At 57.4% G+C, this 112,822-nt stretch carries 112 protein-coding genes and 1 rRNA gene; 53 read left to right on the top strand and 60 right to left on the bottom strand.

The features are described 5' to 3' along the window. Positions 1–27 precede the first annotated feature (27 nt). Positions 28–348, top strand: a complete 321-nt coding sequence (cyaY, locus tag ABIE61_RS07265) for an iron donor protein CyaY (RefSeq protein ID WP_206837359.1) — start codon at positions 28–30, stop codon at positions 346–348. Between the two features lie 86 nt (positions 349–434). Here cyaY and waaA read toward each other — a convergent pair whose 3' ends face one another. After that, positions 435–1,700, bottom strand: coding sequence for a lipid IV(A) 3-deoxy-D-manno-octulosonic acid transferase (gene waaA / locus ABIE61_RS07260; RefSeq protein WP_354408044.1), 1,266 nt, complete (start codon positions 1,698–1,700; stop codon positions 435–437). 126 nt (positions 1,701–1,826) lie between these two features. Here waaA and ABIE61_RS07255 point away from each other — a divergent pair, with 126 nt between their 5' ends. From ABIE61_RS07255 to ABIE61_RS07245, 3 genes are read left to right on the top strand one after another with little or no spacing between them, the layout of a single operon-like run. Continuing rightward, positions 1,827–2,834 carry a glycosyltransferase family 2 protein gene (locus ABIE61_RS07255; protein ID WP_354408041.1) on the top strand — a complete coding sequence of 336 codons (1,008 nt, stop codon included), beginning with the start codon at positions 1,827–1,829 and terminating at the stop codon, positions 2,832–2,834. Beyond that, the gene (locus tag ABIE61_RS07250) at positions 2,824–3,195 is read left to right on the top strand and encodes a GtrA family protein (RefSeq protein ID WP_091825977.1); all 372 of its coding nucleotides are present in this window, start codon (positions 2,824–2,826) and stop codon (positions 3,193–3,195) included. The genes ABIE61_RS07255 and ABIE61_RS07250 overlap by 11 nt, the downstream gene beginning before the upstream one ends. Further along, complete coding sequence (locus ABIE61_RS07245) at positions 3,192–3,980, top strand: ChbG/HpnK family deacetylase (protein WP_354408038.1); 789 nt, start codon at positions 3,192–3,194, stop codon at positions 3,978–3,980. The genes ABIE61_RS07250 and ABIE61_RS07245 overlap by 4 nt, the downstream gene beginning before the upstream one ends. Positions 3,981–4,005: 25 nt before the next feature. On the opposite strand, the gene ABIE61_RS07240 is transcribed toward ABIE61_RS07245, so the two are convergent. The 4 genes from ABIE61_RS07240 to ABIE61_RS07225 are packed head-to-tail and all read right to left on the bottom strand — an operon-like array spanning position 4,006 to position 9,444. Further along, complete coding sequence (locus ABIE61_RS07240) at positions 4,006–5,475, bottom strand: glycosyltransferase family 39 protein (protein ID WP_354408036.1); 1,470 nt, start codon at positions 5,473–5,475, stop codon at positions 4,006–4,008. 5 nt (positions 5,476–5,480) lie between these two features. After that, the gene (gene msbA, locus ABIE61_RS07235; RefSeq protein WP_354408033.1) at positions 5,481–7,253 is read right to left on the bottom strand and encodes a lipid A export permease/ATP-binding protein MsbA; all 1,773 of its coding nucleotides are present in this window, start codon (positions 7,251–7,253) and stop codon (positions 5,481–5,483) included. Next, positions 7,243–8,265: an NAD-dependent epimerase gene (locus ABIE61_RS07230; protein WP_354408032.1), complete on the bottom strand. Its 1,023-nt coding sequence runs from the start codon at positions 8,263–8,265 to the stop codon at positions 7,243–7,245. The genes msbA and ABIE61_RS07230 overlap by 11 nt, the downstream gene beginning before the upstream one ends. Positions 8,266–8,274: 9 nt before the next feature. Continuing rightward, positions 8,275–9,444 carry a nucleotide sugar dehydrogenase gene (locus tag ABIE61_RS07225; RefSeq protein WP_354408031.1) on the bottom strand — a complete coding sequence of 390 codons (1,170 nt, stop codon included), beginning with the start codon at positions 9,442–9,444 and terminating at the stop codon, positions 8,275–8,277. 148 nt (positions 9,445–9,592) lie between these two features. On the opposite strand from ABIE61_RS07225, the gene lpxL reads away from it, so the two are divergent. Further along, entirely contained in the window at positions 9,593–10,522 is a 930-nt protein-coding gene (gene lpxL / locus ABIE61_RS07220; RefSeq protein WP_354408029.1) for an LpxL/LpxP family Kdo(2)-lipid IV(A) lauroyl/palmitoleoyl acyltransferase, read from the top strand. On the opposite strand, the gene asnB is transcribed toward lpxL, so the two are convergent. Beyond that, a complete protein-coding gene (asnB, locus tag ABIE61_RS07215) occupies positions 10,523–12,370 on the bottom strand; it encodes an asparagine synthase (glutamine-hydrolyzing) (protein WP_354408026.1) in 1,848 nt (615 codons plus the stop codon). It abuts the gene before it with no gap. Continuing rightward, positions 12,370–13,446, bottom strand: coding sequence for a glycosyltransferase (locus ABIE61_RS07210; RefSeq protein ID WP_354408023.1), 1,077 nt, complete (start codon positions 13,444–13,446; stop codon positions 12,370–12,372). Before ABIE61_RS07210 ends, asnB begins: the two co-directional genes overlap by 1 nt. A 104-nt stretch (positions 13,447–13,550) precedes the next feature. Between ABIE61_RS07210 and ABIE61_RS07205 the strand changes: the two genes are divergently transcribed. Continuing rightward, complete coding sequence (locus tag ABIE61_RS07205; protein ID WP_354408022.1) at positions 13,551–14,318, top strand: glycosyltransferase family 2 protein; 768 nt, start codon at positions 13,551–13,553, stop codon at positions 14,316–14,318. 11 nt (positions 14,319–14,329) lie between these two features. Here the strand turns inward: ABIE61_RS07205 and ABIE61_RS07200 are convergent, their stop codons facing one another. Genes ABIE61_RS07200 through ABIE61_RS07180 form a run of 5 tightly spaced genes read right to left on the bottom strand, consistent with a single transcriptional unit; the run spans position 14,330 to position 19,408 of the window. Then, entirely contained in the window at positions 14,330–15,370 is a 1,041-nt protein-coding gene (locus ABIE61_RS07200) for a glycosyltransferase family 4 protein (RefSeq protein WP_354408019.1), read from the bottom strand. Next, positions 15,367–16,203, bottom strand: a complete 837-nt coding sequence (locus ABIE61_RS07195; protein ID WP_354408017.1) for a glycosyltransferase family protein — start codon at positions 16,201–16,203, stop codon at positions 15,367–15,369. Before ABIE61_RS07195 ends, ABIE61_RS07200 begins: the two co-directional genes overlap by 4 nt. Beyond that, positions 16,187–17,449, bottom strand: a complete 1,263-nt coding sequence (locus ABIE61_RS07190) for an O-antigen ligase family protein (protein WP_354408014.1) — start codon at positions 17,447–17,449, stop codon at positions 16,187–16,189. Before ABIE61_RS07190 ends, ABIE61_RS07195 begins: the two co-directional genes overlap by 17 nt. After that, on the bottom strand, positions 17,436–18,530 hold the full coding sequence (locus tag ABIE61_RS07185; RefSeq protein ID WP_091826012.1) for a glycosyltransferase family 4 protein: 1,095 nt from the start codon (positions 18,528–18,530) through the stop codon (positions 17,436–17,438). Before ABIE61_RS07185 ends, ABIE61_RS07190 begins: the two co-directional genes overlap by 14 nt. Beyond that, a complete protein-coding gene (locus ABIE61_RS07180) occupies positions 18,527–19,408 on the bottom strand; it encodes a mitochondrial fission ELM1 family protein (protein WP_354408011.1) in 882 nt (293 codons plus the stop codon). The genes ABIE61_RS07185 and ABIE61_RS07180 overlap by 4 nt, the downstream gene beginning before the upstream one ends. Positions 19,409–19,649: 241 nt before the next feature. Here ABIE61_RS07180 and ABIE61_RS07175 point away from each other — a divergent pair, with 241 nt between their 5' ends. Continuing rightward, complete coding sequence (locus ABIE61_RS07175) at positions 19,650–20,645, top strand: branched-chain amino acid aminotransferase (RefSeq protein WP_206837406.1); 996 nt, start codon at positions 19,650–19,652, stop codon at positions 20,643–20,645. A 68-nt stretch (positions 20,646–20,713) separates the two neighbouring features. Here the strand turns inward: ABIE61_RS07175 and glnE are convergent, their stop codons facing one another. Both glnE and ABIE61_RS07165 read right to left on the bottom strand, forming a co-directional pair. Next, entirely contained in the window at positions 20,714–23,626 is a 2,913-nt protein-coding gene (glnE, locus tag ABIE61_RS07170; protein WP_354408008.1) for a bifunctional [glutamate--ammonia ligase]-adenylyl-L-tyrosine phosphorylase/[glutamate--ammonia-ligase] adenylyltransferase, read from the bottom strand. Continuing rightward, entirely contained in the window at positions 23,627–24,280 is a 654-nt protein-coding gene (locus ABIE61_RS07165; protein WP_354408006.1) for a CYTH domain-containing protein, read from the bottom strand. It abuts the gene before it with no gap. A 168-nt stretch (positions 24,281–24,448) separates the two neighbouring features. Between ABIE61_RS07165 and ABIE61_RS07160 the strand changes: the two genes are divergently transcribed. The 4 genes from ABIE61_RS07160 (at position 24,449) to argA (ending at position 29,044) form a co-directional block, all read left to right on the top strand. Further along, positions 24,449–25,126, top strand: a complete 678-nt coding sequence (locus ABIE61_RS07160) for a TIGR00153 family protein (protein WP_354408003.1) — start codon at positions 24,449–24,451, stop codon at positions 25,124–25,126. A 27-nt stretch (positions 25,127–25,153) separates the two neighbouring features. After that, complete coding sequence (locus ABIE61_RS07155) at positions 25,154–26,419, top strand: inorganic phosphate transporter (RefSeq protein WP_206837422.1); 1,266 nt, start codon at positions 25,154–25,156, stop codon at positions 26,417–26,419. Positions 26,420–26,517: 98 nt separating this feature from the next. After that, the gene (gene argE / locus ABIE61_RS07150) at positions 26,518–27,681 is read left to right on the top strand and encodes an acetylornithine deacetylase (protein ID WP_354408000.1); all 1,164 of its coding nucleotides are present in this window, start codon (positions 26,518–26,520) and stop codon (positions 27,679–27,681) included. Between the two features lie 22 nt (positions 27,682–27,703). Beyond that, positions 27,704–29,044 (top strand): amino-acid N-acetyltransferase, encoded by a 1,341-nt coding sequence (gene argA, locus ABIE61_RS07145; RefSeq protein WP_242530054.1) that lies wholly within the window; start codon positions 27,704–27,706, stop codon positions 29,042–29,044. Here argA and ABIE61_RS07140 read toward each other — a convergent pair. The 6 genes from ABIE61_RS07140 to ald all read right to left on the bottom strand — a co-directional run bounded on the left by ABIE61_RS07140 (position 29,028) and on the right by ald (position 33,164). Beyond that, on the bottom strand, positions 29,028–30,410 hold the full coding sequence (locus ABIE61_RS07140) for an ATP-binding protein (RefSeq protein WP_354407997.1): 1,383 nt from the start codon (positions 30,408–30,410) through the stop codon (positions 29,028–29,030). The genes argA and ABIE61_RS07140 overlap by 17 nt on opposite strands. Next, the gene (locus ABIE61_RS07135; RefSeq protein WP_354407994.1) at positions 30,407–31,093 is read right to left on the bottom strand and encodes a response regulator transcription factor; all 687 of its coding nucleotides are present in this window, start codon (positions 31,091–31,093) and stop codon (positions 30,407–30,409) included. The genes ABIE61_RS07140 and ABIE61_RS07135 overlap by 4 nt, the downstream gene beginning before the upstream one ends. Then, positions 31,093–31,428 (bottom strand): PepSY domain-containing protein, encoded by a 336-nt coding sequence (locus tag ABIE61_RS07130; RefSeq protein ID WP_354407991.1) that lies wholly within the window; start codon positions 31,426–31,428, stop codon positions 31,093–31,095. The genes ABIE61_RS07135 and ABIE61_RS07130 overlap by 1 nt, the downstream gene beginning before the upstream one ends. Before the next feature lie 116 nt (positions 31,429–31,544). Then, positions 31,545–31,736, bottom strand: coding sequence for a YgaP family membrane protein (locus tag ABIE61_RS07125; protein WP_206837432.1), 192 nt, complete (start codon positions 31,734–31,736; stop codon positions 31,545–31,547). A gap of 23 nt (positions 31,737–31,759) precedes the next feature. Continuing rightward, positions 31,760–31,993, bottom strand: a complete 234-nt coding sequence (locus ABIE61_RS07120) for a hypothetical protein (RefSeq protein WP_091826045.1) — start codon at positions 31,991–31,993, stop codon at positions 31,760–31,762. Between the two features lie 49 nt (positions 31,994–32,042). After that, positions 32,043–33,164: an alanine dehydrogenase gene (gene ald / locus ABIE61_RS07115; protein ID WP_091826048.1), complete on the bottom strand. Its 1,122-nt coding sequence runs from the start codon at positions 33,162–33,164 to the stop codon at positions 32,043–32,045. Between the two features lie 135 nt (positions 33,165–33,299). On the opposite strand from ald, the gene ilvD reads away from it, so the two are divergent. The 4 genes from ilvD (at position 33,300) to ABIE61_RS07095 (ending at position 40,146) form a co-directional block, all read left to right on the top strand. Next, a complete protein-coding gene (gene ilvD / locus ABIE61_RS07110) occupies positions 33,300–35,132 on the top strand; it encodes a dihydroxy-acid dehydratase (RefSeq protein WP_206837436.1) in 1,833 nt (610 codons plus the stop codon). Between the two features lie 176 nt (positions 35,133–35,308). Next, on the top strand, positions 35,309–37,411 hold the full coding sequence (gene ovoA / locus ABIE61_RS07105) for a 5-histidylcysteine sulfoxide synthase (RefSeq protein ID WP_354407987.1): 2,103 nt from the start codon (positions 35,309–35,311) through the stop codon (positions 37,409–37,411). Between the two features lie 70 nt (positions 37,412–37,481). Continuing rightward, the gene (locus tag ABIE61_RS07100) at positions 37,482–38,711 is read left to right on the top strand and encodes a spore maturation protein (RefSeq protein ID WP_206837443.1); all 1,230 of its coding nucleotides are present in this window, start codon (positions 37,482–37,484) and stop codon (positions 38,709–38,711) included. 100 nt (positions 38,712–38,811) lie between these two features. Continuing rightward, positions 38,812–40,146, top strand: coding sequence for a DASS family sodium-coupled anion symporter (locus ABIE61_RS07095; RefSeq protein ID WP_091826060.1), 1,335 nt, complete (start codon positions 38,812–38,814; stop codon positions 40,144–40,146). Positions 40,147–40,188: 42 nt separating this feature from the next. Here the strand turns inward: ABIE61_RS07095 and ABIE61_RS07090 are convergent, their stop codons facing one another. Further along, positions 40,189–40,593, bottom strand: coding sequence for an acyl-CoA thioesterase (locus ABIE61_RS07090; protein ID WP_091826062.1), 405 nt, complete (start codon positions 40,591–40,593; stop codon positions 40,189–40,191). 203 nt (positions 40,594–40,796) lie between these two features. Here ABIE61_RS07090 and ABIE61_RS07085 point away from each other — a divergent pair, with 203 nt between their 5' ends. The 13 genes from ABIE61_RS07085 (at position 40,797) to phoR (ending at position 55,771) form a co-directional block, all read left to right on the top strand. Then, positions 40,797–41,840 carry a substrate-binding domain-containing protein gene (locus tag ABIE61_RS07085; RefSeq protein ID WP_091826065.1) on the top strand — a complete coding sequence of 348 codons (1,044 nt, stop codon included), beginning with the start codon at positions 40,797–40,799 and terminating at the stop codon, positions 41,838–41,840. Between the two features lie 112 nt (positions 41,841–41,952). Further along, entirely contained in the window at positions 41,953–43,341 is a 1,389-nt protein-coding gene (gene pstC, locus ABIE61_RS07080) for a phosphate ABC transporter permease subunit PstC (RefSeq protein ID WP_206837445.1), read from the top strand. Beyond that, positions 43,334–44,608: a phosphate ABC transporter permease PstA gene (gene pstA, locus ABIE61_RS07075; RefSeq protein WP_091826070.1), complete on the top strand. Its 1,275-nt coding sequence runs from the start codon at positions 43,334–43,336 to the stop codon at positions 44,606–44,608. The genes pstC and pstA (ABIE61_RS07075) overlap by 8 nt, the downstream gene beginning before the upstream one ends. Before the next feature lie 11 nt (positions 44,609–44,619). Continuing rightward, the gene (gene pstB, locus ABIE61_RS07070) at positions 44,620–45,516 is read left to right on the top strand and encodes a phosphate ABC transporter ATP-binding protein PstB (RefSeq protein ID WP_175527628.1); all 897 of its coding nucleotides are present in this window, start codon (positions 44,620–44,622) and stop codon (positions 45,514–45,516) included. 89 nt (positions 45,517–45,605) lie between these two features. Next, positions 45,606–46,580 (top strand): PstS family phosphate ABC transporter substrate-binding protein, encoded by a 975-nt coding sequence (locus ABIE61_RS07065; RefSeq protein WP_091826072.1) that lies wholly within the window; start codon positions 45,606–45,608, stop codon positions 46,578–46,580. Then, complete coding sequence (locus ABIE61_RS07060; protein ID WP_354407981.1) at positions 46,570–48,786, top strand: ABC transporter permease subunit; 2,217 nt, start codon at positions 46,570–46,572, stop codon at positions 48,784–48,786. The genes ABIE61_RS07065 and ABIE61_RS07060 overlap by 11 nt, the downstream gene beginning before the upstream one ends. A 10-nt stretch (positions 48,787–48,796) precedes the next feature. Then, a complete protein-coding gene (pstA, locus tag ABIE61_RS07055; RefSeq protein ID WP_354408184.1) occupies positions 48,797–50,464 on the top strand; it encodes a phosphate ABC transporter permease PstA in 1,668 nt (555 codons plus the stop codon). A gap of 50 nt (positions 50,465–50,514) precedes the next feature. After that, the gene (gene pstB / locus ABIE61_RS07050; protein ID WP_242530207.1) at positions 50,515–51,312 is read left to right on the top strand and encodes a phosphate ABC transporter ATP-binding protein PstB; all 798 of its coding nucleotides are present in this window, start codon (positions 50,515–50,517) and stop codon (positions 51,310–51,312) included. 29 nt (positions 51,313–51,341) lie between these two features. Then, positions 51,342–52,103 (top strand): phosphate signaling complex protein PhoU, encoded by a 762-nt coding sequence (gene phoU / locus ABIE61_RS07045; protein WP_091826081.1) that lies wholly within the window; start codon positions 51,342–51,344, stop codon positions 52,101–52,103. Positions 52,104–52,173: 70 nt separating this feature from the next. Beyond that, positions 52,174–52,719, top strand: coding sequence for a chorismate--pyruvate lyase family protein (locus ABIE61_RS07040; protein WP_354407978.1), 546 nt, complete (start codon positions 52,174–52,176; stop codon positions 52,717–52,719). A gap of 16 nt (positions 52,720–52,735) precedes the next feature. After that, positions 52,736–53,626: a 4-hydroxybenzoate octaprenyltransferase gene (gene ubiA / locus ABIE61_RS07035; RefSeq protein ID WP_091826084.1), complete on the top strand. Its 891-nt coding sequence runs from the start codon at positions 52,736–52,738 to the stop codon at positions 53,624–53,626. 105 nt (positions 53,627–53,731) lie between these two features. Further along, positions 53,732–54,427: a phosphate regulon transcriptional regulator PhoB gene (gene phoB, locus ABIE61_RS07030; RefSeq protein WP_091826085.1), complete on the top strand. Its 696-nt coding sequence runs from the start codon at positions 53,732–53,734 to the stop codon at positions 54,425–54,427. Positions 54,428–54,472: 45 nt separating this feature from the next. Continuing rightward, on the top strand, positions 54,473–55,771 hold the full coding sequence (gene phoR, locus ABIE61_RS07025) for a phosphate regulon sensor histidine kinase PhoR (RefSeq protein ID WP_091826088.1): 1,299 nt from the start codon (positions 54,473–54,475) through the stop codon (positions 55,769–55,771). Here the strand turns inward: phoR and cysZ are convergent. After that, on the bottom strand, positions 55,725–56,510 hold the full coding sequence (cysZ, locus tag ABIE61_RS07020) for a sulfate transporter CysZ (protein WP_091826090.1): 786 nt from the start codon (positions 56,508–56,510) through the stop codon (positions 55,725–55,727). The two genes, phoR and cysZ, sit on opposite strands and share 47 nt — an antisense overlap. A gap of 121 nt (positions 56,511–56,631) precedes the next feature. Here cysZ and ABIE61_RS07015 point away from each other — a divergent pair, with 121 nt between their 5' ends. Further along, the gene (locus tag ABIE61_RS07015; RefSeq protein WP_206837460.1) at positions 56,632–57,570 is read left to right on the top strand and encodes an NADP-dependent oxidoreductase; all 939 of its coding nucleotides are present in this window, start codon (positions 56,632–56,634) and stop codon (positions 57,568–57,570) included. Here ABIE61_RS07015 and ABIE61_RS07010 read toward each other — a convergent pair. From ABIE61_RS07010 to ABIE61_RS07000, 3 genes are read right to left on the bottom strand one after another with little or no spacing between them, the layout of a single operon-like run. Then, positions 57,559–58,056, bottom strand: coding sequence for a hypothetical protein (locus ABIE61_RS07010; RefSeq protein WP_206837463.1), 498 nt, complete (start codon positions 58,054–58,056; stop codon positions 57,559–57,561). The two genes, ABIE61_RS07015 and ABIE61_RS07010, sit on opposite strands and share 12 nt — an antisense overlap. A 17-nt stretch (positions 58,057–58,073) precedes the next feature. Further along, positions 58,074–58,331, bottom strand: a complete 258-nt coding sequence (locus ABIE61_RS07005) for a hypothetical protein (RefSeq protein ID WP_354407973.1) — start codon at positions 58,329–58,331, stop codon at positions 58,074–58,076. Positions 58,332–58,333: 2 nt separating this feature from the next. Beyond that, a complete protein-coding gene (locus ABIE61_RS07000) occupies positions 58,334–58,942 on the bottom strand; it encodes a YjaG family protein (RefSeq protein WP_354407970.1) in 609 nt (202 codons plus the stop codon). A 139-nt stretch (positions 58,943–59,081) separates the two neighbouring features. Between ABIE61_RS07000 and ABIE61_RS06995 the strand changes: the two genes are divergently transcribed. After that, complete coding sequence (locus ABIE61_RS06995; RefSeq protein WP_354407967.1) at positions 59,082–59,633, top strand: TRAP transporter small permease subunit; 552 nt, start codon at positions 59,082–59,084, stop codon at positions 59,631–59,633. Further along, on the top strand, positions 59,630–61,009 hold the full coding sequence (locus tag ABIE61_RS06990) for a TRAP transporter large permease (RefSeq protein ID WP_206837466.1): 1,380 nt from the start codon (positions 59,630–59,632) through the stop codon (positions 61,007–61,009). The genes ABIE61_RS06995 and ABIE61_RS06990 overlap by 4 nt, the downstream gene beginning before the upstream one ends. A 14-nt stretch (positions 61,010–61,023) precedes the next feature. Here the strand turns inward: ABIE61_RS06990 and rep are convergent, their stop codons facing one another. Continuing rightward, a complete protein-coding gene (gene rep / locus ABIE61_RS06985) occupies positions 61,024–63,039 on the bottom strand; it encodes a DNA helicase Rep (protein WP_354407964.1) in 2,016 nt (671 codons plus the stop codon). A 227-nt stretch (positions 63,040–63,266) separates the two neighbouring features. Here rep and ABIE61_RS06980 point away from each other — a divergent pair, with 227 nt between their 5' ends. Further along, a complete protein-coding gene (locus ABIE61_RS06980; protein ID WP_206837473.1) occupies positions 63,267–64,502 on the top strand; it encodes a putative bifunctional diguanylate cyclase/phosphodiesterase in 1,236 nt (411 codons plus the stop codon). Here the strand turns inward: ABIE61_RS06980 and ABIE61_RS06975 are convergent. Next, positions 64,471–65,985: a YifB family Mg chelatase-like AAA ATPase gene (locus ABIE61_RS06975; RefSeq protein WP_354407961.1), complete on the bottom strand. Its 1,515-nt coding sequence runs from the start codon at positions 65,983–65,985 to the stop codon at positions 64,471–64,473. The two genes, ABIE61_RS06980 and ABIE61_RS06975, sit on opposite strands and share 32 nt — an antisense overlap. A gap of 29 nt (positions 65,986–66,014) precedes the next feature. Next, entirely contained in the window at positions 66,015–66,302 is a 288-nt protein-coding gene (locus tag ABIE61_RS06970; RefSeq protein ID WP_091826125.1) for an accessory factor UbiK family protein, read from the bottom strand. 299 nt (positions 66,303–66,601) lie between these two features. On the opposite strand from ABIE61_RS06970, the gene glnK (ABIE61_RS06965) reads away from it, so the two are divergent. The 4 genes from glnK (ABIE61_RS06965) (at position 66,602) to ABIE61_RS06950 (ending at position 70,987) form a co-directional block, all read left to right on the top strand. Next, positions 66,602–66,940 carry a P-II family nitrogen regulator gene (gene glnK, locus ABIE61_RS06965; RefSeq protein ID WP_091826128.1) on the top strand — a complete coding sequence of 113 codons (339 nt, stop codon included), beginning with the start codon at positions 66,602–66,604 and terminating at the stop codon, positions 66,938–66,940. 46 nt (positions 66,941–66,986) lie between these two features. Next, complete coding sequence (locus ABIE61_RS06960) at positions 66,987–68,261, top strand: ammonium transporter AmtB (protein WP_091826130.1); 1,275 nt, start codon at positions 66,987–66,989, stop codon at positions 68,259–68,261. Positions 68,262–68,420: 159 nt separating this feature from the next. Next, entirely contained in the window at positions 68,421–68,759 is a 339-nt protein-coding gene (glnK, locus tag ABIE61_RS06955; RefSeq protein WP_091826224.1) for a P-II family nitrogen regulator, read from the top strand. 179 nt (positions 68,760–68,938) lie between these two features. Beyond that, positions 68,939–70,987, top strand: a complete 2,049-nt coding sequence (locus ABIE61_RS06950; RefSeq protein WP_354407956.1) for a putative bifunctional diguanylate cyclase/phosphodiesterase — start codon at positions 68,939–68,941, stop codon at positions 70,985–70,987. 7 nt (positions 70,988–70,994) lie between these two features. On the opposite strand, the gene ABIE61_RS06945 is transcribed toward ABIE61_RS06950, so the two are convergent. Continuing rightward, positions 70,995–71,147, bottom strand: a complete 153-nt coding sequence (locus tag ABIE61_RS06945; RefSeq protein ID WP_242530056.1) for an entericidin A/B family lipoprotein — start codon at positions 71,145–71,147, stop codon at positions 70,995–70,997. A 125-nt stretch (positions 71,148–71,272) separates the two neighbouring features. Between ABIE61_RS06945 and astA the strand changes: the two genes are divergently transcribed. Then, positions 71,273–72,316, top strand: coding sequence for an arginine N-succinyltransferase (gene astA, locus ABIE61_RS06940; protein ID WP_354407953.1), 1,044 nt, complete (start codon positions 71,273–71,275; stop codon positions 72,314–72,316). On the opposite strand, the gene ABIE61_RS06935 is transcribed toward astA, so the two are convergent. Then, on the bottom strand, positions 72,282–73,622 hold the full coding sequence (locus tag ABIE61_RS06935; RefSeq protein ID WP_354407950.1) for a sensor histidine kinase: 1,341 nt from the start codon (positions 73,620–73,622) through the stop codon (positions 72,282–72,284). The two genes, astA and ABIE61_RS06935, sit on opposite strands and share 35 nt — an antisense overlap. Beyond that, positions 73,619–74,329, bottom strand: a complete 711-nt coding sequence (locus ABIE61_RS06930) for a response regulator transcription factor (RefSeq protein ID WP_354407949.1) — start codon at positions 74,327–74,329, stop codon at positions 73,619–73,621. Before ABIE61_RS06930 ends, ABIE61_RS06935 begins: the two co-directional genes overlap by 4 nt. 139 nt (positions 74,330–74,468) lie before the next feature. On the opposite strand from ABIE61_RS06930, the gene ABIE61_RS06925 reads away from it, so the two are divergent. Further along, positions 74,469–74,933, top strand: coding sequence for a Spy/CpxP family protein refolding chaperone (locus tag ABIE61_RS06925; protein WP_354407946.1), 465 nt, complete (start codon positions 74,469–74,471; stop codon positions 74,931–74,933). Between the two features lie 27 nt (positions 74,934–74,960). On the opposite strand, the gene ABIE61_RS06920 is transcribed toward ABIE61_RS06925, so the two are convergent. The 9 genes from ABIE61_RS06920 to ftsY form a co-directional block, all read right to left on the bottom strand. Further along, entirely contained in the window at positions 74,961–75,398 is a 438-nt protein-coding gene (locus ABIE61_RS06920; protein WP_354407943.1) for a GlcG/HbpS family heme-binding protein, read from the bottom strand. A 21-nt stretch (positions 75,399–75,419) separates the two neighbouring features. Continuing rightward, on the bottom strand, positions 75,420–76,112 hold the full coding sequence (gene trmB / locus ABIE61_RS06915; protein ID WP_354407941.1) for a tRNA (guanosine(46)-N7)-methyltransferase TrmB: 693 nt from the start codon (positions 76,110–76,112) through the stop codon (positions 75,420–75,422). Between the two features lie 48 nt (positions 76,113–76,160). Next, the gene (locus ABIE61_RS06910; RefSeq protein WP_354407939.1) at positions 76,161–76,958 is read right to left on the bottom strand and encodes a thiazole synthase; all 798 of its coding nucleotides are present in this window, start codon (positions 76,956–76,958) and stop codon (positions 76,161–76,163) included. Between the two features lie 56 nt (positions 76,959–77,014). After that, positions 77,015–77,215, bottom strand: a complete 201-nt coding sequence (gene thiS / locus ABIE61_RS06905; protein WP_091826150.1) for a sulfur carrier protein ThiS — start codon at positions 77,213–77,215, stop codon at positions 77,015–77,017. Next, positions 77,193–77,594 (bottom strand): DUF423 domain-containing protein, encoded by a 402-nt coding sequence (locus ABIE61_RS06900; RefSeq protein WP_354407936.1) that lies wholly within the window; start codon positions 77,592–77,594, stop codon positions 77,193–77,195. Before ABIE61_RS06900 ends, thiS begins: the two co-directional genes overlap by 23 nt. A gap of 99 nt (positions 77,595–77,693) precedes the next feature. Further along, entirely contained in the window at positions 77,694–78,551 is an 858-nt protein-coding gene (gene rpoH, locus ABIE61_RS06895) for an RNA polymerase sigma factor RpoH (protein WP_091826154.1), read from the bottom strand. A gap of 168 nt (positions 78,552–78,719) precedes the next feature. Beyond that, positions 78,720–79,709, bottom strand: a complete 990-nt coding sequence (gene ftsX, locus ABIE61_RS06890) for a permease-like cell division protein FtsX (protein ID WP_354407934.1) — start codon at positions 79,707–79,709, stop codon at positions 78,720–78,722. Continuing rightward, a complete protein-coding gene (gene ftsE / locus ABIE61_RS06885; protein ID WP_091826158.1) occupies positions 79,702–80,367 on the bottom strand; it encodes a cell division ATP-binding protein FtsE in 666 nt (221 codons plus the stop codon). Before ftsE ends, ftsX begins: the two co-directional genes overlap by 8 nt. Positions 80,368–80,376: 9 nt before the next feature. Beyond that, positions 80,377–81,954 (bottom strand): signal recognition particle-docking protein FtsY, encoded by a 1,578-nt coding sequence (ftsY, locus tag ABIE61_RS06880; protein WP_354407931.1) that lies wholly within the window; start codon positions 81,952–81,954, stop codon positions 80,377–80,379. 109 nt (positions 81,955–82,063) lie between these two features. On the opposite strand from ftsY, the gene ABIE61_RS06875 reads away from it, so the two are divergent. Together ABIE61_RS06875 and rsmD are read left to right on the top strand one after the other, a co-directional pair. Further along, on the top strand, positions 82,064–83,263 hold the full coding sequence (locus tag ABIE61_RS06875; RefSeq protein WP_354407929.1) for a hypothetical protein: 1,200 nt from the start codon (positions 82,064–82,066) through the stop codon (positions 83,261–83,263). Positions 83,264–83,281: 18 nt separating this feature from the next. Then, on the top strand, positions 83,282–83,899 hold the full coding sequence (rsmD, locus tag ABIE61_RS06870) for a 16S rRNA (guanine(966)-N(2))-methyltransferase RsmD (RefSeq protein ID WP_354407926.1): 618 nt from the start codon (positions 83,282–83,284) through the stop codon (positions 83,897–83,899). Here the strand turns inward: rsmD and ABIE61_RS06865 are convergent. Then, the gene (locus ABIE61_RS06865) at positions 83,873–84,490 is read right to left on the bottom strand and encodes a TetR family transcriptional regulator (RefSeq protein WP_354407923.1); all 618 of its coding nucleotides are present in this window, start codon (positions 84,488–84,490) and stop codon (positions 83,873–83,875) included. The genes rsmD and ABIE61_RS06865 overlap by 27 nt on opposite strands. Positions 84,491–84,765: 275 nt before the next feature. Between ABIE61_RS06865 and coaD the strand changes: the two genes are divergently transcribed. Then, a complete protein-coding gene (gene coaD, locus ABIE61_RS06860; protein WP_091826165.1) occupies positions 84,766–85,248 on the top strand; it encodes a pantetheine-phosphate adenylyltransferase in 483 nt (160 codons plus the stop codon). 32 nt (positions 85,249–85,280) lie between these two features. Continuing rightward, positions 85,281–85,529 carry a YfhL family 4Fe-4S dicluster ferredoxin gene (locus ABIE61_RS06855; RefSeq protein ID WP_091826167.1) on the top strand — a complete coding sequence of 83 codons (249 nt, stop codon included), beginning with the start codon at positions 85,281–85,283 and terminating at the stop codon, positions 85,527–85,529. A 43-nt stretch (positions 85,530–85,572) separates the two neighbouring features. On the opposite strand, the gene ABIE61_RS06850 is transcribed toward ABIE61_RS06855, so the two are convergent. From ABIE61_RS06850 to ABIE61_RS06840, 3 genes are read right to left on the bottom strand one after another with little or no spacing between them, the layout of a single operon-like run. Further along, entirely contained in the window at positions 85,573–86,109 is a 537-nt protein-coding gene (locus tag ABIE61_RS06850) for a DUF501 domain-containing protein (protein WP_354407919.1), read from the bottom strand. Next, on the bottom strand, positions 86,096–88,171 hold the full coding sequence (recG, locus tag ABIE61_RS06845; RefSeq protein WP_354407917.1) for an ATP-dependent DNA helicase RecG: 2,076 nt from the start codon (positions 88,169–88,171) through the stop codon (positions 86,096–86,098). The genes ABIE61_RS06850 and recG overlap by 14 nt, the downstream gene beginning before the upstream one ends. Then, positions 88,168–89,088 carry a hydrogen peroxide-inducible genes activator gene (locus ABIE61_RS06840; RefSeq protein WP_091826171.1) on the bottom strand — a complete coding sequence of 307 codons (921 nt, stop codon included), beginning with the start codon at positions 89,086–89,088 and terminating at the stop codon, positions 88,168–88,170. Before ABIE61_RS06840 ends, recG begins: the two co-directional genes overlap by 4 nt. Before the next feature lie 50 nt (positions 89,089–89,138). On the opposite strand from ABIE61_RS06840, the gene ABIE61_RS06835 reads away from it, so the two are divergent. Continuing rightward, positions 89,139–89,975 (top strand): SDR family oxidoreductase, encoded by an 837-nt coding sequence (locus tag ABIE61_RS06835; protein WP_354407914.1) that lies wholly within the window; start codon positions 89,139–89,141, stop codon positions 89,973–89,975. On the opposite strand, the gene ppk1 is transcribed toward ABIE61_RS06835, so the two are convergent. Together ppk1 and hemB are read right to left on the bottom strand one after the other, a co-directional pair. Then, positions 89,976–92,150: a polyphosphate kinase 1 gene (ppk1, locus tag ABIE61_RS06830; protein WP_354407911.1), complete on the bottom strand. Its 2,175-nt coding sequence runs from the start codon at positions 92,148–92,150 to the stop codon at positions 89,976–89,978. Positions 92,151–92,200: 50 nt separating this feature from the next. Beyond that, complete coding sequence (gene hemB, locus ABIE61_RS06825; protein ID WP_354407908.1) at positions 92,201–93,211, bottom strand: porphobilinogen synthase; 1,011 nt, start codon at positions 93,209–93,211, stop codon at positions 92,201–92,203. Between the two features lie 198 nt (positions 93,212–93,409). On the opposite strand from hemB, the gene elbB reads away from it, so the two are divergent. After that, entirely contained in the window at positions 93,410–94,063 is a 654-nt protein-coding gene (gene elbB, locus ABIE61_RS06820) for an isoprenoid biosynthesis glyoxalase ElbB (protein ID WP_206837517.1), read from the top strand. 248 nt (positions 94,064–94,311) lie between these two features. On the opposite strand, the gene ABIE61_RS06815 is transcribed toward elbB, so the two are convergent. The 9 genes from ABIE61_RS06815 to radC all read right to left on the bottom strand — a co-directional run bounded on the left by ABIE61_RS06815 (position 94,312) and on the right by radC (position 100,827). Next, the gene (locus ABIE61_RS06815) at positions 94,312–95,058 is read right to left on the bottom strand and encodes a 3-hydroxybutyrate dehydrogenase (RefSeq protein ID WP_091826177.1); all 747 of its coding nucleotides are present in this window, start codon (positions 95,056–95,058) and stop codon (positions 94,312–94,314) included. A 54-nt stretch (positions 95,059–95,112) separates the two neighbouring features. Continuing rightward, complete coding sequence (locus tag ABIE61_RS06810) at positions 95,113–96,183, bottom strand: MJ1255/VC2487 family glycosyltransferase (protein ID WP_354407904.1); 1,071 nt, start codon at positions 96,181–96,183, stop codon at positions 95,113–95,115. Continuing rightward, complete coding sequence (locus ABIE61_RS06805; protein ID WP_354407902.1) at positions 96,183–96,713, bottom strand: phosphatase PAP2 family protein; 531 nt, start codon at positions 96,711–96,713, stop codon at positions 96,183–96,185. The genes ABIE61_RS06810 and ABIE61_RS06805 overlap by 1 nt, the downstream gene beginning before the upstream one ends. A 93-nt stretch (positions 96,714–96,806) precedes the next feature. Further along, on the bottom strand, positions 96,807–97,694 hold the full coding sequence (locus tag ABIE61_RS06800) for an alpha/beta hydrolase (protein WP_354407899.1): 888 nt from the start codon (positions 97,692–97,694) through the stop codon (positions 96,807–96,809). Between the two features lie 8 nt (positions 97,695–97,702). After that, positions 97,703–98,515 (bottom strand): bifunctional DNA-formamidopyrimidine glycosylase/DNA-(apurinic or apyrimidinic site) lyase, encoded by an 813-nt coding sequence (gene mutM / locus ABIE61_RS06795; protein WP_354407896.1) that lies wholly within the window; start codon positions 98,513–98,515, stop codon positions 97,703–97,705. After that, complete coding sequence (locus ABIE61_RS06790; RefSeq protein WP_354407893.1) at positions 98,508–99,410, bottom strand: DMT family transporter; 903 nt, start codon at positions 99,408–99,410, stop codon at positions 98,508–98,510. The genes mutM and ABIE61_RS06790 overlap by 8 nt, the downstream gene beginning before the upstream one ends. A gap of 126 nt (positions 99,411–99,536) precedes the next feature. Then, the gene (gene rpmG, locus ABIE61_RS06785; protein WP_027854336.1) at positions 99,537–99,704 is read right to left on the bottom strand and encodes a 50S ribosomal protein L33; all 168 of its coding nucleotides are present in this window, start codon (positions 99,702–99,704) and stop codon (positions 99,537–99,539) included. Between the two features lie 13 nt (positions 99,705–99,717). Then, a complete protein-coding gene (gene rpmB, locus ABIE61_RS06780) occupies positions 99,718–99,954 on the bottom strand; it encodes a 50S ribosomal protein L28 (protein WP_091826187.1) in 237 nt (78 codons plus the stop codon). A gap of 198 nt (positions 99,955–100,152) precedes the next feature. Next, positions 100,153–100,827 carry a RadC family protein gene (gene radC / locus ABIE61_RS06775; protein ID WP_354407890.1) on the bottom strand — a complete coding sequence of 225 codons (675 nt, stop codon included), beginning with the start codon at positions 100,825–100,827 and terminating at the stop codon, positions 100,153–100,155. A 110-nt stretch (positions 100,828–100,937) separates the two neighbouring features. Here radC and coaBC point away from each other — a divergent pair, with 110 nt between their 5' ends. Genes coaBC through slmA form a run of 5 tightly spaced genes read left to right on the top strand, consistent with a single transcriptional unit; the run spans position 100,938 to position 105,593 of the window. After that, on the top strand, positions 100,938–102,158 hold the full coding sequence (gene coaBC, locus ABIE61_RS06770) for a bifunctional phosphopantothenoylcysteine decarboxylase/phosphopantothenate--cysteine ligase CoaBC (RefSeq protein WP_091826190.1): 1,221 nt from the start codon (positions 100,938–100,940) through the stop codon (positions 102,156–102,158). Further along, the gene (gene dut, locus ABIE61_RS06765; protein ID WP_091826192.1) at positions 102,155–102,610 is read left to right on the top strand and encodes a dUTP diphosphatase; all 456 of its coding nucleotides are present in this window, start codon (positions 102,155–102,157) and stop codon (positions 102,608–102,610) included. Before coaBC ends, dut begins: the two co-directional genes overlap by 4 nt. A gap of 41 nt (positions 102,611–102,651) precedes the next feature. Then, entirely contained in the window at positions 102,652–104,040 is a 1,389-nt protein-coding gene (locus ABIE61_RS06760; protein WP_354407887.1) for a phosphomannomutase/phosphoglucomutase, read from the top strand. Positions 104,041–104,068: 28 nt separating this feature from the next. Next, positions 104,069–104,971, top strand: a complete 903-nt coding sequence (argB, locus tag ABIE61_RS06755; RefSeq protein WP_091826195.1) for an acetylglutamate kinase — start codon at positions 104,069–104,071, stop codon at positions 104,969–104,971. A gap of 10 nt (positions 104,972–104,981) precedes the next feature. Then, positions 104,982–105,593, top strand: a complete 612-nt coding sequence (gene slmA, locus ABIE61_RS06750) for a nucleoid occlusion factor SlmA (protein ID WP_354407884.1) — start codon at positions 104,982–104,984, stop codon at positions 105,591–105,593. A gap of 9 nt (positions 105,594–105,602) precedes the next feature. On the opposite strand, the gene ABIE61_RS06745 is transcribed toward slmA, so the two are convergent. From ABIE61_RS06745 to gpmI, 3 genes are read right to left on the bottom strand one after another with little or no spacing between them, the layout of a single operon-like run. Then, positions 105,603–106,940 (bottom strand): S41 family peptidase, encoded by a 1,338-nt coding sequence (locus ABIE61_RS06745; protein WP_091826198.1) that lies wholly within the window; start codon positions 106,938–106,940, stop codon positions 105,603–105,605. Between the two features lie 23 nt (positions 106,941–106,963). After that, positions 106,964–108,100, bottom strand: a complete 1,137-nt coding sequence (locus ABIE61_RS06740; protein WP_354407880.1) for a murein hydrolase activator EnvC family protein — start codon at positions 108,098–108,100, stop codon at positions 106,964–106,966. A gap of 5 nt (positions 108,101–108,105) precedes the next feature. Continuing rightward, positions 108,106–109,659, bottom strand: coding sequence for a 2,3-bisphosphoglycerate-independent phosphoglycerate mutase (gpmI, locus tag ABIE61_RS06735; RefSeq protein ID WP_354407878.1), 1,554 nt, complete (start codon positions 109,657–109,659; stop codon positions 108,106–108,108). Positions 109,660–109,825: 166 nt separating this feature from the next. On the opposite strand from gpmI, the gene ABIE61_RS06730 reads away from it, so the two are divergent. Genes ABIE61_RS06730 through secB form a run of 3 tightly spaced genes read left to right on the top strand, consistent with a single transcriptional unit; the run spans position 109,826 to position 111,002 of the window. Beyond that, positions 109,826–110,239, top strand: coding sequence for a rhodanese-like domain-containing protein (locus ABIE61_RS06730; protein ID WP_091826201.1), 414 nt, complete (start codon positions 109,826–109,828; stop codon positions 110,237–110,239). 5 nt (positions 110,240–110,244) lie between these two features. Next, positions 110,245–110,499: a glutaredoxin 3 gene (gene grxC / locus ABIE61_RS06725; protein ID WP_206837549.1), complete on the top strand. Its 255-nt coding sequence runs from the start codon at positions 110,245–110,247 to the stop codon at positions 110,497–110,499. A 26-nt stretch (positions 110,500–110,525) separates the two neighbouring features. Next, a complete protein-coding gene (gene secB, locus ABIE61_RS06720; RefSeq protein ID WP_091826204.1) occupies positions 110,526–111,002 on the top strand; it encodes a protein-export chaperone SecB in 477 nt (158 codons plus the stop codon). Positions 111,003–111,023: 21 nt separating this feature from the next. Here secB and ABIE61_RS06715 read toward each other — a convergent pair whose 3' ends face one another. Beyond that, positions 111,024–111,671 (bottom strand): tRNA-uridine aminocarboxypropyltransferase, encoded by a 648-nt coding sequence (locus ABIE61_RS06715; protein WP_354407873.1) that lies wholly within the window; start codon positions 111,669–111,671, stop codon positions 111,024–111,026. A 98-nt stretch (positions 111,672–111,769) separates the two neighbouring features. Between ABIE61_RS06715 and ABIE61_RS06710 the strand changes: the two genes are divergently transcribed. Further along, positions 111,770–112,594 (top strand): HDOD domain-containing protein, encoded by an 825-nt coding sequence (locus ABIE61_RS06710; protein WP_091826208.1) that lies wholly within the window; start codon positions 111,770–111,772, stop codon positions 112,592–112,594. Positions 112,595–112,738: 144 nt separating this feature from the next. On the opposite strand, the gene rrf is transcribed toward ABIE61_RS06710, so the two are convergent. Next, a 5S ribosomal RNA gene (rrf, locus tag ABIE61_RS06705) occupies positions 112,739–112,822 on the bottom strand; the annotation flags it as partial.

Raw genomic sequence — 112,822 nt, 5'->3', positions numbered from 1 at the left:
CCATACACACCTGCAGAGAGTGACCCAATGACCGAATCCGAATTCATGAGCCGAGTGGATGCAACACTGGAACGGATCGAAGAGATCCTGGACGACGCCGAGAGCGATCTGGATTATGAAAGCCAGGGCGGCATGATGACGGTGAAATGCGAAAACGGCAGCCAGATCATCTTTACCCGCCAGCCACCGGTGAAACAGCTCTGGGTTGCCACCCGCAATGGCGGCTTCCATTTTGATCATGATGGCGAACAGTGGCTGCGTGATACCGATGGCGCCAGCCTGACCGAAGTGCTGACAGCCGCCTTTGCCGAACAGGCAGGTGAAAGCTTCGATTTTCAGGGCATCTGATTTTCAGTGAAATTTGATTCAGTTGAGGGGCGGGACGGGGCGAACCCGGCACCAGCGCCCCACCCGATTCAACGGGTCACTGCCCTTCAGCCCTGAGTGAGCAGGCGTGATACCGCCTGCTCCAGCCGATCCAGCGCGCCTCGATTGGCGGCGACAAAGACCGCCGCCTGCTGCCCTGCGTCACGCCGCTGGTCCGCGTCTTTAAGCCAGACTGACAGCTGCGCCTTCAACCCAGTCGCATCGGTGACCCTCACCAGTCCACCCGCATCCTTCAGCGCATCGGTAATGCTCTGGAAGTTGAAACAGTCCGGTCCCATCACCACCGGCAGCCCCAGTGCCGCCGGCTCCAGCGGATTATGCCCGCCGGTACCGCTGAAGCTGCCGCCGACGAAGGCGATATCCGCCGCCGCGTAGAACAGCATCAGCTCGCCCATGCTGTCGCCCAGATACAATTCGGTATGTTCGTCCGGCTGCTCGCCGCGACTGCGCCGCACCAGCCTGTCGCTGTAGCCACAGCATAATTCCGCCACGGCATCGAAGCGTTCCGGGTGTCGAGGCACCAGGATCAGCGCCAGCTCGGGATGCACCGCTTTGAGTTGCTGCCAGGCCTGCAGCAGAATCTCATCCTCGCCCTGATGGGTACTGGCGGCGATCAGCACCGGGCGCTCGCTGCCCAGTTGCTCTCGCAACGCCCGTCCCGCTGCCACCTTCGCGGCATCCGGCTGCAGATCGAACTTGATACTGCCGATCACCTCGACCCGTTCAGGTGGCATGCCCAGCACGGCAAAGCGCTCCGCATCCGCCGGCGCCTGTGCGGCGATCAAGCTCAGTTGCTGCAACATCGGTTTTGTCAGGGCCGAAAAGCGCTGATAGCCACGCGCCGAACGCTCCGACAGCCGCGCATTGGCCAGCAGCACCGGCACCTCGGCGCGGGCACACTGGTTGACCAGATTGGGCCAGAGTTCGGTTTCAACAATGATGCACAGCTCGGGATGGGTTCGACGCAAAAAAGCCCGCAGCGCCAGCGGCAGGTCCCAGGGACAGAAGCGCTGTTCAACTCGATCACCGAATAACGTGCGCACCTGAGCCGCACCGGTGGGTGTCATATTGGTGATCAACAGCCGATGCTGTGGATAACGCGCCAGCAGGCGGTTCACCAGGGGCGCAATCGCCACCGTTTCACCCACTGATACGGCGTGGATCCAGATCACCGGCTGGCCGACGGCAGGCCCAAGCCCCAGCCGCTGAGACCAGTTTTGCCGATACCCGGGTGCCTTGCGACCACGCCACCAGAGGCGCAGCAGCAGGATGGGCAGCAGCAGGTAGAACAGGAGAGTGTAGAGCTGTCGCATAGGCGCCGATACATGGTTGAATAAAGCCTGCAGTGTAACACTGCCGGAGCATACAGCCGAACGCTGGAACCCCCGGCGCATATCGGGGACAATGCAGGCAACTGCCACCGTTCAGCGGATCTGAATATGGATAACACTCAACATCTGCACGAGGCCGACTCTCGGCCGAAGCGACCAAGTCTGACCTGCATACTGCCGGCCTTCAATGAGGCGGAAAACCTGCGTCACTTGATCCCGGAGTTGAGCCAGTACCTGCAGAAATTCTCCGATGAGATTGAGCTGCTGGTGGTCGACGATGGCAGTCAGGATGATACTGCTGCCCTGGTCAGGGCCCTGACCCATGAATATCCCGTCACGCTGCTGCAGCTGTCACGCAATTTCGGCAAGGAGGCAGCGCTCAGTGCAGGGATCGACCATGCCGATGGTGACGTTGTTCTGCTTATGGACTCCGATGGTCAGCATCCGCTTGCCGTGGTCGATCAGTTCTTTCATCACTGGCACCAGGGCTGGGAGATGGTCTATGGCGTGCGTGAAGATCGCTCGGACGAGTCCCATGCCAAGCGTCATCTGACCAATCTGTTTTACAAAATCCTCAGCCGCAGTGCCGAGATCGACATCCACCCGGATGCCGGTGATTTTCGCCTGCTCGATCGCAAGGTGGTGCAGGCATTGCGCCAACTGCCTGAGCGCTCGCGCATGATGAAGGGGTTGTATGCCTGGGTCGGCTTTCCCAGCAAGGCGGTGACCTTTCAAGTCGCACCGCGCATGGGTGGCAGCACCAACTTCCGCCTGCGTCACTTGTCGTCCCTGGCCCTGACCGGCTTCACCAGCTTCAGCAGTGCGCCGCTGCGCATCTGGATGTTGATCGGAGCCGGGGTCTCGGTGCTGTCAGTCTTGTATGCGTTCATTATCGTGCTGCGCACACTGATTTTCGGTTCAGACGTACCCGGCTGGCCCACCATCGCGGCAGGAATCGCTTTTCTTGGCGGTATTCAGCTGTTTTCGGTGGGGATTCTGGGCGAGTACATTGCCCGCATCTTCTCTGAAGTGAAGGCGCGTCCGCTGTATCTGGTTGGACGTCAGGTTTCCTTCCGCGATCGTGCCGAAACTCGGGATAACAGCGATGACGCGTGAAGCCCTGAGTTTTATCGCGGTCGGGGTCAGTGCCCTGCTGGTACACTGGTTGGTAGTAATTGCACTGGTCCCTCTGGCCGGACTGCACCCGCTGATCGCCAACGTGATCGCCTTTCTGGTGGCGTTCAATGTCAGCTACTTTGGCCATCGCCACCTGACCTTTCGCGCAAGTGACCGCTCACACCGCCAGACACTGCCGCGCTTTGCGGCTGTCGCGGCCAGCAGCTTTCTGGTGAATGAGGCGATGTACTGGGCGCTGCTGACTCTCACCCCAATGCGCTACGATATCGCCATGCTGCTGGTACTGGGTACGGTGGCCGTGCTGACCTATCTGCTGGGCAAGTTCTGGGCGTTCGCATGACTCGATCACTTGTGCTGTGTGCCGATGATTTCGGCCTGGCTGACGGCATCAATCGTGCCATTCTGGAGCTGATCGACCTTGGTCGCCTGTCGGCCACCAGCTGCATGACCACGATGCCGGCCTGGACAGAAGGCGCCGCTGCCGCTTTGATTGCACGACATGACCGCGCCGCGCTGGGCCTGCACTTCAATCTGACCGAAGGCGATAATCCCATCCCCCTGGGTAAGCTGATGCAGCAGAGCCTGCTGGGACAGCTGGATACCGACAGGGTACATCAGGCGCTGAACCAACAGCTGGATCGTTTCGAGGCCCTGACCGGACGGCCACCGGACTTTGTCGACGGCCACCAGCACATTCAGATGTTTCCGGGCATTCGCAATATTGTGCTGCAGACCCTGCAGCAGCGTTATCAGCGGCAACGCCCCTGGATAAGAGTATCCAATCCGCCCATTGGCGGCCATGACGCGGGTTTCAAGGCGTTGGTGCTGCGACTGATGGGACTGGGGTTTGAGCGGCAGCGACGACAGCACGCCGTTGCCGGCAATCGAAGTTTCGCCGGCATGTACTCGCTGCAACCAGATGTCGGTTTTGAACGCATGCTGCAACACTGGCTGAAAACGCTACCCGAAGGTGCGTTGATCATGTGCCACCCGGGGCACACCGATGGCCAATCCGGACTGGCCCGTGCACGGCAACAGGAATACGACTGGCTCGCCAGCGATGCCTTCGCCACAGCCCTGCAACAGAGTCAACGCTCGCTTGCGGTCATGCCTGCACTGGATTGAGCCGTTGTTTACTGGCTGGAAACGTCTATCGGCTGCAATCGGCCTCAGGCAACCAAAGTCTCCAGCTGATCGACAGTGGCGCCCGGTCAGGCAAACGTGGCCAAGGCAGACTGAATTTACCCTCGGCATCCCATTGCCCCGCTTCCGGCAGTGCTGACTGCCAACGGCTGTTGTCTGTTTCCCAGATCAACACCCCGCCCTGCTGTTCTAAACGCGCCTGATCAGCCCAGGACGCCAGCGCCAGATCCGCATCCGGAATGACTGAGGCACGTGGGCTCAGATTGATCACCACAGTCTCGGCCAGCCAGTAGTCACCGGCCACCAGTTGCAGCGGACAGTCGGTATGCTGCAGCCATTGTTGCTGCAGGGTGTTGGCCAATGCCTGATCCGGCCAACCGGTGCGAGACGGCTTGTCACGAACCTGATCCTTGAAGCCCACAAAGAGCATCATCAATACGCTCAGCAGCAGCAGGAAAATGGCAAATGCCCACAGCAGGCGCTTCCAGCGCTGGCGCAGCACCTCCAGCGGAATTATCGATGCCAGTATCAGACCGGACAGGTTCCACATGGGCGCGCCCCACATGTCACGGGTGCCAGCCCCTGTGATCATGGCTCCCAGCGCCGTCAGCAGTGCCGGCATCAACCCGATCCAGAACAGAAAGGCGGCGCCTTCAACGGGACGCTGCCAGCAACTCCGGCGCCAGAAGCCCGCCATCAACAGCAACAGCAGCAACGGCAGATGGTCTACAAGCTGTACCAGCAGGAACTTCAGCGGCCCCAGCCAGCGGGACTCGGTGGCAGACGCTGCAGCCGAGCGTGCCGCCGCATAGCTGAACGGCAGAAAATCATGCGCCACCAGCCAGAGCAGGTGCGGCAAAAAAACCAGCCCCATTACCAGCACACCGAGCCAGAGCTGCGGCTTCAGCAGCTTCTTCCTCAGCGGTGGATGTACAACCAGCCACAGGAACATGGGCGCCAGCAGCATGATGTAGGAATACTTGGTGAGCAGTCCAAGCCCGGACACCAACCCGAGCAGCAGCCAGTTCAGCCAGCGATCCTGGCTAATGGCGCGGTGAAAAAACAACACTGCCGCCGCCCAGATCGGCATCTGTGCCACATTGTGGTTGAATTCGATGGTGGGCCAGGTAAAGAAATACACGCCCAGCAGCGCCAACACGCCAAAGGCCGCACGTTCCCGATCCAGGGTGCGGCAGCCAAGATGCCAGACACAGAGCAGAGTCAGGCCGATGCACAGCTGACTCAGCAGGAAGGGACCAACATCACCCAGGGCGCGCTCAAACAGGTACAGAATCCAGGCCGGAAGCGGCGGATGCTTGTAATAGCCCCACTGCCACTCCTGCCCCCAGTAGACACCCTCCACCACATCGAGCGGCAGACTCTCAACCAGCAAACCCGGCAGCAGTGCCCAGCTGATCAACTGCAGTGCAAGCAGCCACAGCAGCCCGCGGTAACAGATCGACTGCGCGGTTTTCATGCCTGCTACTCCGTATCGGTCTGCAGAATATGGAACTTGGAATAGGCCCCCTGCTGCTCCAGCAGTTCGGAGTGAGAACCCTGTTCAATGATGCGACCGTCCTCCATCACCACGATGATGTCGGCTTTTTCAATGGTGGACAGGCGGTGTGCTATCACCAGCGTGGTTCGACCACGCATCACCTCTTCCAGTGCATCCTGAATGTGCCGCTCAGACTCACTGTCTAGCGCCGATGTCGCCTCATCCAGGATCAAAATCGGGGCATCCTTCAAAATGGCGCGGGCGATGGCGATACGCTGACGTTGACCGCCGGAGAGCAACACACCATTTTCACCCACTCGGGTATGAATTCCCTGCGGCAGACGTTCGACAAACTCGGTTACGTGAGCAGCTTCTGCCGCCGCCAGAATGGCGGTCTCACTGGCACCGGCCATGGCGCCATAGGCAATATTTTCGGCGATAGTGCCGTTGAACAGCACCACATTCTGGTTCACCAGTGATATCTGGCTACGCAGGCTATCCAGCGTAAACGATTCCAGTGGCTCGCCATTGACCAGCAACTCACCCGTCCAGCCATCATTGAAACGTGGCAACAGGCTGGCCATCGTGGTCTTGCCGCTGCCGGAACGCCCCACCAGAGCAACACTTTTCCCCTGCGGCAGGCTCAGGCAAATATCCTGCAGCACCTCCTTGTCCGTGCCGGGATAGGCAAAATGCAGGTGGCGGAATTCGATATCCCCGATCAGCTCCAGCGTGCGGCTGCCACTGTCCTGTTCAACCGGCTCATCCAGCACTTCAAACAGACTTTCTGCTGCGGCGATCCCCTTCTGCACGATAGACGTGATATCGGTAAGCAGGCGCAGCGGTTTGGTGATCATGCCGGCTGCGGTCAGAAACGCTACAAAGCCACCGGTGCTCATGCTGCCCATCACATCCGGGTGCATCGCCAGAAACAGCAGCGCCGACAATGCCAGCGCGACCAACAACTGAATGATCGGAGTATTGAGCGACTGGGTCACAACCAGCTTCATGAACTGACGCTTGTTGTGCAGGCTGGCCTGCTCAAAGCGCCCCCGCTCGGCTTCGGCACCACCAAAGATGCGCACCACCTGATAGCCCTTGATCGATTCGGAGGCCGACTCGGTGATATCACCCACCGATTTCTGAATGCGGCGGCTTAACTTGCGCATCCGCTTGGCGGCCATGGATACCACCAGCCCGATCAATGGCCCGGCGGCAATGAAGATCAGGGTCAACTTCCAGTTGAGGTAAAACATGTAGCCCAAAAGCCCCGCAACCGTAAGGCCTTCACGGAACAGAACCTTGATTGCATTGGTTACGGCCTCGGTTACCTGCTCGACGTTGTAGGTCAGTTTTGCCAACAGTTCGCCACTGGATTTGTGGCTGTAGTAATGAGAAGGCAGCAACAACAGGCGTTCGAAAACCTGGGTACGCAGGCGATGGATCACCTCCCGTCCTACATAAGCGATGCTGTAGTTGCCAATAAAGGCCCCCAAGCCTCGCAGAATGAAAATCCCCATCACGGCAGCGGCCAGAAACCAGCGCTGGTCATAGTCATTGCGCTGTACTGTATCGACCACCATTTCAAGCCATTTGGCTGAGAGCGCCTGGCCTGCACCATAGATGGCAAAACCGATAAAGCTGACCAAAAATATCAGCCAAAGCGGGCGCACATAGACCAGCAAGCGTTTGTACGTTTGCCAGGCGCTGTCTACTTCCGGATGACTTTCACTTTTCAAGGTCTGGTCAGACTGCATAGTACTCCCGATACCACTGCACAAATCGATTCACCCCCTCGTCAACAGACGTGGCCGGCTTGTAACCAACACTCTGCTGCAACGCACTGCTGTCGGCGAAGGTATCAGGCACATCACCCGGCTGAAGTGGCAACATTTCCTTGCGCGCTTTCTTGCCGGTGGCCGTTTCGATTGCAGCGATAAAATCACCCAGCTTGACCGCATCACTGTTGCCGATGTTGTAAAGCCTGAAGGGTGCCTTGCTGGTGGCCGGATCAGGATGATCGCTGTCCCAGTCCGGGTTTGAACAGGCCGGTTGATCACTGGCGCGAATCACACCTTCAACGATGTCATCGATATAGGTGAAATCACGCGAGTGATTGCCGTTATTGAACACCTTGATCGGCTCGCCGGCCAGAATACGACTGGTAAACAGATGAGGCGCCATATCGGGGCGCCCCCAGGGGCCATATACCGTAAAAAAGCGCAGCCCCGTGGTGGGCAGGCCAAACAGGTGACTGTAACTGTGCGCCATCAACTCATTGGAGCGTTTGGTGGCCGCATAGAACTGTACCGGATGGTTAACGCCGTCATGTTCACTGAAAGGCATGTGGGTATTGGCACCATAGACACTGCTGGTGCTGGCATAGGTCAGATGCCCGACCTGATGCTGTCGGCACGCCTCCAGTACGTTTACAAAACCGACCAGATTGCTTTCCACATAGGCGTGAGGATTTTCAATTGAGTAGCGCACACCCGCCTGAGCGGCCAGGTGAATGACTCGGTCAAACCGGTGTTCGGCAAAACAGGATTCAACCGCATCACGATCTGCAAGATTGGCGCGGATAAACTGGTAGGTTGAGCCGGTATCTGCTGCCGTCTGCTCCAGACAGCTCAGGCGAGCCTCCTTCAGACCGGTGTCATAGTAGTCGTTGACGTTGTCAAAACCGACCACCTCATCACCACGCTGGAGCAGCTTCATCGCGGTATGGAAACCAATAAATCCGGCATTGCCGGTGACCAGTACTTTCATGGTATCGCCTCAGGAGTCGCTGCCAAACAGATCTCGTGTGAAAACCTTTGCTTCACAATCCTGAATCTCGTTCGCCAGCCGATTGGCCAGAATTACATCACTGATCTGTTTGAACTCGTTCAGATCACGAATCACGCGGGAGTTGAAGAAATAGTCTTCATCCAACACAGGCTCATATACCACCACTTCAATTCCCTTGGCCTTGATCCGTTTCATCACGCCTTGTATGGCAGAGGCTCGGAAGTTGTCCGAGCCGGATTTCATCACCAAACGATAGACTCCCACCACTTTCGGGTTACGCGCAATCACGGAGTTGGCGATAAAGTCCTTGCGGGTGGTATTTGAATCCACGATGGCGCGAATCAGGTTGTTGGGTACCTGATCATAGTTGGCCAACAACTGCTTGGTATCCTTGGGCAGACAGTAACCGCCGTAGCCAAAAGAAGGATTGTTATAGTGGTTACCAATACGTGGGTCGAGTCCAACACCTTCAATAATCTGTCGGGTACTCAGGCCATGCGACTGAGCGTAGCTGTCAAGCTCGTTGAAATAGGCAACACGCATCGCCAGATAGGTATTGGCAAAAAGTTTGATCGCTTCGGCTTCAGTGGAGTCAGTGAACAGAACCGACACATCCTGCTTCCGCGCGCCTTGCCTGAGCAGGCTTGCAAAGCGCTCGGCTCTCTCGGACTGTTCGCCCACGACGATGCGTGAAGGATACAGGTTGTCATACAACGCCTTGCCTTCGCGCAGGAACTCCGGCGAGAAAATCAGGTTGTGTGTGCCCAGACGCTGTGCCAGCTCACGGGTATAGCCCACCGGCACCGTGGACTTGATCACCATCACCGCCTGTGGGTTTATCGCCAGTACATCCTGCACCACGGCTTCAACACTGCGGGTGTTGAAGTAGTTGGTCTGTGGGTCGTAATCGGTGGGCGTGGCAATGATGACAAACTCGGCACCGGCATACGCCTCGTGCTTGTCCAGTGTTGCCCGCAATTGCAGCTTGCCGGAGGCCAGGTACTGGCTGATCTCGACATCCTCGATTGGCGACTCGCCTCGATTAAGCTGATCCACCTTATGACTCAGGATATCCAGCGCTACTACCTCGTTGTGCTGAGCCAGCAATACCGCATTGGAAAGCCCTACGTAGCCTGTGCCTGCAACTGCTATTTTCATCTATAACCTTTCAGCTATCGGGTCCGAAGATAAGTGGTGCATCATACCATGAGAAAATCGGGCAGGGATGTTACAGCCCGTATCGGTTTGCCGCTTGGATGTCACCACTTTACAATCAGCCCTGTCATGACCTGCTGCAAGAGAGCCCGTGAGCCAACACACCGCACCTGACAACCGCTTTATGAGCCCTCGATTCTGGCCTGCCCGAATCGGTATCGGTCTTTTATGGCTGCTTAATCGCCTGCCCTGGCGTTGGCAGATCCGTCTCGGCCGCGTATTGGGGCATATTCTTTTTTATCTGAGCCCGCGCCGGCGCCATGTGACAGAGGTCAACATCCGCCTGTGCTTTCCTGAGCTCAGCGACGTTGAACAAGCGAAACTGGTCCGCTCGGTGTTTGCCAACAACGGCATCGGCCTGTTCGAGACAGCCATGGCCTGGTGGACTCCACGGGAAAAGCTGAAGGGTCACTTTACACTCAAGGGGCAAGAGCACCTGGATGCTGCCTTGGCCAAGGGTAAGGGCGTTATTTTATTGGGCGCACATTTTTCGACCCTCGACCTGGGCGGACTTCTGTTTTCAGACTTTTACCCAGTCGATGCCATGTATCGCCGCCACAACAATCCACTACTGGAACGGATCATTACCCGTTGCCGCCAACGCTGTTTCGAGCTGGTGATTGAGCGCTCGGAGATTCGAACCGTCCTGAAGGCTCTGCGCAACAACCACATTGTCTGGTACGCACCTGACCAGGACTTTGGCAGTCACCAGTCGGTGTATGCACCCTTTTTCGGCGTTCCTGCAGCAACCATTACCGCAACCACACGCATGGTAAAGCTGAACAATTCACCGATTTTGATGCTGGCACAGCACCGCCTGCCAGACGACTCGGGCTACGAACTGGAACTGTTCCCTGCAATCGAGCCATTCCCGACCGGTGATGAAGAGATCGATGCAGCCCGGGTCAATGCCGAAATTGAGCGTGCCATCCGCAAGGACCCAGCGCAGTACATGTGGGTGCACCGTCGCTTCAAAACGCACCCACAGGGCAAGAATTACCTGTATCGCAGGCAGCCATAGTCAGCTCTGCAGCCACTCCAGCGGGTCTACGGTTTCAGGCGGCCTGGCCCCCGCCTGTTCAACAAACAGGCGATACCAGATCGCCAGCTGAATCAGCGCAGCAACAGGTTCTACCAGTTTCCTGTCCAGTTGTGGCAGTTTGGCAAGCAGGCCCTGCAGCTCCTTTCTATCCAGTATCTCGGCCAACAACGGGGACCCCATAAGCGCCTGCTCAAGCCTGACAGGATCCAGTGATCTGACCCAGTCGGCAACCGGCACGGAAAAGCCTTTTTTGCGCCCTTGCTCAACCTGAGGAAGGTGTGCCTGAAGCCATTTGCGCGGCAGATATTTACCGGTTCGCCCACGCTGTCGTAACGACTGCGGCAGCGACAGTCCGAACAAAACCAGTCGATGATCCAGAAAAGGCACCCTGCCTTCTACACCCTTGACCATCATCATCCGATCCGCCTTTACCAGCAGATCATCCGCCAGCCAGGTCGCGATATCGGTCGCCTGCATGCGTGTCAAACGATCAAGGCCTGCAAACCGTTTCCAGTTCTGGATAAAGGGCGCCCGCCAATGGCCAAACAGTCTTGCCTGCTGTGAAGGCTTGATCAGACCCAGTGCCTGCGGCCGGTTAAACCGGCCTTTGGTTCTAAAACCACCACTGCCAGGAGCCTTCAGCTGAGCTAACCATCGCTGAAACATGGGCATGCGATAACGACCGTAACCGGCAAACACTTCATCGCCACCTTCGCCGCTCAATACCACTTTGTGACTCTGCGAGGCTCTGTCAGCCAGTACCAGCGTTGGCAGCGACGCGAAGTCACCCATCAGATCATCACTGGCCCAAATCGCATATACCAGTTGGTCAAACAGCCTGATCGGCTCTGATTTAACGTATTCAAGCTCAAGGCTACAGGCCTGGGCCACAGCACCGGCGGCCTCTGACTCGTCATGCACGGTTGTGCTGTTAAAGGCCAGACTCCAGGCTTTGGGCAGTTGTTTACCAAAACTGCAACGACTGAGCTCTGTAGCCAATATTGATGAATCAACACCTCCGGACAGAAAGAGCCCCACCGGCACATCGGAGCGCAGATGCTTTTGCAGCACATCCTGCAGCAGCTCATCAAAGGTCTCCAGGGCAGCCTGCTCGTCACCCTTGAATACCGGCTGTTCTTTAAGCGACTGTTCCAGCGACCACCAGATGCCTGTCTCAATATTTCCATCCGGCAAAACCTTGAGGAATCCACCCGGTGGTACACGGCAAATACCCTTGATCGCCGTTTCATCACCAGGCGCAAAGTTGATCTGCAGGAATCGCCCTACCGCTTCCAGATTGGGCTGCAGCTTGTCCGGCAACACCCTGACCAACGCCTTGATTTCCGAAGCAAAAGCAATGCCGCCGGGCAATTCGCAGTAATAAAGCGGTTTGATACCGAAGCGGTCGCGTACCAGCAGCAGCTCACCGTTGCTGCGGTTATAAAGCGCAAAGGCAAACATGCCTTCCAGTTGATGTGCAAAGTCTGCGTCGGGGCCTGAGTCCGATGCAGACAGTGGCAAAATGGTTTCGCAGTCAGAGCCGGTATTGAATCTTTCACCCCGCCCCTGCAGCGACTGCCTCAGCTCCACATGGTTATAGATTTCCCCATTGGCGACCAGGACCCGCTGCCGGTCTTGTGAATACAGCGGCTGTTGTCCGTGTTCCAGATCGATAATTGAAAGTCGGGTATGGATGAGGGCGACACCCTGCTCGGCAAACATGCCCTGCCCATCGGGTCCGCGATGAGACAGCGCAGCCGCCATCCGAGCAGGAAGTTCAGCATCAATGTCACGCCCTGGGGTGTAGATGCCGGCTATTCCGCACATCAGCGAGCCCCCGCCAAGAGCTGCTCATACAAGGCGTGATAGGCCGATACAATGGCCTCTTGGCCAAAACGCTGCTCCAACGTACAACGCCCGGCACTTATCATCGCGGCTTTCTGATCATCAGAGGCGGTCAGTACCTGCTGCATGGCGGCGGTCAGCGCCTCACAGGCATCGACCTCTGTCAGCACACCGTCAATGCCATCCGTCATCAGCTCCAACGCACCATCACTGCGTGTGGAAACAACGGGGACACCATGCGCCCAGCCCTCAAGAATCACATTACCCAGTGGCTCATGCCGTGAGGGGCAGACGAACAGGTCTGCCATGGCAAAAAAGGGAGCTGGATCCGACTGCCAGCCCAGAAAATGGATGCGGTTACTGGCCGTACTTTTGCTCGCCTGATCCTTGAGCTGATCGGCCAGAGGGCCATCCCCCGCCAGCAGCAACTGCACACGACGCCCACCGATCTCTTCCGGCAAGGCCGAAAAGGCATCCAGCAGCGTGTCAAAAGCCTTGTTGGTATGCAGCCGCCCAAGAGCAAAGATCACCAGGTCATCTTTCAGGTTTAACCGCATCTTCCACTGCTGCAGTTGTTCAGCTTCAACCGGTTCAGGAGGAGGAACAAAGTTGCTGATGTAGTGTACGCGATCTGCAGGGTAACCATGCCTGATCAGATAATCACAAATCCCCCGGGTATTGCCAACCAGCGCATGTACATGCCGATAGTGATCCGGATTGTAGAAGCCTCCGAGCCGGGCCACATGAACCGGTCCCTTGCCTGGGCGCAGGTGAACCAGACGCGTTGCCCGTCCCATCCAGGTTTGGACTATGTCGGGCTGCTCACGCCGGATCAAGGCCCCCAGACTGAAACGCGACAGAGGGTCGAACACACTGCGCATGGCACTGGTCGCTACAGGGGCAGACAGGCTACTGAGCAGTTCACTTCTATGCGGAACGATGGCAGTTGAGCCCAGATCATTCGTCTGGTTGAAGGCCTGGTGAAGGCGAACAAAAAAACTTTCGGCGCCACCCAGTTTCTTGCTGCCGATGATCTGAAGCGTTTGAATCCGGCTCACGGGAACTCCTGTCGTTGTGCGAAACTTGCCAGGCGAACCTGTTTGCCCCGACAATAGAGCGCGATTATAGCAACCTCCAGACCCTTGAAACCAACAGGCATCACATGACCGACACCACCCTGCCCATCAGTGTCACCATCATCGCTCAGGACGAAGCGGACCGCATCGGCATGGCGATCGAAAGTGTGCGGAACTGGGTCGACGAGGTTGTCGTGGTGGACTCGGGCAGCACTGACGGTACTCAGGAGATCGCAGCATCACTGGGGGCGCGTGTCGTTCATCATGACTGGCCCGGGTATGGCCTGCAAAAGCGGTTTGCAGAAGATCAGGCCCGGAATGACTGGATCTTCAACATTGATGCGGACGAACGTATCCTGCCTGAGCTGCAGGCGGAAATAGTCGCCATGTTTACTCAGGCACCCGATGCCGATGGCTACTTCATTGCCATTCACGACCGTCTTTACTGCACCGACCGGTTGAGTGCTTACACACCCTACAAACCGGTACGGTTGTATCGGAAGTCAAAAGGACGCTACAGCACCAGCCCGGTGCATGATCGCGTACAAATGGAGGCAGGGGCGAAAACCGCCACACTCAAGGGTCGCATGGCACACGATTCGCTCAAATCCTTCCACCATCGCATAGAAAAAATGAACGAGTACACCGAGGCGCAGGCCAAAGACCTGCTGGCCCGTGGCCGCAAACCATCGACCTTTCGCATTCTGACCGAATTTTGGACCGCCTTTATCGTGGGTTACTTCTTCCGCGGCTACTGGCGTGGCGGACTGATGGGTTATATCTATGCGGTTAACTTTGCGTATAGCCGATTTTTAAGGCAGATAAAACTTTATGAGTCTGAGCGAAAAAAGTAACCCTCTTGCGATTATTTTTTTCGACCTAGATAAATACTCTGCTCCAGTATAGCTTTCAAACGGGGCTGAATTGCTTCTACAGTGTAACTTTCACTGCGTTTATACGCCATTGTGGCAACAGATGCTCTATGCTCTGCATGCTGCAATGCAGCACAAATACCGTCTGCCAACTGCTGCGCATTACTCGGGGGCACCAGCCAGCCGTCACTGCCTGATTGGATCTGACTGGCAGGTCCCGACACATCACTGGCTATGACTGGGCAACCATGGACAGCCGCTTCCAATATAACGATACCAAAGGTTTCACTCAAAGACGGCACGACTAAAAGATCAATGTCACGCAGCCATCCACCAATATCTTCCACCCAACCATGAATATGAACCTTGTGACGGATAGAAAGGGACTCTGCAAGAGCAAGAATATCCTCTTTATCCGGTCCGCTGCCAGCAAGATGTAACTGCGTGTCAGGCATTATTTCAACCACTTGAGAAAATGCCGTTAATAGCGTATCCAGCCCTTTTTCAGCTGTCATACGCCCGACAAATCCAACATTGCCCGTGTCTTTTTTGATACTTTTAACAAAAGGTGGTCGTTCAAATACAAAGTTGGGCAAAATCGCTGTTCTATCCTTTTCGTATCCAGCGTCCCAAAAGCGCTGACACATGTCTTCAGTAAGACCAATCAGGTAGTCTGCCTCAAGCATTCGCCGTATTTTATTGCTGTGAGAGAATCCAACAAGTGGCGTCGTCAGGCTTTTTAAGGCCAGACCAAGAATACTGGTAGCACGGGCGTTATGCGTTAGCACCAGATCCGGCTTGACTGTCCTCAAGCGCAGGTGTGCCTGAATAATACGAAAAACATCATAATAGCCCCGGGGAGAAAATGCGTAATAACTGTGGCTATCCCGTTGTAAAGAATCACGATAGGGTGATTCAAACGGTAGCCACACCTCAACTTCGTGGCCCAGTCTTATCAGCAACCTGTTTATATTAACAAAAGCCGTTTCCAGCCCTCCTTTCTGGCTGGAACAAAGCACATGTACGATTTTCATGCCTTGTATTCCTGCGGAAAAGAGTCCAACAACTCTTCTTGTATACGCTTGACTGCCTCAACAGAGACTCGATCACTCTCCGCGACATCATACAGTTGCTCAGCAGTGATCCTCCCCTTTGTAAGCTCCGAGCAGTCAACTGAGCACAGTGCCTCGCGGCCAAATACCGAGAGGTAGTCATATATCTTATAGTCGCCACCAACATGAATATTGCTTCCTGTCTGTAGATAAGCAGTGGGGACATCATAGCTGTGGGCTACTATATAAGGGTGCATAGCTGTCGTAATCACCAACTTGGCAGACATTATCGCTTCGATAATAGTCACATGATCATCAGCCAAACTCATCTGTACAACGTTATCATTTGGAAATTTACAACGAATTGTATCGATCCATTTACCGGAGTGGTGGTCATGAAGGTGAGGGAGGCATAGTACGTGCTGGCCTTTACTCAGGTGATCCGACGGAAAGAAATGAGAGCACAACAGCCCGGGATCTCCCAAACAGATTTTATCAATATCCATATTGAAGCGAGCCGCCGACAGCTTACCTCTAAGTGCATGCGCACGAATAAACCTGCCAGATGTTGACTCTCCAGGTGCCAAAAAGCCTGTACCCCAAATATGCAAAGGCCGACCAAGATTGATTAGCCAACGTTTGAAACGCTTTTTGACAACACGCTCGGCAAGACTTCCTATCGCGACCAGATCAGCATATTTCAAATCACTGAACGCAACATCAGCGCCAGATGCTTTCTGTGTAATTTCTCTGGAAAGGATATCGCCGAAGTTACCTTCAGAGTTCTGATAATAAAGCCTAACTGGCGATCTCATTTTTCATTTTCCCATTCGCTGAAATGATGGAGTAAGCTATTGATAACGCCAAGCATAAAAGATAAGAGTTAGCACCGAGATTGTTACGTAATGTCGCACTGGTCAAACCAATAACCAAAAAAGACACTGTCACAAAAAAAGTTGGCGCTGCTTCAACAAGCGAAACCCCGTAATAACGAAGTATGTAAAAGGGGAACAATACAAACAAAAAAAGGCAGATCAGTCCAAATATACCACCTCTCTCCAGCATATAAAAATACTCAGAGTGGGTATGAAAACTCAACATATAATCAGGATAATTTCCTGATGCCAAGATTTCCTTTTTCACTTCCAAGGCTTCTTTTACACCATAGCCGAAAATAGGGTTGCGCAAAAAAACATCCCATGCCAGCCGCCATGACTCTATTCTTACTGCTATAGAGTTATCAAAGGATATGTCACCTGCCACCAAATAATTGCTTGCTTCAATATAGGCAAGAGTTATTCTATCCCAAAGTAAAAAATAAATAACAAGCAATATTACCAGAGCAAAAAATGACAACATCTTGAAATTTGAAAGACTTTTCAGGTTATACCTGTAATGTATGAAAACCATGATTATATTTATGATGGTAAAGGCTAAAATGGGTCCTCTGGCTTCAGTCATGACCAGAATAACCGATACCGCCACGAATCCCGACAACAGCCAGCCAAAGGGCGTCTTTCTCAAAGGAACAAAAAACATACCTGCCAATAAAGAATAAAAAAACACGACAGCTGTTGAAAATGTTCCCTTGTTATACCATAAGCCTGGATATTCACCGTCATAGTGTTCGGACTGACTTGCAAATATTCCTCCTTCCTGAAGAAAAAGAAAGAACAATGTATAGAAAAACATCAGAACAATCGCTTTCGTCAGAAGATCATTCGATATATTCCTGTAATATAAAATAGCACCAACCGGCAACACCAGGAGCACATTACGTGATATTTTTTCAATATCACTTACTGAAGAATAACCTCTTGTCATGTTAATAATGTCAGGCAGGATAAAAACCAAAAGACTTATGGAAAAAAGTCTCGAAAACCGAAGATCAATTTTAAAACCAAAAAAAAATCCAATAATACAAAAAATGGAAACAAGGTAGAAAAAATCCTTGTACAGCCCTGGCCAAACAAAGTAATTTACGATAAAGAAACAGGCTATTATTCTAAAAATAGAGCCGTTTGCGTCTTTTCTGTCAGAATTTGATTCATATTTTTTCATATAGCGAGAGAGTTTTCTGTATCATTTTATCAAGTGTGTACGGCCCCTCCAGCATGTCACCACATCCCTTACTATCCAAACAGAAATTCACCTTTTGAGCAGCCAGTGAATATTGACCTGTAGGGACTTTTCCTTCCGAATAAATGGCCCCCAAGGTTTCAGCCACTGCCCCATGGGCATACCCCACCACCGGTGTACCAATCGACAAACACTCCACAACCGTTCGCCCAAACGCTTCTGCGGTTGTTGATGTAAGAGACAACATCACATCTGAAATGGCATACAGCTCTTTCATATCCGAGCGGGTACCGAGGAAAGAGAAATATTCATCCAGTCCAGCCGTACTAATGGCAGCTTTTACCTCATGAATAAACTTGTTCTTGGGGTCACTGCCGATGATCAGGACATGAAAGTCCTGCCGCTGCTGACTGAGCTCTGACACTACCTTGACCAGATCAAGATGCCCTTTCCAGCGCGTAATGCGGCCAGGAAAGCAGATCAGGTGTTTGTTCCGGGCCTGAGGACAGTCATCAAAGAGACGTGCTTTCCACTCCTCTGTGGGCTGATACCCACGCGGAAATTCTTCCGGGTCAATGCCCCGATGAATCACGGTTACCTTGGCAGGGTCCACTTCCGGGTAGTTGTCCAGCAGGTAGCGTTTGGCCGTTTCAGATACGGCAATCACGCGCTCCCCCTTCCCCATGATGGCGCTGTAGCGATTTACAGAGTGCATGCCATGCAGGGTGGTGATGAAGCGCGGCCGAGTCTCCGGGTTCATCTTGCGCCAGGCCAGCCATACAACCCAGGCGGGCATGCGTGAGCGCACATGCACGATATCCGGCTTTTCTTCGGCCAGCCAACGGCGCAGCCCGGCCACCTGCAGCAGCGTCAGCAACGATTTCTTGCCCAGCTCCCATTGCACATGGCGACTGCCTTCACGTTCAAGCTGTTCAACAAGGCGCCCACCGGCCGACACAACAATGGACTCATGGCCAGCGGCAACCAATCCACGGGCTACTTCAAGCGTACCTCGCTCGACGCCTCCCAGCTCAAGGGCTGGCAATACCTGTACAACCTTCACAGCCACTCCCTCCTGAGTACTTCCTCGGCACAGCGCTCTGCTTCATTCAATACGATGCTCTCTGCATCCAGTCCGTTCATCGACCAGTCCGGTGCACGCACCACCATCCCTTGCGCTGTCAGCTGTTCAACACCCTTGCTGATCCGGCTGTCTGTATCACCAGTCAATGGCAAAACGCCCACCCGACAACCGGCCGTCAGCGCTTCATACACCATGGATGCACTGTCCTGAGTCACCCAGCAGACTTCGGCCCGGGCGAGTTGTTGCGGCAGCCAGTCAGGGCCGGTTGCAGCGGCGGGTACAAAGCGATCGCCGCACAACTCAGACAAAGCCTGCTCAGTACTGGCAGGCGTACGCCGTGACGAGCCGATCAGCCAGTTGCGCGGCGCATGTTCCAGCAGTGCACGCACCTGTACAAGCATGCCGGTTTCATCCCAGTTGTAATGTTTTGACGGCCCGCCGATCAGTATTACACCGCTGCCTGGAGCCTTCTTGCCCGGTTGCATCCGGTTGAGCGCCCCGTGAGTGACAATGATATTGGGACGTTTCGGGGGCTGGTCATGCTCAGGCACCAGACAGAGATCAAAGAACCCCATCGGTATAGACGGTTTCATCAGTACAATGGCGGGTACACGGTACAGTTTGCGCAGCGCCAACAAGGTCAGGTGCGTGTCGTGTCCGGCACCGATCAGCAGATCAGGGCAGTCATCCAGTTGCGGCAAGGCGCCGCCCAGGAAGAGCCTCAGTGCCTCAAAGCGCCCCATTGGCTCGCGCTCGCTGATCTCCACCGAAGTACGGCGGGCAATCGCTTCGGCCAGTCCCATTGACTGGTTGCGATGCCCGGGCTTGCCATCGCTGATAATCAGGATCTGTTTCACGCGCACCCACTTTGCTGTTTCCAATACGCTTGGCCCAACAGACCAGACGCTTGCCATAGGCATCAAATGATACCATTGCAGCCGCTGTGCAACGAAGGCTGCAACACTATTTATCCGCCAGGCAATTCCATTTTTTCGCTGAATGCATACAATCTAAGGGTCTGAATTTCTCGGATCGCTCGTGTCTGCTGGCTCCGCCCCGCCAGCCTTCGGTCTTAGCCCAGCTTGTTAGGAAGGTGATATGTCTGCTTTTGGTTCCGTTTTCATGCCTGAAATGGCAATTTCCTGGTTCGACGGCTCACAGTGGAGCAACGCCGAGGTGGTATCGAGCGACAGTATTCAGCTGCACCCCGGGGCACACGTGCTGCACTACTCCAGCAGTTGCTTCGAGGGCTTGAAGGCATTTCGCCATGAGGATGGCTCGGTCAAGATTTTCCGCATGGACCGCAATATCGCCCGCCTGCAGCAAAGTTCTGACATTCTGGCACTGCCGGAGTTTGCACCTGAACAGCTGGAGCAGATGATTGTTGATATCGTCACCCGTTTCGCCGACCAGGTACCTGAGGCGCCTGGCTCCATGTACATTCGCCCAACTCATATCGGTACCGAGCCCGCCATCGGCAAGGCTGCTGTACCGTCACTGACTTCATGCCTTTACGTGCTGCTGTCTCCAGTAGGTGATTACTTCACCGGCGGTGACAAGGCGCTGCGCCTGTTGTTGGACGACGAGGGCATGCGCTGTTCACCGCACATGGGTGTGGTTAAGAGCGGTGGCAACTATGCCAGCGCACTGCAGCCGATCATGAAGGCGCGAGCGGAGTATCAGGCCGATCAGGTACTGTTCTGCCCGGGCGGTGATGTTCAGGAGACCGGTGCGGCCAACTTCCTGCTGATCGATGGCGATGAGATCATCACCAAAGCGCTGGATTCGACTTTCCTGCATGGCGTCACCCGCGATTCCATCCTGACACTGGCTCGAGACATGGGCATGACCGTGTCCGAGCGTCAGCTCACCGTTGAAGAGCTGCTTGAGCGCAGTGCACGCCCAGGATGCGAGGCCGCGCTGTCCGGTACCGCTGCGGTTCTGACCGCGGTAGGCACGTTCATTTACAAAGGCAAGGAGTATGAGGTCGGTAACGGCGGCATTGGCGAAACTACCCTGCGCCTGCGCCGCGCTCTGAATGATATTCAGTGGGGCAGAGCCGAGGACAAGCACAGCTGGCTGACCAGCCTCTGATCGAACAGCACGACTATTGATTCTGAACAGCCGGCCCGGCTTACACCGGGTCGGATTTTGATGCCAAATTACGGCGCCAGCAGCCTCTGCCAGAGTTCGGCCACACCTTCACGATAGGCGGCCATTTCCTGATCGCCCAGCACACCGGAGAGGTTTTGCATCGTCTGACGGTGGCCGGCGGCACGATAGGCCTTGTAGGCTTCCCGCAGCAATTCCACCTCATCGGATGCCAGCAACCCTTCGGCTTCAACACTGGCCAGAATGCGGATGTTGTCAGTCCAACGCATCAGAGCAGGCATCTCGGCTGCGTGGCGCAGCACCAGATATTGCACCATGAACTCGATATCGACGATACCGCCACGGTCCTGTTTCAGATGGAATACACGACTTTCTTCATCGGCCGCAGGTTTGCTGCCCAGATGCCCGCGCATCTTCTCGCGCATCGTGGTCACATCCGATTTGAGTTTTGCTTCTTCCCGAGGCTGTCCCAATATTTCACGGCGCACGGACTGGAACCGCTCCGCCAGGGCCGGGCTGCCGGCCACCACACGCGCCCGAACCAACGCCTGATGTTCCCAGGTCCAGGCTTCCTTCTGCTGATACTCTCGGAAGGCGTTCAGTGAGCTGACCAGCAGGCCGGAGTTGCCGGACGGGCGCAAGCGCATGTCCACTTCATACAGAATCCCGGATGGGGTGAACGTGTTGAGGATATGGATGATCCTCTGCCCCAACCGGTTGAAGAAGACGCTGTTGGCGATGGGCTTGCCACCATCGGTTTCCAGGTTACCAGCCGCATCGTGCAGGAACACCAGGTCAAGATCAGAACCATAGGACAGCTCTATGCCACCCACCTTGCCATAACCGATGATGATAAAGTCGGGATCACAGGGCACGCCGGGGCTTTTCTGTGGCACGCCGTGTTTCTCGGTGAGGTTGCGCCAGGCGATATCCAGCACCGCTTCAAGCACGGCTTCCGCCAGCCAGGTCAGGTAATCACTGACCCGCATCAACGGCAATACTCCGGTAATATCAGACGCCGCCACCCGCAACATGTGGGCATGTTTGAAGTAGCGCAGGGTCTCCATCAACTGCTCGATGTCATCTTCCGGTATACGCAGCAACTGCTGGCGCAGCTCGGTACGCAGCGCCGTCAGGTTCGGCGGCGTGTAAAGTGTACGCGGGTCGATCAACTCATCCAGCAGAACCGGTTGTTTCGACAGCTGCTCGGCAAACCAGGCACTGGCGGAGCAAAGTTGAACCAGCTGCTTCAATGCCGCCGGATTTTCGTTCAACAACACCAGATAGGCGGACCGGCGCAATACCGCCTGAATCAACACCAGTACCCGTTCCAGCGTAATCTCCGGGTTACTGCACTGGCCAACATTCTCCAGCAGTGCCGGCAATACCGCTTCCAGTCGTTCCAGTGCCACTTTCTGCAGCATCTGTACCGTGCGCAAACCCTTGAGATCCTGCAGCGCCTTCAGTGCCTGCTCAGGGGATTGATAACCCTGCTCAGCCAGAAACTCCAGCGCACTGGCATCCTCCATCAGCCCCTGCCAGAGTGCCAGCCAGTCACCACGCAGGTCATCAGGTTGCTCTTCTCCCTCATCCACCGGAGCGATCACATCCGCAAAGTGACGCGACACATCCGCCCGACATTTTTGCAACGCCTGGTCCAGCGCATCCCAATCGGCAAAGCCCTGAGCAAAGGCCAGACGCTCCCGACCCATTTCATCTTCCGGCAATTCCTGCGTCTGTTTGTCGGCGATCGCCTGAATACCATGTTCTACATTGCGCAGGAAAGTATAGGCATCGGTCAGCTCGGCCACGGCCACTTCAGGCATACCCACCTTCTCCGGCAGCTGTGGCAGGATATTGAGCAGCTCACGCTGCTGCAGCTCATGATCGCGACCGCCCCGGATTAACTGAAACGCCTGCGCAATAAATTCCACCTCGCGGATGCCACCGGCTCCCAGTTTTACGTTATGGCTTAACCCCTTGCGGCGCACTTCACGGTTGATCATGCCTTTCATGTCGCGCAGTGACTCAAAGGCGCTGAAGTCGATATACTTGCGATACACAAAGGGACGCAACAGCTGGATCAGTTCCTCTCCAGCCTTCTGATCACCGGCTACAACGCGTGCCTTGATCATGGCATAACGCTCCCAGTCGCGACCCTGATCCTGGTAATAGCTTTCCATGGCACCAAAGCTGCACGCCAGCGGGCCAGCCGAGCCAAAGGGCCGCAGGCGCATGTCGACACGAAACACAAAGCCATCGATGGTCAGGTTATCCAGCGCCTGGATCAGCTTCTGCCCCAGCCTGATGAAGAAATCCTGATTTTCCAGATTCTTGCGCTCGCCGTCAGTTTCGCCATTGGCCGGAAAGGTAAAAATCAAATCAATATCGGATGACAGGTTCAGCTCATGCGCACCCAGTTTGCCCATCCCGAGCACCACCATCCGTTGTGGGTGACGCTGACCTTTGGCGTCCGGCCGCGAGTGTGGCACGCCCCAGCGCTGGCAGGCCTGCTGGTACAACCACTCCAATGTGCGATCAATGCAGGCATCCGCCAGCCATGACAGCTCGCGGGTGGTACCTCGCATGTCGCTGAGCCGGTTGAGATCACGCCAGATCAGGCGGATCATTTCGCGCTGACGGAACAGACGCAACTGGCGGTGCAGTTCCTTCTCATCTTCAATCGGTGTCAGCAACGCCTGCAGTCGTTCGGCATACTCAGTTTCGCCGTAGGCCTGTTGCAGGTCTCCGCTTTGAATCAGCTGAGCCAGCCAGTCAGGGTGACGCTGCAGCTGCTCGGCAACAAAATCACTGCCAATCAGTGTTCGCTGCAACTCAACCGTCAGCCAATCCGGCTGATCCTGCAACTCACCGAGGGCGGCTTCGATGCGGGCAAGGTTATCCTGCAGCAAAGGCCGCAATTGTTCCGGCACGTTCTGCAATTTCTGTTCATCAATCGACATTCATGCGTCTCCCCTGCAATCCATTGAGTGCTGGCTACACTGACTGAACAGTCGATAGCCGCGCTGTGCCTTACTGATATCGCCAGGCTGCAGTTCTGCCTGCTCGGCCAACCGATGTGCCAGCGCAAACAGAGCATCGGCAGGGCCTGATTTGAGCTCCAACTCCAACTCACTGATCGGATCTGTCAGGTGACGACCATCCCCGCAGTCGCACACCACTTCACCCAGATCCAGTGCCACTTCGATCTCGGCACCCTCAAAAGTCAGCCACCAGAGACGTCGCGTGAAGTCAGTGGTAAACACCGGTATCAGTGCCAATTGATCCGGCGCAATCAGCTCGGCGGGCCAGATGTCGGCTTCAAGCAGGGCGGGATCGAGCTGTTCGCTGGCCAAATCCCACTCCCATTCACCCCGCTGGTGCAGTCCATCGATGCTCTGCCCCCGTGTTTTCAGCGTCTGAATAAACCGCTCCCCCTGACGCCGAACCCGCAGTGCCACCTTTGCCCGGGCCAGGTCAAGGGCCGCTGTATCATAGTAAGTGTTATGCAGCAGGCGGGCCGCTTGCCCGGTTGCATGGCACAGCAGTGAATGCCGGCTCAACCGTTCCATTGCTGCCGGCTCGATCAGCAGCTTGAGTTCTGTTTCTGTTGCCATCGTTCAGACACCTTGTTGATCTTTCACCAGTGTACCGAATCCAGTGTCCTGATCATCATCAGATTCGCGCAAAATTTGTGACGCTTTTTATGACACTATCACTACAGATCTGTGACAGCAGCACGTATACTTGCGCCCAGTTTTTTCCACCTGCAACAGGAACGCAACATGGTTAATAGCCCAATTATGCAGATGTTCGCCCGTTCCCCGTTCAAGCCGATGCAGGAGCACATCATCAAGGCGCAGGCAAGCGCCGCAGAACTGATCCCCTTCTTCGATGCGGTGATCGCGAACGACTGGAACACGGCATCCGAATGTCAGCACCGTATCGCTGTCATTGAAGGTGAAGCGGATGACATGAAACGAGATATCCGCCAGCGTCTCCCTGCCAGCATTTTTCTGCCTGTCCCCCGCACCGATTTGCTCGACCTTCTGCGCATGCAGGACAAGATCGCCAACCGAGCCAAGGATATTGCCGGTTTGATGCTGGGTCGCCAGATGCAGATCCCGGAACCGATCCAGGACGAGCTGCGCGAGCTGCTCCGCACCGCTTTGCAAACGATTGAACAGGCCGTACTGGCACTGAGTGAGCTGGACGAGCTGTTGGCAGCGGGTTTCCGCGGCCATGAAGTGGATATCGTTGAACGCCTGATTACCGAGTTGGACCGACTGGAGCACAAGACCGACGAACATGAGCGCGAATTGCGTGCATCACTGTTCCGTGTTGAACGCGACCTCTGGCCGATCGATGTCATGTTTCTCTATCAGATCATCCAGTGGGTTGGCGATCTTGCCAACCGTGCCCAGCAGGTTGGCAGCCGACTGCAGCTGCTGCTGGCCCGTTAACTACACAGACGACCAAGGCTTAAACCTATGGAAATCATTGCTCAGTACGGCACCATCATGGTGGTTATGGCCTGTATCTTCGGCTTCTTCATGGCCTGGGGTGTAGGTGCCAACGATGTAGCCAACGCGATGGGGACTTCTGTCGGGTCCCGCGCCCTGACCCTGAAACAGGCCATTCTGATCGCCATTCTGTTCGAATTCGCTGGTGCCTATCTTGCCGGCGGGGCCGTAACCGACACAATCCGTAAAGGTATTATCGAGCCCTCCATGCTCAGTGCCAACCCGGAACTTCTGGTCTTCGGCATGATGGCCTCGCTGCTGGCAGCGGGCATCTGGCTGTTGATTGCGACCCACTTTGGCTGGCCAGTTTCCACCACTCACTCCATTGTCGGCGCCATTGTCGGCTTTGCAGCCGTTGGTATCTCCATGGAGGCCGTACACTGGAACAAGGTCGGCAATATTGTGGCCAGCTGGGTAGTATCGCCCGTCACGGCCGGCGTCATCGCTTTCTTCCTGTTCCGCAGTGTACAAAAGCTGATTCTTGATACCGAGAATCCCTTCGCCAATGCCAAACGCTATGTACCCATGTATATTTTCCTGGTGGGCTTCATCATCGCCATGGTGACCTTCACCAAGGGCCTCAAGCATGTAGGCCTGCACCTGAGCTGGGGCGAAAGCGCTGCGGTTTCGGTGTTGATCGGCTTGGTCACCATGGGTATCGGCATATTTATGCAGCGCGGCATCAAGCTTGACCCCGAAGCCAATCGCGACTTCCACTTCACCAGCGTGGAAAAGGTATTTGGCGTCCTGATGATGTTCACCGCCTGCGCCATGGCCTTTGCTCACGGCTCCAACGATGTGGCCAACGCCGTCGGCCCGCTGGCCGCCATTGTCGGCATTGTCAATGCAGGTGGTGAGGTGGCGCAAAAAGCGGCCATGCCCGCCTGGATTCTGTTGCTCGGTGGTGCTGGCATTGTTGCCGGCCTGGTGATGTATGGTCATAAGGTGATCGCCACCGTCGGCCAGAACATTACCGAGCTGACCCCGAGCCGCGGTTTTGCGGCCACGCTGGCGGCCGCCAGCACCGTGGTGGTCGCTTCAGGTACAGGGTTGCCGATCTCCACCACTCATACGCTGGTGGGTGCGGTGCTGGGTGTGGGCCTTGCCCGTGGCATGGCTGCGCTCAACCTGCGCGTTGTAGGCACCATTTTTGTATCCTGGATCGTGACACTGCCGGCCGGTGCCATCCTGTCGATCATGTTCTTCTTCATGCTCAAGGGCATGTTCTCCTGACAGCTCGCCCGGGGTGGTCAATCTGACCACCCCTCGCTTCACACTCATGGACCCGCAACCGCAAAGGTAGCAAAATGGGTCAAACAGTGGAGCCCATCATGACCACACACTCGACCCGACACTCGCTCAGTACCCTTGAAATGATGCGCCGGCTTATCGCCGCGCCCTCCGTCAGCTCTGCATCTGTACACCATGACCAGAGCAACCTGGTTGTCATCGAACAGCTGCATGAATGGCTTGAAGCGCTTGGCTTTAACACTGAAGTGATGCCGGTGCCGGGACATCCTGAAAAGGCCAACCTGATCGCCACTCTGGGCAGCGGCCCGGGGGGGCTGGTGCTGTCAGGGCATACCGATACCGTCCCCTGTGATCCGGAGTTGTGGCGCTCGGACCCTTTTTTCCTGACCGAGCGTGACAACCGGCTGTACGGGCTGGGTACCTGCGACATGAAAGGTTTTTTTGCCCTCGCCATTGAGGCCGCCAAGCACTTCCTCGATCGACCCCTGAAGCAGCCGTTGATCATTCTGGCCACCGCCGACGAGGAAAGCTCCATGTCCGGTGCCCGTGCGCTGGCCGAAGCGGGTCGCCCACTGGCCCGTGCCGCCGTGATCGGCGAACCCACCCGCCTGCAGCCGATCCGAATGCACAAGGGAATCATTATGGAGTCAGTGCGCATACAGGGCCGATCAGGCCATTCGTCCGATCCTTCACTGGGTGCCAACGCACTGGAAGCGATGCATGCAGTGATGAGCGAACTGCTGACCCTGCGCAGCGAGCTGCAACAGAAACACCGCAATGCCCAGTTCCGGGTCGACATACCCACCCTGAACCTGGGCTGCATTCATGGTGGCGACAGCTCCAACCGGATCTGTGGTCGCTGTGAGCTGGAGTATGATTTGCGGCCACTGCCCGGCATGTCCATTGACGGGTTGCGCAACGCCATCAGTGAGCGGTTGCGACCGCTGAATGACCGTTTTGGCGTTAAAATCGAGACCCACTCCCAGTTTCCGGGCATTCCACCCTTCGAGACACCGGCCGACTCGGAGCTGGTACGGCTGGCCGAACGCTTGACCGGCCACCGCGCCGAAGCGGTAGCTTTTGGCACTGAAGCCCCCTTCCTGCAATCGCTGGGGATGGATACCATAGTGATGGGACCAGGCAGTATTGATCAGGCCCACCAGCCGGACGAATACCTGGCACTGGATCAGATCAGCCCCACGGTGGAGTTGTTACGCAACCTGATTGCCCACTACTGCCTTTAATACAGAACAGCAGGAGCCTGACTTGAGCGCCGTGACTTCCGAATACGTTAACTGGTTTCGCCACTCGTCACCCTACATTAATGCGCACCGGGGCAAGACCTTCGTACTGATGCTCAGTGGCGAGGCGATTGCCGATGCCAACTTTGCCAACACGGTGCATGACATCGCTCTGCTCAACAGCCTCGGCGTACGACTGGTGCTGGTGCACGGCGCTCGTCCGCAGGCGGAGCAGCGGCTGCAGGCACGCGGGGTGGAAACACGACTGCACCACGACCTGCGCGTCACCACACCGGAAATACTGGAGTGCGTGATCGAGGCCGTAGGCAGCCTCAGAACCGAAATCGAAGCCCAGCTGTCAATGGGGCTGGCCAACACGCCGATGCACGGGGCACGTATCCGTGTCTGCAGCGGCAACTTTGTCACGGCCCGACCGGTGGGTGTACTGGATGGCGTAGACATGGGCCACACCGGCGAGCTGCGGCGGATCGATCATGAAGGTGTGCGCCGCCTGCTGGACCTGAATCAGATCGTATTGCTGTCCAATCTGGGCTACTCGCCTACCGGCGAAGTATTCAATCTATCGGTAGAGGAAGTCGCCACTCAGGCTGCGATCGCCCTCAAGGCCGACAAACTGATTCTGTTCGGTTCTCGCCCCGGCATTCAGGACAGCCAGGGTGAGCTGCGCAGCGAACTGCTGGCGTCAACCGCCGCGCGCCTGGTACAGCAATATCTGGCCAAACTGGATGACCCCGAACAGCCTTACAGTGAAACCGCCTGCCTGCTGGAAGCCGCCGCGACCGCCTGCCAGCAGGGCGTACCGCGCTGCCACCTGATCAGTTACCACGACGACGGTGCACTGCTGGCAGAGCTTTTCACCCGCGACGGCCAGGGCACCATGGTCGTGAGTCATTCCTATGAGCAGGTGCGACCCGCCAATATTGAAGATGTGGGAGGTATTCTGGAGCTGATCGCCCCACTGGAAGAGAAAGGAGTACTGGTGCGTCGCTCCCGCGAGCGACTGGAAGCCGAGATTGAGCGCTTCACGGTCGTAGAACGTGATGGCGCCATCATCGGCTGTGCCGCGCTCTACCCCTTCCCGGAAGAAGCGATTGGAGAGCTGGCCTGTGTCGCCATCGACCAGACCTACCGGGGCGGACAGCGTGGTGACATGCTGCTGGAAGCAATCGAGGATCAGGCCATTGCGCTGGGGTTGAAGCGACTGTTCGTACTCACAACCCGTACAGCCCACTGGTTCCTTGAACGGGGCTTTGGCAATGCACCGCTGGATGAGCTTCCGGGCGAGAAAAAGGCGCTCTACAACTTCCAGCGCAACTCCAAGGTGTTCTTCAAGCGTCTTGGCTGACCGGCCCACCCGGCAGCTCAACCCGGAAACAGGCACCACCCAGCGTTGAGCTGCTGACCTCCAGCGCACCGTCATAGCTGCTGACAATATCCAGCGCTACGGCTAACCCGATTCCCTGCCCTGGGGTTTGACTGTCCAGACGGGCGCCACGCTGCAAAATCACCTGCCGCTGCGCCGGTGCCACACCTGCACCATTGTCGCTGATGCTGATCACCAGCTGGTCCGCGTCCAGACCCGCCTCAACCGCCACCTGTCCATTGCCATACTTGAAGGCGTTATCCAGTAAATTCCCCAACAGCTCCATCAGGTCGCGTTCGTCACCGGCAAACCCTGCATCCGGCTGCAACGACAGGCTGACTTCTGCCGGCTGGGCGGCGTATACCTTCTCCATCACCCGCACCAGTCTTTCCAGCAAAGGAGCGACTGCCACTGCCTGTGCCAACACCCGCCCCTCACTCTTGACGGCTCGAGACAGCTGGTACTGTACAATTTGCTGCATGCGCTGGGTTTGCTCTTCCACCAGCCGGCGATAACTGTGTTGATCGGCGCAGTCGTCACCTGCACCGCGTATCACTGCCAGAGGGGTCTTCAAACTGTGGGCTAGATCGGCCAGCGTATTGCGGTAGCGCTCGCGCTGACGCCGCTCGGACTCAATCAACCGATTCAGGCTCTGCGTCACTCCCTGCACTTCCTCCGGGTAGCGTCCATCCAGATGATCGGTCGTGCCCGCCTCGATGCGTTGCAGGTCAGCCGCCAACTGATCCAGTGGCCGTAACCCCCATCGCATGATGAAATATTGCGCCAACAGTGCCACCAGCCCCACCCCGCTGAGCCACCCCAACAGCTGCAGACTGAACGCTTTCATCTCGGAGACTACATGGCTATCGCTGCGCAATACCGACACCAGAAAGCGAATATCAGTACCGTCTGCTTCCCAGATCACCGGATACTGGAACAGATACAACCCCTGCTGTGGCAGGTGACTGAACAGTGCCTGTCCCGGCTGCAGCAATGAACTCGGCAGCCGCTGCACCACATCCGGATCGATACTCTGACTGGAGCGGGAACGCCATAGCAGACTGCCGTCTGCATTATGAATAAAGCCATAGACACCCGAGCCATCACGACTGAACCCCGGTTCGAGCACAGTGCTGGGCAATTTGAGCTGGTTGCCATCCACTTCAACAGCTCCCAGCAAGAGGTAGACATGCAGCCGCGCCTGTGACGCTTCAGCATTTTCAAGACTGCCATGAAAGGCTTTCAGCAGCGCTACCCCCGCCAAAATAATCACCAGCGGCAGTATAACCGCCGAGGCCCGCAGCAGACGTGCACGCAGTGACAGGGATACGGCGATTTCTGAACTCACGCGGCGGGTCCGCCTCCAAGGGCAAAGCGATAGCCCAGGCCGCGCACGGTGGTGATCGGCTGCAGACTCTGATCCGGATCCAGCTTTTGCCGCAGGCGGCGGATGAACACCTCCAGCACGTTGCTGTCTCGATCATAGTCCTGATGGTAAAGATGTTCAGTCAGCTCTGCCTTGGAGATGGTTTTGCCGGCGTTGAGCATCAGATACTCAAGCGTGCGGTACTCGTAGCTGGTCAGTCTGACCTCAGTGCCGTTCAGGCTCACCACCCGAGCTGCGGTATCCAGTTCCAGCGGGCCATAGCGCAATATCGGACTGGCATGGCCGGATGCACGGCGCACCAATGCATTCAGACGCGCCAGCAGCTCTTCGGTGTGGAAGGGTTTGGCCAGATAATCGTCCGCACCGGCTTCCAGACCTTCGACCTTGTCCTGCCAATCACCACGCGCCGTCAAAACCAGTACGGGCATGGTGTGTCCCTCTTCCCGCCACTGCCGAATCAGGTCCAGACCGGACATCTCCGGCAGGCCGATATCAACCACCGCGATATCGTATTCATACTCCTGACCGAGATAAAGCGCTTCACGACCACTGCCGGTCTGCTCAATAGTGTAACCCCGCTGCTCCAGCAGGTTGCACAACTGCCTTCTCAGGTCGGCATCATCTTCAACTATCAGGGCCTTCATCAGTCAGCTGCCTCCGCTATCTCATCAGGTAACAACATCTTGCCACTGGCGGCGTCCACCAGTACTTCACGGATACGTCCCTGTTCCAGCAGGCGGATGGTATAAACAGGCACCCCCTCGTGTTCAATCAGTTCCGCCTTGATCACCTCCCCTCCCAGCTCATCACGTACACGCTTGGAAGCCTGCAGTAAATTGACCGCCACAGGGGTACGAGCACCGGAACCCTCGACAGGCTCCGCCGACAGCAATGGGCTTACACTCCAAAGCTGCAGGGTAATCAACAGGGCTGTAATCACAGCGGTATGTACAGAGCGGTGATGACGCTCGGCTGGCATGGTTCTACCTCATGTGACCTTCTATGGTCGGCGAACGGTTGCGGCTGAACCGCAACCGATTTCACCCGTCAATGGATGCGTAGGCTAAAGATCCTGATCTGAATCGCGCGTGAACGTCAGCCGCACTTACGACAGGTGCGCATGCCCAGCAGGCTGTAAAGAGGGCAGGTTCCGGAGATGGCGATCGCGATGATCGGCACGCCAATCAACCCCCACCATGTCTGAGGTCCAAAAAAGATCAGTACAATCAGCACCAATCCAATCAGGATTCGCACCAGTTGATCCAGTACACCGATATTGCGTTCCATATTGCAGTCTCCTCGATGATATTTCAGCTCTGCCGGGTACGCTTGCGACGTTGTACCAGCAGCAGATACCTCAGGTTATAGGCAAATCCGATCAGCAGTACCAGCGGTGCACTGAGCACAAACAGCCAACCCAGCGCCGGTACACCAAATGTCTGCCCCAGCCACAGGCTGAGAATACAGATCAGTGCCAATGGAATGCCGGTTTTCATCAACCGTCGCAGCCAGATATCAGAGCCGATCCTGTTATTTTCCTGCATCAGATACTCCTTATATCTGTGTCGAGCATAGAGCCGCCGGCGGTTTGGTTCAAGCACTGCCCAATTCAATCTGGGGCGGGTTAAAGGGCATATCAAAGGCCGCGGCTACCCCGGCACAGGCAACACGACCCGAATGGATGTTCAGCCCGTGAATGAAGCCCGGGATATCCTGCAAGGCCCGGCGCCACTCATGCTGTGCCAGTGCTTCGATATAGGGCAGGGTTGCATTGGTCAAGGCCAGTGTGGCGGTACGGGCAACCGCCCCCGGCATGTTGGCGACACAGTAATGGATGATGCCATCCACTTCGAACACCGGGTCGGCATGGGTTGTCGGGCGGCTGGTTTCGAAACACCCACCCTGATCGATCGCCACATCCACCAATACTGCACCTGGCCGCATCAGCCCCAGCATACCGCGTGTCACCAGCTTCGGCGCTGCCGCACCGGGCAGCAGCACGGCCCCAATAACCAGATCGGCCTGTGCCAGCTGCTGCTCAATATTTTCCTGCGTAGAGTAAAGGGTGATCAGCTCTCCGTTGAAACGCTCATCCAGCTGCCGCAGTCGGGCAATGGACTTGTCCAGCAGGCATACCTGTGCGCCCATACCCAGCGCAATTCGGGCCGCGTTTTCACCCACTACTCCCCCGCCAATAATCATCACCCGCCCCGGGCTCACGCCCGGTACACCGCCGAGCAACACTCCACGTCCGCCCTGTGCCTTTTCGAGACAGTGAGCACCCGCCTGCACAGCCATTCGCCCGGCTACCTCGCTCATCGGCGCCAGAAGTGGCAGTCCTCCGTGCTGATCTTCTACGGTTTCATATCCGATGGCGGTACAGCCACTGGCCAACAAGGCATCCGTCAGCTGGCGATCTGCGGCAAGATGCAGGTAGGTAAACAGCACCTGATCGGCACTGAGCCAACTGCATTCATCGGGTTGCGGCTCTTTCACCTTGACGATCAAGTCGGCCCAGGTAAACACGGCACGTGGATCATCCACGATCACGGCGCCGGCCTGCTCATAATCCGCATCGCTGAAACCAACGGCTGCACCAGCATTCTGCTCCACTTGCACCTGATGGCCCTGCTCGGTCAGCTCCCGCACGCCCATGGGGGTCATTCCCACCCGGTATTCGTGATTCTTGATCTCTTTAGGCACACCGACTCGCATGGCCTTCTCTCCTTTGTGCTCTGAGTTCTGCTCTTCAGTCTAGCTGAAAAGACTCGGCTTTTACTCCCCTCGGCGCTAGGCGTTTATCTGATATACTCAGGCTTGTTTGCACAACCGAATTCCGAGGGGAGCCCCATGCCTGAGTATCGTTCCAAGACCTCCACCGCCGGCCGCAACATGGCGGGTGCCCGCGCACTGTGGCGCGCCACTGGTATGAAGGATGAAGATTTCCACAAGCCGATCGTCGCCGTGGCCAACTCCTTCACCCAGTTCGTTCCCGGCCACGTCCACCTGAAGGACATGGGCCAGCTGGTTGCTCGTGAGATCGAGAAAGCCGGTGGCGTAGCCAAGGAATTCAACACCATTGCCGTGGACGACGGCATCGCCATGGGCCACGACGGCATGCTCTACTCGCTGCCGAGCCGCGACATCATCGCCGACTCAGTCGAATACATGGTCAATGCCCACTGCGCCGATGCGCTGGTGTGCATCTCCAACTGCGACAAAATCACCCCGGGGATGCTGATGGCCGCCATGCGCCTGAACATCCCGGTCATTTTTGTGACCGGCGGACCGATGGAAGCCGGCAAGACCAAACTTGCCGAGCACAAACTGGACCTGGTCGATGCGATGGTACTGGCTGCGGACCCGAATGCGTCTGACGAAGAGGTCGAGGCTGTCGAGCGCTCCGCCTGCCCGACCTGCGGTTCCTGCTCCGGCATGTTCACCGCCAACTCCATGAACTGTCTGGCTGAAGCGCTGGGTCTGGCGCTGCCGGGTAACGGCACGGTTGTAGCGACCCATGCGGATCGCAAGCAGCTGTTCCTGCGTGCCGGCCGTTCTATCGTTGAGATGGCCAAACTCTACTACGAGCAGAATGATGCTCAAATTTTACCCAGGGCCGTAGGCCTGAAAGCGTTCGAAAACGCCATCACTCTGGATATCGCCATGGGCGGTTCCACCAACACCATCCTGCACCTGCTGGCCATCGCCCAGGAAGCTGAAATCGATTTCACCATGAAAGATATCGACCGGCTTTCTCGCACCGTTCCCCAGCTGTGCAAGGTGGCACCCAATACTCAGAAGTACCACATTGAAGACGTACACCGCGCCGGCGGCATCATGGCGATCCTGGGTGAACTGGACCGTGCCGGCAAGCTTCACACAGACGTACCCACCGTCCATGCCCCGACAATGAAAGACGCTCTGGACCAGTGGGATATCATGCGCAACCCCACGCCAGAGGTGATCGAGTTTTACAAGGCAGGTCCTGCCGGCATCCCGACTCAGGAAGCGTTCAGTCAGGCCACGCGCTGGCCAACACTGGACGGTGACCGAGAGCACGGCTGCATCCGTTCCATCGATCACGCCTTTTCTCAGGAAGGCGGCCTCGCCGTGCTGTACGGCAACATCGCTCTGGATGGCTGCGTGGTAAAAAGTGCCGGTGTTGATGAGTCAATTCTGGTGTTTGAAGGGAACGCCAACGTGATGGAATCACAAGACGAGGCGGTCCGAAAAATTCTCAACGATGAGGTGAAGGCCGGTGATGTCGTTGTAATTCGCTACGAAGGCCCGAAAGGCGGCCCGGGCATGCAGGAGATGCTGTACCCGACCTCCTACCTGAAATCCAAGGGACTGGGCAAGGAGTGTGCTCTGCTGACCGACGGTCGTTTCTCCGGCGGTACCTCCGGCCTGTCCATCGGACACGCTTCGCCTGAAGCCGCTGCAGGCGGTGCCATCGGTCTGGTGAAAAACGGCGATCGCATCCGCATCGACATCCCCAACCGCACCATCAACGTGCTGGTGTCCGATGAGGAGCTGTCGATCCGTCGCGCCGAGCAGGACAAGCTGGGCTGGAAGCCGGCCGAAGAGCGACCACGCAAGGTATCTGCAGCCCTTAAGGCCTACGCCCTGCTGGCTACTTCGGCCGACAAGGGTGCCGTGCGTGACCTGAGTATGCTCGACTAAGCCCAACCCCGCTGTATCCGTCGGCAGGCGCCCGCCTGCCGACGTCTTCCACTGATCCAAATCCTTCTGTCAGCAGTAACAAGACCCATACTCTGCAGCCGGCACCTGTCCTCCCACCTTATCCGGCTGTCTATACTGAACTGACGTTACCGTCGTTAACCGGATCAGGACTGCACATGGAACGCCTTAACCGTACCCCTCGGCTGGACAACCCGGACAGTGACACCTTGCGTCACGAGATACTGGACTATTTTCATACCACCTTCGATCGCTACGAGCAGCTGTTCGAGGTATTGACCTGTGACGAAGCCTTCTTCGTCAAGCCGATCGCCCTGCGCCATCCGCTGATATTCTACTATGGCCATACCGCCACCTTTTTCATCAACAAGTTACTGCTGAGCGGACTGGTGGAACAGCGAATCAATCCTCACTTCGAGTCGATCTTCGCCATCGGCGTCGATGAGATGAGCTGGGATGATTTGAACGATGATCACTACAACTGGCCGTCAGTCGCTGAGGTAAAGGCCTACCGTGACCAGGTGCGTCAGACACTGGATCGGATCATTCGTGAAGCGCCGCTGACATCCCCGATCAACTGGAACCATCCCTGGTGGACCATTGTGATGGGGATCGAGCACGAGCGTATCCACCTGGAAACCTCATCCGTGCTGATCCGCCAGCACGAACTCAGGTACGTACAGCCCCACCCTGCCTGGCCAGTGTGTCGCGACTCAGGACCAGCACCTGCAAATCAGCTGATTGAAGTGCCGGCCGGCAAGGCAGTTTTGGGCAAGTTACGTGAAGACTCCCGCTACGGCTGGGATAACGAATACGGCCATCGCGAAATCATGCTGGACAGCTTCAAGGCGGCACAGATGTTGACCTCCAACCAGGAGTTTCTGGCCTTTGTAGAAGCAGGCGGTTATACCGAACGCCGCTGGTGGAGTGAGGAAGGCTGGAATTGGCGTGACTTCACCGGTGCCGTATATCCGACCTTCTGGGTTGAATCGGAGGACGGCTGGCAACTGCGCCTCATGTGCGAGCAGGTTTACATGCCCTGGGACTGGCCAGCCGAGGTCAACTGTCACGAGGCGGAGGCGTTCTGCCGCTGGAAATCGGAGCAGACCGGCGAATCGATCCGTCTGCCCAGCGAGGATGAATGGTATCGGCTCTACGATTTGGCCCGCGTGGCCGAGCCGGACAGCACAGCGTCGGTTAATGCCAACTTGCATCTGGACCACTTCGCGTCATCCTGCCCGGTGTATCGTTTTGCCCAGGGTGATTTTTACGATGTCAGCGGCAATGTCTGGCAGTGGACGCAAACACCGATCTACCCGTTTGAGGGGTTTGAAGTGCACCCCTGCTACGATGATTTCACCACACCCACCTTTGACGATCGCCATAACCTGATCAAGGGCGGCAGCTGGATCTCCTGTGGCAACGAGAGCCTGCGCAGCGCCCGTTACGCCTTTCGACGCCACTTCTTTCAGCATGCCGGTTTCCGCTATGTGGCCGGCGCACCTCCAAAGGCAGTGCCCTCATCACGGTATGAAAGCGATGCACTGGCGTCCCAGTACGCCGAGTTCCACTACGGTGACGAGCAGTTCGGTGTTGCCAACTTTCCGCAGGCGCTGGCCCGACTGGCGATTGAGCTGGTTGGCCAACGCAGCGGCAAGGCTCTGGACCTGGGCTGCGCCACCGGGCGCGCAAGCTTCGAACTGGCGCGCCATTTTGAGCAGGTAGACGGTGTCGATTTCTCTGCCCGCCTGATCAATCTGGGCGTACAGCTACAGCAGCAGGGCCGATTGCGCTATACATTGCCAGACGAAGGTGAACTGGTCAGCTATCACGAGCGAGACCTGACTTCACTGGGGCTGGCTGATACGGCTGATCGCGTCAGTTTCATGCAGGGGGATGCTTGCAACCTCAAGCCGATCCTGAAGGGCTATGACCTGATTCTGGCCGCCAACCTGATCGACCGTCTTTACAGCCCGCGTCAGTTCCTGTCACAGGTGCATACCCGTCTGAACCCCGGCGGCCTGCTGCTGATCGCTTCGCCCTACACCTGGCTGGAGGAACACACCCCAAAAGAGGAGTGGCTGGGAGGTTTCAAGCGTGACGGTGAGAATGTCACCACACTGGACGGTCTGCATGAAGTGCTGGACGAGCACTTCGAACTGATCCACGAACCTGAGGCTGTCCCGTTCGTAATTCGCGAAACCCGGCGCAAGTTCCAGCATACGCTGTCGGAGGTTACCTGCTGGCGGTTACAGGGTTAATGACTAACCCTGTGGCCAGACCTGCTTTCGGTCGCTAGAATCGAGGCAGGTTTTCCACAGGACGTCCTCCATGCTGCACCGGATCTGGCTCGGTTTCTTTCTGATCGCCTTTGTCGCGGCACTCTGGCAGTGGCTGGTCATGGGTGACTCTGCCGTGTTCCAACGCCTGATCCAGAGCAGTTTCGACATGTCGAAACTCACCGTGGAGCTGTCCATCGGCCTGATCGGTACGCTGGCGTTCTGGCTGGGGATGATGAAACTGGCCGAAGCCTCGGGATTGGTAGATCGCATCGCTCGTCTGCTCGGCCCTCTGTTTACCCGGCTGATGCCGGAGGTGCCGCCGCGACATCCGGCGATCGGTTCCATGACCATGAACCTGTCCGCCAACTTTCTCGGTCTCGACAACGCCGCCACCCCGCTGGGGCTGAAGGCGATGCAGGATCTGCAGAGCCTCAACCCTGACAAGGAAACCGCCAGCAACGCCCAGATCCTGTTTCTGGTGCTCAACACCTCGGCGGTCACCCTGTTCCCGATCACCATTTTCCTGTATCGCGCCCAGCAGGGCTCCAGCGACCCAACCGCCGTTTTTATTCCGATCCTGATCGCCACCAGCTGCTCAACACTGGTGGGGTTGCTGGTCACCTGCTGGATTCAGCGCATCAACCTGCTGCAACGCACCCTGCTGCTCTGGTTCGGGGTCGGCTCAGCCCTGTTGCTCGCCTTCGTCGGCTATTTCGCCACGCTCAGTGCCGAAGAGCTGCAGCGCCAGTCAGCACTGACCGGCAACCTCCTGCTGTTCAGCGTCATCATCCTGTTCCTGTTGCTGGCGCAGCGACGCGGCGTCAACGTGTATGAAACCTTTATCGAGGGGGCGAAGCAGGGGTTCGAAACCGCCATCATGATCATCCCCTACCTCCTGGCGATGCTGGTGGCGATCGGCATACTGCGCGAGAGCGGTGCCCTGGAGGGCTTCATCTGGCTGCTGCGCGAAGGAATCGGCCTGCTCGGCCTGGACACCCGTTTTGCCGATGCTTTGCCCACGGCACTGATGAAACCCCTGTCCGGCTCCGGTGCCCGCGCCATGATGCTGGAAACCATGAACACCCACGGCGTTGATTCCTTCGCCGCTCAGGTGGCCTCTATCGTGCAGGGCTCTACCGAAACCACTTTCTATGTACTGGCGGTCTATTTCGGTGCAGTCGGCATCCGGCGTACACGGCATGCCGTGCTGTGTGGCTTGAGCGCTGACCTGGCCGGGGTGACGGCTGCCATCGCCTGTGGCTACTGGTTTTTTGGCTAAGCCTTTCTACACTTCCAACAAGGCCCTGCGACTAAAGTAGCCCACTGATAGACAACTGTGTAAAATCCGCGCTCTTTTGCAATCAACCCTGGAGACACCCATGCCCGGAAAGTGGATCACCTTCCTGCTGGCGGTACTGGCAGGTGCCGGTATCTGGTGGCTGGCGCCACTTGAGCCTCAGCTGCGTACCGGCCTGGCCATTCTGGCCGTTATTGCCATTCTATGGATGACCGAGACCTTCAACATTACCGTAACGGCACTGCTGATTCCGGTGCTGACTGTGGTGGCGGGCGTGTTCAGCGTCTCCGATGCGCTCAAGAGTTTCGCCAACCCGATCATCTTCCTGTTCCTGGGTGGTTTCGGCCTCGCGGCGGCACTCAGCGCACAGGGGCTGGACAAGTACATCGCCGGTCATGTGATCCGTCTGGCGCAAGGCAAGTTGGGGATGGCAGCCGTGTTGCTGTTCCTGACGTCCGCGGGCCTGTCCATGTGGATCTCCAACACTGCAACCGCTGCCATGATGCTGCCACTGGCACTGGGCCTGCTGCGCCAACTGCCCTATGAAGGGCATGAGCGTACCTACTGGTTCGTGCTGCTGGGCGTGGCCTATTCCGCCAATATCGGCGGCATCGGTACGCTGGTCGGCTCGCCCCCTAACGCCATTGCCGCCGCTGAAGTGGGTCTGAGCTTTGCCGACTGGCTCCGGTTCGGTATTCCGACCGTTGCGCTGTCACTGCCGCTGATGATTGTGGTGCTTTGGGCGCTGCTGCGGCCTGAACTGAACCACCGTTTCCCGGCGATCCACCGCCACGAGCCGCTCACCAGCAAGCAGTGGATGACGCTGGGTGTATTTGCGCTGACCGTTACACTGTGGCTGTTCAGCAAGCCGGTATCAGGTTTCTTGGGCATCAAGGGCGGCTTTGACTCGATCGTGGCAATGTTCGCCATTCTGCTGTTGTGCATGCTGCAGCTGGTGAACTGGAAGCAGATCGAGAAAACGGCCGACTGGGGCGTACTGTTGCTGTTCGGGGGAGGGCTGACTCTGTCGGCCATGCTGTCGACCACCGGTGCCAGCCTGTTCCTGGCCGAGACTGTCAGCAGTCTGATGAGTGGTGCATCGGCTCCGCTGTTCATTCTGGTCGTCGCGGCTTTTGTGGTAATGCTGACCGAGATAGCCAGCAATACCGCCAGTGCCGCACTGCTGGTGCCGATTTTTGTCGGTATTGCCGGCTCCATGGGCCTCTCCACCGAAATCATGGCGGTGGTCATTGCCGTGGCCGCGTCCTGCGCCTTCATGCTTCCGGTGGCAACACCCCCCAATGCCATCGTGTATGGCTCGGGATTTTTGCCTCAGGGTCAAATGATGCGCGCAGGCATGGTACTCAACGTGATGATGATTGCGATCATCGCAGGCGGCGCCAGCCTCCTGATCTGACCGGCCAGATCCGGCTGTCGCAGTGGCAGCCGGAACCTTGCATCAGTCCTGCTGGGGCAAGCTGCGGATATGCCCCTGACGATCGATGGCGACCTGTACACATTCGGTGCTGGTCACTTTGCGCAACTCACTGCCGTCCGGGCAGCGCCCCCAGACTTCAACCTGAATCCGCAACGAGCTGTTACCCCGCTCCAATACCCGAGTGTAAAAACTCAGCACCGTGCCGCACATAACCGGCGACATGAAGCTCATGCGTCCAACCGATACCGTGGCAATGCGGCCCTGCGCCTCCTGACCGGCACGGATCTCACTGGCGAGCACCAGCTGTGAGGCTACCCAACCGCCATACACATCACCAAACATGTTGACCGCCTCATGACCGGCAGGCAGCTGCAGTGTCAGCTCTCCTGCGGGTTTCAGCACCTCTGTGTCATCACTGCAACTCATGCTTGTCTCCTTTTATTATTCGGTAGAGCGAACGACGCGCTCTTTGCTGCAGTGCACATAATAGAGAATCTGGCCGCAAACGGCACTAGCTCAAGCTCTCTGAAAAACTTTTTTACGCTTTGTGACAACTGTCATAAATCAGTCATCTTTGCCCCCTATAGTGGGCCACATCAAAAAACGATCAGTTCAGAGAGGGTAACTCAATGAAATTGCGCACCAAAGCTCTTGCACTTGCCATGACTGCCGCTGCCGGCATCAGCCTGGCCGCACCGGCTGCCGCCCGTGACACCATCAGCATCGTGGGCTCTTCCACTGTTTACCCGTTCGCAACCGTAGTTGCCGAACGTTTCGGCAGTAACACCGAATTCAACACGCCGAAGCTGGAATCTACCGGCTCTGGTGGCGGCATGAAACTGTTCTGTCAGGGTATCGGTACCCAGCACCCGGACATCACCAACGCTTCACGTCGTATGAAAACCTCCGAGTTTGAGTTGTGCCAGAAGAACGGCGTGACCGATATCACTGAATTCCGCATCGGTTCTGACGGCATCGTTATCGCCAGCTCCAAGGATGCCGAGAACCTGAATCTCACCCTGGAGCAACTGTTCCTGGCGCTGGGTGAAAAGGTGCCGGTCGATGGCAAATGGGTTGCCAACCCGAACAAGAACTGGAGTGACATCGACGCTGGCCTGCCGAACAAGCCGATCCGCGTAATGGGTCCGCCGCCGACATCCGGTACCCGTGACTCCTTCAATGAACTGGCACTTGCCGCTGGCTGTGACAAACTGCCGGAAGCCAAGGATCTGAGCAAGGACGAGCACAAGGCTATCTGCGAAAGCATTCGTGAAGACGGCGTTTTCATTGAAGCAGGCGAGAATGACAACCTGATCGTTCAGAAACTGATCAGCGATACCGGCATGTATGGCGTGTTCGGTTTCAGCTTCCTGGAAGAAAATGCTGACCGCCTGCAGGCCGCTACACTCGATGGCATGGTACCGACCGCTGAAGATATCGCAGCGGACAAGTACCCTGTAGCTCGCTCACTGTTCTTCTACGTCAAGAAGGCACACGTTGGCGTGGTTCCGGGCATCGCTGAATACGTGGGTGAGTTTGCCAGCAACTCTGCGCTGGGCCAGAACGGCTACCTCAAGGATGTGGGTCTGATCATTCCGCCGCGTGACCAGCTGGCCGTGCTGATGGACAAGGCCGAAAACATGCCGAACCTGACCATTGACGAGCTCAAGTAAGCGGGTCGCATAGGCAAAACTCGGGGTGCGGTCCTGAAAACGGGGTCGCGCCCCTTTGCACGTCTGGACAATATTCGATTCATTTACCGAAAAATCGCAGACAGGAACACTCATGCAACCGGCAAATCTGCTTCTTTTCACGCTGGCATTCGCTGCGATCGCCTACTGGCTGGGATATACCCGTTCGCGCACGCTGGCCATGCCACTGGGCGGAATTCGACACCTCAAATCACTTCCGTTCTACTATGGTGCCCGCGCCGCACTCTGGTGCGGTATTCCGGCACTGATCATATTGGCGCTCTGGGTCGGCTTTCAGGGCAAGGTAATCCAGACACTGGTCGTCAGTTCGCTGCCACAGGAGATGATCCCCGACAGTGCGGGCCAGGCCAGTCTGTTGCTGAGTCAGATCGGTAACGTGGCCAGTGGCGCCCTGCCGCGAAACTTTGCCGAACCCGCTATTGTCGAAGCAGCGGACCGTCTGGTACAGCTACGCGAACAGAGCCGGCTGTACATGAACCTGCTGGTAGTGGCCGTCGCAGTGCTGGCCGGTTTTCTGGCCTGGCTGCGTATCCATCCGCGGCTTAACGCCCGGGTTCAGGTCGAGATCATTCTGAAGTGGGTGTTCTTTGCCTGTGCCGGCCTGGCCATTCTGACCACCGTCGGTATCATCTTCTCGGTCGCTTTTGAGACACTGCGATTTTTCCAGCAGATATCCTTCATTGATTTTATTTTCGGTTCTCACTGGAGCCCCCAGACCGCCTTGCGTGCGGATCAGGTCGCGTCTCAGGGTGCGTTCGGGATGATCCCCCTGTTTACCGGTACTCTGCTGATCTCAGGCATCGCCATGTTGGTCGCCGTTCCCGTGGGGCTGATGTCAGCCATCTATCTATCGGAATATGCCAACCCGAAAGTTCGCGGTGTGGTCAAGCCGTTGCTGGAGATGCTGGCCGGCATACCAACCGTGGTATACGGCTTTTTTGCCGCGCTGACAGTAGCGCCGTTCATCAGTAACCTGGCCGCATCCTTTGGCATTGAAGCCTCATCACAGAGCGCTCTGGCTGCCGGTGCGGTCATGGGCATCATGATCATTCCGTTCGTATCTTCCCTGTCGGACGACGTCATCAACGCCGTACCCCAGTCACTGCGCGACGGCTCGCTGGCGCTGGGTGCAACCCAGTCGGAAACCATGAAGAAGGTTGTCTTCCCGGCGGCGCTTCCCGGCATCATGGGGGGCATTCTGTTGGCGGTATCCCGTGCCATCGGTGAAACCATGATTGTGGTGATGGCAGCAGGCCTTGCAGCCAACCTGACCGCCAACCCGCTGGAAACCGTGACTACGGTAACCGTGCAGATCGTTACCCTGCTGACCGGGGACCAGGAGTTCGACAGTGCCAAGACGCTGGCGGCTTTCGCACTGGGCGCCATGCTGTTCCTGGTAACACTGGTCCTCAACATTATCGCCCTGCATATCGTACGCAAGTATCGGGAACAGTATGACTAAGCAACTTACACAGGCGGAAATTGTCCGCAAGTCATTGAAAAAACGCTACCGCAAGGAGAAGCGCTTTCGCGCCTACGGCATTCTTGCGATCGCCATCGCCTTGTCGGCCCTGCTGATTCTGTTTACCGACATCATCGGCAAGGGGTACAGCGGTTTCATGAAGACCAGCCTGAACCTGGAAGTGGTGCTGGATGGCGAGGTAATGTACCTGGATGACCCGACAGATCCTCGTCAGGTAAAAATGGCCGACTTCGTCGAGCCGCTGGTTCAGGCCCTGATGCGTGAAATTCCGAACGCAACCGACGCCAACCGTGAAGCGGTACGCAAGCTGATCAACCCCTATGCGTCTGCCGATCTGCGCGATGCGCTAAAAGAGAATCCGGAATGGTTGAACACCACTCGCAAGATGAGCTTCCTGGCTCACAGCGACGTGGATGTTTACTCCAAGCACGCCGGTGACAAGGCCTACTCGATCAAACTCTCGCCACAGCAGCAGGAATGGGTGAACATGCTGAAGGACAAGGGCGTGATCGAGACCTCGTTCAACGATGTCTTCTTCAAGGGAGGCGATTCTCGTGACCCCGCCAAGGCCGGCATCATGGGCGCAGTAGTCGGCTCGCTGCTGACCATGTTTGTCACGCTTGTGCTGTCGTTCCCGATCGGCGTGGCCGCGGCAATTTACCTGGAAGAGTTCGCTCCCAAGAACCGTCTGACCGATTTTATTGAGGTCAACATCAATAACCTGGCAGCGGTGCCGTCGATCATCTTTGGTCTGCTGGGTCTGGCCGTATTCATCAATCTGTTCGGCATGCCCCGCTCGGTTCCGGTGGTGGGCGGCATGGTGCTAACTCTGATGACACTGCCCACCATCATCATTTCCAGCCGGGCCGCAATCAAGAGCGTACCGCCCTCGATCCGCGAAGCGGCGGAAGGGATTGGCGCCTCGAAAATGCAGGTGGTATTGCACCACGTCCTGCCGCTGGCGATGCCGGGCATGCTGACCGGATCCATCATCGGCATGGCGCAGGCACTGGGTGAAACCGCCCCGCTGCTGCTGATCGGCATGGTGGCCTTTATTGTTGACGTGCCCGGTGGCTTCTTCGACTCGGCCACCGTATTGCCGGTACAGGTATTCCTCTGGGCAGGCAGCCCCGAACTTGCCTTTATTGAACGTGCTTCAGCCGCCATCATGGTGCTGCTGAGCTTTCTGATCGGAATGAATGCATTGGCCATCTGGCTGCGCAAGCGTCTTGAGCGCCGTTGGTAAGGAGAACAGATATGAACATGACCGCAACTCTGAGTGATAACGCAGCCATGACCAAGACTACAGCCACGGCCACTGAGTCCACTGCCATCGAGAGCAGCTCGGATGCCGGTATTGAAGAGGGCAAAACCGTTGGCAAGCCCTATGCTGCCAAGGAGCCTAAGTTCAAGCTGCGTGACGTGGAAGTATTTTACGGCGCAGATCGGGCAATCAAAAATGTCAGCCTGGATATCGGCAAGAATGAAGTCATTGCCTTCATCGGTCCATCCGGTTGTGGCAAGTCCACCTTCCTGCGCTGCCTGAACCGAATGAACGACAGTATCGACATCTGCAAGGTCAAGGGCAGCCTGCAGCTGGATGATCAGGACATCTATGATCCCCGCCAGGACGTGGTTGAGCTGCGTGCCCGCGTAGGCATGGTGTTTCAGAAGCCCAACCCCTTCCCCAAGTCGATCTACGACAACGTGGCCTATGGCCCGCGTATTCATGGTCTTGCCAACCGCAAGTCGGATCTGGACGAAATCGTCGAGAACAGCCTGCGCAAGGCTGGTCTGTGGGATGAGGTGAAGGACCGTCTGGACTCCACTGCCACCGGCATGTCCGGCGGTCAGCAGCAGCGCCTGTGCATTGCCCGTACCATTGCGGTCAACCCGGAAGTGGTACTGATGGACGAGCCCTGTTCGGCACTGGACCCGATCGCCACGGCGAAAGTGGAAGAGCTGATCTCGGAGCTGTCCGAGAGCTATACCATCGTCATCGTGACACACTCCATGCAACAGGCATCTCGTGTATCAGACCGTACAGCCTATTTCCATCTTGGCCATCTGGTTGAGGTCAACGATACTGTGAAGGTGTTCACCGCACCGGAGCACCATATGACCGAAGCCTATATCACCGGTCGTTTCGGCTGATCCGGCGGTGCCGCTAAGTGTACAGCCTGGCTGCCTGCGGCCAGTGCTGTACAATCAGCCACTGACTTGACCCAGCCAGGATTCAGACATTGAAGCACTCCGGACTCTTACTGTTGTTGGGCCTGCTGTTGCTGGCGACAGGAGCCCGCGCGGACGTGAGCAATACGGCCACCGAACTGCAGCCTTACCAACGCGTTGCCGGCATTTCCGGCAACCTGTCGAGTGTCGGCTCCGATACCATGGCCAGCCTGATGCTGCTCTGGTCACAGGAATTCAATCGTCTGTATCCCAATGTGAATATTCAGCTGCAGGCTCCGGGCTCATCAACGGCTCCGGTAGCCCTGATCGAAGGGACCGCAAGTCTTGCCCCCATGAGCCGCCCCATGCTGGAGCGAGAGCTGTTGGCATTTGAACGCCGACACGGCTACCCCCCAACAGCGATTACCGTCGCAATGGATGCTCTGGCAATCTTCGTACATCAGGACAATCCGGTAGCAGGTTTGAACCTGCAGCAGCTGGATGCGATCTTTTCAGCCACTCGGCGCTGCGGGGGAAAGCTCCGGATTGATCGCTGGCAACAGCTGGGTGTAGAGGGGCAACTCGCAACCCAGCCACTGCTGTTGTACGGCCGCAATGCCGTGTCCGGCACCTATGGCTTTTTCCGTGAACAGGCATTGTGCCGCGGCGACTTTCATAGTCGAGTCAACGAACAGCCAGGGTCGGCCTCGGTGGTTCAGTCGGTGGCAACGGCGTTGAACGCGATCGGTTACTCCAGCATCAACTACCGCAACGCCTCGGTGCGCGTGTTACCGCTGGCACGGCTGGGCAATGATTATGTCGTACCTGAGCCAGATAGCTTCATTGATGGCCGCTATCCGCTGGCTCGTCCCCTGTATATGTACATTAACCGACCACCAGGGCAGCCACTTCACCCTTTGGTGCGGGAGTTTCTGCATCTGGTGCTGTCACGTGAAGGGCAGGAAGTGGTCTTGAAAGAGGGCTACACACCATTGCCCGCCAGTGCCATCGCTCGTCAGCTGGGGAAGATATCGGATGTCGACTAGCCCGCTGCCACCGCCTCCAGAGTTGCGTCTCACGACACCACTGCGCAAGCGCTGGCTACAGCTGCGCCGCTACAAGGATCGACTGGCCACGCTGTTCATCATGCTCGGTGGACTGGGCGTGATCCTGTCGGTGTTGATGATCCTGTTCTATTTGTTGTATCAGGTGGTTCCTCTGCTGACATCGGCCCGAATCGTGCCGCTTCAACAGCAGATCGAGCAACCTTTGACGGGGCAGAGTCTGTACATGGCCCTGGATGCCGAAGGTCGGATCGGCGTACGGCTCACGCAACAAGGTGAGCTGCAATTTTTTCAACCAGCCAGCGGCGCGCTTCTGCAACAACAGAGAATTGCCCTGCCCGATAACAGCCACATTACCGACCTGACCGATGCCGGCGACGGCCTGATGGTACTGGCACTGAGTGACGGACGCGTGTTGCCGGTGCAGCGACAGTACTCTGGCACGAATAATCTTCAACCGGTTTTACACTACCCACTGGGTATCGAACCCCTGAGCCTGCAACCGGCTCCCGCCGGCCCTCTGGCGGCGGCCGTTAACCAGAAACAGCTGCTGCTGATCAGCTTCCATGACGGCCAATTACACCAGTTCCGCTTTGATCTGAGCCAACCCGGGCCTGCCCCTATACAGTCTGTCAGTCTGCCCACACCTGGTTTCGAGCCACGCAAACTGCTGTTGATGCCACAACAATCCCGATTGCTTGCACTGGGCCCTGAGGGTCGCATTGGTGTAATTCCCCTGCAGGGAGAGGGCCAAACCTACGAAGTGATCCGCGCCGCTCGGGAGGAGATAACGCTGTTTGAGCTGCTGCCGGGGCGGCGCAGCCTGATGCTGGGTGATCAATCGGGTGCCTTGTCACAGTGGTTTTTCGTTCCGGATGAATATAACAGCCTGAAGTTGCAGCAGATCCGTCAATATGACCCCCTGCAGTCAGCACCCAAGCGGCTGGCCGGGCGAGAGCAGGACAACAGCTTCATAACGCTGGAACAGAACGGAACACTAAGTGTGTACAGCCTGACATCCAGCCGCGCCTTGCTGCGCACCAATCTGCTCGGTGACGAGCCTGAAGCGCTGGCGCTGTCTGCGTACAACAGCTTCCTGCTGATGGAGCGCAACAACCGGGTCAGCAGCTGGCAGCTGCAGGCCCCCCACGCCGAAATCACGCTGAGCAGCCTGTGGAGCGAGATCTGGCACGAAGACTACGACGAGCCGGGCTACATCTGGCAGTCATCCACCAATGGCACGGACTCAGCCGCCAAATACAGCTTGGTGCCGCTGGTATTCGGTACGCTCAAGGCTGCACTCTATGCCATGCTGATGGCGACCCCCATGGCGATCTGCGGCGCCATCTATACCGCCTATTTCATGGCGCCGGCCCTGCGCCGCAAAATCAAGCCGATGATCGAAATGATGGCCGCCGTTCCTTCTGTGGTTTTGGGTTTTCTCGCCGGTCTCTGGCTGGCGCCGTTCATGCAGGTTCATCTGGCCGCCATCCTGTTACTGGTCCTTCTGCTGCCGATCAGCATTCTGCTGTTCGCCTTCGGGTGGGAGAAAATGCCGCAACGCATCCGTTTCCTGTTGCCTGAAGGCTGGGACGTGATCCTGCTGCTGGGGGTGATTCCGCTGGTGGCCTGGCTGGCCTTCCTACTGGCAGTGCCTATTGAGGCATGGCTTTTTGATGGTCAGCTGGTACTCTGGCTCGGCAATCAGGTGGGTATCAGTTATGACCAACGCAACGCACTGATCGTCGGTATTGCAATGGGGTTTGCCATTATTCCCACCCTGTTTTCCCTCACCGAAGATGCCATTCATGCCGTACCGCGCCACCTCAGTAACGGTGCTCTCGCACTGGGGGCTACCCCTTGGCAGGCGCTGACCTGGATGATCCTGCCTGCTGCCAGCGCCGGTATTTTTTCGGCCCTGATGATCGGCTTCGGGCGTGCCATCGGTGAAACCATGATCGTTCTGATGGTCACCGGCAACACCCCAATCATGGAGATGAACATCTTCGAGGGAATGCGAACCCTCGCCGCCAATATCGCCATCGAAATGCCTGAATCCAGCGTCGGCAGCAGCCATTACCGCGTGCTGTTCCTGACCGCACTGCTGCTGTTCCTGTTCACACTGGTCGTTAACACCATCGCCGAATTGATCCGTCAGCAGCTGCGGAGGAAATACCGTGCGCTCTGATAACCGACTGATGCGATGGTTTCATACCGATACCCCTTGGGTTTGGCTCAATGCCGGTGCCGTTGCACTATGTCTGCTCACCCTGCTGGGTATTCTGCTGCTGATCAGTATTCAGGGGCTGGCCCACTTCTGGCCCAAAGGCCTGTTGCAGGCAGAGGTGACGGCCGACAGTCAGAGTCGGCGCGTCATTGGTGCAGTCATCCAGCATGAGCACGTGAGCGTACGCCAGCTGCAGGAGGCAGGCCTGTCACTCGACTCGAAACAGGCTGAAGTACAGCGCACCCTGATCCACAGCGGCAATCGGGAATTCAGCGACAGTGACTATTTTTGGGTACTGGACAATGCCCTGTCAGATCGGCACTACCCCGATCATCTGGCTGTATTCGAGCGCACTCGTTGGGGACAGCTGTATGGCTATCTGCGTGGATTGAGCGAAAACGGCACCCTGCTGCAGCAGGGCCCGGACATCGATCAGGACATGCTGTGGCGTGAATTCGAGCAGCGCCGGCAGCGTACAGAGGCACTGCAGCAGGAAATTGATCGCATCGAAAGCAACATGCTTGGGCAGATCAACCGCACGCTGGAACAGTTGCGTCTGGAGCAGCGCCGGCTTGAGCTGCTCGGCCCACTGAAGGTGCCTCAACTGGAGGTTCTGGCCCGTGAACGGGCCGACCTGGAGCAGGACTATCATCTGCTGCAGAAACGGCTGACCCGCCTGCAACAGCAGGTCACCCGTGACCACTTCCACGTTGAAGTGGCTGATGGACGGGTGCTGGAATTCGCCATGGTGGACGTTATTCGCGCTTACCGCCCGAACGGCATGAGCCTTGTCGACAGGCTGGAACACTTTGGCATCAAGCTGTGGGAGTTCCTGTCTGACTCACCCCGCGAGGGTAATACCGAGGGCGGCGTCTTTCCCGCTCTGTTCGGCACCGTGCTGATGGTGTTGCTGATGTCACTGCTGGTCACGCCATTCGGCGTGCTGGCCGCCGTATACCTGCATGAATACGCTTATCAGGGACGGCTCACCCGAATCATTCGCATCGCCGTCAACAACCTGGCCGGGGTACCTTCCATTGTATACGGCATTTTCGGGCTCGGCTTTTTCGTCTATTTTCTGGGGGGCAGTATCGATGCGCTGTTTTTCCCGGAAGCCCTGCCAGCACCGACCTTCGGCACTGGCGGCCTGCTATGGGCATCGGCCACCCTGGCCCTGTTGACACTGCCGGTGGTGATCGTGGCCACCGAAGAGGGGTTGCGCACCATTCCGTCCAGCCTGCGCGAAGGCGCCCTGGCACTGGGTGCAACCCGGGCGGAAACCCTGTGGAGAGTCGTGTTGCCCATGGCCAGCCCGGCCATGATGACGGGAGTGATTCTGGCGATCGCCAGGGCTGCTGGTGAGGTCGCGCCACTGATGTTGGTAGGAGTGGTCAAGCTGGTCCCCCAGCTGCCTGTAGACGGACATTTCCCCTATCTGCACCTGGACCAGAAATTCATGCACCTTGGTTTTCACATTTATGATGTCGGTTTCCACAGCGCCAACACTGAAGCCGCTCAGCCACTGGTCTATGCTACCGCTTTGCTGTTGTTGCTGGTGATCCTGCTGCTGAACCTGTCAGCAATCCTGATGCGCAACCATCTGCGGGCCCGATTCAGAACACTGGAACCGGAACTCTAGCGTGCAACCTTCATCAACGGAGCTATGCCTTGATACGCCTGGACACACAGATATCGGCCGATCCGGCTACCACCAGCCCTGAATCTGACCTCCCGGACACCCGGCTGCAAGTGCGAGACCTCAGCCTGCGCTATGGCGATAGCCGTGCGCTGAGCAATATCAATCTGGATCTTCCCGGCAACCGAGTAACCGCTTTTATAGGCCCGTCCGGCTGCGGCAAGTCGACTCTGTTGCGCTGTTTCAACCGCATGAGTGAGCTGGCAGCGGACTGTAATATTTCTGGAACAATTCTGCTGGATAATGAAGATATTTACGCTCGATCAGTCAATGTGGCAGAGCTGCGACGTCGGGTCGGCATGGTGTTCCAGAAGCCCAATCCGTTTCCGGCTTCGGTGTATGAAAATGTCAGCTTCGGCCTCAAGATTCAGGGCATCCGCAAAAAGCGAGTGGTGGATGAAACCGTTGAGTGGGCGCTGCGTTCGGCAGCACTTTGGGACGAGGTCAAGGACCGACTGCACGAGAGTGCTCTGGGGTTGTCCGGGGGGCAGCAACAGCGCCTGGTGATCGCCCGCACGATCGCCATTCGCCCCGAGGTCCTGCTGCTGGACGAGCCGGCCTCGGCACTGGACCCAATCTCGACACTTAAGATCGAGGAACTGATTCATGAACTGAAACGTGACTTCACCATCCTGATTGTCACACACAACATGCAGCAGGCTGCCCGCGTATCCGATTACACCGCCTTTCTGCATCAGGGGCGTCTGATCGAATTTGGCGAGACCGAGAAGCTGTTTACCCGGCCGTCCAGACGACAGACTGAAGATTACATCACCGGACGCTATGGCTAGGCCAGCTGTCCGTAACGGAGACAAACACTGTGGAACTGGAAAAAGACAACTACTCAACCCACATCTCCCAGCAGTTCAACGAAGAGCTGGAAACCATCCGTACCCAGATGCTGACCATGGGCGGCATGGTGGAACATCAGGTCAATGACGCCATCGAAGCGCTGCTGACAGCGGATGTGGATCGTGCCGAGGCGTCACGCAAGGTCGACCAGCAGACCAATGCCATGGAGCTGATGATCGATGATCTTTGCACCACTACCATCGCCCGGCGTCAGCCGGCAGCCAGCGACCTGCGTCTGATCGTGTCGATCAGCCGTGCCGTATCCGATCTCGAACGCATTGGTGATGAAGCGTCCCGCATCTGCAGACAAGCAATCGAACTGGCACAGAGCGGCACTTCGCAACGCGGTCATCAAGAAGTGCGCCACATCGGCAATCTGGTGCGCGACATGGTACGCAACGTCCTGACCGCTTTCGCTCGCAATGATATCGAGATGGCCTACCTGGTCGCCAAACAGGACAAGGAAGTGGACCGTGAATACCGCACGGCCATGCGCTCACTCGTGACCTATATGATGGAAGATCCGCGTGCGATCTCTTCCGTACTGAGTGTCATCTGGGCTCTTCGCAGCCTTGAACGCATCGGTGACCATGCCCGTAACCTGGCCGAGCACCTGATCTATCAGGTCAGCGGTACCGACGTGCGCCACCGCAGCCTGAAGCAGATCCGCCAGACCGTTGAGGACGAAGCCGACACACTGCTGAGCGATGAAAGCAGCACAGAAGAGTAACCCGCACTACAGCACTTGAGTGGGTGAAAATGCTAGACTTGGGGCCGTCTCACTAACGGAAGCCCTTCAGGTGTCAGCACGCGAATCTCTGCTCATCCATTCTCCCCACCGGCACTGGCTGCTTGCGGGCAGCAGCAGTTTCCAGGTGCCGGCACACTGGCGCCCCTGGCTGTATGACTCGGGCTCGCTGAGCCAGCGCCTGCAGCGTGCGGCCGGGGGCGAGTTCAGCGTTCGCGTGCTGAGCGAATGCTGGCAGTATCCGAGCGCCGACGAGGCACGGGCACTCGGGATCAGGGCGCGACGTCGCGCCCTGATTCGGGAGGTTGAGCTGCTGGGCCGTAATGCCGAACCCTGGGTGTTCGCTCGAACGGTCATTCCCGCCACCACGCTGACCGGGGTGGAGCGACGCCTGCTGCGACTGGGCTCGCGCTCCCTCGGTTCCTACCTGTTCCGTGACCCCAGCCTTGAACGTGCCCCGCTGCGCGCCTGCCGGCTGCAAGACAGCGGCGGGCAGCACTATTGGGCACGACGCTCCGTGTTCCGTCTGCACCACAAGCCCTTGCTGGTATGCGAAGTTTTTCTCCCGGCCATGGAGCACGTACAATACCCGCTCTGACCGCTCAGGAGTGATCATGCAGGCAACGACCCCGTCACAGCACCCATTAAAGCAGAAGCTGCAGGCCTATGTGCACCTGATGCGTGCCGACCGACCGATCGGCACCTACCTGCTGCTCTGGCCGACCCTGTGGGCACTCTGGATCGCATCGGAAGGCCTGCCAGCGCTGGATCTGCTGCTGATCTTCTGTCTGGGTGTGTTCCTGACCCGCTCTGCCGGCTGTGTCATCAACGACTTTGCCGACCGACATATTGATGGCCACGTCAAACGCACCCTCAATCGTCCACTGCCATCAGGCCGAGTCCGTGAGCGTGAAGCGATCTATCTTTTCTGCGGTCTGATGCTGGTCTCGTTTCTGCTGGTGCTGATGACCAACGGCATGACCATCCTGATGTCCTTCGGCGGCCTTGCATTGGCGTTTATCTACCCGTTCATGAAACGCTATACTCACCTGCCACAGCTGGTGCTGGGAGCGGCTTTTGGCTGGGCCATTCCAATGGCGTTCACCGCCACTCAGGAAGCACTGCCGCTGACCGCTTGGCTGCTCTACCTGGCCAAGCTGCTCTGGACTGTGGCCTATGACACCCAGTATGCCATGGTGGATCGTGACGATGACCTGAAAATTGGCGTCAAATCCACTGCAGTGCTGTTTGGCCGCCACGACCGTCTCATCATCGCCCTGCTGCAACTGGCCACTCTGGTAGTGATGCTCTGGGTAGGTCAGATTGAGCAACTGGGGCTCTGGTATTGGCTGGGGCTGGCCGGTGCCGCCACCCTGTTTGTCTACCAGCACTGGCTGATCCGCGCCCGCGAACGGATGCCCTGCTTCCGCGCCTTCCTCAACAACCACTATGCCGAGCTGTTGGTGCTGCTCGGCCTGATACTGGAATACGCGCTGCGCACCTGAGCCGACACTGACAAGTGAAAGAAAATCTGCCAATGTCATATTTGTGTAACCAAAACGTCTTGTAATACCAGACTCTGATTAAATGTCTGTAAAAGAGGCAGAAACATGTCTGCGTCCAAACGCGTACTGATCGTTGATGACGAAGCACCGATCCGCGAAATGATTGCGGTAGCATTGGAGATGGCAGGTTACGAATGTGATGAGGCAGACAGTGCCCAGTCCGCTCATGCCCGCATCGTCGATAACAAACCCGATATGCTGTTGCTGGACTGGATGATGCCCGGTACCAGCGGTATCGAGTTCGCCCGCCGCCTGCGCAAGGATGAAGTGACGGCTGACATCCCGATCATCATGCTGACTGCAAAGGCCGATGAGGACAACAAGATTCAGGGGCTGGAAGCCGGTGTGGATGACTACATCACCAAGCCGTTCTCGCCACGTGAGCTGGTCGCACGACTCAAGGCCGTGCTGCGCCGCGCCACACCCAAGGGGGTGGAAGAGCCGGTCACGGTGGACAGTCTGACTCTGGACCCTGTTTCGCATCGCGTTACTGCAGAGAGCCGACCGCTGGAGCTTGGGCCAACCGAATTTCGCCTGCTGCAGTTTTTCATGACACATCCGGATCGTGCCTATACCCGCAGCCAGCTGCTGGATATGGTGTGGGGCGGCAATGTATATGTGGAAGAGCGTACCGTCGATGTCCACATTCGCCGCCTGCGCAAGGCGTTGGGCGAGCGTCACGACTATCTGGTACAGACGGTACGTGGCACCGGATATCGTTTCTCGGCACAGGTGGCCTGATCGGCTTCGGTCACCACATTCACAGGATCGGAATGGAATGACTTCATGCACATAGCGCGGCACTCGCTGCTGATGAGCCTGCTGCTCAGTGCCGGTCTGGGCCTGATTCTGGGTGCGGTGCTGGGCTTCCCGATTGCCGGCATCACCCTTGGCATGATCGTGTGGGCCGTGATTCAGATCCGTCGCTTCAATGTCCTGCGTGAGTGGCTGGTCGGCGATACATCTGAAGAGCCACCCGAGCTGCCCGGTGCCTGGGGCGAAATTCTGGACGCGTTGGCACGCATGCAAAAGCGCACTCAGGCACGCGAAGCTTCTTTGCGCAACGTCATCTCACGCTTTCAGCAGTCTTCAGCGGCCCTGCCCGATGCAGTCATCATCATCGATCGCAACAATAACCTGGAATGGTGGAATCTGGCCGCCGAGCGGCTGCTTGGGCTGCGTCATGCATCCGACCGAGGCAAGCCGCTGCTGAATCTGGTACGTGATCCCGTATTTGTGGATTACTACCGCAAGGGCCGCTATCAGGAGCCGCTGGAGCTGCCATCACCGCTGGGCGGCGATACCCGACTGCAGTATCAGATCAGCCTTTTTGGCGCGGATGATCGCCTGCTGGTGGCCCGTGACATCACCCGACTGACCCAGCTGGAGCAGACTCGGCAGAACTTCGTGGCCAACGCATCGCATGAACTGCGCACCCCACTGACGGTCATTCGGGGTTACCTTGAAACCTTCCTCGATCAGGACCTGCCCAAACCGCTGATGCGGGGGCTCAGTCAAATGCAACAGCAAGCGCGACGAATGGAAAACCTGGTCCAGGATCTGTTGCTGCTGTCGCGACTGGAGGCCACCTCACGTCAGGCCGCCACGCTCAAGCCAGTGCTGATCCAAAGCCTGATCAGCCATATTCATGAAGATGCCGTTACCCTTTCAGGAGAGCGCCAGCATCAATTCGAGCTGCAGATAGATCCACAACATGACCTGCTGGGTGTTCCGGCAGAGCTACAGAGTGCGCTGTCCAATCTGGTGTTTAATGCCGTGCGTTATACCCCCGATGAGGGCCATATCCTGATCCGCTGGTGGGCTGATGCCAAAGGCGGCCATTTCAGTGTGACCGACAGCGGTATCGGGATAGAGGCACGCCACATTCCTCACCTCACCGAGCGTTTCTATCGCGTGGACGACAGCCGCTCGTCCGCCAGTGGCGGTACCGGGCTTGGGCTGGCCATCGTCAAGCATGTATTGATGCGCCTTGGCGCCCGGCTGGAGATCGACAGCAAGCCTGGCAGGGGCAGCTGCTTCAGCTGCCATTTCCCCGCTGAGCTGGTAGTGCCGCCCCGGGATTGATATCCCTGGCTTCGGCGGCATACTCCTCCACCCAGAAAATAGTCGCGCCCACAACCGCTGCCGGCATCAAAAACAAATTCAGCACCGGCACCAGCATACCCAGCTGAACCAGCCCGCCAAACCCGATCGACGTTACTCGACGCGCCTTCATCAACTGCTTCATCTGTGGAAAGCTGACCTTGTTGTTGTCCATCGGGTAATCGCAGTACTGAATCGACATCATCCAGGCCCCGAACAGAAACCAAAGCAGTGGCGAGAGCAGATTCAGGCCCGGTATAAACGTAATCAACAGTAACAGCAGAAAGCGTGGCAGATAGTAGCCCAGCTTCTGCAGCTCCCGCTGCAGCGCCCGTGGAATCATCGCCAGCACCGCGCCCCAGCCCTCATCCACCAGCGGAGCACCGCGCAGCCTATGCTCCACCTTCTCGGCCAGAAAGCCGTTAAAGGGCGCTGCTATCAGATTGGCCACGATGGAAAAGCCGTAATACACCCCCACCATCACCACCAGGGCGAACAGGGGCCAGAAAAGCCAATAGAGAAAACCGGCCCAGTCAGGCAGATATCCCAGCCCATACTCGACCCAGTGGGTGAATTGCTGAATCAGCAGCCAAATGGCGGCAATGAACAGCAACAGGTTGATCAGCAGCGGTACCAGCACAAAACGCCGAATACCCGGTTGCGGCAGCATGGCCGCTCCACGCAGCAGATAACTGCCGCCACGTATGGGGTTTCCCTTCATCTTGCCTCCTGAAGGTGATCACATAGCATTTGCCGACATGGCAGGATCACTTTACTCTTGGTATCAGTTAACGTTTGATGACGGCGGCTCACACCAGCCGAACAATCCGGGGAGAGTACACATGAAAGCGATCCGTATCCACGTCTTTGGCGGGCCCGAAAACCTGCAGCTCAACGAGCTGGAACAGCCACAACCGGGGCCGGGTGAGGTACTGATCCGCAACCACGCGGCCGGAGTGAACCCGATCGACTGGAAAACCTGCTCCGGTGGTGGCGCCAGCAGTTTCATTGAAGCCCTGCCCTTTTGCCCCGGTTGGGAGTTCGCCGGCCGTGTTGAAGCTCTGGGTGACGGCGTCAACAACGTGCGTCAGGGTGATGAAGTCATGGGGTTTATCCGCTTTCCGCAGCCGGCCGGCTGCTATGCCGAGTATCTGATCGCCCCGGCTGACCAGATCTGTCAGCGCCCCAGTGCACTGGATTCGGTAACCGCAGCAGGACTCGGACTGGCGGGCCTGACCGCCTGGCAAGCCCTGTTTGAAGTCGGTGAGCTAAAAGGAGGTCAGTCGGTTCTGGTACTCGCAGCTGCGGGCGGCGTCGGCCATCTGGCAGTACAACTGGCGAAGTGGAAAGGCGCCTATGTGATCGGCACAGCTTCGCATGGCAACAAGGCATTCCTGCAAAGCCTGGGCTGTGACGACATCATCGATTACCAGCGTCAGCAGGTAGACAATCTGATTCATGACGCTGACCTGATTATCGATGGTGTTGGCGGTGAAACGGCCATCCGTGCTCTGAGCTGTCTGCAGCCCCATGGCAAAATGATCACCCTGCCTTCCGTCACGGCTGCCGAGGTGATCGCGGCCGGTGAGGCCAAAGGGCTTAAAGTGAGCGGCATTCGTGCCCGACCGGATGCCGGCCAGTTACATGAGCTGGCAATGCTGGCGTCCAGCGGTAAGGTGATGTTGAACCTGACCGACAACTTGCCGCTGGATCAGGCAGCTGAGGCACACCGCCTGAGCGCCACTGGGCATGTCCGCGGCAAACTGGTGTTAACCATCTGATTCGGGTTTAGGCAGGGATGCCGCCGTTTCATCTTCTGCCGGGCCACAGAACAGCTGCTGCTGACGCATCAGCAGGCGGCAGCCTTCGCCGCGGATGTTGCGGCCCCAACACTCATCCTTGGCCCAAGCCTTGTCATCTTCGGTCGGCTCTTCACGAAAACCCGGTACCGCTTCGCAGAAACCCTCGCTGGTCTGTGCGGTTTCCAGGCAGGCCCGGAGAAAGCGGCCATAGTTGACAGTGCAGTCAAACCCGGTGCAGCCGTCAAAGTTGCTCAGGCTTTGCTCCAGACAGGTTTGCTGATTATTCAATCGACCGAACGCCAGCCCATCATTGCGCCAGTTGGTAGCCGCCTCGGCACGTTCGGCATTGAATTCGGCCAGCCACTCGGCCTTCATCGACTGCCACCAGCTCGGGTTGACCTGCCACAAAAACAGAACGAACAGCAGGGGCAGCACGACCAGTATCAGCAGAATTTTTTTCCACATGCAGAAACTCCTGAGGATTAACGACGCCGGTACAGGCCTGCGATACACAAAAGCAGTCCCAGCACTGAAAGCAGCATGCCACCGTTAACCAGCAGTGGGTGCCGCGCCATATAGGGTACAAAAGGGTGCTGGCGTTCGGTGTCACAGCGCGCTTCGAGATAGTCCCAGGAGCCGCCACTGTCGAGACAAGCCTCGACCAGCGACAGGTCATAAAGGTAAGCACCCATCAGCAGCATACCCGGCAACACCAGCAATAACAGACCGAGCTTGAGCATGATCAGTCGTCTTCGTCGCTGATGCCGATGTTGCTGACACCTTCATTGCGCGCCAACTCACGCAACTCGCGCACAAATGCTGCACTCGGCTGTTTTTGATTCTGCAGCCGTTCGATCACTTCGTCACGAAAGCCATCTTCAGCCTGCATCAGTTCATGGGTATTGATTAGCCTGACCAGATCCTCGTCAGACAATTCATCATCGCTTTCGGTGACTTCGATAAAGGTCGCCACACTCTCGCGGGACAGTTGGCCCACATTAGCAGCCTCTGAACGGTCTTTTTCCAGCAGGCAGTTGATGGTGGCATTAAGTGCCACGATTGCGTCCAGCGCCGGCAGTGCACCATACATGTCGTACTCATCCAAGTCCGGCATGTTGGCTTCCACCTGATCCAGCTGGACCTCAAAGTTTATCTTGGCACCAGTGCCAGCCAGGCTATCCCAGACGCCATCCAGCAGCAGACGCATTCGAGCCGGGTCACCAAAGTTGACCAGCCGGGCAAAGAGGGCAAAGTTGGGGAACATGCGCTCCGTCAGTGCCGCGGAAAAGGCGGTCAACTGCCAGGGTTCAAATGTCTCCAGCTCGCGCTCCAGGTTCAGCATTTCGCTCATCAGTGTCTCCGCTTGGGATGTGTTGAGGCCTATTGTACGGCACAGCCGGCTCAAGCTGTAGTCATCTGCATTAATGCCATACCAGACTTTACTGATATACTTTCGCACCGTTGTCACACTCACAGAATCGAGAAATACAATGAGCCAATCTCATCCCGCTGCAGTGCTGGTACGTTGCCTGGACTGCTTCAGTGAATGGACCGGGCGCACGGTCGCCTGGATGACCCTGCTGATGGTATTGGGTACCTTCGTTGTCGTCGTACAGCGCTACGTGTTCAATCAGGGCAATACGGCATTGCAGGAATCCATCATTTACATGCACAGCCTGGTGTTTCTGCTAGGCGCTGCCTACACCCTGAAGCACGACGGCCACGTGCGCGTGGACATCATTTATCGTCCGCTGGGCGAGAAGGGCAAGGCTTGGATAAACCTGTTCGGCACCCTGTTTTTGCTTATGCCGGTGTGCATTTTCATTTTCTGGATGTCCTGGGACTATGTAGCCACGTCCTGGTCCATCAAGGAAGCCTCGCAAGAGTCAGGCGGGCTGGCCTATCGCTATCTGCTTAAAACCGCACTGCTCGTCATGCCTGCCATGATGATCCTGCAGGGACTGGCAGAACTACTGCGCAGCCTTCTGGTGATCAGCGGCTACGCCCATCTGCCCGCTGCTGAAGAGGAGCACGCGCTGTGATCGAGTATTTGCCTTTACTGCTGTTTGTCGGCGCCATTTTCATTCTGCTGATGGGCTACTCCGTTGCCTTCGCCCTGGCCGGCACAGGCCTGTTGTTTGCCGGCGTCGGCATTCTCACTGGCCACTTTGACTCTGTTTTCCTGCAGGCTGTACCCAACCGTATCTTCGGTGTGATGTACAACGAAGTCCTGATTGCTGTGCCTTTGTTCGTATTCATGGGGGTGATGCTGGAGAAATCGAAGATTGCCGAAGAGCTGCTGGACACCATGGCCGCGCTGTTTGGCTCCATGCGCGGCGGCCTCGGCATCTCGGTGACATTGGTGGGAATGCTGCTAGCCGCCAGTACCGGCATCGTGGGCGCTACGGTTGTGACCATGGGGCTGCTGTCGCTGCCAACCATGCTGCGCCGGGGCTACGACCCGGCCGTTGCCACCGGCACCATCTGCGCCTCAGGCACGCTGGGCCAGATTATTCCACCCTCGATCGTACTGGTGCTGCTGGGGGATGTGATCTCGTCTGCCTATCAACAGTCGCAGATTGATCGGGGCATTTTCTCGCCGGATACCGTCACCGTGGGAGATCTGTTCCTTGGCGCGCTGATTCCGGGTCTGCTGCTGGTGATTGCCTATATCGGCTACATGGTGTTTGTGGCGATTACCCGCCCCAAGGCGGTGCCGGCCATCCCCGCTGAAGAATTGAGCCAGATCACCAACCTCTGGATGCGTGCGCTGAAGGCTCTGCTGCCGCCTGTGCTGCTGATCGGGCTGGTACTCGGGTCCATTCTGGGCGGCTTTGCGACGCCCACCGAGGCGGCCTCGGTGGGTGCTGTAGGTTCCATTCTGTTGGCGATGATGCGTCGGGCATTCAGCCTCAAGACCCTTCATGCAGTAATGCGCTCCACCACTCAGGTCAGTTCGATGGTGTTCATGATCCTGATTGGCGCATCAATCTTTTCGCTGGTGTTCCGTGGCTATGGCGGTGACGAGATGGTCAGTGACTTTCTGACCGACCTTCCCGGCGGCGTTGTCGGCGCCATGGCGGTAGTGATGTTGATCGTGTTCCTGCTCGGCTTCTTCCTCGACTTCATCGAGATCACTTTTGTGGTGGTTCCAATTGTGGCACCGATTCTGCTGAGCATGGGGCTGGACCCAATCTGGCTGGGTGTCATGCTGGCGATTAACCTGCAGACTTCGTTCCTGACACCGCCGTTCGGCTTTGCCCTGTTCTATCTGCGCGGGGTGGCGCCCGACAGCGTGTCCACCGGACAGATCTACAAGGGCGTGGTGCCGTTCATCATGATTCAGTTGCTGGTACTGGCGCTGATTGCCTGGCAGAGCGGGCTGGCCACCTGGCTGCCTCACGCCGTTTACGGCTGAGGCGGAGGGGCTGCTCAGAGGTCATCCAGCAACCCCTTGAGCCCGCTCAGTGTCGCACGACCGCGGGCCCGGTTCTGTTCCGGGCTCGCTTCACCCAACCCCTCACGCTCCAGATCTTCCTGCGGCAATTCATCAATGAATCGACTGGGTGTGCAGTCCATCCATTCGCCAAACTGCCGCCGCTGTTTAGCCAGCGTCATGGTGAGTGTTTTCTGCGCCCGGGTAATGCCCACGTAGGCCAGCCGGCGCTCCTCCTCGATGGTATCCATTTCGATGCTGTTACGGTGCGGCAGCAGCTCCTCTTCCATACCCAGCAGAAATACATGGGGAAACTCCAGCCCCTTGGAGGCATGCAGGGTCATCAGCTGTACCCGATCAGAATCGTCTTCTTCCTCCTGCCGGTTGAGCATATCCAGCAGCACCAGCCGAGCAATCGCATCCTCGATACCGGCACCTTCATCTTCTTCCTGCAGCCGCTCCAGCGTGGACTGCAGTGACTCGATCAGAAAGTAGACATTCTGCATCCGCTTCTCGGCTACCACATCGCTTGAGGCGTTCTGACGAATCCAACCGGGATAATCGATCTCGTCCATCAGTTCATGGATGGCGGCGATGGGATCACCGTCACAACAGCGCTGATACAAACGGTCGATCAGATCACAGAAGCGGCGCAGCCGTTCCACCGCCTGTGCCGGCAAGACCTGTTCCAGCCCCAGCTCGCCACAGGCGTCGAACAGACTGACTTCACGCCCGGAGGCGTATTCACCCAGTCGGTGCAGTGTGCTGGGACCGATTTCGCGCCGCGGCAGGTTGATGATGCGCAGGAAAGCGTTGTCATCGTTGCGGTTTATCAACACCTTGAAGTAGCTCATCAAGTCCTTGATTTCGGCGCGAGCAAAGAAGGAAGTTCCGCCACTGAGCTTGTAGGGCACCTGATAGTGCTGCAGCTTCATCTCAATCAGACGTGCCTGATGGTTACCACGATACAGCACGGCAAAATCACGGAAGCCGATCCGTTCACGCAGATGACGGTCGAGAATTTCGGTGGCGATCCGCTCGGCCTCGGCATCATCGTTGCGGGTGTGAATCACCCGGATCGGATCGCCGTAGCCCATTTCGCTCCACAGCGTTTTCTCGAACACATGCGGGTTGTTGGCGATCAGGGTATTGGCGGCCTTCAGAATGCGGCTGGTTGAGCGGTAGTTCTGCTCCAGCTTAACCACCTTGAGGCTGGGAAAGTCGGTCTGCAGCTGGGCCAGGTTCTCCGGCCGGGCACCGCGCCAGGCATAGATCGATTGATCATCATCTCCCACCACCGTCAATCCGCTGCGGTGCCCCACCAGCAGTCGTACCAGACGGTACTGGGACAGGTTGGTGTCCTGATATTCATCCACCAACAGGTACTGAATACGGCGCTGCCAGCGTTCCAGTACATCGGGATGGCTGCTGAACAGCTGCACCGGCAGCAGGATCAGGTCGTCGAAGTCCACCGCGTTGTAGGCCCTCAGATGACGGTCGTAGGCCTCGTAGGCGCGGGCTGCCAGAATATCCTGTGGCAGCTGCGCCTCTGCCAGCGCCTGATCCGGGGTCAGCATGTCATTTTTCCAGTTGGAGATCCGGTGCTGCACCTCATTGAGCTGGTCGGTATCTTCGTCATTCTGCAGCATCAGATCGCGCAGCAGTGCCTTGCTGTCCTGATCATCAAACAGCGAAAATCCGCTTTTCAGCCCCAAATGCTTACGTTCACGGCGAATGATCGACAGCCCCAGGGTATGAAAGGTAGACACGGTGAGGCCTCGCCCTTCCTGTTTGCCAAGCAACTGGCTAACGCGCTCCTTCATTTCACGCGCGGCCTTGTTGGTAAATGTGACGGCGGCGATGCGACGCGCTTCGATGCCCGCGTCCTGCACCATCCAGGCAATTTTCCGCGTGATCACACTGGTTTTGCCAGATCCGGCACCGGCCAGAACAAGCAGAGGGCCGCCGATGTAGTGCACCGCCTCGCGCTGGCGTGGATTGAGTCTGCTCATGTCACCTCGAAAAAATTAAACCCGGATCGATACCGGCCGATACAGTTTTGATACAGCTGTTTGCTGTAATACTGCAAACAGAAGGCTGGATCGCGTACTTCTGGCCATCACCAAAGCGTGATAACCTCGAACGTCGATCATGGCAATCGCCTATTATGACATGGCCCCCTGATGAAATTCAGACCCTCTGCGGAGGTATTATTCAGGTGTAAAGGGGAAACAGTACCATGCTGGCAGATGATGAGCCGCTAAACCCGACAGAACCCGGACACCCAGCTCTGGTACTGATCAGCGAGTCTGATGTACTGGAAACAAGCTGGCGAAGCTGGCTGGAACCCTGGTGGCAAGGGCACCTGTATCGCTGCCGCTCCCCAGAAGCCGCCGTCCCCATCCTGCAACAGTTTTCTTCTTTGATCATCCTGTTGGAAACCGATTGCCCAGAGCACGCCAGCCGCACACTGAACCACCTTCGCAAGCACTGCCCCATTGCCCCTTCTGTATTATTGCTGAAAGAGCCGCCTGACCAGCGCTGGCAGGCGTTGCTGACGGACCCCTGTAACGATCACATTCTGTCCTCCGGAGCCTGTGAAACCACATTGCACCGCGTGCTGCGCTACTGCAGCAACCTGCTGCAGTGCCATGATCGATTGCGCAAGCTGGAACAGCTGCAGAACCCTGAACCCACATCCAGCTATAACCCCGAACTCTGGCGCGCTCTGCAGCGGGAAGAGTTTGTGCTCTTCTATCAGCCACGCATCGACCTGCACGAAGGCAGTATCTGCGGCGCCGAGGTATTGATCCGTTGGCAGCACCCCAAGCGCGGTCTGCTCACTCCGGATCATTTTATTCCCGACTGCGAGGCTTCAGGGCTGGTGGTGCCACTCGGCTACTGGGTCATTCAACAGGTGGGCAAGTCACTGCCGAACATGCTGGCCTCTGGGTTAAAGGGTCGTATTGGTGTCAACCTGTCGTTCCGACAGTTTCAGGATCGCTTTCTCGCGACCACCATTGAACGCCTGATCAAACAGCACCTGATCGATACCCGAACCCTGGAGTTCGAGTTGACCGAAACGGCACTGTGCAGTGACGAAGAACATGTACGTGAATCGATTACCCAACTCAGCGCGCTGGGTGTGGAATTTTCACTGGATGACTTCGGTACCGGATACTCTTCATTCAGCCTGCTGCAGAAGCTGCCGGTGGCCACGCTCAAGATCGACAAGTCCTTCGTTGCCGGCATACCCGGTAACACGGACGATGAGGAGATCGTGCGTGCCATGATCAGCCTAGCTCACAACCTGAACAAACAGGTGATTGCTGAAGGGGTCGAAAACCGCGAGCAGCTGGAGTTTCTGATTCGGCATGAGTGTGATCAGGTTCAGGGCTACTTCTTCAGCCGCCCCATCTGCGAAGAACAGTTTCTGGCCCTGCTCAGTCGCAGTCAGCGCCAGCAAGCCCCCTGAAAGCCAGTGCCTCCAGCAGTTGTTCCTGACCCACTCGTTCTTCTCCCGCCAGATCTGCCAACGTCCTGGCCACCCGCAACAAACGATGACAGGCCCTGGCCGAAAGCTGGGTCTGCTGCATCACCCTGACCAGCAAGGCGCGAGTCGCATCATCAAGCGCACAATATGCTTCGAGATCACGGCCTCCAAGTTCTCGGTTCATGCAGCCCTGCCGCTCCAGCTGCCGTACGTGGGCTGCTACCACCCGCTGACGCACACGAGCACTGGACTCCCCCGGCTGATCCGGCTGCAGCAGTGCTTCGGGTGGCAGTGCCGGCACCTGCAGCTGCAGGTCGATCCGATCCAGCAAAGGGCCGGAGATCTTTTGCTGGTAGCGCCGAATCTGGTCGGGGGTGCAGATACAACGGTCCGTCCCATCGTCATGATAGCCACAGGGGCAGGGGTTCATCGCCGCCACCAGCTGAAATCGGGCCGGGTAGCGGGTCTGCCGCGCTGCACGGGAGATCAGTATCTCGCCTGTTTCCAGTGGCTCACGCAAGACCTCAAGTACACGGCGCGGATACTCGGGCAATTCATCCAGGAACAGAACCCCCTGATGCGCCAGCGATATTTCACCGGGACGGGGGTGACTGCCACCACCCACCAGCGCAATCGCCGAGGCCGTATGGTGTGGTGCCCTGAAACTGCGCACGCCATGACAGGCTGGTCGAACATCATGCCCGGCAACGGAGCAGATTGCGGCCACTTCAAGCTGCTGTTCAGTCTCAAGTGGCGGCAATAATCCCGGCAACCGTGCCGCCAGCATACTTTTACCGCTGCCGGGCGGCCCGGAAAACAACAGGTTGTGTCCCCCTGCAGCCGCCACCTCCAGCGCCCGACGCGCCTGCAGCTGGCCTTTCACATCGGCCAGATCAGGCCCCTCCTCAACAGGTGCAACAGAGAGTGAGCCCAGCACCGGCTCCAGCCGCTGCTTGCCGGTCAGATGCGCCACCAACTCCAGCAAATGGCCCACCGCAAACACTTCCGTGCGCTGTGCCATCACTGCTTCAGCCGCATTATCGAGTGCCACTATCAGGCTGCGGCCGCTGCGACCTGCCGCCACGGCAGCCGGCAGAACTCCCCGTACCGGTCGTACCGCACCGGACAGCGCCAGCTCACCGATCATTTCGGTCGCTTCGCTGCCCTTCCAGCGCTTCAACTGGCCGGATGCCAGCAGGATACCCACGGCAATCGCCAGATCATAACGGCCACCTTCCTTGGGCAGATCAGCCGGTGCCAGGGTGATGGTGATACGGCGCTGAGGAAAGTCGAATCCGGCCGTAATAAGGGCACTGCGCACCCTTTCACGGCTTTCCTTGACCGCCGTTTCCGGCAGACCAACGATCGACATTGAGGGCAGGCCACCCGACAGATGCACCTCAACGGTGACCGCTGGCGCCTCGATTCCGAGCTGGGCTCGGGTATGAATAACAGCAAGTGACATGACACGATCCTTGTGTCGCTGGAAAGGGTTCAGAGTTGAGTATCGTTATCCGTCGCTGCCGGAGCAGGGTTCTCCACCGACGGTTCAAGTGCCGCCAGGCGCTGCTCAAGCTGTTCAAGCTTATCGCGAGTGCGCATCAGCACCGCCTGCTGTGCTTCAAACTCATCCCGGGTTACCAGATCCAGTTTGGCAAAGGTTCCCTGCAGCATGCTGCGCACCTGGCTTTGCAGCTCTTGCTGACCGGGAAGGTCCGGGCGTCCGGCCAGCAGCTGGCTAAACTGGCCGGAGAGGCTATCGATCAATTTCTGGTGGATCATCCGGGGCTCCTGCACAAGGTTGCATCTCAATGCCGCTACTATAAACCAGATCGGCCTCGGCGTCAGATTCCAGAACGTGCACCAAAAGAGCACTTGCACCAAACCAGTGCATAAAAACAGACCTGTATCACCCGCATATCATTCGAAAATGCCCTTTCAGTCCTCAATACAAATCGCAACCTTCTGTTTTAAAAAGATAAAAACAAATTGGCACAAGCTTCGCTTAGTCAGTACACACGGCCTGACAACCCGCTCCCGAGGACGCAGGCCTTATGAGTACTGAGAAGAGGACCCAAAACATGAAACTGATCTCAGCCATCATCAAACCGTTCAAGCTCGATGATGTTCGTGAAGCACTTTCGGAAATCGGTGTGCAGGGCATCACCGTCACCGAAGTGAAAGGATTTGGCCGTCAGAAAGGTCATACCGAACTCTACCGCGGCGCAGAGTATGTGGTCGACTTCCTGCCCAAGGTTCGCATTGATGCAGCCGTAGCAGATGACATTGTCGATCAGGTACTTGAGGCGATATCCAAGGCAGCTCAGACCGGCAAGATCGGCGACGGCAAAATCTTCGTCACCAGTCTGGAGCAGGTGATCCGCATCCGCACCGGTGAGTCCGGTCACGACGCGCTCTGAACCTGCCTGACAATCGACGTTTTTTATCTCTCTGGAGGATAAAACAATGGAAGAACTACTCAATGCGACAGCCGGGGATTTGACCCAGCTGAAATATGCGGTCGATACCTTCTACTTCCTCATGTGCGGTGCACTGGTGATGTGGATGGCGGCCGGTTTCGCGATGCTGGAAGCGGGCTTGGTGCGTGCCAAGAACACCACCGAGATTCTGACCAAAAACATCGCGCTCTATGCCATCGCCTGTACCATGTACCTGCTGTGTGGCTACTACCTGATGTACAGCTCTGACGAAGGCGGCATCATTCCAAGCCTTGGCGCCCTGATCGGCGACGAGAACGGTGTTGATGCGGTGTTGGCCGGTGGCGATGATGCGCCCTACTACTCAGCCCGCTCCGACTTCTTCTTCCAGGTGGTGTTCGTGGCTACAGCCATGTCCATCGTCTCCGGTGCTGTTGCAGAACGCATGAAGCTCTGGGCATTCCTGGCCTTCGCTGTGGTCATGACCGGTTTCATCTACCCGACGTCCGGCTACTGGACTTGGGGTGGCGGTTTCCTGAGTGAAGCGGGCTTCTTCGACTTCGCTGGCTCCGGCATCGTACACATGGCAGGCGCCTCCGCTGCACTTGCTGGTGTATTGGTACTGGGAGCTCGTAAAGGCAAATACGGCAAGAACGGCGAGATCAATGCGATCCCGGGTGCCAACCTGCCGCTGGCCACGCTGGGTACCTTCATCCTGTGGCTGGGCTGGTTCGGCTTCAACGGCGGTTCCGAACTGAAACTGTCTGATGTGGGTGAAGCCAACGCAGTCGCTCAGGTCTTCGTGAACACCAACGCAGCTGCTGCCGGCGGTGTAATTGCAGCCCTGATCCTGGCCCGCCTGTGGTTCCGCAAGGCTGACCTGACCATGGCGCTGAACGGTGCACTGGCTGGTCTGGTAGCGATCACTGCTGATCCGCTGAGCCCGTCCGCTCTGGCATCCAGCCTGATCGGTGCGGTCGGTGGTGCACTGGTGGTGTTCTCCATCGTAACCCTGGACAAGCTGCGTATCGACGATCCAGTTGGTGCCATCTCCGTTCACGGTGTAGTGGGTATCTGGGGTCTGCTGGCGGTACCGCTGAGCAACGCTGATGCCAGCTACGGTGCACAGCTGCTGGGCATCGTGTCCATCTTCGGCTGGGTCTTCATCGCCAGTCTGGTGGTATGGTTCATCCTCAAGGCGATCATGGGCATCCGTGTCAGCGAAGAGGAAGAGTACGAAGGGGTTGACCTGGCCGAGTGCGGCATGGAAGCCTACCCCGAGTTCTCCGGTGGCAAGAAATAAGATCAAAACTCCGGGAGGCAAGCATGCCTCCCGCGTGTTTTTCAGGCTGCGCCGATATGCGCGGCCTTTTGATTATGGGTATACTGACGCCACTGGTTTCTCCGCCGACCTTTCGGCCGGAGCTCCGTGGGATTACCACAGATCATGAGGACTTGAATGATGAAACTCGTCACCGCGGTCATCAAGCCGTTCAAACTGGATGACGTTCGTGAAGCCCTGTCGGATATCGGCATTCAGGGTGTGACCGTCACCGAGGTCAAGGGTTTTGGCCGCCAGAAGGGCCACACCGAGCTTTACCGAGGCGCCGAATATGTTGTCGACTTCCTGCCCAAGGTCAAGATTGAAGTGGCCATTGATGACGACATGCTGGATCAAGTGATTGAAGCGGTCAGCAAAACCGCCAATACCGGCAAGATTGGCGACGGCAAGATTTTTGTCATGCCGCTGGAGCAGGTGATCCGTATCCGTACCGGTGAAGCAGGCCCGGACGCTCTCTGATAACCAATGCCCGACATTATTGTCGGGCATTCAATACACTACCAAGATCGCCCCTCCTCATAAACGTCTCTATTCTGAATCACCATAACCGTTGCCAACCCCGCTTTCTCCTGCCATGATGCTTTTTTATACAAAGACTAGGGGTATTCTGATGGACCAGCAGCAAATGGCGCCCTGTCATGGCCAACACGCTACCTTGTAACTCGGCGCTTGTCGCACAGCTACTGCCGGCTCTGGAGCACTCACCAGCTGGCATTTGTCTGCTCGACCTTGATGGCCGCTGCCACTATAGCAACCGCACACTGCGGCGTCTGTTGCACCATACAGAGGGCGAACTGCCACAGGATCTTTTCCTGCAGGCACCGTTGGGATCGTTGCTGAAAAAGAACCTGGCCCATTTGGCCAGCGGTCGCCAGCACGCCTTTTCCCTGTCGCTGTTTCGCGGTCGGCATCAGCACCATAGCTTTTCTCTTCAACTAAATGCTTCCGTGCTGTACGACGAGCAGCGCAAAGTGTGCGGCTGCCTGGTACTGGCGATTGACGAACAGCAGTACCATCAGCGTGAGCTGGAGCTGCGCCAGCTGTCCAGCGCGGTCGAGAACAGCGGCAGTGCCGTGGTCATTACGGATATCAGCGGCCGCATCGAGTACGTCAATTCCCGTTTCTGTGACATCACCGGCTACAGTCTGCAGGAAGTACTGGGCCAGACACCGGCACTGCTGCGCTCGGGCGAAACCGACCCCACCACCTATCGTGATCTGTGGCGCACCATTCGCGCCAATCGCAAGTGGCGCGGCACCCTGCGTAACCGACGCAAGGATGGCTCGCTGTACTGGTCGATGCAGTCGATTGCCCCGATCAGCAATGAAAAGGGTTCCATTACACACCTGGTTTCCGTAGGGGATGACATCACCCAGCTGAAGGAGTACCAGAGTCAGCTGGAGCAGCTGGCCTATTTTGACCCACTCACAGAATTGGGCAATCGCCGCGCCTTCCGCCAGCATCTTGATCAACTACTGGAACAGCCCTCAGAGCAGTATCGTGCTCTGCTGCTGATCGATCTTGATCACTTCAAGAAGGTAAACGATACAATGGGGCATGAGGCGGGCGACCTGATGCTGAAAACCGTGGCCAACCGGTTGCGCTTCTGCATTCCCGAGCAAGACCGGGTATTCCGCCTTGGCGGCGACGAGTTTTCAATTCTGATTGATAATCTGGACAGCCTCGATACTCTCCGCGAGCGGGTCAGTGAAATGATCGCGCTGCTGTCGCAGCCGATGGATATCGGTACCCATGAGCTGCAGACCAGTGCCAGTATCGGCATCACCCTGATCGGTATCGACGCCTGCGATAACAGCGGGCTGCTGCGCAACGCTGATCTGGCCATGTACCGAGCCAAGCGAGCGGGTCGCAACACCTTTGCCTTTTTCAATCACAGCATGAACACGGAAGCACGCCGTACGCTGACACTGGAACATGACCTGCGCCACGCACTGGAACAAGGCGAGTTACACCTGCACTATCAGCCTCAGGTTGACCTGAGCAGTGGACAGATAATCGGTATGGAAGCACTGCTGCGTTGGCAGCACCCGATTGATGGCAACATCCCCCCTGACGAGTTCATTCCCATCGCTGAAGAAACCGGCATGATTTTGCCCATCGGGCGCTGGGTACTGGAGCAGGCTTGCCAGACTGCCGCGCGCATCCGCCGTCTGTACACGCGCCCCTTTCGCATGGCAGTGAACCTCTCGGCACGGCAATTTGAAGACTCTGAACTGATCTTGCAGGTCGACCAGATCCTGGCTGATACGGGTCTGCCCGGGAATTATCTTGAGCTGGAGATTACCGAGAGCCTGTTAGTCAACAATTTCGGTCATATCAACGATATTCTGCGCCAACTGCGCCGTCGTGGTATTACCATCGCGGTGGACGATTTTGGCACCGGCTACTCATCACTCAACTATTTGAAGAAGCTTGAGGTCAACCAGCTCAAGATCGACCGCTCGTTTGTGCAGGATATTCCGGGGGACCGTGATGACGTGGCGATCACCTCCACCATCATCCTGATGGCCCGCCAGCTGGGGCTGGACGTGATCGCTGAAGGTATCGAGACCGAACAGCAGCAACAGTTCCTGCTGCAGCAGGGATGCCGCACGGGACAGGGCTTCTATTTCAGTCGCCCCGTGCCCTTTAGCCAGCTACAACAACGTTGGTCACACGGGACCTGACCAAGCATTACTGAGACTTGCGTGCGGCTTCCTTGATTGCCGAACCGGCTTTTTCAATATCCTTGCCTGCACCCTCAATGGTGCTGCAAGCGGTCAGTGCGCTGGCACCGGTGAGTACCAATAAAGCACCGAACAGCATGCCAAGTATTGTTTTGCGCATAGTGAATCCTCTTGCTGCAGTCTTGTTTATCATAGCGCCCCCAAGCCCCCTGCACCATGCAGGGACCTGACCATTGTGTCCAGGCTGACTATACTCAGGCTGAACGGTACCATGCTGGAGGCTCGATGCTCAGAATAAGACCCATCGACATGGATGACCATGCACTGCTGCAAACCGTGGCAACCGAGTCAGGCACGGGGTTCACCTCGTTGCCCAATGATGCTGAACTGCTGGCACAAAAAATCGAACGCTCGGTCGAGGCTCTGCGCAGCACGGAGAAAAAGCCGCTGCCGGTCACCTACCTGTTCGTAATGGAGGAAACCGGCACCGGCGAGGTACTCGGTACCTGTGGCGTCACCGCCGCTGTTGGTCTGGACGCACCCTGGTATCACTATCACATTGGTACCATTGTGCATGCGTCACACCAGTTCAATATCCACAACGAATTTCAGACCCTCTATCTGTGTAATGACTACACTGGCAGCAGCGAGCTGTGTTCGCTGTTCCTTCGACCGGATTACCGAGGCCGTGGCGGCGGCGGGTTGTTGTCGCGGTCCCGCTTTCTGTTCATGGCCGAACACCCGCAGCGCTTTGCCGATCGGATCATTGCCGAGATGCGCGGTTTTACCGATCAGCATGACAGAAACCCTTTTTGGGAGGGGCTGGGGCAGCACTTTTTCTCCATGCAGTACCAGCAGGCAGACTTCCTGACCGGTTCTGGCAATAAGGTGGTGATCGCCGAGTTGATGCCAAAGCACCCGATCTATATCCACCTGTTGCCTGAAGAGGCTCAGGCGGTAATCGGCCGGGTACACCCCAATACCGAACCGGCCTGCCGCCTGCTGCAATCTGAAGGCTTCCGTTATGAAAACTACGTGGATATTTTTGATGCTGGCCCGACACTGGCGGCCCGGCCGAACGAAGTACGGGCCATCCGTCGCAGCCGCCGAGCCGAAGTAGTCATTGATACGGCTCCGGTACCGCCTGATGCTCGCGATTTTCTGATCAGCAATACCCGTTGCCAGGGCTTTCGCTGTACTCAGGCACGCCTTAATCCCAGCCTTAACCGGGTCCGTGTCAGCCCAGAGTTGGCGGCCTGCCTGGAGGTAGAGGCTGGCGAAACTGTCAGGCTGGTCAGTTTGCCAGCACACTCAGGGGCAGGCGGATAATCAGCTCCAGACCTTCGTCCGGGTGATTGTGCGCCTGCAGCTCTCCGCCCAGTTGCACGATGGCTCGCTGAGCAATGCTCATCCCCAGCCCATAGCCCTCGCCATGCCCCCCACTGCCCCGCACAAAGGGCTCAAACAGTTTCGGCAGCAAGTCGGCACTGACACCCGGCCCCCGGTCTCGCAGCCGAATTTCGACCGTATCATTGTTAAGGCTGGCGCTGATCCTCAGTGCCGCCGTTTCCGGTGTATGCCTGAGTGCATTATCAATCCCGTTGTGCAGGGCCCTTTGCAGCAGCGAGCGTTGCAGGTGCAATTTCAGTTGCGGGGGCTGTACTGCGATCTGCACGGGACGGTCAGGCTGCCGAAAATGCACATCCGCAGCCAGTTCGGCAAACAGCGTCTCAACACTGAACACCTCTGTGTCAAAGTTGCTGTCTGCCTGCTGCAATCGGGTGTAGCCGACAATTTCCGCAATCAGTCCATCCAGGCGCTCACACTCACGGTTGATTCGACGTGACAGCGGGTTGTCATCGCCAAGGCGCTGTTCAGCCAGCCCTGCCGCAGCCTGCAGCCGGGCCAGGGGGGCCCGTAATTCATGTGACACGTCCTGCAACAGTCGTTGCTGGTTCAGTAGTGTCGTTTCAACATATTCCGCCATCTGATCAAACTCGCGACTCAGTTCACCGAGTTCATCTCGGCGCCGACTGAGTCGGTCATCGGCCCTGAGACTCAGGTCCTGTTGCCGGTGCAGGTTATGCACATGTCGACTCAACTGTCGGATCGGTCGAACCACCAGTGCACTCAACAACAGCCCGGAGAGTGAAGAAACTACCAGTATCAACCCCATCTGCAACGAAAACAGGCGTCCCAGCAGGCGGTCAGCGAATACCCCATCGGGAGGTCGTGGCACATGCACGCGGTACTCCCTCCCGGCGTCCGATGTCAGGTTGAACACATAAGCATCCGCCGGTGGCTCACGCCGCCAGGTTGTGATCGGTTGATCACTGCCCTGCGGATAGATCCACAACCGCACACGATGGTGGTCCCGCCCCTCTCGCAGCCAGCGTGGGTCATTCTCTTCATACCGCTCCAGCATCAGCTGCGCCTGACCCCGGGCACGCGCTTCCAGCACCTCCAGCCGATGCACCGAGTCCACCCGACTGCTGAGGTAAAGAAATACGCTGGTCATGCCGATTGCACTCACCAGCCAGATCACCAGAAACATTTTCCAGAACAGCTGCCGAAACCAGCCTTTGGCCAAGACCCGCGACAGGCCAGACTGCAGACGCTGAAAGAGGGTTGTCACAGCTCCTCCCGCACAAACTGGTAGCCCTGACCGCGTACTGTCTTGATCAGATCGCACTCTTCACCAAAGGCCGTCGCCAGTTTCTGTCGAACCCGACTGACGTGAACATCCATCGCCCGGTCATAGGCCGTCAACTTGCGGTGCAGTACCCGTTCTGTCAGCAGCTCCTTGCCCAGTACCTGTCCGGCGTTTTGCATCAGCAGTGCCAGCAGGTTGAATTCCGTGCTGGTCAACTCCAGCGCCTCATCATTGACTTTTACTTCACGCAGGCCCGGGTCCAGACAGATCCCCTGCATCGACAATACGTGTTGCGGCATACTGCCGGTCGCTGTGCTACCTTGGCTGCGCCGCAGAACAGCCCGTATGCGAGCCAGCAGTTCACGCGGATTGCAGGGTTTGGCCAGATAGTCATCGGCACCCATCTCCAAACCGACAATACGGTCGATATCATCGCCGCGCCCGGTCAGCATGATAACCGGCAGCTTGAATCGCGGTCGCATCTGCTGCAGCAGCTCCAGCCCACTCTGACCGGGCATCATGATATCGAGCACCATCAGGTCAGGCACGCCCTGCGCCAGCCTGGCCAGCGCCGCTTCGGCATCATGCACCGCCTCCAGTTCAAGGCCTTCGTGACTCAGGTAGTCCACCAGCAGCTCACACAACTCGATATCATCATCGACCAGCAATATCTGTTTTGACTGCATCATTCGGTCCTCCTGTTGGCATCATAATGCCCCCGCCCTGTCGGTTGGAAAAGCTTTACCCAACTTTACGCTTCAGGCACACAACTTTGCCTGTCACAGCGCCATACTGCAGCCATCTGAATGCAACAAGTGGAGAACAAACATGAAGACACGTTCCTTGATGACCAGCCTGATCGCCGGCTCTCTGGTGCTGGGCAGCAGTGTCGCGGTGTTTGCAGGCCAGAAGGGCAACTGTGACCGTGACAGCCGACAAGAGCAGCGGGCGGAAAAACGGCTTGAGCGAATGACCGAAAAGCTCGCGCTTACACCTGATCAGCAGGCCGCCATCAAGACACTGTGGCAGCAGCAGACCAGACCAGAACGTTCAGCGATGGCACGCAACGGGCTGCAAGGGCTGGATCCGAATGCCGATAACTATGACCGCCAGGTGCAGCAGCATATTGAGCAGGCACAGCAGCAGATGGCGAAGCACATGCAGGCTCGCGCTGATCACAAGGCAGCACTGTATGACATTCTGACCCCGGAACAGGAGCAGAAACTGGAGCAGATGCGTGATCGGAGTGATCGGAACAAGGGGATGTGGTATCACGGTCGGGGAGCTGAATAAGCCCCCCTGATCCGGGCGGAGCCGACTTCAGTCGGCGTTCGCTCCGAGCGTCGCCAGCGCCGCTTCGGCGCAGGCGATGTCCTCTGCCTGAGAGGCTCCCGATACACCCACGGCACCGACACATTCGCCATTGAGGATGATCGGCAGACCGCCACCCAACATCAGCAGATCAGGGTGGGTATCCAGTGCCGCCAGCAGATGTACATCATCCGCGTTGTTGTCACGGAAAAAGTTGCTTGGCACCTTGAAGCCGGCGGATGTTCTCGCCTTGCGCAGCGCCAGCAACGACGTCTGCGGCGGTGCATCGTTCAGGCTCAACTGCGCCAGCGGCTGGCCGGAACGCCCTACCAGAGCAATGCTCACATTCACGCCCAGCGCTTCGGCCTGCTCGGCAGCGGCCGCAACCGCCTTCAATGCCGCACGATAGTCCAGTGTTGCTCGGTTGACGGTCAGATTTTCGCTCATCATTGCTCTCCCGTACTGCGCTCAATCGACGCGCTCAAAGATCAGATCCCAGACACCATGCCCCAGTCGTTCGCCACGACTCTGGAATTTGGTGACGGGTCGCCACTGCGGCTGAGGCGAATACTGCCCTGCACCGGCAGCGTTGCGATATCCATCCGCTGCAGACATGACCTCCATCATGTGTTCGGCGTAGTTTTCCCAGTCCGTGGCCATGTGGAAACAGCCACCGACTTTCAGTTTCTGACGGATCTTCTGCGCAAATTCAGGCTGTACAATACGACGTTTGTGATGACGCTTTTTCGGCCAGGGGTCGGGGAAGAACAGCTGCAGTGTATCGAGACTGGCATCGGGGATACAGCGCTCCAGCACTTCAATCGCATCATCGCAATACACGCGAATATTGCTAAGCCCTTCTTCGGCCGCACGGGCCAGCAGGCGTCCCACGCCCGGTGGATGTACCTCAATACCGATAAAATCCTTTTCCGGCGCTCGGCGTGCCATTTCGATCAGGGAATCCCCCATGCCAAAGCCGATCTCCAGCACCACCGGTGCCTCGCGACCAAACACTTCGGCATAATCCAGGCGACCATCCGCCAGTTCAAGTCCGTAACGGGGCCAGTTCTGATCCAGTGAGCGCTGCTGACCTTCGGTCATGCGCCCGGCACGGACGACAAAGCTGCGCACGCGGCGCAGCGGTTTCTGCTCTTCAGTCATCTTGTATCTGTCTGTTGCGGGCGCCCCTACAGGCACCCGGATTCGGTATCAGTTGCTGATCACGCCATCCAGCGGTGATGAAGCACTGGCGTAGGCTCGACGCGGCATACGCACGGCCAGGTGAGCTTCACGACCGGCCTGCACCGCTTTCTGCATCGCTTTTGCCATCAGTATCGGGTTTTGTGCACCGGCAATGGCGGAGTTAACCAGCACACCGGCACAGCCCATTTCCATCGCCATGGCCGCTTCCGAAGGCGTACCGATGCCGGCATCGACCAGGATCGGCACCCGCGCCTCCTCCATGATCAGGCGAATGTTGTGCGGGTTCTGGATCCCCAGTCCAGAGCCGATCAGCGAGCCCAGCGGCATTACCGCCACACAGCCGATCTCTTCCAGGCGCTTTGCCACAATCGGGTCGTCGTTGGTGTAGACCATCACCTTGAAGCCATCATTGACCAGGGTTTCGGCCGCCTTCACCGTTTCGATGATGTTGGGGTAGAGGGTTTTCTGATCACCCAACACCTCCAGCTTGACCAGATCATGGCCGTCCAGCAGTTCACGGGCCAAACGACAAGTGCGAACGGCATCGTCAGCGGTATAGCAGCCTGCCGTATTGGGCAGCAGGGTGTAGCGTTCGGGGCTGATCACGTCGAGCAGGTTGGGCTCGTCCGGGTTCTGGCCCAGATTGGTGCGGCGTACGGCCATGGTGACGATATCGGCACCACTGGCGGCAATCGCCGCACCGGTTTCAGCCATATCCTTGTATTTGCCGGTACCAACCAGCAAACGGGAGTTGAAGGATTGTCCTGCAATGATCAGCGGATCGTTGTGTTCCAGTTCTGACATCATCTGTACCCTGATATGAAAATGGTTATGTACTGTGCCGTTGCAAGGTTATTGCATCAGCCGCCGCCGATCGCATGCACGATCTCGATCCGATCACCCGCCTTAAGTGGCGTATCCGCATGTGAGCTGCGTGGAATGATCTCCAGATTCAGCTCGATCGCGATACGCTTGCCACTTAGCTCCAGTTGAGCGACCAGATCACTCAGATTTGACTGTTCTGCCACCTCAAGCGGTTCACCGTTCACTTGAATCTGCATTGTTCTTACCCTGTTGATAGATCGAAAAGGCCAGTACCAGCCAACCGGCAATGAAGGCGCTGCCGCCAAGCGGTGTGATGGCTCCCAGCCAATGTACGCCGCTCAATGCCAGCACATACAGGCTGCCACTGAAGATCAGAATACCCAGCAGGAACAGCACAGCAGCCCAACGCAGACCTCGGCTATCATCTCGCTGCAACAACAGTCCTACCAGCAAGAGTGCGAACACATGGTAGAACTGGTACTGCACACCGATCTGAAACACCTCCAGTAAGCGCTCACTCAGCTGACTGCGCAGGCCATGTGCGGCAAAGGCTCCCAGTGCTACAGCCACGGCTCCCAGCACTGCAGCGATTGTCAGTGTAAAACGCGCGGACATCGGACTCTCCTGAGCAGGCATTATAACGGTTTGGCGCCACCTGCCTGAAATGAAAAAAGCCGCACAGCGGCGGCTTTAAGATGGACACGAAACCGGGGCTCATGCCTCCAGCATCGCACCGCGAATTTTCTTCATGGCATTTTTTTCCAGCTGGCGGATGCGCTCGGCCGACACACCATATTCAGCTGCCAGCTCATGCAGGGTGGCCTTTTCGTCAGCCAGCCAACGTCGAGCCAGAATATTGCGACTGCGCTCGTCCAACCCCTCCATGGCGCTCATCAGCCTGCGCTGGGACTCCTGCTCCCAGTTGGACTCTTCCAGCTGCATGGCAGGATCCGCCGAGTGGTCTTCCAGGTAAGCAGACGGGGCCAAGTAACGGCTGTCTTCATCCTCGCTTGCCAACGCGTCAAAGGCGGTGTCATTGGAGGCCATGCGGCCTTCCATCTGGCGTACTACCTTGGCATCAACACCCAGATCAGCTGCGATGGCATCCACTTCTTCGTTATTCATCCAGCTCAGTGACTTCTTCTGTGAGCGCAGATTGAAGAACAGTTTGCGCTGCGCTTTGGTGGTCGCCACTTTAACGATGCGCCAGTTGCGCAGGATGAACTCATGCATCTCGGCCTTGATCCAGTGCACCGCAAAGGACACCAGACGAACACCCATGGTGGGGTCGAAACGCTTCACGGCCTTCATCAGGCCCACATTGCCTTCCTGAACCAAGTCACCCAGCGGCAGACCGTAGCCGGAATAGCTGCGTGCAATGTGTACGACAAACCTCAGATGCGACATGACCAGCTGACGTGCCGCTTCAAGATCGCTCTGGTAATGGAGACGCTCCGCCAGCTCCCGTTCCTCATCTGCAGTGAGGATCGGAATCGCACTCACAGTCTGAACATAGGCATCGATATTACGGCCCGGTGACAGATGTTCAATAACTTGCAAGCTTGTGCCCATCTAGGAATGACCTCGCAAAATACGTTAATCCCAAGGATTGATTGCTCGTTACAGTGACCTTTTATAGCCACAAAAGTTCCACTGCGCCACTGTCACGAACAAACGACCGAAAAACTTAACGTGAAATGGCCCGTAGAGCAAGCCCCTCCAAGCCCCCCAGTGAAGGTATCAGCTTTCGCCCGGCTCGATCTCGTTCAGGTGACGCGTGACCGCAAGCCAAGACCCGGTGAGCCCCAGTAGTGCAGACGTTGCCAACAGGCTAAGCGTCCCAACCAGCCCCAGCCCGCTGATCTCAAATCGGTTCAGATAGAGGTCGGCCAGGGCCTGCGCCGGCTCGGTCAGCATCAGCAGCGCCATCTGCACCAACAGCCAGGCCAGCAAACCTCCGATCAGACCGTACCAGAAACCACTGTACAGGAAAGGCCGACGTACCCAGGCATCAGTCGCGCCGACCAGCTTGCTGACGATGATCTCGTCGCGGCGGCTCTCGATGGTCATGCGCACGGTATTGCCCACCACCAGCAGGACCGCCATTGCAAGCAGGCCGCCAAGGACATAGCTGCCACGCTTGGCCAGCGCGATGATCGCATTGAGGCGCTGCACCCACTCCATGTCCAGCTGGGCCTCATTCACGCCCGGCAGTGCCTGCAGCTCAGCCTGCAGCAGCGGCAGCTGGACCGGGTCACTGGAGAGGGGTGTCACCATGATCACCGCCGGCAGAGGATTGTGATCAAAATAGTCCAGAAGGTCGGCAAAGGCGGTATAACGGCGGAAGTCCTCCAGTCCCTTGTCTCGGCTGATCAATTCAACCGAGCTCAAATCATCCCGCAACAGCAGCTCACGGCTGAAGCTGTCGATCGACTGATCGCTCAGCTCAGTCTGCATGTACAGGGCGATGCGCGGCTCCGGATCCCAGCCCGAGGTCAGCGTCTGCAGGTTGCTCAGTGCCGTAAACAGAAACCCCGGCAGTGCCAGTGCAATCGCCAGTACCGCCAGTGTCATCAACGAAGCCACCGGTGTCTGTCGCAAACGCACCAGTGCCTGACGCGCTACAAGTGCATGATGGCGCCGCCAACTGCGGCTGCGATCGGCAAACTGAATACGGTGCTGCTGCGCACCGCGTCGAGGGGGCTGGGCCTGTGTTTCTTTTCTAGCCATCTGCCACCAGCCTGCCGTTTCTGAGTGTGAGCATGCGATGTTTCATCCGGTTGATCAGCGACAGATCATGGCTGGCAATCAGAACAGTGGTTCCCACCTGATTGAACTGGCCAAACAGGCGCATGATATCTTCCGACAGTTGTGGGTCCAGGTTACCGGTGGGCTCATCCGCCAGCAGCAGCCGGGGCTTGTGCACAATTGCACGGGCAATGCCCACTCGCTGCTGTTCACCGGTCGATAGCGTGATCGGATTGTGTTTTTCTCGTGCCAGTAACCCAACCTTGTCCAGTGCCGCCCTGACACGACGGGCCGCATCGGCGGGGTCATAGCCGCTGATCTGGAGCGGCAGCGCCACGTTGTCAAAGATCGAACGGTCAAACAGCAGGTGGTGATTCTGGAACACCACACCGATCTGGCGCCGCAGATAGGGGATCTGCGAGCGGTGCAGGCGGGACAGGTCCTGTTGTCCCACCCAGATCTGACCTCGACTGGGCCGCTCCATCAGCATGATCAACCTCAGCAGGGTGCTTTTGCCCGCCCCTGAGTGCCCAGTGAGAAACGCCATCTCGCCGGACTCCAGTTCGAAGTCCAGGTTGAGCAGGGCGTCCTGACCACTGGCATAGCGTTTGGAAACGTTACTGAACCGGATAGCTGCCATCGCGAAATCTCAATCGAACAAAGCGTGTACGAATTCGTCCGCTTCAAATGGGCGCAGATCATCGACCTGCTCACCCACGCCGATAAATCGAATCGGCAGGCCAAACTGCTTGGCGATGGCGAAGATGATGCCACCCTTGGCGGTACCATCAAGCTTGGTCAACGTGATACCGGTCACGCCCACCGACTCCTTAAACTGCTTGGCTTGGCTGATGGCGTTCTGACCAGTACCGGCATCCAGCACCAGCATCACTTCGTGCGGGGCATCAGGATCCAGTTTCTGCATGACGCGTACCACCTTCTGCAACTCTTGCATCAGGTTATCCTTGTTTTGCAGTCGACCCGCCGTATCTGCGATCAGCACATCGACTCCCTTGGACTGAGCGGACTGCAGCGCATCAAAGATCACTGACGCGGAATCGGCACCGGTGTGCTGAGCGACCACTGGAACATTGTTGCGCTCACCCCATACCTGCAGCTGCTCCACGGCAGCAGCACGGAAGGTATCGCCCGCGGCCAGCATCACCGACTTGCCTTCAGTCTGATATTTTTTCGCCAGCTTGCCGATGGTGGTGGTCTTGCCTACGCCATTGACACCAACCATCAGGATGACAGCCGGTTTCTTCTCTGGCAGACGCAACGGATGTTCAACACCACCGAGCAGGTCACCCAGTTCCTGCTTGAGCGCCTCTTTCAGGGCTTCGGCATCTTTCAACTGTTTGCGCTCGACGCGATCCGTCAGACGCTCGATGATTTCGGTGGTGGCTTCAACGCCGATATCCGCCATCAGAAGAGTGGTTTCGATCTCTTCCAGCAGGTCGTCATCAATTTCCTTGGCACCTAGAAACAGATCACCCAGCTGCTCGGTCAAGTTCGCTTTGGTACGGCTAAGGCCAGACTTGATGCGATCAAACAGGCGCTTTTTCTGCTGTTCAGGTGCTTCTGCCGCCAGCTTTGCTGCTTCGGCAGCCTCAGCGGCCTTCCGCTCCTGCTCGGCCTTTTCAGCCGCAGCAGCCTGACGCTCTTCTTCGGCCTGCATTTCCGCTTGCGCTTGCGCAGCCCGCTCAGCTGCCGCCTGGCGCTCGGCCTCGGCGGCGACTTCTGCAGCCTTCCAAGCAGCTTCTTCCGCCTGACGAGCCACTGCTTCAGCTTCCTGCTGACGCGCAACTTCACGTGCCTGTCGAGCCGCCTCCTCTTCTGCCTTGAGCGCCACCTCTGCAGCAGCCTGCTCTGCCTGCTGTTTGGCCTCCGCTTCGGCCTTCTCGGCCGCACGGCGCTCAGCCTCTGCAGCCGCCTCGGCAGCAGCCTGTTCTTTTGCTACCTGCTGTTCAGCCTTTTGACGCTCGGCCTTTTCAGCCGCTTCGGCCTCACGCTTCGCAACCTTCTCGGCTTCTGCCACTTCGGCGGCACGGGTCTCTTCAATCCTGCGCTGAGCATCCGCCTGAGCCTGCTGCTCCAGCCGTTGCGTGCGGCGTTTTGAAACCTGAGCAATCACCAGTACCAAAACGACCAGAAAAACCCCTGCAATCCAGGGCAAAGTGGCAGGGTCAAGACCGCGATCGGCCATCCAGGTGTAGAGCGCTTCCATAGTCTGTAATATCCACCGTAACAGCCCGTCTGACGGGCATGAATGAAACGAATCAACAAGGCTGGCTATCTTAGCACAGAGCCAACGCCGACAAACCCGGAGATGCATGATGGAAAGCAAATCCCGCCGTTCAGCCCTGTTAAGCCGGGGCCAGCTGCGACTGCTGATCTGGGTCCTGCCGGTTGTTATCCTGTTGCTGTCCCTGTTGGGACCAGAATCACAGCCAGAAGCTGTCATCAGTGCCGACTCGGATCGGCGTATCTATCAGCAGGTAATCCCACAGCAGACACTGTTCCGCCTGCACCTGATCGCTCCGCACCCACCCGCACTCGACGCCAGTACCCAGCTGCGACAGCGTCTGATCACACAGGCCTGCATCATGCGCCTGCAAAAACCGGATGAGCTGGGTGACTGGCTGTCAGCTCAGGGCTGGGAGGTACAGGTGCAGTCGAATGCCGGCTACCGGTTGCTGCAGCTGAAAAGCGGCAGACCCTTTGCCGATAGTGACGTGCGACAACTGCTGCAGCAACTGCAAACACCTCCCACAGTTGACTGGTCGGCGCTGTTGCAGCGTACCCAGGCCGAACAGTACATGATGAGGCAGAATGCAGAGGTCTGGCTGGCCAGTCCACCTTCAAGCAATGAGCACCTTTCGCTGGATCCGCTGGCTGATTATGCACGGCAGCTGCAGCCGTCAGGCTGGCGAATAACCCTGACCGGGCCTAAATACCAGTCATTGTCGTCCGTCATATTTGACCCGGCACCATCATCGGCACCCTTTGAGGATTTGATGCTGAGCCTGAAGCCGCTGCCGGTTACGCCAGCCGCAGACGCCCAGCTACAGCTGCACCGCTGGACCTTGCCTCAGGTGAAATCGATACAGGACTTCGCACAACTGCTGTTGGGGCGGGAGCTGGTTGTCCAGCCGCTTTCACGATGGTTGAAACAGCAACTGGCAGACGCACCCGCTCATCAGGCCGGGTACAGCCTGCGCTGGGAAGCGACTCAAAGCGGTGGGCTCGTGACATTACTGCTGCAAGGCGAACAGTGGCCCGAGATCCCTGCCTGGCTGCCACAGCAGCTACAGCAAGAAAATGTGGAAACAGCACGCCAGACCCTGCTGAAACAGCTGGAGGGCAATACTGGGCAGCAGCAATGGATGGACCTGCTGGCCCTGTATCAACTGCCTCCGGACAGCCTGCAGCGCTTGCCCGCACTACTGGAAACACTGGAATTGTCCGCCATGCAGCAGTGGTTGCAGTCACAGCTGCTGTCTGATTACTATCACACCCTCTCTCTGCCGCACTAAATTTCAAGGACTCTGCCCATGCCGCGCCGCAACAACCACCGCCCACAAAAAACCAGAGATACCGAGACATCCACGGTGCGTATCATTGGCGGTGAATGGCGCGGACGCAAACTGAGTTTTCCCGAAATAGAAGGCCTGAGGCCAACACCGGATCGAGTCAGAGAAACCCTGTTCAACTGGCTGCAGAGCTACCTGCCGGGGGCACGCTGCCTGGACCTTTTCAGCGGTAGCGGTGCGCTGGGTATCGAAGCTCTGTCTCGGGGTGCCGCCTCGGTAACCTTTGTGGATCAGGCCACGGAAGTGGTGAGTCAACTTAGAAGCAATATTAATCTGCTCAAGGCGCAAAACGCCGAGATCATCGCCGCCTCGGCTCTCGACTGGCTCGACAGGCGCCAGCCGGATCAGGAGCCCCGCTACGATCTGGTATTCATGGACCCGCCCTTTCACAAGGGGCTGGTGGCACCAATCTGTGAAATGCTGGAGCGTCGCAGCCTGCTGCGTGAAGAAGCGATGATTTATATTGAGACGGAAAAGTCGCTGGCGCTGGATACATTGCCGGCCAACTGGGTTTTACACCGGGAAAAAGCTGCCGGCCAGGTCGCCTATCGTCTATTTGTAAGGCAACCCAGCGAATAGCAGCTCTACCAGCTGCTCCCCCCGCACCTTGAGACCAAAGCGGCGACCGGTTCTTAACCACTCATGCAGCAAGCCGTTCATGGCCTGTTGCAGGGTGAAAGCAAGCTCGACAGGGTCTGGCTTTTTTCTGAGCTGCTTCTGCTTGCGCGCCTGTTTCAGAAATCGGCGCAGCTGGTCAAGCCACAGCTCGCGATTCTGTTCCAGAGAGTCAGACAAAGGCTGCAGGTCATTACACAGCACCACCGGCTGATAGAACACTCGATACAGGGCACATGCTTCGGCATCCTGCTCAAATCCGTCCAACACACCAAGCAGATAGAGTTTCAGGGCCGCCAGTGCATCCTGTTGCAGCGCCTGACACTGTTCCAGCCAGACCGGCTCGAACGGTAGCATCCAGGCATGGTGGATCTGCTGCAGCAGGTCAGCTCGATTGCGAAAATGCCAATACAAGGCTCCGTGGGTCACGCCCGCCACCTGTGCAATCTGCTTCAGGGTTGTGGCTTCAACCCCCTGCTCACTGAACAGCTTCAGCCCTGTTGCCAGCAGCAACTGCCGCGTCTGCTCCGCTTCTTCCCGAGTACGCCTGGCCATGGTCGTTGTACCGCTCCCTGACACTTTTACATTTGAGGGGGTATGGATAACAAGCTAACCTAAGTGTAGTCGTATTGGCACGCAAGCCGGTTACGAAGGGTTTAACAAAAGCGTCATAATTGACCCGGATTCATATAACCCTTAAAAATAAAAAGGTGAATTTTAATAACTTTTTTATTATCTCTCATTCCTCTAATCTATTTGTGTGCCCCCCGCAATTGGGCTAACATCCGCTCGAACAGTGTTGCCACATGATGCAAAGGTCAGCAACCGATATGAATACGGCGATCTATCCAGGCACCTTCGACCCGATCACCAATGGCCACTCCGATCTGGTCGGGCGCGCTTCGCGTCTGTTTGACCGGGTTGTGGTAGCTGTAGCCGCCAGCCCCAAGAAAAAGCCGTTGCTGTCTTTGGATGAGCGGGTTGAACTGGCCAAAACCGCGCTGTCCCACCTGCCCAATGTGGAGGTGATCGGCTTCGACTGTCTGCTGGCAAATCTGGTCCGCGATCAACAGGCCAACATTATCCTGCGCGGACTGCGAGCCGTATCCGACTTCGAATACGAGTTTCAGCTGGCCAATATGAACCGCAAGCTGGCCCCTCAGGCTGAAAGCCTGTTCCTGACACCGGCGGAGCATCTATCCTATATCTCCTCCACCTTGATCCGCGAGATTGCGGCACTGGGCGGCGATGTGGATCAGTTTGTACACCCGGCGGTTGCCAGTGCACTGAAGCAGCACCAGAGCCAGAAATAACGAACCTGTCAGAGCGAGTGAGGTAGCCAGTCATGGCATTGATGATTACTGACGAATGCATCAACTGTGATGTATGCGAGCCGGAATGCCCCAACGAGGCAATCTCTCCGGGTGATGAAATTTACGAAATCGACCCGGGCAAGTGCACAGAGTGTGTCGGTCACTATGACACGCCGCAGTGCGTTGAAGTATGCCCGGTTGACTGTATTCCGAAAGACCCGGACCACGTCGAAACCGAAGACATGCTGATGGACAAGTACCACAAACTGACCGGCAACTGAGGTCAGGTGCAGGGCGTGAATTCATACACGCCCGCAGCATTGTTTACAGCCGGATTTCGGTCCGGCTGAGTTCAAATTCCTGCTCCAGCCTTTCGCCGATTACGTTGTCCCCTTCCGCCAGCCAGTGTGCATACTGCATATGCAGGCAGCGTACCTTGTCCCACTGTGCAATACCGCCAATGCCATAGCGGGTATACAGCTCGGCAAGCCCCTTTTCCTCTATGCGCGCCCGATCTTCCGGTCGCATCAACGCCTGCCGACGCTCCACATAGCGCTGCTGCTGGGCGTGAAAGGCCTCGCGCAGTGCTTCATTCTGCTGTAGCTCTTCTTCAATCTGTTTGACCCAACCATTCGCCTCAATGCGACTGATCGCCACATCCAGGTCCTTCGAGCTGAGCCAGTAGAGCGTCGGGAAAGGGGTATCCCCCAGCAGGCTGCGCATCTGCAATACCAGTGGAATACCCTCGTCTGTCTGACAGGCGATCGCCTCAATCCCTCTAGGTGTGCGTCCGATCTGGCGCTCAATCAGCAGCAGCTGTTCCGGGGTCGGTTGCGTTCGGGTGGTATCAAACCTGTGCATAGTCTTCTCCGCTGCCCAGCCAGCGCCGGATCAGGCTTTCATTCAGTGCCGGCAACTGTTCAAGATCAGCTGCCAGCTGGTGTATTTTGGGCAACAGGTCGGCATCGCGCTGCAGGTCCGCAATGCGAAACTGCATCATGCCGGTCTGGCGCGTGCCCAGCACTTCGCCCGGCCCACGCAGTTCCAGGTCCTTCTCGGCGATACGAAAGCCGTCTGTGGTCTCACGCATCACGGCCAGCCGCTCGCGCCCCTGTTTTGACAGCGGCGCATGGTACATCAGGACACAGAAGCTTTCGACACTGCCACGCCCTACCCGTCCACGCAGCTGGTGCAACTGCGCCAGCCCCAGCCGTTCAGGATTTTCAATGATCATCAGGCTGGCGTTGGGCACATCCACACCCACCTCGATCACGGTGGTCGCCACCAAAAGATCCAGCTCGGCGGCCTTGAAGTGGGCCATAATCTCGGCCTTCTCGGCCGGCTTCATGCGACCGTGTACCAGCCCAATGCGCAACTGTGGCAGCGCTTCCTTAAGGCTCTCAGCCGCCACTTCCGCCGCCTGACACTGCAGAGCCTCCGACTCTTCAATCAGCGTGCAGACCCAGTAGGCCTGTCGCCCCTCTTCGCAGGCCTGACGCACCCGCTCGACCACTTGATCCCGGCGCGAGTCGGCAATCACCACGGTCTGAACCGGTGTGCGTCCCGGTGGCAGCTCATCAATGATGGAGCAGTCCAGATCAGCATAGGCGCTCATGGTCAGCGTGCGGGGAATGGGCGTTGCAGTCATGATCAATTGATGCGGACTGCGTTCGCCGTTACGCCCCTTTTCACGCAGACTGAGGCGCTGGTGTACGCCGAAACGGTGCTGCTCATCGATCACAACCACCCCCAGATCGGCAAACACCACCTCCTCCTGAAACAGGGCATGGGTGCCAACGGCGATCTGTGCTTCGCCGGTGCGAATGGCCGCCAGCTGCGCTTCGCGTGCCTTGCCTTTCACCTTGCCCGCCAGCCAGGCTACTCGAATCCCCAGTGGCTCCAGCCAATTGCTGAAATTCAGATGATGCTGTTCAGCCAGAATTTCGGTGGGCGCCATTACCGCCGCCTGCAAGCCGTTTTCCACCGCCTGCAGTGCCGCCAGCACGGCAACGACGGTCTTGCCGGAGCCGACATCACCCTGCACCAGACGCAGCATGGGAAGCGGTTTTTGCAGATCGCGGGCAACTTCTCTGGCCACTCGCAGCTGTGCCGCCGTGAGTGAAAACGGCAACTGATCAAGAAAGGGGCGACTCAACTCACCCGTAGCACGCAACAGAGGCGCCCCCTGTTGCTGCACCTGGCGACGTATTTTTTGCAGTGAAAGATGGTGCGCCAATAACTCCTCCAGTGCCAACCGACGCTGCGCGGGATGCTTACCTTCCAGTAACAATGCTTGATCCGCATCCACCGGAGGATGATGCAGATAGCGGATTGAGTGCTGTAGATCGGGCAGTTTCCAGCGCGATCGCAAGGCTTCAGGCAGCAGGTCATCCAGCCCCTCCCGCCCCATCCATTCCAGTGCCAATGTAATTAACGAACGGATACGGTTCTGTGTCATCCCTTCCGTCAGCGGATACACAGGCGTCAGGCTTTCAGCCATCCGCGCAGCACCTTCAGTTTTCAGCAGTTTGTATTCAGGGTGTACCATTTCCAGCCCGGCGGGGCCGGGACGTGCCTCACCAAAACAGACCAGTCGTTTACCTGTCGACAGGCTGTTTTTTTGCGCCGCATTGAAATGAAAAAACCGCAGCGTCAATGTGCCGGTACCATCCTGCAGCCGGCACAGCAGGCTGCGTCGACGCCCCTGTACAACATCTGCCGCACGAATCGTGCCTTCAACAACGCCTTCATCGCCAGGTCGCAATGAGCCGATCGGCAGAACGCGGGTACGGTCTTGATAGCGACTGGGCAGGTGTAGAATCAGGTCCTGCACCGTACGGATGCCCAGCCGCTCCAGCTTCAGCTCCAGCGCAGTACCGACGCCTTTCAGCTCAGTAACCGGCACACCGCCTGCCACACTCACGCTTTACCCTTGTCCTTGCTGACCTTGACGCTGCAATGATTAATTGCCTCAACCAGCACATCGATCGCCTGAGGTCTGGGGAAGCTGGCTCTCCAGGCCACTGCCACTGTGCGCATCGGCTGGGGCTGCTTGAAGGGTCTTACTTCGATCAGTTCTGTCGTGGGGTGGTTCTCGATCGCGGACAGCGGCAGCACACTGGTCCCAAGCCCAGACGCCACCATCATGCGAATGGTTTCCAGCGAGCTGCCTTCTGTAACCGTATGTTGATCATGAAACGACTGATTCAGCGTCGGACAGGCTTCCAGTACCTGATCACGGAAACAGTGCCCTTCGCCCAGCAACAGCATGCGAATTTCATTCATCTGCCGAGAGTCTATCTCCTGCTGTCCGGCCAGTTCATGCCCCTTGGGCATCACCATCATGAATGGCTCATCATACAGCGGGCGGGTGAGCACATCCGACTCATGAAACGGCAGCGCCACGATGATCGCATCCAGTTCACCGTTGCGAATTTTGGTACGCAGGTTTTCGGTGAAGTTTTCTTCGATATACAGCGGCATGTTGGGTGCCAGTCGCTGAATCTGCGGGATCAGCTGCGGAAACAGGTAGGGCCCGATGGTGTAGATGGCACCAATGCGCAGAGGACTGGCCAGCTGGTCCTTGCCTTCACGCGCCAGTTCTCGCACCGCTTCGGCCTGCTCCAAAACAGTCTGGGCCTGACGGACCACCTTCTCGCCCACCGGGGTCACCCGTACGGCATTCTTGCTGCGTTCGAACAGCGCAACCCCCAGTTCTTCCTCCAGCTTCTTGACTGCAATCGACAGTGTCGGCTGGCTGACAAAGCAGCGCTCGGCGGCATGACCGAAGTGCTGCTCCTGGGCCAGAGTGACAATATATCGAAGCTCCGTCAGCGTCATCGGCGCGTACCTCTGTTAGGATGAACGTAAATCAATGAGTCGGGGTAGTCATGCAGGAACAACGAGTGCTGATCGCGGGCTGTGGCGATGTCGGAACCCAGCTGGGGGTAAGGCTGAGTACGCAGGGAGCACAGGTGTTCGGGCTTCGCCGTACTATAAACCAGCTGCCCGCCGGCATCCATGGCATTGCCGCCGATATGACCGATCCGGCCACGCTGGACGAGCTGCCGACCTGTGACTGGCTGTTTTACACCGCTGCCGCCAAGAGTCGTGACCCCGACGTATATCGCCGTACCTATGTCGATGGATTGAAACATGTGCTGGATGCCTTGCCGACGCCCCCGCGCCACCTGTTCCTGACCAGCAGCAGCGGTGTGTATGCCCAGACCGAGCATGAGTGGGTAGATGAACAGTCCGTCACCGAGCCGGGTAACGAGAGCGGCCGCATACTGCTGGCCAGCGAACAGCTGGCCCTGAGCAGCGGCATACCCGCCACGGTGGTACGGTTCAGTGGCATTTACGGCCCTGGACGCAATCATCTGCAACGGCTGGTCGAATCGGGCATTGCGGCACCACAGGAGCCGGTGCATTACAGTAACCGCATTCACAGCGCGGACTGTGCCGGTGTACTTGAGCACTTGCTGCAGCTGGCAATGCAGGGGCAGACATTAAAACCGCTGTATCTGGCCAGTGATGACGCGCCCACACCGATACATGAGGTAATGGAGTGGCTTGCCGCTGAGTTGGGGGTCGAAACTCGTGAGCGGCAGGCGGTACGTCGCGGCGGCAGTAAGCGCTGCAGCAACCGCCGACTCAGGGCCAGCGGCTACCGCTTCCGCTATCCAGATTTTCGCAGCGGCTACACCGAGCTGCTGCGAAAGGCGTGATCAGACCGCCAGCTCATCAAGCAGCTTCTGCTGCGCACTGAAACGCTCTTCGCCCTCTTTCGGCTGCACAAGGGTGTAACTGCCATCCGAGTGCAGCTCCCAGGCCTGGGCGTTGTCCTGCAGGTAGTAGTCCAGCTCCTTGCGGATGCGCTCGGCGTTCTTGCCAAACAGCTCGAAGCCGGTTTCCACTCGGTTGAGCATGTTGCGCTCCATCCAGTCGGCGCTTGAACCGATCACCACCGGCTTGCCGCCATCATTGGCAAACCAGTAGATGCGGGTGTGCTCCAGAAAGCGACCGATGATGGAACGTACCCGGATGTTCTCGGAGATCCCTTCCAGCCCCGGGCGCAGGCGGCACATGCCACGGATGATCAGATCAATCTGCACACCGGCCTGTGACGCCTCGTACAGGGCACGGATCAGTTTGGGTTCGGTCAGACCGTTCACCTTGATGATGATGTGCCCCTGCTTGCCCGCCTTGACGTTGCGAATCTCGTTCTGAATCAGTTCCAGCATCTTGGCGTGCAGCGTGAACGGCGCGTTGTACAGCTTCTGCAGCTTCTGGATCTTGCCCATGCCGGTGAGCTGCTGGAAGATCTTGTGAACGTCCTCGCCCACTTCGTTGTCGGCGGTCATGTAGCTGTAGTCGGTGTAGAGCCGCGCGGTTCCAGAGTGGTAGTTGCCTGTGCCGAGGTGGCAGTAGCGCACCAGTTCGCTGCCTTCGCGGCGCACGATCAGCATCATCTTGGCGTGAGTCTTGTAGCCCACCACACCGTACACCACCAGACAGCCCGCTTCCTGCAGACGGCTGGCCAGCTGCAGGTTGCTCTCCTCATCGAACCGCGCCCGCAGTTCGATCACCACCGTCACTTCCTTGCCATTGCGTGCCGCTTCCACCAGCGCGTTGACGATGTCGGACTTGACCCCGGTACGGTACAGGGTCTGCTTGATCGCAATCACGTCGTTGTCTTTCGCCGCCTGACGCAGCAGGTCCACCACCGGAGTAAAGGACTGGAACGGATGCAGCAGCAGCTGGTCGTTCTTGCGCAGTGCGCTGAAGATGTCTTCGTTGTTCTTCAGCTTGTTGGGCAGGTTTGGAGTGAAACTCTTCCAGCGCAGCTCTGGGCGCTCCACCAGATCCCGTACCGCCATCAAGCGTGTCAGGTTGACCGGCCCGTTAACACGATAGACGTGGCTGTCCGGAAGGTTGAACTCTGCCTGCAGAAAGCTGATCAGGCTCTCGGGCGTACGGCTGTCTACTTCCAGCCGTACTGCATCACCGAACTTGCGCGAGTGCAACTCACCGCGCAGGGCACGGGCCAAATCTTCGATCTCCTCGAAGTCGAAGCTGAGGTCGGCGTTACGGGTGATACGGAACTGGTAGCAGCCATCCACCTTCATCCCCGGGAACAGCTCTTCGGCAAACTCATGGATAATCGATGACAGGAAGATCAGATTGTCACCGCCATCACAGAGCTCGTCCGGCAGACGAATCAGGCGCGGCAACGAGCGCGGAGCGGGAATGATCGCCATGCCGGTCTCACGGCCGAACGCGTCCTTGCCATCCAGCTCAACGATGAAGTTTAGGCTCTTGTTTACCAAGCGCGGGAAGGGGTGCGAGGGGTCCAGCCCAATTGGGCTGATCACCGGCACGATTTTCTCTTCAAAGTAGTCCCGCACCCAGGACAACTGTTCCGCCGTCCAGTCACTACGGCGGCGGAAGTGGATATTTTCTGCTTCCAGAGCCGGAAACATTATGTCGTTCAGAATCTTGTATTGCCGCTCAATATTGATGGCACAGATCTCGGCAATCTTGTCGAGCACCCTCTGCGGGTGCATTGCATCCGGCCCCACCGCCTCACGGCCATACTTGAGCTGTCGCAACTGCTCCGCCACCCGAATTTCGAAAAACTCATCCAGGTTACTGGAGAAGATCAGCAGGAACATCAACCGTTCCAGCAACGGATAGCTTTCATCCAGCGCCTGTTCCAGAACACGCACGTTGAACTGCAGATGACTCAACTCTCGGTTGATGTACAGCTCGGGCGCTTTCAGGTCGACTGGCAGCTCTTCGATCGGATCGATGGTCGGCAGTATCTCCCGGCTCTCCAGCAGGGCTGCGGTGGCTTCGCTCTGCTCCAGCGTCACAGTCACATCCTGACTGATATCATTCATTGCACTTTCTCCCGGGTTGATACTGTCGTCCATTCGTTCCACTCGTTGGTTTAGCGCTGCAGCAACTCGGCAGCCCTGACCGCAAAATAGGTCAGAATACCATCGGCACCTGCGCGTTTGATGCATGTCAGGCTCTCCAGAATCACCGACTCCTCGTCGAGCCAGCCATTCTGGAACGCCGCCATGTGCATGGCGTACTCGCCACTGACCTGATAGACAAAGGTCGGCACTTTCAGTTCGGTTTTCACACGGTGCACGATATCCAGGTAGGGCATCCCCGGCTTAACCATCACCATATCGGCCCCTTCGGCCAGATCCATCGCAACCTCGTGCAGTGCCTCATCGCTGTTGGCTGGATCCATCTGGTAACTGAATTTGTTTCCCTTGCCCAGATTGCCTGCCGAGCCCACCGCATCGCGGAAGGGGCCATAGTAGGCACTCGCATACTTGGCAGAATAGGCCATAATGCGAGTATTAACGAAGCCGTTACTTTCCAGCTCATCACGGATTACGCCGATACGGCCATCCATCATGTCACTGGGGGCCACCACATCGGCACCTGCTTCGGCGTGGGACCGAGCCTGCTGCACCAGTGTGTCCACGGTACGGTCGTTAAGTACATAGCCAGTCTCGTCGATGATGCCGTCCTGGCCGTGGGTGGTATACGGATCCAACGCCACATCGGTCATAATACCCAGTTCCGGTACGGCGGCTTTCAGGGCACGCACCGCACGCTGTACCAACCCGTCTGGGCTGTAGGCTTCCTCGGCAAACTCGCTCTTGGCTTCGGCCGGCGTAACCGGAAACAGCGCCAGCATTGGAATACCCAGCTGATGCCAGTATTTTGCCTTTTCCACCAGCAGATCGATGCTGTAGCGCTCCACACCCGGCATCGACGACACCGCTTCCACCTGGTTCTCGCCTTCCAGCACGAAGACTGGATAGATCAGATCATCGGTGGTGAGGACATTTTCACGCATCAGACGACGCGAGAATTCGTCGGCGCGCATTCGGCGCATGCGGGTTTCAGGGTAGAAACGCTGACTGTTGGTAAAAGCCACGGCTCGATTCCTTTTTCAGGTGCATTGGACGACAAAAAGATGACATACAGGTGACAACGGCCCGTTTCACGGCACATCACCTGTTTGGTATTGGTCTCATCTTAACGTAATCTGTGACCAGTGCGACACGACCCCTGTGGGGCGAGTACGGAAAACACTCAATTGCATCGATGGTTACAGCCAAAAGGAGTTCAGCCCATGAAAAAGATCGCGGTGATCCTGTCCGGAAGTGGTGTATTTGATGGCTCCGAAATCTACGAATCGGTCCTTACCTTCCTGCGCCTTGAGCATAACGGCGTGGCGTATCAGTGTTTTGCCCCCAATGTGGAGCAGATGCACGTGATCAACCACCTGACCGGTGAAGTGGCCGAAGGTGAAAGCCGCAACGTACTGGTTGAAGCGGCGCGTCTGGCGCGCAGTGAAATCAAGGATCTGGCCGAGGCCAATCCGAACGAGTTTGATGCGCTGATCATCCCCGGTGGCTTTGGGGCCGCCAAGAACCTGAGTGATTTTGCCGTCAAGGGCGCCGACTGCACGGTCAACCCACAGCTGGTCACATTTGCCCGTGCCATCCATGACGCCGGCAAGCCCGTAGGCTTGATCTGCATTGCGCCAGCCATGACGCCGAAGCTGCTCGGTACCGGTATCCGCTGCACTATTGGCAGTGACGAGGGCGCTGCCGGGGCGATCAACAGCATGGGTGGCATCCATGAAAACTGCCCGGTGGATCAAATCGTGGTCGATACCGACAACCGGGTCGTGACTACCCCAGCCTATATGCTGGCAGGCTCAATCAACGAAGCCGCTTCTGGAATCAATCGCCTTGTGGATGAAGTGATCAAAATGGTTTGACCCGCAAAATTAGGAAAAATTCTTATATCCATAATTTTTGGACCCGGCATAATGGGTCTTGTGGATCTCCTGTTCAGGGAACGAATACAAGGACGGCCACGCAGCAGTTCAGGACGCACGGAGTGCACAGGCGAGAAGCCGCTTTTTACAACTGCAGGGATACGGATGCCAGAGAGAGGAGCCTGATGATGGATCATCGGCTCCTTTCGCTTTTTATGGGATTTGCAAAAGCCTCTATGGACAGCTGTTCAGCGTGCCGTCCACCCCCCATCAAGCGTGATGGTCTGACCGGTCATGTTGCGCGCCGCCGGGCTGATCAGAAACTGACACACGCCCGCCAACTCCTCTATACTGATGAACGCGCCCTTGGGCATCGGCTTGAGCATAATCTCGTCGATCACATCCTGCTCCGAAATTCCGTTGGCCCTGGCTTGTGCCGCGATCTGCTGCTCAACCAACGGTGTCAGCACATAGGATGGGCAGACCGTATTGATGGTAATGTCGGTATCGGCCGTTTCCAGCGCTACAACCTTTGAAAAGCCCAGCAGGCCATGCTTGGCCGCCACATAGGCGCTTTTATACGGTGATGCGACCAGTGCGTGTATGGAACCGACATTGATGATGCGCCCAAATCCCTGCTGGCGCATGCCGGACAGCAGCGCACGAGTCAACATGGCGGCCCCGGTGAGCATCACCTGTATCAGCTGATCGAACTTTTCCGGCGGAAAGTCTTCCAGCGGAGCTACATGCTGCAGCCCTGCATTGTTGATCAACACATCAACAGGCTCGCCATTCAGAGCCTCAATACTGCCGTGATCCGACACATCCAGTGCCAGCGCCCGGGCTTCTCCGCCTGACGCCTGAATTTCTCTGGCCACGTCGTCTGCAGCCTGTTGCCTGAGATCCGTCACCAGAATGGTATGGCCCTCGGTCGCCAGCGCCAGCGCAAGCCCCTTGCCTATGCCACTGCCGGCACCGGTAATCAATACGCGCATCTGCTCTCTCCTTCATAACGTCACTAAACGGGCATTTCAGACGAGTGCAGATAACTATAGCAGGGGTTGGCGCAACCTGGCATGAGAGGGTGAAAACTGACGGACATATTCCTGCTGCCAAAGCTCGCACCCCAGTGCATCCAGCGACTGTTGACGACCCGAGGCAATCCACTGCGCCAGTGCAGTTGCCACATCCGGCCAGGGCGACGGACTTGGAGACGACTGTGCCAACCATGCCTCTACCGGCTCCAGCGCCAGCTCCGACATGGTATTGGCCAGCCCCATCTGTTTCAATACAGCGGCGTTGGAGCGCTGTTCCACCTGACTGTGCAGCGGTTTGACCAGCAGTTTTTTTCCCGCCTGAATCGCCTCGCTGCACAAACCAAAACCGGCATTGCTGATCACGCCGGCACAGCTGCACAAGTCACGCTGAAAACCGTCACGCGAGAAGGGTTGCAGCTCCAAAGGCCCGCGTTGCTCAGGTGTTGCAATATTGCAATAAACGCGAAAGCGATACTTCGGAAAGGCACTCAGCCAGTAGATAACCTCATCCATGGACTCAAACGGCAGATACACCAGAATTTTGTCCGGTTCCTCAGTCAACGGATAGGGCGGAGGGGCTACCAAGGGTGGCAAAATGGGAGCATCGAAGTGGTACCAGTGCACACCCACCGCATCATCTACAGGTGCGAACAGTTTGAGTGACGGTTTCAACCAGGGTTTGAATCCGGTCCCGGGAATGGGGTGATGGAAAGCATACTGGTGAGCAATACCGAGTGAGGGTACGCCCTGATGCCATGCTGCCCAGGCCGTGACAGGTTCAAAGTCACTCAGCACCAGATCGTAGCGGCTCAGATCCAGCTGGCGGTAATCGCGCCAGAACTGCACTGGCCGACTTTGCCTAAGAGTTTTCAGCCAGCCCACCCGCCCTGCAGAGGTGACAAAGGTAAAACCACGCCGGGTTTCAAACCGACCAAAGCACTCCATATTGAACAGTTGTTCAGGCGCCCGTCCACTCAGCAGCACATCAACCTCAACGCCTGCCGCCTGCAGCGCAGGCAGCAGCACCCGAGCCCGGGTGATATGTCCATTCCCGGTTGCCTGCACGCCATACAGAATACGCATCAGATCCACTCCCAGACGCCCAGCGCCAGCAGGGTCGAAGTGATGCCAAGCAAAGCACCTGCGGCAATATCAGTCGGGTAGTGAACACCAAGCAGCACTCGGGAGCTACCGATCAACAGTGCCAGAATAAAACCAGGCAGCATTAGTGAAGGATAAAATTGCGCCAGCAGCATGGCAAATACGAAGGCGGCTGCGGTATGTCCGGACGGGAAGCTGAATTTGTCCGATGGCTCGATGGCCGCTCGAAACCCCTGCAGACGATGGCAGGGCCGGTCACGCCGGATGGTGTTTTTCAGCAGCAGGTAGAGCGGCAACTCAATGCCGTAGGCCAAAAGCCCGACCAGCAGAAAGGCCTGGCCATCTTCAGGCTCCCACACAGCCAGCGTCAGGCCCAGTATGAGATAGAGGCCGCCATCCCCAAGCCGAGAGACCCATCGGCTGCCCGCCATCACCGGTGCATGCTGACCGTAGCCGTTGCACCAGAAGAAGGCGCGGGTATCGAAGGCGTTAAGCTTCTGCAAACGGTTCATGGCGACCACCCCTTGTTGGCACTCAGGTGATCATTTTTCGTTCAGAGCGGTGAAAGTGCAGTTACATCAAGGTGAAGCTTTAATGACAGCCACTCAGTGCTGCAGCCAGTCAGTAATCAGTTGCGTCAGGCGATTCGGGTTGTCCCAGGGCAACATATGCCCCTCCCCTTCCACATTGATCAGTTCAAATGGCTGTTTTAGCCATTCCTGTACCCGTTGGGAGTAACTCAGTGGCAATACCTCGTCTTCGCTGCCGTGGATGATCAGGCCGCGGAAGTCGAACGTCCTCGACAGGCTGCCGAAGCGGTGTGTGAACAGGCTGGACAGGGTGCGCAGCGGATAGTCGAAGACAATCAGGGGATCGCTGTTGATCTCTTCGCCGGCAGGGTGGCCGGCCAGCAGGCGGTCGTAGTCGATGAAATTCTTCATCGGCAGCTGTACACCGGGCATCAGCAAAGCACTGCTCCAGATCCATGACCAGCCGATCTGGTGCAGCATATCCGGTGCCATTTCAGGTACCAGCAGCGTACCGCAAACCAATCGTTCAATACGTGACTCCCGCTCGGCACAGGCCAGCCCCAGCAATGCTCCGATGGAGTAGCCGTATAAGTATACGGGGCCACTGAAAGTCTGCTGGTAATAGTCGAGGATCTCGCTCAGATCGGTGCAGACTTGGTCTACTGTGTACAGGCCACGCTCGCCACCGGAGTAGCCATGGCCACGCAGGTCCACACCGACCACATTGAGGCCCTGAGCGGAAAGATCGGACAGCAGCTCGGCATAGAGCTCGGAATACGTGCCGATACCGGGAATGAACAGCAGCAGGGGTGCCGTCTCATCAGCACAGGAGTATAGCTCGGTATGCAGCGGTAACGTGCCGATACGAACACATCGACGCAGTTCCAGCCGAGACTCAATACCCAGCTTTCGGCGCAGCTCGGTACGCTGAAGATCAACGGGCGGGTTATAGCAACTGTTCATGTAACTCCTCAACGCTGGCAGCGGCGACAGAATACGGTACTGCGCTGACCCAGCTTTATTTCGGTAAGGTGCTCGCCACAACCATTGCAGGGCTGACCACCTCGGCCATACACATCCAGCACCTGACTGAAGTAGCCAGGCTTGCCATCGCCCCCCACAAAGTCGCGCAAAGTGGTGCCTCCCTGTTCAATGGCGGCTGCAAGTACAGTCTTGATGGTTTCAACCAGTACCGACAGCCTCTCTGCAGAGATACGCCCCGCCGCTCGGCGTGGATCGATTCCGGCACGATACAGGGCTTCATTGGCATAAATGTTACCGACCCCGACCACAACCTGCGCATTCATGATCAGTGCCTTGATTGCTGTTCTGCGCCCTTTGCAGGCGGTCTGCAGATACTCGGCGGTAAAGTCCTCGCTCAGCGGCTCCGGCCCCAGATGGGCCAGCAGGCTGTGTTCGGTACCGTTTTCCTGCCACAGCACGGCACCGAAGCGACGTGGATCAGTCAGCCGCAGCAGCTGCCCGGACGCCAGCACTAGATCCACATGGTCATGCTTGCCCGGAACCGTACCCTGCGGCAGGATGCGCAGACTGCCTGACATACCCAGGTGCACGATCATCTGTCCTCGACTGAAACTCAGCAGCAGATACTTCGCACGCCGCTCGACGCACCGCACCTCATCACCTTCAACCCATTGTGCCAACTGCTCGGGAATGGGCCAGCGCAGTCTGGATTGACGCACCTCCAGCCGCGTGACACGCTGATGAACAATATAGGGCGCAATCCCACGGCATGTGGTTTCAACTTCTGGCAACTCAGGCATGACCCTTCTCCCGTGAAGGCTTGGCAGGGCGCAGTACCAGATAAACACCGAATACCGCCAGCGCCATGCCACCCAGCGCCAGCACCGACAGCTCTTCACCGAACAGCCACCAGGCTTCCAGTGCCGTTACGGGCGGCACCAGATAGAAGTAGCTGGCCACACGTGCCACTTCGCCCTCTCGGATCATCAACATCAGCAGCAGAATGGCACTGACCGACAGACCAAACACCAGCCACAGCAGGGCACCAATAAGCTCCGGGTGCCATTCAACTTCTCGCGTTTCCAGACCAAAACTCAACAGCGCCATCATCAGCGCCGTGGACAGGTACTGGAAAAAAGATCCCGTCAGCAGGTCCGTCCCCACCCCGAAGCGCTTCTGGTACAGCGTGCCTACCGAAATACCCACCAACGCCACCATCGCTGCCAAAATAGCCTCAATGCGCACCTCAAAGTTGCCCGGCTGCAGCCCGCTGCCCAGCACCAGCACCACACCCAAAAGCCCCAGCAGCAGCCCTCCCCACTGGGGCCGGCGCAGGGTCTGCCCGGTCATCATCCAGGCCAAAACCGCTGTCAGAACCGGTTGCAGCCCGACCAGAATGGAGGTCACACCCGCCGGCAGCTGCCATTTGATGGCGGCAAATACACCGCCCAGATAGCATCCATGCACCAGCGCCCCTGCAACGAGCTGATGCATCGCCTGCGACGGCGAAGGCCAGCGGGCACGGAATATGAAGATAAACGCAAGGAACACGCCCAGCGTCAGCAGCATGCGGATCAGCAACAGGTTGAATGGCTCGATGTACGGCAGGCCGTAACGGGCACCGATAAAACCGGTACTCCACAGCAGTACAAACGCCAGAGGTACAAAACGAATCAACGCGGGAGGAACAGACATTCAGGGGGCCTTCTGCACAGGAAACAAACCTTACAACAGCGGTCGGATATACAGCATGCCAGAAAATAAAAAACCCCGCAGCACATTCAGCACTGCGGGGTTCCGGGATCTCCAGTCCAGAACCAATTACTTGATCTTGGCTTCCTTGTAGATCACGTGCTTACGAACAACCGGGTCGTATTTCTTGAATTCGAACTTGTCCGGAGTGTTACGCTTGTTCTTGTCGGTGGTGTAGAAGTGACCGGTTCCTGCAGAGGATACCAGACGGATCTTCTCGCGTGCGCCTTTAGCCATGATTCAAATCTCCTCAGACTTTCTCGCCACGGGCACGCAGTTCGGTCAGAACCGAATCGATACCCTTCTTGTCGATGATACGCATGCCCTTGGAGGAAACACGCAGACGTACGAAACGGTTTTCGCTCTCTACCCAGAAACGGTGCCAATGCAGGTTCGGCAGGAAGCGACGACGCGTTTTACGGTTTGAGTGGGAAACGTTGTTCCCGGTTACCGGGCCTTTGCCCGTTACCATGCAAACTCGAGACATAGTGACTAAACCTTTCTAACAAGGGTTATGTTTACTTCTGTTCGATGTTTATTGGCCACACAACCGGTGCGACCTCAGGCGGAGCGTCCCATACGAATAAGCCGGACAGAATACCGTACCATTAAGGAACAGAAGGCCGCATATCATACAGAAGCCAATGCAGCCACGCCAGCGAATTGTTGAATTTTTCACCAGCGGTCACAGCAGCCCGCGTTCGGCGAACGAAACCGTATCGCCATCTCCAATCACCATATGGTCCAACACCCGAATATCGACCAGTCCCAGCGCCTGAATCAACCGATCGGTGATCTGTCGATCGGCCTGCGATGGTTCGGCCACGCCGGAAGGATGGTTGTGCGCCAGGATAACCGCCGCGGCATTATGTGCCAGCGCCAGCTTAACCACCTCGCGCGGATGTACGCTGGCGGCATTGATGGTGCCATAGAACAGCGCCTCGTAGCGGATCACTCGGTGGCGGTTATCCAGCAGCAGACAGGCGAACACTTCACGCGGCTCATGCCGCAGACGACTGGCCAGGTACTGACGCACCATGGTCGGGCTCTCCAGCGCCGACTCCCGCACCAGCTGAGCTTCCAGGTGACGCCGCGACATCTCCAGCACCGCCTGCAGCTGAACATACTTGGCCGGCCCCAGACCATGAGCTGTGCAGAAATCCGCCTGGCTGCACTCCAACAACGGTCGCAGGCCGCCGAAATGTTCCAGCAGTTGTCGCGCCAGATCTACCGCGCTGCAGCCCTGCACACCGGTGCGCAGAAAGATCGCCAGCAGCTCGGCATCCGACAACGCAGCAGCCCCCCGCGCCAGCAGTTTTTCTCTTGGCCGCTCTTCCGCAGGCCAGTCACTGATCGCCATGCTCACCTCCCTGTGAGTGTGAATCCGGGCTGAATCGTCTACGCATTGCCCGGCTGAAGTGGTATCTTAACGCTCCAAACCAGAATGAGAAACTATCGGACATTCAGGGTATGCACAGACTCACTAACCGGCAGATTCTGCTCGGAATCACCGGCGGCATTGCCGCCTACAAAAGTGCCGAACTGACCCGACTGCTCAAGGGCGCCGGGGCCGATGTACGCATTGTCATGACCGCCGCGGCAACCGAATTCATCACCCCGCTGACACTGCAGGCACTGTCTGGACACCCGGTACATCAACATCTGCTCGACCCCGAAGCCGAAGCGGGCATGGGCCATATCGAACTGGCCAAATGGGCCGACCTGATTCTGATCGCACCGGCCAGTGCGGACTTCATCGCCCGCTTCAGCGCCGGCATGGGTGACGATCTGCTGACTACCTTGTGTCTGGCCACCGATGCACCCATCTGCCTGGCACCGGCGATGAATCAGGCGATGTGGCGCGACCCGCGCACCCAGCACAATATCCAGCAGCTGAGCCATCAGGGCGTCAAGGTGTTTGGTCCTGGGGTTGGTGCTCAGGCCTGTGGCGATACCGGCCCCGGACGCATGTTGGAGCCGGAAGAGCTAGCCGAACTGACCGCCGAGCAGTTTCAGCACGGTGCACTCAGTGGCAAACGGGTATTCATCACAGCCGGCCCCACTCGAGAGCCCCTGGACCCGGTGCGCTTCATCTCCAATCACAGCTCCGGCAAAATGGGCTATGCGCTGGCGGAAGCCGCTGCCGATGCCGGTGCTGATGTGCGCCTGATCAGCGGTCCTGTCAATCTGCCATCTCCCCCGCGAGTGGAGTGTGTTCAGGTGGAAAGCGCCGAACAGATGCTGGCCGCTTCGCTGGACGGCGTTGAGCAGTGCGATATTTTTATCGCCGCCGCTGCCGTGGCCGACTATCGCCCGGTGGCGGTCGCCGAACACAAGATCAAGAAAGGCAGTGAAGAGATCATGGAGCTGCGCCTGATCAAGAACCCGGATATCGTTGCCACGGTTGCCGGGCTGGAACGGCAGCGCCCCTTTACCGTGGGGTTTGCCGCCGAAACCCGTGACGTACTCGAATATGCCCGCAGCAAGCTGGAACGCAAGGGGCTGGATCTGATCATCGCCAATGACGTGTCTAATCCCGATATCGGTTTCAACAGCGATGACAACGCCGTTACGCTGGTCAGTACAGCCACGACCCTGACCCTGCCACTGGGTCCGAAGCGGTTGCTGGCACGCCAGCTGATTGATCAGATCGCCGAGCATTTCCACCGCAAGAGCCAGAGAACAGAATGAAAGCACTGCAAGTCAAGATTCTGAACGACCGCATCGGTCGTGACATCCCCCTGCCCGCCTACGCCACTGAAGGCTCCGCCGGTCTCGATCTGCGCGCCTGCCTTGATCAGGCACTGACGCTGGAGCCGGGGCAGACCGAGCTGATTCCTACGGGACTGGCGATCCACATCGCGGACCCGGGCCTGTGTGCCATGATCCTTCCGCGCTCGGGCCTCGGCCACAAGCACGGCATCGTATTGGGTAACCTGGTCGGTCTGATCGACTCTGACTATCAGGGCCAGCTATTTGTGTCCTGCTGGAACCGGGGCCAGACCACCTTCACCATCGAGCCGGGTGAGCGTATCGCTCAGATGGTTCTGGTACCGGTGATGCAGGCCGAATTCGAGATTGTCGACGAATTCAGCAACTCTGAGCGCGGCGCGGGTGGCTTCGGCTCTTCCGGTCGCCACTGAATCAATCAGTAAACACTTACTCACGACAGGGAACAGTATCAATGCCCTATCCGTTAGAGCAGTTCGACCGTGACATTTTTCGCGCCTACGATATCCGCGGTATCGTTGGTCAGTCGCTGACCGATGCAACCGTGTATCACATTGGTCGCGCCTTTGCCGCTGCAGCCGCTGCACGCAACATTCGTGAAGTCGTTGTGGCCGCCGACGGTCGTCTTTCCGGCCCGTCACTGAAGCAGATTCTGATTCAGGGACTGACCGACAGCGGCTGTCAGGTGCTGGATATCGGCTATGTACCCACACCGGTACTGTATTTTGCCGCGCACCAGCGTGACGACCAGACCGGCATCATGATCACCGGCAGCCACAACCCGGCTGACTATAACGGCTTCAAGATGATGCTGGGTGGCGAAACCCTGTCCGGCGATCAGATTCAGGATCTGGCTCGCTGCATCGAGCAGCAGGCATACGTGGACGGCACCGGTGCCGCGGAACCGCTGGCGATCGAGCGCGCCTACAGCGAGCGCATCCTGAAGGATATCAACCTCAAGCGCCCGATGAAGGTGGTGGTGGACTGCGGCAACGGCATCGCCGGTGGCATCGCGCCCGAACTGCTGGAGCAGCTGGGCTGCGAGGTTATTCCGCTGTTCTGTGAGGTGGATGGCACCTTTCCCAACCATCATCCTGACCCGGGCAAGCTGAAAAACCTGCAGGATGCCATTGCGGCGGTTAAGGAACATCAGGCCGATCTGGGGCTGGCGTTTGACGGAGACGGTGACCGCGTCGGCGTGATTACGCCATCCGGCCATGTGGTCTATCCAGACCGGGTCATGATGCTGTTCGCCGAGGACGTTTTAAGCCGCAACCCAGGGGCCGAAATTCTGTTCGATGTGAAGTGCTCCCGCCTGCTGCCGCAGGTAATCGAGCAGGCCGGCGGCAAGGCCACCATGTGGAAAACCGGCCACTCGCTGATCAAGCGGCAGATGAAGGCGTGCGGTGCCCTGCTGGCCGGTGAGATGAGCGGCCACATCTTCTTCAAGGAGCGCTGGTACGGCTTTGATGACGGCCTCTACAGCGCTGCTCGCCTATTGGAGATTCTGTCCGGCCGTTATGAGGATGCCGATGCCATCTTCAGCGCCTATCCGGAAGATATCAGCACCCCGGAGATCAATATCGAGGTGCGTGAAGACAACAAGTTCGCGCTGGTTGAAGCGCTGCAACAGGCGGCGTTCCCCGGCGGTGCCGTAAGTCACATTGATGGCGTGCGCGTCGACTATGCTGATGGCTGGGGCCTGATGCGTGCGTCCAACACCACACCGGTATTGGTTCTGCGCTTCGAGGCGGAGAATGATGCCGCGCTGTCCCGTATCAAGCATGAATTCCAGTCGCGCCTGAGCGCGATCGATCCCGGTCTGCTGATTCCCGATGCCTGACCGGCACTTATATATGCAAGGAGAGAATATGCCTCTGTCCCGTGAACAAGCCATGTCGACTGCACACATTCTGTCGGTCGCCCTGCCCTACATCCAGCAGTTTGTCGGTAAGACCATCGTCATCAAATACGGCGGCAACGCCATGATCGACGAAAAGCTGAAGGCGAGCTTTGCCCGCGACATCGTGATGATGAAACTGATCGGCATCAACCCGATCGTGGTCCACGGTGGCGGCCCGCAGATCGGCAGCCTGCTGGAACAGCTGAAAATCGAGTCCCACTTCATCAACGGCATGCGTGTGACCGACTCCAAGACCATGGACGTGGTTGAGATGGTGCTGGGCGGCATGGTCAACAAGGAAATTGTGGGCCTGATCAACTCCGCCGGCGGCAAGGCGATCGGCCTGACCGGCAAGGATGGTGAACTGCTGCGGGCACGCAAGCTGAAGGTCAAGCACAAGACCCCAGAAATGGAGGCGCCCGAAATCATCGATATCGGCCATGTGGGCGAGGTCGAGAGCGTCAACGTCAAGGTGCTTGGGATGCTGGAGAACTCCGACTTTATTCCCGTCATCGCCCCGATCGGTGTGGGTGAAGACGGCCATGCCTACAACATCAATGCGGACCTGGTAGCCGGCAAGGTGGCAGAAGTACTGAGGGCCGAGAAGCTGATGCTGCTGACCAATATCGCAGGCCTGCTGGACAAGAACGGCAAGGTTCTGACCGGACTGACCACTGCGCAGGTAGACGAGCTGATCGCTGATGGCACCATCTATGGCGGCATGCTGCCCAAGATCGATTGCGCCCTGAGCGCCGTGAAAAGCGGTGTTCGCAGTGCACACATCATCGATGGCCGGGTCGAGCACGCCTGCATGCTGGAGATTTTCACCGATGAAGGTGTCGGTACTCTGATCACCAACAAGGCACTGTGACAGGCGGATGATGAGCGACAAGGAACAGAAAATTTCACGCCGCGAGCAGATTCTGCAGGCGCTGGCACAGATGCTGGAAAACAACCCGGGGCAACGGATCACCACCGCGGCCCTGGCGCGTGAGGTGGGCGTGTCTGAGGCGGCCCTCTACCGCCACTTCCCGAGCAAGGCACGCATGTTCGAAGGATTGATCGGCTTTATCGAAGAGACTCTGTTCTCGCGCATTACGCTGATCACTCAGTCAGATGTGGGCGGCGTGCGCCAGTGTGAGCAGATTCTGACCCTGCTGCTGGCATTCGTGGAAAAGAACCCGGGCATGGCCCGGATTCTGACGGGTGACGCCCTTTCGGGTGAAACCGAGCGCCTGCGAGTACGCATCAACCAGTTGTTCGAACGACTGGAAACCCAGTTGAAGCAGATCATGCGAGAGGCAGAGGTGCGTGAGGGGCTGCGTACGGAGATCCCTGCCGGCTCGGCTGCCAACCTGATGCTGGCCGCAGCCGAGGGTCGTATCCGTCAGTTTGTGCGCAGCGAATTCAAACGCCGTCCGACCGAGTTCTGGCCTGAGCAGTGGGCGCGGCTGGGAACCGGGCTGTACCGCGCACCCGCCGCCTCGGCATAACGAAGGGCGTCAACCCTCGGAGCCTGCCTCAGCAGGCTCCCGCTTCAGGATGTGCATCGCCTTGAGCAGATTCAGAGATTCGTACAACTGATAGTCTCGCTCAGCAAGATCACGACTGCTCGAGCTCTGCTCTGACTGAACGTTCTCTGCATTTCCATTTTCCAGATGCCCTGCAAGATTGCGCTCCTTTACACCCATCTCCTTACGGATCCCGGTGAGCTTGCCCTCATCTACCCGCAGATCAGGCGTAATACCCTGCGCCTGAATGGAACGCCCACCAGGGGTATAGTAACGTGCGGTTGTTAGCTTGATCGCACGCTCCCCCCCCAATGGCAACACGGTCTGTACCGATCCTTTGCCAAAGCTGTCTGTCCCCATGATGATGGCACGTTTGTGATCCTGCAGAGCGCCTGCCACAATTTCAGACGCCGAGGCTGAACCACCGTTTATCAGCACCACCAGCGGCGTATTGGCGGCCGCTGTCTGGGCATTGGCATTGAAGCGCAGCTCGGAGTTTGGCAGCCGGCCTTCGGTATAGACGATCAGGCCTGAGTCAAGGAATGCATTGCTTACCTCAACCGCTGCCTGCAATACCCCACCGGGATTATTGCGCAGATCCAGTACCAGCCCCTGCAGTGGCGCTGCCTGCTGCATCTCATTAATCGCCTTGACCAGGTCTTCACCGGTATGGGACTGGAACTGGGATACCCGCAGATAACCGTAACCCGGCTCAAGCAGTTCATGACGCACGCTGGTCACCTTGATCACGTCGCGTACGATTTCCAGTTCAAACGGCTTGTCCTCTCCATCACGCATGATGGTCAGGCGGATGCCGGTACCTACTTCTCCACGCATCAGTTCAACGGCCTGATTCAAGTCCATCCCCTGCACCGGTACATCGTCGAGCTTGATGATAAGGTCACCGGCGCGTACACCGGCACGCTGTGCAGGTGTATCATCGATCGGGGCTATCACGCGAATGAAGCCGTCTTCCTGTCCCACTTCGATGCCAAGGCCGCCAAATTCACCCCGGGTATGAACCTGCAGGCTTTCGAACGCCTCAGGTTCCAGATAGGCGGAATGCGGGTCAAGGCCTGCCAGCATGCCGCGGATAGCATCTTCAAGCAGCTGCCGGTCATCAACCGGCTCCACATAGGCCTGCTTGATGCGGTCAAATACATCCGCAAACATCCGCAATTCTTCCAGCGGCAGAGTTTTCTCTGTCGTCTCTGCAGCAGCACTGGGCTCGGCTGACGCTTGCTGAGCCAGTGGACCAAAGAAAGGCAGTAAACTCAGCGCCGTGATGGCTGTGGCAGTTGCCAGCGGTGTACGCCCGTAGAGCTTCATAAGTGTGTTCCCTGCATGGTGAATTAGCGTTTGCCAAGCCAACTGATTGGATCGATTGAGCGACCCTGATGTCGGATGGCAAAATAGAGTCCCGTTTCCCCGTTACCGCCGCTGCTGCCCGCCAGAGCAACTGCCTCTCCGGTACCAACCCATTCGCCCGGCTCTCGCAGCAGGCTGTCGTTGTGACCGTAGAGGGACAGGTAACCACCTCCGTGATCTAGGATCAAGACCAGTCCATAGCCCCGCAACCAGTCTGCAAATACAACCCGTCCATGGTGTACCGCCTTGACCCGAGTACCTGCCTGAGCAGCAATCAGCATGCCTTCGTAGCTGACATTGTCAACCTGACTGCCAAAGGCCCTCCTCACAGAGCCACTGAGCGGCCAGTCCAGCTTGCCCTTGCGTTGGCTGAACTGAAGGCCGTCTGTCTGCAGCCTGATCTTCTCGAGTGACCGACGAATCTCGGCCAGAACCGACTCCAGCTGTTTCTGATCCTGCTGCAGCTTACCCAGTTTTGACTGCTCTTCCTGCAGACTTTGCTGCAGTCGAGCCAGAGCGCTGGCCTGCCCGGTACGGGCCTGCTTCAACGCTTCCCGTCGCTGTACCAGCGCATCACGGGTCGTTATCAAATCGGTATCGGCACGCGCAATCTCGCTGCGTGTTTGCTCCAGCTGTTCAAGCTGTTGCCTGAACCGTCCCAACTGACTGGCAAGTCCTGAACTGACACTATCATAATAGCGCAGCATACGAGCCAGCTCTTGCGGATCTTGCTGTGACAGGATCAGCTGAACACCGGGCTGCCGCCCCAGCCGGTACTGCTCCTGCAGTAACGTTCGGATCTGGGCCTCACGCTCCTGCAGCCCGGACAGCAGACGGCTTTCATCCGCGCCCAAGTTACCGCGATGCTGCTCCAACTGCTCCAGTCGCTGTTGCAGCTGATCCAGCTCGGCCGTCACTTCGCCTATCTGACGGTCAAAACGGCGCAGCTCTGACTGGGCGTTCTTGAGATCATCCTGGCGCTTGCCCACCTGCTGCTGCAAACGCTCGATCTGCTGCTTGAGTGCCTGCAGCTGCTTTTCCGTGGCGACCGGATCCTGTGCCGCCAGCGATAGTGGCAGGCAGAGACACAGGCCGTACAGCAAACGGCGGAGTTGTCTCAAGATAATCAGCCCAGACTGACCAGTGAATGGCCAGTCATCTCTTTGGGCGACTCCAGCCCCATCAATGCCAGCAGTGTGGGTGCCAGATCACACAGGGCACCATCACTGAGTTTTACACTGCCTGTACGCGGTCCGTCATAGATCAGAGCAACCGGCCATGTGGTGTGCGCGGTATGGGGCTGACCACTGTCAGGGTCCACCATCAACTCCACGTTTCCGTGGTCGGCAGTAATCAGCGCTTCACCGTCGACTTCCTTCAGTGCTGCAAGTACGCGGGTCAGGCACTGGTCAACGGTCTCAACCGCCTGGACGGCTGCATCGAACTTGCCGGTATGACCTACCATGTCGCCATTGGCAAAATTGCATACGATCAGGTCAAAGCGACCACTGCGAATGGCATCACAGAGCTTGTCGGTCACCTCAGGCGCACTCATCTCCGGCTGCAGATCGTAGGTTGCGACCTGAGGAGACGGCACCAAAATACGTTCCTCACCGGGGTAAACAGCTTCCTGACCTCCATTGAAGAAGAAAGTCACATGTGCATATTTTTCGGTTTCGGAAATACGCAGTTGCGTCTTGCCAAGGCTGGACAGGTACTCACCCAGATCGTTGTGAATTGCCTCCGGTGGATAGGCTACCGGAGCAGCAATATCAGCCGAATACTCGGTCAGCATGACATAGGCGCTCAAGTCTGGACGCTGTTTGCGGTCAAAGCCGGTAAAAACGTCACCGTCAACAAAAGTGCGTGTTATTTCACGCGCCCGATCAGGACGGAAGTTGGCACAGATCACAGTGTCACCGTCGGCAATCAGCCCAACAGGTTGAGCGGATTCATCGACAATTACAGTTGCCTGTACAAATTCGTCGTTTTCATCCCGGGCATAGGCATTGTGCAGCGCCTCCAGTGCACTGTTTGCCTGTTGCGGTGCATCTCCATTGGTCATGGCATTGTAGGCCAGTTCAACCCTATCCCAGCGATTGTCTCGATCCATGGCGAAGTAGCGCCCGACCACCGTCGCAATCGCACCCGTGCCGAGGCGTTCAAAAACCGCCTCGGCAGCGTTGATGGAAGGCTCGGCGGAGCGTGGCGGCATGTCACGCCCATCCAGAATCGCATGCAGATATACCTGCTTGGCGCCACGCTTCACTGCCATTTCCAACAGTGCAAACATGTGATTTTCATGACTGTGCACACCACCTGGCGACAACAGCCCCAGCACATGCACTGCTCGTCCCTGCTCGATGGCTTTATCCATAGCTTCACAAAGCACCGGATTTTCAAAAAAATCACCATCCGCAATCGACTTGGAGATGCGAGTGAAATTCTGGTACACGGTACGACCTGCACCGATGTTCATGTGGCCTACTTCAGAGTTTCCCATCTGCCCTTCAGGCAAACCGACCGCCATGCCCGATGTCTGGATGCGAGAGTTCGGGTTGGATGCCAGGAGGCGGTCCCAGGTCGGGGTGCGGGCGGCATCCACCGCAGACGAGGGGGTCGACTCGACTCCGAAACCATCGAGAATAATCAGTGCCTTGGTTGCGCGTGCGTCTGTCATGATCAGCAGTTCTGTCCGGTCGGTTAAAAAACAGGCAACCATTTTACTGCCTTGGCGTCGGTTTAGCTAACCGAGCACCCGCGGATTTGGCCTCAGCCCTTATCCCTGTCACGGCAGCATTGTATACTTGTTCACCTGATATCCCGCTCATCTGACCGGAACGACTATGGAACGCCTGATCGAATTCGCAATACAGCACTATTATCTGGTCGCTGCCTGGGTTGTGACCCTGGCAGTGCTGCTCTGGACCGAGAAGCGCAAGGCCGGCAAATCAGTATCACCAGCAGAAGCCACTCGCTTGATCAATAAAGAAAGTGGCGTGGTACTCGATATCCGCCAGCGCAAGGAGTGGGATACCGGCCACATTACCGGCGCACACCACATCCCCTTTGCTGACCTCGATCGCCGCCTCAACGAACTGGACAAATTCCGCGACAAGCCTGTTATTGTTGTCTGCAATCTGGGCCAGGCTGCCGGCAGCGCCGCCAAGAAACTCAAGGCTTCAGGCTACAACCATGTTGTGCGCCTGTCTGGCGGAATGACCGAATGGAAAGCCCAGAACATGCCGATCATAAAGTGAGAGCCATGCCTGAAATTACCGTTTACCTGACCCGCTGGTGCCCGTTCTGCACCCGTGCCATCGCACTGCTCGACAGCAAGAACGCTGAATACAAAGCCATTGATGTGGATGCCGACCCCAGCCTGCGTCAGGAGATGATGCAGCGCAGCGGTCGACGTACGGTACCGCAGATTTTTATTGGTGAAACCCATGTGGGCGGCTGTGATGATCTGTTCGCCCTCGAACGACAGGGCAAGCTGGATTCCCTGATCAACGCCTGAACCCATCTTCAAATAAGGAATTATTCATGTCTGACGCTCAAGCCGCCAACCAGCAAGCTACTCAGCCCCAGTTCGCCCTGCAGCGTGTTTTTGTCAAGGACGCTTCGCTGGAAACACCGGCAGGTGCCAAAGCCTTTACCCAAGCTTGGCAGCCTGAAATCAACCTTGAAATGAACACCCGTACCAGCCAGCTTGACGAAAAACACTATGAAGTCGTTTTGACTCTGACGGTCACCGGCAAGAATGCTGATGAAACCGCCTTTCTGGTTGAAGTACAGCAGGCAGGCATCTTCCTGATTGCAGGTATCGAAGGCCCTGAACTGCACCACACACTGGGCGCATTCTGCCCGAACCTGCTGTTCCCCTACGCACGTGAAGCGGTAGACAATTTTGTGACCAAGGCCAGCTTCCCTCCGCTGATGCTCGCCCCTGTGAACTTTGATGCCCTCTATGCTCAGCAAATGCAGCAGCAACAGGCTGCCGCAGCAGAAGAGGCTCACTGAGTGCATGTAGGAGCGGTGGCCTCACCGCTCCTGTTTGGCCCAGCGCCGGCGTGAAGCAATATAGCTGGCGTTGAAGCGCTCGAAATAACCCTCCAGATGTTCTGCTGCTGCTTGATCTCCTGCCTGCTCAAGCAGCGCAACCGCCACTTCAGCCGTGCACAGGTGCTCCTCAACCGTAGAGCGTCGCAACTGATAACGGCTAAGTCGATCAGTTTCCGGCTCAATCACCGGCAGGTGTTGCAGGTAACGGCTGTGCCTAAACATGCGCCGCGCCTGTCGCCAGGTTCCATCCAGAATAATGAACACCGGAATACGCCCATCAGCCGGTACCTGCTTGAGCATTCGGTGCTCGTAGTCCTCCCCTGCAGGAAACACCAGACAGGGAACATAGCGGTCATTCTGAAGTGCATCAAGCAGATCCTGGGTCGGCTCGGTACGTGACCACTCGAAGATACGGGTATTGGCAATTGAGTCAAGGATCAGTCGCCCCGTATTGGTCGGCTTGTACAACTCATAGCGGTGCGTTAACAGCCAAAATTCACAGCGCGATTGAACAACCTTGCGCCACTGGCAGATACACACATCAGTCGGCAGCCTGCAACCATCACAACGCTTTACACCCGAGCCTCTGGCGACAAAGGGCTTGCGCGGGGGATTATCGATTTTCACCCTCTCTCCTGCTGAATCCTGAACGGGCAGGCACTATACTGTGAGGCCACCAGAACAGACAAGCTCTGTTAACGACGCCTGCAAGAGCCACTTTCACAATGAATGACAGCCGCTTTAACTCACTCATTCCCCCACAGCCGGAAGTACTGATTGACATTGCACGGCTACTTAAGGCCGAAAACCCTGATCTGACCCACATCGCAACACTGATCAAGTCCGATGTGGCACTCTATTCGGTAGTCCTTAAAAGCATCAACAGCCCCTACTATGGCCTGCGCGTCAGCGTAACCTCCATAGAGCATGCCATCAGTCTGCTGGGGCTAGATCAGATATATAATCTGGTACGACTAACGATACTGCGCAACACATTGAAAAAGACAGGCCGTATGGAGCGCTTCTGGGACACAGCCAAGGATGTGTCCCAGCTGTCGCTAAGTGTTGCACGCAAGCTGCGTCTTCATCTGAACAAGGATGATATATATACCCTTGGCATGCTGCATGACTGTGGATTGCCACTGATGATCCAGGCCTTTTCAGGCTTTCGTGAGTTCCTGCAGTCATCACCCGGTTTCAACGTGACAGAACTGGCTAAACAGGAGCGTGATAGCTTTGGCTTCAGCCATTATCAGGTAGGTGCCAGAATGGCTGAGCGCTGGAACCTGCCTCAGCACGTTGCAGATGCCATCCGTTTACAGCCTCAGCTGGATGATGTTCTGGCAGACAAGGTTGATACTGACGAGAAGACACGACACCTGCTGGCCGTGCTGGCTCTGGCACAGGATATCAGCTCTGAATACCGCTACTACTGGCGTATTCAGTCGGCTCAACAGCTGGAGCAGCTCCAGCCGGCATTGCGCTTCCTGTCGACAACCGATTATGACTATCTGACCCTGAAGGAGAGGCTGATCGAGGAGATGGCGTAGTTTCGCGCACAACCGGCTTGAGATCAGTGACAGGGCCCGCCGCAGGGAGAGCGCCGGGCCCTTTCTTTTGCCTGCCGTCTGCCTGTGCTTCGCCCCAATGCAAAAACCCCGGCCTCAACGAGACCGGGGTTTTTGGTATTAAGTGCCTGGCGATGACCTACTCTCACATGGGGAAGCCCCACACTACCATCGGCGATGACGCGTTTCACTGCTGAGTTCGGTATGGGA

Source organism: Marinobacterium sp. MBR-111, from assembly GCF_040547585.1.
Lineage (GTDB): Bacteria > Pseudomonadota > Gammaproteobacteria > Pseudomonadales > Balneatricaceae > Marinobacterium > Marinobacterium iners.
The sequence above is the reverse complement of the archived record's forward strand: the minus strand, read 5'-3'. Positions and strand labels throughout refer to the sequence as shown.

Excerpts from the sequence above, each read along its gene's own strand:
- ABIE61_RS06995 (WP_354407967.1), top strand. The coding sequence starts at position 59,082 with ATGAGCCAATCTCATCCCGCTGCAGTGCTGGTACGTTGCCTGGACTGC.
- ABIE61_RS06925 (WP_354407946.1), top strand. The coding sequence starts at position 74,469 with ATGAAGACACGTTCCTTGATGACCAGCCTGATCGCCGGCTCTCTGGTG.
- ABIE61_RS06930 (WP_354407949.1), bottom strand. The coding sequence starts at position 74,329 with ATGATGCAGTCAAAACAGATATTGCTGGTCGATGATGATATCGAGTTG.
- rep (WP_354407964.1), bottom strand. The coding sequence starts at position 63,039 with ATGAGCAGACTCAATCCACGCCAGCGCGAGGCGGTGCACTACATCGGC.
- ABIE61_RS07085 (WP_091826065.1), top strand. The coding sequence starts at position 40,797 with ATGAAATTGCGCACCAAAGCTCTTGCACTTGCCATGACTGCCGCTGCC.
- ABIE61_RS07125 (WP_206837432.1), bottom strand. The coding sequence starts at position 31,736 with ATGGAACGCAATATCGGTGTACTGGATCAACTGGTGCGAATCCTGATT.
- ABIE61_RS07100 (WP_206837443.1), top strand. The coding sequence starts at position 37,482 with ATGCTGCACCGGATCTGGCTCGGTTTCTTTCTGATCGCCTTTGTCGCG.
- ABIE61_RS06920 (WP_354407943.1), bottom strand. The coding sequence starts at position 75,398 with ATGAGCGAAAATCTGACCGTCAACCGAGCAACACTGGACTATCGTGCG.
- ubiA (WP_091826084.1), top strand. The coding sequence starts at position 52,736 with ATGCAGGCAACGACCCCGTCACAGCACCCATTAAAGCAGAAGCTGCAG.
- ftsX (WP_354407934.1), bottom strand. The coding sequence starts at position 79,709 with ATGGCTAGAAAAGAAACACAGGCCCAGCCCCCTCGACGCGGTGCGCAG.
- ABIE61_RS07165 (WP_354408006.1), bottom strand. The coding sequence starts at position 24,280 with ATGGCAACAGAAACAGAACTCAAGCTGCTGATCGAGCCGGCAGCAATG.
- ABIE61_RS06970 (WP_091826125.1), bottom strand. The coding sequence starts at position 66,302 with ATGATCCACCAGAAATTGATCGATAGCCTCTCCGGCCAGTTTAGCCAG.
- gpmI (WP_354407878.1), bottom strand. The coding sequence starts at position 109,659 with ATGACAGACGCACGCGCAACCAAGGCACTGATTATTCTCGATGGTTTC.
- glnK (WP_091826128.1), top strand. The coding sequence starts at position 66,602 with ATGAAACTGATCTCAGCCATCATCAAACCGTTCAAGCTCGATGATGTT.
- ABIE61_RS06975 (WP_354407961.1), bottom strand. The coding sequence starts at position 65,985 with ATGTCACTTGCTGTTATTCATACCCGAGCCCAGCTCGGAATCGAGGCG.
- radC (WP_354407890.1), bottom strand. The coding sequence starts at position 100,827 with ATGGCGATCAGTGACTGGCCTGCGGAAGAGCGGCCAAGAGAAAAACTG.
- ABIE61_RS06945 (WP_242530056.1), bottom strand. The coding sequence starts at position 71,147 with ATGCGCAAAACAATACTTGGCATGCTGTTCGGTGCTTTATTGGTACTC.
- pstC (WP_206837445.1), top strand. The coding sequence starts at position 41,953 with ATGCAACCGGCAAATCTGCTTCTTTTCACGCTGGCATTCGCTGCGATC.
- ABIE61_RS07250 (WP_091825977.1), top strand. The coding sequence starts at position 2,824 with ATGACGCGTGAAGCCCTGAGTTTTATCGCGGTCGGGGTCAGTGCCCTG.
- mutM (WP_354407896.1), bottom strand. The coding sequence starts at position 98,515 with ATGCCTGAGTTGCCAGAAGTTGAAACCACATGCCGTGGGATTGCGCCC.
- ABIE61_RS06835 (WP_354407914.1), top strand. The coding sequence starts at position 89,139 with ATGCAGGAACAACGAGTGCTGATCGCGGGCTGTGGCGATGTCGGAACC.
- ilvD (WP_206837436.1), top strand. The coding sequence starts at position 33,300 with ATGCCTGAGTATCGTTCCAAGACCTCCACCGCCGGCCGCAACATGGCG.
- phoR (WP_091826088.1), top strand. The coding sequence starts at position 54,473 with ATGCACATAGCGCGGCACTCGCTGCTGATGAGCCTGCTGCTCAGTGCC.
- ABIE61_RS07225 (WP_354408031.1), bottom strand. The coding sequence starts at position 9,444 with ATGAAAATAGCAGTTGCAGGCACAGGCTACGTAGGGCTTTCCAATGCG.
- ABIE61_RS07095 (WP_091826060.1), top strand. The coding sequence starts at position 38,812 with ATGCCCGGAAAGTGGATCACCTTCCTGCTGGCGGTACTGGCAGGTGCC.
- coaD (WP_091826165.1), top strand. The coding sequence starts at position 84,766 with ATGAATACGGCGATCTATCCAGGCACCTTCGACCCGATCACCAATGGC.
- ABIE61_RS06730 (WP_091826201.1), top strand. The coding sequence starts at position 109,826 with ATGGAACGCCTGATCGAATTCGCAATACAGCACTATTATCTGGTCGCT.
- glnK (WP_091826224.1), top strand. The coding sequence starts at position 68,421 with ATGAAACTCGTCACCGCGGTCATCAAGCCGTTCAAACTGGATGACGTT.
- elbB (WP_206837517.1), top strand. The coding sequence starts at position 93,410 with ATGAAAAAGATCGCGGTGATCCTGTCCGGAAGTGGTGTATTTGATGGC.
- grxC (WP_206837549.1), top strand. The coding sequence starts at position 110,245 with ATGCCTGAAATTACCGTTTACCTGACCCGCTGGTGCCCGTTCTGCACC.
- ABIE61_RS07060 (WP_354407981.1), top strand. The coding sequence starts at position 46,570 with ATGTCGACTAGCCCGCTGCCACCGCCTCCAGAGTTGCGTCTCACGACA.
- ABIE61_RS06790 (WP_354407893.1), bottom strand. The coding sequence starts at position 99,410 with ATGTCTGTTCCTCCCGCGTTGATTCGTTTTGTACCTCTGGCGTTTGTA.
- ABIE61_RS07010 (WP_206837463.1), bottom strand. The coding sequence starts at position 58,056 with ATGTGGAAAAAAATTCTGCTGATACTGGTCGTGCTGCCCCTGCTGTTC.
- ABIE61_RS06810 (WP_354407904.1), bottom strand. The coding sequence starts at position 96,183 with ATGCGTATTCTGTATGGCGTGCAGGCAACCGGGAATGGACATATCACC.
- waaA (WP_354408044.1), bottom strand. The coding sequence starts at position 1,700 with ATGCGACAGCTCTACACTCTCCTGTTCTACCTGCTGCTGCCCATCCTG.
- asnB (WP_354408026.1), bottom strand. The coding sequence starts at position 12,370 with ATGTGCGGAATAGCCGGCATCTACACCCCAGGGCGTGACATTGATGCT.
- ABIE61_RS06710 (WP_091826208.1), top strand. The coding sequence starts at position 111,770 with ATGAATGACAGCCGCTTTAACTCACTCATTCCCCCACAGCCGGAAGTA.
- ABIE61_RS06850 (WP_354407919.1), bottom strand. The coding sequence starts at position 86,109 with ATGCACAGGTTTGATACCACCCGAACGCAACCGACCCCGGAACAGCTG.
- ABIE61_RS06815 (WP_091826177.1), bottom strand. The coding sequence starts at position 95,058 with ATGCGCGTATTGATTACCGGTGCCGGCAGTGGCATAGGCAAGGGGCTT.
- ABIE61_RS06980 (WP_206837473.1), top strand. The coding sequence starts at position 63,267 with ATGCTGGCAGATGATGAGCCGCTAAACCCGACAGAACCCGGACACCCA.
- rpmG (WP_027854336.1), bottom strand. The coding sequence starts at position 99,704 with ATGGCTAAAGGCGCACGCGAGAAGATCCGTCTGGTATCCTCTGCAGGA.
- ABIE61_RS07005 (WP_354407973.1), bottom strand. The coding sequence starts at position 58,331 with ATGCTCAAGCTCGGTCTGTTATTGCTGGTGTTGCCGGGTATGCTGCTG.
- phoB (WP_091826085.1), top strand. The coding sequence starts at position 53,732 with ATGTCTGCGTCCAAACGCGTACTGATCGTTGATGACGAAGCACCGATC.
- pstA (WP_091826070.1), top strand. The coding sequence starts at position 43,334 with ATGACTAAGCAACTTACACAGGCGGAAATTGTCCGCAAGTCATTGAAA.
- ftsE (WP_091826158.1), bottom strand. The coding sequence starts at position 80,367 with ATGGCAGCTATCCGGTTCAGTAACGTTTCCAAACGCTATGCCAGTGGT.
- pstA (WP_354408184.1), top strand. The coding sequence starts at position 48,797 with ATGCGATGGTTTCATACCGATACCCCTTGGGTTTGGCTCAATGCCGGT.
- cyaY (WP_206837359.1), top strand. The coding sequence starts at position 28 with ATGACCGAATCCGAATTCATGAGCCGAGTGGATGCAACACTGGAACGG.
- ABIE61_RS06805 (WP_354407902.1), bottom strand. The coding sequence starts at position 96,713 with ATGAACCGTTTGCAGAAGCTTAACGCCTTCGATACCCGCGCCTTCTTC.
- ald (WP_091826048.1), bottom strand. The coding sequence starts at position 33,164 with ATGCGAGTCGGTGTGCCTAAAGAGATCAAGAATCACGAATACCGGGTG.
- ABIE61_RS06855 (WP_091826167.1), top strand. The coding sequence starts at position 85,281 with ATGGCATTGATGATTACTGACGAATGCATCAACTGTGATGTATGCGAG.
- msbA (WP_354408033.1), bottom strand. The coding sequence starts at position 7,253 with ATGCAGTCTGACCAGACCTTGAAAAGTGAAAGTCATCCGGAAGTAGAC.
- slmA (WP_354407884.1), top strand. The coding sequence starts at position 104,982 with ATGAGCGACAAGGAACAGAAAATTTCACGCCGCGAGCAGATTCTGCAG.
- ABIE61_RS07255 (WP_354408041.1), top strand. The coding sequence starts at position 1,827 with ATGGATAACACTCAACATCTGCACGAGGCCGACTCTCGGCCGAAGCGA.
- ABIE61_RS06910 (WP_354407939.1), bottom strand. The coding sequence starts at position 76,958 with ATGTCAGAACTGGAACACAACGATCCGCTGATCATTGCAGGACAATCC.
- rpmB (WP_091826187.1), bottom strand. The coding sequence starts at position 99,954 with ATGTCTCGAGTTTGCATGGTAACGGGCAAAGGCCCGGTAACCGGGAAC.
- ABIE61_RS07195 (WP_354408017.1), bottom strand. The coding sequence starts at position 16,203 with ATGAGATCGCCAGTTAGGCTTTATTATCAGAACTCTGAAGGTAACTTC.
- ABIE61_RS06840 (WP_091826171.1), bottom strand. The coding sequence starts at position 89,088 with ATGACGCTGACGGAGCTTCGATATATTGTCACTCTGGCCCAGGAGCAG.
- ABIE61_RS07230 (WP_354408032.1), bottom strand. The coding sequence starts at position 8,265 with ATGAAAGTACTGGTCACCGGCAATGCCGGATTTATTGGTTTCCATACC.
- ABIE61_RS07000 (WP_354407970.1), bottom strand. The coding sequence starts at position 58,942 with ATGAGCGAAATGCTGAACCTGGAGCGCGAGCTGGAGACATTTGAACCC.
- ABIE61_RS07155 (WP_206837422.1), top strand. The coding sequence starts at position 25,154 with ATGGAAATCATTGCTCAGTACGGCACCATCATGGTGGTTATGGCCTGT.
- trmB (WP_354407941.1), bottom strand. The coding sequence starts at position 76,112 with ATGACTGAAGAGCAGAAACCGCTGCGCCGCGTGCGCAGCTTTGTCGTC.
- ABIE61_RS07200 (WP_354408019.1), bottom strand. The coding sequence starts at position 15,370 with ATGAAAATCGTACATGTGCTTTGTTCCAGCCAGAAAGGAGGGCTGGAA.
- ABIE61_RS06960 (WP_091826130.1), top strand. The coding sequence starts at position 66,987 with ATGGAAGAACTACTCAATGCGACAGCCGGGGATTTGACCCAGCTGAAA.
- ABIE61_RS07205 (WP_354408022.1), top strand. The coding sequence starts at position 13,551 with ATGACCGACACCACCCTGCCCATCAGTGTCACCATCATCGCTCAGGAC.
- ABIE61_RS07160 (WP_354408003.1), top strand. The coding sequence starts at position 24,449 with ATGGTTAATAGCCCAATTATGCAGATGTTCGCCCGTTCCCCGTTCAAG.
- argE (WP_354408000.1), top strand. The coding sequence starts at position 26,518 with ATGACCACACACTCGACCCGACACTCGCTCAGTACCCTTGAAATGATG.
- argB (WP_091826195.1), top strand. The coding sequence starts at position 104,069 with ATGCCTCTGTCCCGTGAACAAGCCATGTCGACTGCACACATTCTGTCG.
- secB (WP_091826204.1), top strand. The coding sequence starts at position 110,526 with ATGTCTGACGCTCAAGCCGCCAACCAGCAAGCTACTCAGCCCCAGTTC.
- rpoH (WP_091826154.1), bottom strand. The coding sequence starts at position 78,551 with ATGGGCACAAGCTTGCAAGTTATTGAACATCTGTCACCGGGCCGTAAT.
- ppk1 (WP_354407911.1), bottom strand. The coding sequence starts at position 92,150 with ATGAATGATATCAGTCAGGATGTGACTGTGACGCTGGAGCAGAGCGAA.
- ABIE61_RS07130 (WP_354407991.1), bottom strand. The coding sequence starts at position 31,428 with ATGCCAGCCGAGCGTCATCACCGCTCTGTACATACCGCTGTGATTACA.
- glnE (WP_354408008.1), bottom strand. The coding sequence starts at position 23,626 with ATGTCGATTGATGAACAGAAATTGCAGAACGTGCCGGAACAATTGCGG.
- rsmD (WP_354407926.1), top strand. The coding sequence starts at position 83,282 with ATGCCGCGCCGCAACAACCACCGCCCACAAAAAACCAGAGATACCGAG.
- astA (WP_354407953.1), top strand. The coding sequence starts at position 71,273 with ATGCTCAGAATAAGACCCATCGACATGGATGACCATGCACTGCTGCAA.
- ABIE61_RS07245 (WP_354408038.1), top strand. The coding sequence starts at position 3,192 with ATGACTCGATCACTTGTGCTGTGTGCCGATGATTTCGGCCTGGCTGAC.
- ABIE61_RS07120 (WP_091826045.1), bottom strand. The coding sequence starts at position 31,993 with ATGCAGGAAAATAACAGGATCGGCTCTGATATCTGGCTGCGACGGTTG.
- ABIE61_RS06875 (WP_354407929.1), top strand. The coding sequence starts at position 82,064 with ATGGAAAGCAAATCCCGCCGTTCAGCCCTGTTAAGCCGGGGCCAGCTG.
- cysZ (WP_091826090.1), bottom strand. The coding sequence starts at position 56,510 with ATGAAGGGAAACCCCATACGTGGCGGCAGTTATCTGCTGCGTGGAGCG.
- thiS (WP_091826150.1), bottom strand. The coding sequence starts at position 77,215 with ATGCAGATTCAAGTGAACGGTGAACCGCTTGAGGTGGCAGAACAGTCA.
- ABIE61_RS07015 (WP_206837460.1), top strand. The coding sequence starts at position 56,632 with ATGAAAGCGATCCGTATCCACGTCTTTGGCGGGCCCGAAAACCTGCAG.
- ABIE61_RS07090 (WP_091826062.1), bottom strand. The coding sequence starts at position 40,593 with ATGAGTTGCAGTGATGACACAGAGGTGCTGAAACCCGCAGGAGAGCTG.
- ABIE61_RS06950 (WP_354407956.1), top strand. The coding sequence starts at position 68,939 with ATGGCCAACACGCTACCTTGTAACTCGGCGCTTGTCGCACAGCTACTG.
- pstB (WP_175527628.1), top strand. The coding sequence starts at position 44,620 with ATGAACATGACCGCAACTCTGAGTGATAACGCAGCCATGACCAAGACT.
- ABIE61_RS06760 (WP_354407887.1), top strand. The coding sequence starts at position 102,652 with ATGCCCTATCCGTTAGAGCAGTTCGACCGTGACATTTTTCGCGCCTAC.
- dut (WP_091826192.1), top strand. The coding sequence starts at position 102,155 with ATGAAAGCACTGCAAGTCAAGATTCTGAACGACCGCATCGGTCGTGAC.
- ABIE61_RS06900 (WP_354407936.1), bottom strand. The coding sequence starts at position 77,594 with ATGTCCGCGCGTTTTACACTGACAATCGCTGCAGTGCTGGGAGCCGTG.
- ABIE61_RS06865 (WP_354407923.1), bottom strand. The coding sequence starts at position 84,490 with ATGGCCAGGCGTACTCGGGAAGAAGCGGAGCAGACGCGGCAGTTGCTG.
- ABIE61_RS07175 (WP_206837406.1), top strand. The coding sequence starts at position 19,650 with ATGTCTGCTTTTGGTTCCGTTTTCATGCCTGAAATGGCAATTTCCTGG.
- ABIE61_RS07190 (WP_354408014.1), bottom strand. The coding sequence starts at position 17,449 with ATGAAAAAATATGAATCAAATTCTGACAGAAAAGACGCAAACGGCTCT.
- ovoA (WP_354407987.1), top strand. The coding sequence starts at position 35,309 with ATGGAACGCCTTAACCGTACCCCTCGGCTGGACAACCCGGACAGTGAC.
- ABIE61_RS07135 (WP_354407994.1), bottom strand. The coding sequence starts at position 31,093 with ATGAAGGCCCTGATAGTTGAAGATGATGCCGACCTGAGAAGGCAGTTG.
- coaBC (WP_091826190.1), top strand. The coding sequence starts at position 100,938 with ATGCACAGACTCACTAACCGGCAGATTCTGCTCGGAATCACCGGCGGC.
- ABIE61_RS06800 (WP_354407899.1), bottom strand. The coding sequence starts at position 97,694 with ATGAACAGTTGCTATAACCCGCCCGTTGATCTTCAGCGTACCGAGCTG.
- ftsY (WP_354407931.1), bottom strand. The coding sequence starts at position 81,954 with ATGGAAGCGCTCTACACCTGGATGGCCGATCGCGGTCTTGACCCTGCC.
- ABIE61_RS07240 (WP_354408036.1), bottom strand. The coding sequence starts at position 5,475 with ATGAAAACCGCGCAGTCGATCTGTTACCGCGGGCTGCTGTGGCTGCTT.
- ABIE61_RS06745 (WP_091826198.1), bottom strand. The coding sequence starts at position 106,940 with ATGAAGCTCTACGGGCGTACACCGCTGGCAACTGCCACAGCCATCACG.